The organism is Maribacter ulvicola, from assembly GCF_900155985.1.
In the GTDB taxonomy this organism is placed as follows: domain Bacteria; phylum Bacteroidota; class Bacteroidia; order Flavobacteriales; family Flavobacteriaceae; genus Maribacter; species Maribacter ulvicola.
In genome coordinates, this window is the sequence record NZ_FTMA01000001.1 from 1,038,087 (window position 1) to 1,153,429 (window position 115,343).

General features: G+C 36.2%; 98 protein-coding genes and 2 tRNA genes (2 of these 100 cut by a window edge). 58 read left to right on the forward strand and 42 right to left on the reverse strand.

The window, feature by feature from the left end; genetic code table 11:
* The 18 genes from BW936_RS04485 to dnaE form a co-directional block, all read right to left on the reverse strand.
* Positions 1-1,891, reverse strand: partial view of a heavy metal translocating P-type ATPase gene (locus tag BW936_RS04485; protein WP_076547103.1) — the 5' portion only. The gene continues 638 nt to the left of window position 1, outside the view; the window shows 1,891 of its 2,529 coding nt (coding positions 1-1,891); the start codon lies at positions 1,889-1,891; the stop codon falls past the left edge of the window.
* Positions 1,888-2,250 carry a SpoIIAA family protein gene (locus tag BW936_RS04490; RefSeq protein WP_076547104.1) on the reverse strand — a complete coding sequence of 121 codons (363 nt, stop codon included), beginning with the start codon at positions 2,248-2,250 and terminating at the stop codon, positions 1,888-1,890. The genes BW936_RS04485 and BW936_RS04490 overlap by 4 nt, the downstream gene beginning before the upstream one ends.
* A 51-nt stretch (positions 2,251-2,301) precedes the next feature.
* The gene (locus BW936_RS04495; RefSeq protein ID WP_076547105.1) at positions 2,302-2,733 is read right to left on the reverse strand and encodes an MgtC/SapB family protein; all 432 of its coding nucleotides are present in this window, start codon (positions 2,731-2,733) and stop codon (positions 2,302-2,304) included.
* An 18-nt stretch (positions 2,734-2,751) separates the two neighbouring features.
* Positions 2,752-3,294, reverse strand: coding sequence for a hypothetical protein (locus BW936_RS04500; protein WP_076547955.1), 543 nt, complete (start codon positions 3,292-3,294; stop codon positions 2,752-2,754).
* A 152-nt stretch (positions 3,295-3,446) separates the two neighbouring features.
* Complete coding sequence (locus BW936_RS04505; protein ID WP_084181971.1) at positions 3,447-3,716, reverse strand: zinc ribbon domain-containing protein; 270 nt, start codon at positions 3,714-3,716, stop codon at positions 3,447-3,449.
* A gap of 64 nt (positions 3,717-3,780) precedes the next feature.
* The gene (locus BW936_RS04510; protein ID WP_072403634.1) at positions 3,781-4,137 is read right to left on the reverse strand and encodes a SpoIIAA family protein; all 357 of its coding nucleotides are present in this window, start codon (positions 4,135-4,137) and stop codon (positions 3,781-3,783) included.
* Positions 4,138-4,182: 45 nt separating this feature from the next.
* Positions 4,183-4,596 (reverse strand): Fur family transcriptional regulator, encoded by a 414-nt coding sequence (locus tag BW936_RS04515; protein WP_076547107.1) that lies wholly within the window; start codon positions 4,594-4,596, stop codon positions 4,183-4,185.
* 15 nt (positions 4,597-4,611) lie between these two features.
* Positions 4,612-4,950: a P-II family nitrogen regulator gene (locus BW936_RS04520; protein ID WP_076547108.1), complete on the reverse strand. Its 339-nt coding sequence runs from the start codon at positions 4,948-4,950 to the stop codon at positions 4,612-4,614.
* 115 nt (positions 4,951-5,065) lie between these two features.
* A complete protein-coding gene (locus BW936_RS04525; RefSeq protein ID WP_244156166.1) occupies positions 5,066-6,370 on the reverse strand; it encodes an efflux RND transporter periplasmic adaptor subunit in 1,305 nt (434 codons plus the stop codon).
* Positions 6,339-10,754: a CusA/CzcA family heavy metal efflux RND transporter gene (locus BW936_RS04530; protein ID WP_076547109.1), complete on the reverse strand. Its 4,416-nt coding sequence runs from the start codon at positions 10,752-10,754 to the stop codon at positions 6,339-6,341. Before BW936_RS04530 ends, BW936_RS04525 begins: the two co-directional genes overlap by 32 nt.
* A 118-nt stretch (positions 10,755-10,872) precedes the next feature.
* On the reverse strand, positions 10,873-11,268 hold the full coding sequence (locus BW936_RS04535) for a hypothetical protein (RefSeq protein WP_228547182.1): 396 nt from the start codon (positions 11,266-11,268) through the stop codon (positions 10,873-10,875).
* Between the two features lie 94 nt (positions 11,269-11,362).
* Positions 11,363-11,677: a hypothetical protein gene (locus BW936_RS20105; RefSeq protein WP_179004449.1), complete on the reverse strand. Its 315-nt coding sequence runs from the start codon at positions 11,675-11,677 to the stop codon at positions 11,363-11,365.
* Positions 11,678-11,697: 20 nt separating this feature from the next.
* Entirely contained in the window at positions 11,698-12,603 is a 906-nt protein-coding gene (locus tag BW936_RS04545) for a hypothetical protein (RefSeq protein WP_076547110.1), read from the reverse strand.
* 99 nt (positions 12,604-12,702) lie between these two features.
* Positions 12,703-13,923 carry a site-specific integrase gene (locus BW936_RS04550; RefSeq protein ID WP_076547111.1) on the reverse strand — a complete coding sequence of 407 codons (1,221 nt, stop codon included), beginning with the start codon at positions 13,921-13,923 and terminating at the stop codon, positions 12,703-12,705.
* Positions 13,924-14,153: 230 nt separating this feature from the next.
* Positions 14,154-14,227, reverse strand: a tRNA-Asp gene (locus tag BW936_RS04555).
* Positions 14,228-14,298: 71 nt separating this feature from the next.
* Positions 14,299-15,228, reverse strand: a complete 930-nt coding sequence (locus BW936_RS04560) for a DUF58 domain-containing protein (protein WP_076547112.1) — start codon at positions 15,226-15,228, stop codon at positions 14,299-14,301.
* Positions 15,229-15,356: 128 nt separating this feature from the next.
* On the reverse strand, positions 15,357-15,674 hold the full coding sequence (trxA, locus tag BW936_RS04565) for a thioredoxin (RefSeq protein WP_076547113.1): 318 nt from the start codon (positions 15,672-15,674) through the stop codon (positions 15,357-15,359).
* Between the two features lie 209 nt (positions 15,675-15,883).
* Positions 15,884-20,320 (reverse strand): DNA polymerase III subunit alpha, encoded by a 4,437-nt coding sequence (gene dnaE / locus BW936_RS04570; protein ID WP_076547114.1) that lies wholly within the window; start codon positions 20,318-20,320, stop codon positions 15,884-15,886.
* A gap of 403 nt (positions 20,321-20,723) precedes the next feature.
* Here dnaE and BW936_RS04575 point away from each other — a divergent pair, with 403 nt between their 5' ends.
* The 8 genes from BW936_RS04575 to BW936_RS04610 all read left to right on the forward strand — a co-directional run bounded on the left by BW936_RS04575 (position 20,724) and on the right by BW936_RS04610 (position 31,254).
* Positions 20,724-21,290 carry a 30S ribosomal protein S16 gene (locus BW936_RS04575; protein ID WP_076547115.1) on the forward strand — a complete coding sequence of 189 codons (567 nt, stop codon included), beginning with the start codon at positions 20,724-20,726 and terminating at the stop codon, positions 21,288-21,290.
* Positions 21,291-21,303: 13 nt separating this feature from the next.
* Complete coding sequence (gene rimM / locus BW936_RS04580) at positions 21,304-21,831, forward strand: ribosome maturation factor RimM (protein ID WP_076547116.1); 528 nt, start codon at positions 21,304-21,306, stop codon at positions 21,829-21,831.
* Between the two features lie 192 nt (positions 21,832-22,023).
* Positions 22,024-24,375 (forward strand): PSD1 and planctomycete cytochrome C domain-containing protein, encoded by a 2,352-nt coding sequence (locus BW936_RS04585; RefSeq protein ID WP_076547117.1) that lies wholly within the window; start codon positions 22,024-22,026, stop codon positions 24,373-24,375.
* A 2-nt stretch (positions 24,376-24,377) separates the two neighbouring features.
* Positions 24,378-25,871, forward strand: coding sequence for a DUF1501 domain-containing protein (locus BW936_RS04590; protein WP_076547118.1), 1,494 nt, complete (start codon positions 24,378-24,380; stop codon positions 25,869-25,871).
* Positions 25,871-26,905, forward strand: a complete 1,035-nt coding sequence (locus BW936_RS04595; RefSeq protein ID WP_076547119.1) for an NHL repeat-containing protein — start codon at positions 25,871-25,873, stop codon at positions 26,903-26,905. The genes BW936_RS04590 and BW936_RS04595 overlap by 1 nt, the downstream gene beginning before the upstream one ends.
* Positions 26,902-27,708 (forward strand): chitobiase/beta-hexosaminidase C-terminal domain-containing protein, encoded by an 807-nt coding sequence (locus BW936_RS04600; protein ID WP_084181972.1) that lies wholly within the window; start codon positions 26,902-26,904, stop codon positions 27,706-27,708. The genes BW936_RS04595 and BW936_RS04600 overlap by 4 nt, the downstream gene beginning before the upstream one ends.
* Position 27,709: 1 nt before the next feature.
* Complete coding sequence (locus BW936_RS04605; protein ID WP_076547121.1) at positions 27,710-29,767, forward strand: chitobiase/beta-hexosaminidase C-terminal domain-containing protein; 2,058 nt, start codon at positions 27,710-27,712, stop codon at positions 29,765-29,767.
* Positions 29,768-29,820: 53 nt separating this feature from the next.
* A complete protein-coding gene (locus BW936_RS04610) occupies positions 29,821-31,254 on the forward strand; it encodes a sulfatase family protein (RefSeq protein WP_076547122.1) in 1,434 nt (477 codons plus the stop codon).
* Here BW936_RS04610 and BW936_RS04615 read toward each other — a convergent pair whose 3' ends face one another.
* From BW936_RS04615 to BW936_RS04630, 4 genes are all read right to left on the reverse strand, one after another.
* Complete coding sequence (locus BW936_RS04615; RefSeq protein WP_076547123.1) at positions 31,255-34,593, reverse strand: VCBS repeat-containing protein; 3,339 nt, start codon at positions 34,591-34,593, stop codon at positions 31,255-31,257.
* 114 nt (positions 34,594-34,707) lie between these two features.
* The gene (locus BW936_RS04620) at positions 34,708-36,282 is read right to left on the reverse strand and encodes a SusD/RagB family nutrient-binding outer membrane lipoprotein (protein WP_076547124.1); all 1,575 of its coding nucleotides are present in this window, start codon (positions 36,280-36,282) and stop codon (positions 34,708-34,710) included.
* Between the two features lie 9 nt (positions 36,283-36,291).
* Positions 36,292-39,396 carry a SusC/RagA family TonB-linked outer membrane protein gene (locus BW936_RS04625; RefSeq protein WP_076547125.1) on the reverse strand — a complete coding sequence of 1,035 codons (3,105 nt, stop codon included), beginning with the start codon at positions 39,394-39,396 and terminating at the stop codon, positions 36,292-36,294.
* Positions 39,397-39,544: 148 nt separating this feature from the next.
* A complete protein-coding gene (locus BW936_RS04630; protein WP_076547126.1) occupies positions 39,545-40,672 on the reverse strand; it encodes a family 10 glycosylhydrolase in 1,128 nt (375 codons plus the stop codon).
* 786 nt (positions 40,673-41,458) lie between these two features.
* Between BW936_RS04630 and BW936_RS04635 the strand changes: the two genes are divergently transcribed.
* The 4 genes from BW936_RS04635 (at position 41,459) to BW936_RS04650 (ending at position 45,209) form a co-directional block, all read left to right on the forward strand.
* On the forward strand, positions 41,459-42,544 hold the full coding sequence (locus BW936_RS04635) for a sensor histidine kinase (protein ID WP_076547127.1): 1,086 nt from the start codon (positions 41,459-41,461) through the stop codon (positions 42,542-42,544).
* Positions 42,541-43,254 (forward strand): LytR/AlgR family response regulator transcription factor, encoded by a 714-nt coding sequence (locus tag BW936_RS04640; protein WP_076547128.1) that lies wholly within the window; start codon positions 42,541-42,543, stop codon positions 43,252-43,254. The genes BW936_RS04635 and BW936_RS04640 overlap by 4 nt, the downstream gene beginning before the upstream one ends.
* Before the next feature lie 61 nt (positions 43,255-43,315).
* Complete coding sequence (locus tag BW936_RS04645) at positions 43,316-43,975, forward strand: tRNA1(Val) (adenine(37)-N6)-methyltransferase (protein ID WP_084181973.1); 660 nt, start codon at positions 43,316-43,318, stop codon at positions 43,973-43,975.
* 55 nt (positions 43,976-44,030) lie between these two features.
* A complete protein-coding gene (locus BW936_RS04650; protein ID WP_076547130.1) occupies positions 44,031-45,209 on the forward strand; it encodes an acyl-CoA dehydrogenase family protein in 1,179 nt (392 codons plus the stop codon).
* Positions 45,210-45,349: 140 nt separating this feature from the next.
* On the opposite strand, the gene BW936_RS04655 is transcribed toward BW936_RS04650, so the two are convergent.
* The 6 genes from BW936_RS04655 to BW936_RS04680 all read right to left on the reverse strand — a co-directional run bounded on the left by BW936_RS04655 (position 45,350) and on the right by BW936_RS04680 (position 52,704).
* A complete protein-coding gene (locus tag BW936_RS04655; protein WP_076547131.1) occupies positions 45,350-46,705 on the reverse strand; it encodes a GH1 family beta-glucosidase in 1,356 nt (451 codons plus the stop codon).
* 13 nt (positions 46,706-46,718) lie between these two features.
* A complete protein-coding gene (locus tag BW936_RS04660) occupies positions 46,719-47,717 on the reverse strand; it encodes a glycosyltransferase family protein (RefSeq protein ID WP_076547132.1) in 999 nt (332 codons plus the stop codon).
* Positions 47,714-48,577 carry a UDP-2,3-diacylglucosamine diphosphatase gene (locus tag BW936_RS04665; protein ID WP_076547133.1) on the reverse strand — a complete coding sequence of 288 codons (864 nt, stop codon included), beginning with the start codon at positions 48,575-48,577 and terminating at the stop codon, positions 47,714-47,716. Before BW936_RS04665 ends, BW936_RS04660 begins: the two co-directional genes overlap by 4 nt.
* 238 nt (positions 48,578-48,815) lie before the next feature.
* Positions 48,816-51,113, reverse strand: coding sequence for an FdhF/YdeP family oxidoreductase (locus tag BW936_RS04670; RefSeq protein ID WP_076547134.1), 2,298 nt, complete (start codon positions 51,111-51,113; stop codon positions 48,816-48,818).
* A gap of 85 nt (positions 51,114-51,198) precedes the next feature.
* Entirely contained in the window at positions 51,199-51,564 is a 366-nt protein-coding gene (locus BW936_RS04675) for a DUF7009 family protein (RefSeq protein WP_076547135.1), read from the reverse strand.
* Between the two features lie 261 nt (positions 51,565-51,825).
* Positions 51,826-52,704 (reverse strand): nucleotidyltransferase family protein, encoded by an 879-nt coding sequence (locus tag BW936_RS04680; protein WP_076547136.1) that lies wholly within the window; start codon positions 52,702-52,704, stop codon positions 51,826-51,828.
* A 143-nt stretch (positions 52,705-52,847) separates the two neighbouring features.
* Between BW936_RS04680 and BW936_RS04685 the strand changes: the two genes are divergently transcribed.
* On the forward strand, positions 52,848-54,200 hold the full coding sequence (locus tag BW936_RS04685) for a Gfo/Idh/MocA family protein (protein ID WP_076547957.1): 1,353 nt from the start codon (positions 52,848-52,850) through the stop codon (positions 54,198-54,200).
* A gap of 959 nt (positions 54,201-55,159) precedes the next feature.
* Positions 55,160-55,633 carry an Lrp/AsnC family transcriptional regulator gene (locus tag BW936_RS04690; protein ID WP_076547137.1) on the forward strand — a complete coding sequence of 158 codons (474 nt, stop codon included), beginning with the start codon at positions 55,160-55,162 and terminating at the stop codon, positions 55,631-55,633.
* Here BW936_RS04690 and BW936_RS04695 read toward each other — a convergent pair whose 3' ends face one another.
* Positions 55,634-57,025, reverse strand: coding sequence for a Gfo/Idh/MocA family protein (locus BW936_RS04695; protein WP_076547138.1), 1,392 nt, complete (start codon positions 57,023-57,025; stop codon positions 55,634-55,636).
* Positions 57,026-57,259: 234 nt separating this feature from the next.
* Between BW936_RS04695 and BW936_RS04700 the strand changes: the two genes are divergently transcribed.
* Both BW936_RS04700 and BW936_RS04705 read left to right on the forward strand, forming a co-directional pair.
* Complete coding sequence (locus BW936_RS04700) at positions 57,260-57,718, forward strand: COG2426 family protein (RefSeq protein WP_076547139.1); 459 nt, start codon at positions 57,260-57,262, stop codon at positions 57,716-57,718.
* Between the two features lie 105 nt (positions 57,719-57,823).
* Complete coding sequence (locus BW936_RS04705) at positions 57,824-58,177, forward strand: pyruvate kinase (protein ID WP_076547140.1); 354 nt, start codon at positions 57,824-57,826, stop codon at positions 58,175-58,177.
* Positions 58,178-58,362: 185 nt separating this feature from the next.
* Here the strand turns inward: BW936_RS04705 and hutG are convergent, their stop codons facing one another.
* The 4 genes from hutG to hutH form a co-directional block, all read right to left on the reverse strand.
* Complete coding sequence (hutG, locus tag BW936_RS04710; protein WP_076547141.1) at positions 58,363-59,319, reverse strand: formimidoylglutamase; 957 nt, start codon at positions 59,317-59,319, stop codon at positions 58,363-58,365.
* A 169-nt stretch (positions 59,320-59,488) separates the two neighbouring features.
* The gene (locus BW936_RS04715; protein WP_076547142.1) at positions 59,489-61,489 is read right to left on the reverse strand and encodes a urocanate hydratase; all 2,001 of its coding nucleotides are present in this window, start codon (positions 61,487-61,489) and stop codon (positions 59,489-59,491) included.
* A 93-nt stretch (positions 61,490-61,582) separates the two neighbouring features.
* Positions 61,583-62,830, reverse strand: coding sequence for an imidazolonepropionase (gene hutI / locus BW936_RS04720; RefSeq protein ID WP_076547143.1), 1,248 nt, complete (start codon positions 62,828-62,830; stop codon positions 61,583-61,585).
* Between the two features lie 4 nt (positions 62,831-62,834).
* Positions 62,835-64,409 carry a histidine ammonia-lyase gene (gene hutH, locus BW936_RS04725; protein ID WP_076547144.1) on the reverse strand — a complete coding sequence of 525 codons (1,575 nt, stop codon included), beginning with the start codon at positions 64,407-64,409 and terminating at the stop codon, positions 62,835-62,837.
* 84 nt (positions 64,410-64,493) lie between these two features.
* On the opposite strand from hutH, the gene BW936_RS04730 reads away from it, so the two are divergent.
* On the forward strand, positions 64,494-65,387 hold the full coding sequence (locus BW936_RS04730; RefSeq protein WP_076547145.1) for a LysR family transcriptional regulator: 894 nt from the start codon (positions 64,494-64,496) through the stop codon (positions 65,385-65,387).
* A 132-nt stretch (positions 65,388-65,519) separates the two neighbouring features.
* Positions 65,520-66,077 carry a nitroreductase family protein gene (locus BW936_RS04735; RefSeq protein ID WP_076547146.1) on the forward strand — a complete coding sequence of 186 codons (558 nt, stop codon included), beginning with the start codon at positions 65,520-65,522 and terminating at the stop codon, positions 66,075-66,077.
* Between the two features lie 8 nt (positions 66,078-66,085).
* On the opposite strand, the gene BW936_RS04740 is transcribed toward BW936_RS04735, so the two are convergent.
* On the reverse strand, positions 66,086-66,601 hold the full coding sequence (locus BW936_RS04740) for a DUF456 domain-containing protein (RefSeq protein WP_076547147.1): 516 nt from the start codon (positions 66,599-66,601) through the stop codon (positions 66,086-66,088).
* Positions 66,602-66,745: 144 nt separating this feature from the next.
* On the opposite strand from BW936_RS04740, the gene BW936_RS04745 reads away from it, so the two are divergent.
* Genes BW936_RS04745 through hemW form a run of 7 tightly spaced genes read left to right on the forward strand, consistent with a single transcriptional unit; the run spans position 66,746 to position 72,646 of the window.
* On the forward strand, positions 66,746-67,108 hold the full coding sequence (locus tag BW936_RS04745; protein WP_076547148.1) for a BlaI/MecI/CopY family transcriptional regulator: 363 nt from the start codon (positions 66,746-66,748) through the stop codon (positions 67,106-67,108).
* Positions 67,105-68,826 (forward strand): M56 family metallopeptidase, encoded by a 1,722-nt coding sequence (locus tag BW936_RS04750; protein ID WP_076547149.1) that lies wholly within the window; start codon positions 67,105-67,107, stop codon positions 68,824-68,826. Before BW936_RS04745 ends, BW936_RS04750 begins: the two co-directional genes overlap by 4 nt.
* Complete coding sequence (locus BW936_RS04755) at positions 68,823-69,962, forward strand: tetratricopeptide repeat protein (RefSeq protein WP_143744056.1); 1,140 nt, start codon at positions 68,823-68,825, stop codon at positions 69,960-69,962. The genes BW936_RS04750 and BW936_RS04755 overlap by 4 nt, the downstream gene beginning before the upstream one ends.
* A gap of 42 nt (positions 69,963-70,004) precedes the next feature.
* Positions 70,005-70,481 carry a hypothetical protein gene (locus BW936_RS04760; protein WP_076547151.1) on the forward strand — a complete coding sequence of 159 codons (477 nt, stop codon included), beginning with the start codon at positions 70,005-70,007 and terminating at the stop codon, positions 70,479-70,481.
* 5 nt (positions 70,482-70,486) lie between these two features.
* Entirely contained in the window at positions 70,487-71,044 is a 558-nt protein-coding gene (gene ruvC / locus BW936_RS04765; protein WP_076547152.1) for a crossover junction endodeoxyribonuclease RuvC, read from the forward strand.
* Positions 71,045-71,102: 58 nt separating this feature from the next.
* Positions 71,103-71,468 carry a four helix bundle protein gene (locus BW936_RS04770; RefSeq protein WP_076547153.1) on the forward strand — a complete coding sequence of 122 codons (366 nt, stop codon included), beginning with the start codon at positions 71,103-71,105 and terminating at the stop codon, positions 71,466-71,468.
* 44 nt (positions 71,469-71,512) lie between these two features.
* Positions 71,513-72,646 carry a radical SAM family heme chaperone HemW gene (hemW, locus tag BW936_RS04775; protein WP_076547154.1) on the forward strand — a complete coding sequence of 378 codons (1,134 nt, stop codon included), beginning with the start codon at positions 71,513-71,515 and terminating at the stop codon, positions 72,644-72,646.
* A gap of 99 nt (positions 72,647-72,745) precedes the next feature.
* Here the strand turns inward: hemW and BW936_RS04780 are convergent, their stop codons facing one another.
* On the reverse strand, positions 72,746-73,036 hold the full coding sequence (locus BW936_RS04780; protein ID WP_076547155.1) for a GIY-YIG nuclease family protein: 291 nt from the start codon (positions 73,034-73,036) through the stop codon (positions 72,746-72,748).
* Positions 73,037-73,251: 215 nt separating this feature from the next.
* Complete coding sequence (locus BW936_RS04785; RefSeq protein WP_076547156.1) at positions 73,252-73,542, reverse strand: GIY-YIG nuclease family protein; 291 nt, start codon at positions 73,540-73,542, stop codon at positions 73,252-73,254.
* A 470-nt stretch (positions 73,543-74,012) separates the two neighbouring features.
* Here BW936_RS04785 and BW936_RS04790 point away from each other — a divergent pair, with 470 nt between their 5' ends.
* The 8 genes from BW936_RS04790 (at position 74,013) to BW936_RS04825 (ending at position 79,939) form a co-directional block, all read left to right on the forward strand.
* Positions 74,013-74,759, forward strand: a complete 747-nt coding sequence (locus BW936_RS04790; protein WP_076547157.1) for a cyclase family protein — start codon at positions 74,013-74,015, stop codon at positions 74,757-74,759.
* 2 nt (positions 74,760-74,761) lie between these two features.
* Positions 74,762-75,121 (forward strand): DUF4260 domain-containing protein, encoded by a 360-nt coding sequence (locus tag BW936_RS04795; RefSeq protein ID WP_076547158.1) that lies wholly within the window; start codon positions 74,762-74,764, stop codon positions 75,119-75,121.
* Entirely contained in the window at positions 75,114-75,734 is a 621-nt protein-coding gene (locus tag BW936_RS04800; RefSeq protein ID WP_076547159.1) for a DUF4230 domain-containing protein, read from the forward strand. The genes BW936_RS04795 and BW936_RS04800 overlap by 8 nt, the downstream gene beginning before the upstream one ends.
* 59 nt (positions 75,735-75,793) lie before the next feature.
* Positions 75,794-76,153 (forward strand): Dabb family protein, encoded by a 360-nt coding sequence (locus tag BW936_RS04805; RefSeq protein ID WP_394333579.1) that lies wholly within the window; start codon positions 75,794-75,796, stop codon positions 76,151-76,153.
* A 9-nt stretch (positions 76,154-76,162) separates the two neighbouring features.
* The gene (locus tag BW936_RS04810; RefSeq protein ID WP_076547161.1) at positions 76,163-76,711 is read left to right on the forward strand and encodes a GNAT family N-acetyltransferase; all 549 of its coding nucleotides are present in this window, start codon (positions 76,163-76,165) and stop codon (positions 76,709-76,711) included.
* Positions 76,708-77,061 carry an MmcQ/YjbR family DNA-binding protein gene (locus BW936_RS04815; protein WP_076547162.1) on the forward strand — a complete coding sequence of 118 codons (354 nt, stop codon included), beginning with the start codon at positions 76,708-76,710 and terminating at the stop codon, positions 77,059-77,061. Before BW936_RS04810 ends, BW936_RS04815 begins: the two co-directional genes overlap by 4 nt.
* Positions 77,062-77,130: 69 nt before the next feature.
* A complete protein-coding gene (locus BW936_RS04820; RefSeq protein WP_076547163.1) occupies positions 77,131-78,903 on the forward strand; it encodes a MutS-related protein in 1,773 nt (590 codons plus the stop codon).
* Positions 78,904-78,937: 34 nt separating this feature from the next.
* Positions 78,938-79,939, forward strand: coding sequence for a metal-dependent hydrolase (locus tag BW936_RS04825; RefSeq protein WP_076547164.1), 1,002 nt, complete (start codon positions 78,938-78,940; stop codon positions 79,937-79,939).
* A 3-nt stretch (positions 79,940-79,942) separates the two neighbouring features.
* Here BW936_RS04825 and tamL read toward each other — a convergent pair whose 3' ends face one another.
* The 5 genes from tamL to BW936_RS04850 all read right to left on the reverse strand — a co-directional run bounded on the left by tamL (position 79,943) and on the right by BW936_RS04850 (position 91,662).
* Positions 79,943-82,225: a translocation and assembly module lipoprotein TamL gene (gene tamL, locus BW936_RS04830; protein ID WP_076547165.1), complete on the reverse strand. Its 2,283-nt coding sequence runs from the start codon at positions 82,223-82,225 to the stop codon at positions 79,943-79,945.
* Between the two features lie 28 nt (positions 82,226-82,253).
* Complete coding sequence (locus BW936_RS04835; protein WP_076547166.1) at positions 82,254-87,245, reverse strand: translocation/assembly module TamB domain-containing protein; 4,992 nt, start codon at positions 87,243-87,245, stop codon at positions 82,254-82,256.
* Between the two features lie 605 nt (positions 87,246-87,850).
* A complete protein-coding gene (locus tag BW936_RS04840) occupies positions 87,851-88,954 on the reverse strand; it encodes a DUF4407 domain-containing protein (protein ID WP_076547167.1) in 1,104 nt (367 codons plus the stop codon).
* A gap of 114 nt (positions 88,955-89,068) precedes the next feature.
* Positions 89,069-91,294, reverse strand: a complete 2,226-nt coding sequence (locus BW936_RS04845) for a M56 family metallopeptidase (protein ID WP_084181975.1) — start codon at positions 91,292-91,294, stop codon at positions 89,069-89,071.
* Positions 91,295-91,296: 2 nt separating this feature from the next.
* Positions 91,297-91,662, reverse strand: coding sequence for a BlaI/MecI/CopY family transcriptional regulator (locus BW936_RS04850; protein WP_076547169.1), 366 nt, complete (start codon positions 91,660-91,662; stop codon positions 91,297-91,299).
* 173 nt (positions 91,663-91,835) lie between these two features.
* Between BW936_RS04850 and BW936_RS04855 the strand changes: the two genes are divergently transcribed.
* The gene (locus tag BW936_RS04855; RefSeq protein WP_076547170.1) at positions 91,836-92,414 is read left to right on the forward strand and encodes a PhnA domain-containing protein; all 579 of its coding nucleotides are present in this window, start codon (positions 91,836-91,838) and stop codon (positions 92,412-92,414) included.
* A gap of 206 nt (positions 92,415-92,620) precedes the next feature.
* Here BW936_RS04855 and BW936_RS04860 read toward each other — a convergent pair whose 3' ends face one another.
* Complete coding sequence (locus BW936_RS04860; protein WP_076547171.1) at positions 92,621-94,012, reverse strand: dipeptidase; 1,392 nt, start codon at positions 94,010-94,012, stop codon at positions 92,621-92,623.
* A 202-nt stretch (positions 94,013-94,214) separates the two neighbouring features.
* Here BW936_RS04860 and BW936_RS04865 point away from each other — a divergent pair.
* The 24 genes from BW936_RS04865 to BW936_RS04980 all read left to right on the forward strand — a co-directional run.
* Positions 94,215-94,296, forward strand: a tRNA-Leu gene (locus BW936_RS04865).
* 353 nt (positions 94,297-94,649) lie between these two features.
* Positions 94,650-95,243: a DUF6088 family protein gene (locus BW936_RS04870; RefSeq protein ID WP_076547172.1), complete on the forward strand. Its 594-nt coding sequence runs from the start codon at positions 94,650-94,652 to the stop codon at positions 95,241-95,243.
* On the forward strand, positions 95,243-96,253 hold the full coding sequence (locus tag BW936_RS04875) for a nucleotidyl transferase AbiEii/AbiGii toxin family protein (protein WP_076547173.1): 1,011 nt from the start codon (positions 95,243-95,245) through the stop codon (positions 96,251-96,253). The genes BW936_RS04870 and BW936_RS04875 overlap by 1 nt, the downstream gene beginning before the upstream one ends.
* Positions 96,254-96,290: 37 nt before the next feature.
* Entirely contained in the window at positions 96,291-97,457 is a 1,167-nt protein-coding gene (locus BW936_RS04880; protein WP_084181976.1) for a restriction endonuclease, read from the forward strand.
* A gap of 563 nt (positions 97,458-98,020) precedes the next feature.
* Positions 98,021-98,359: a single-stranded DNA-binding protein gene (locus tag BW936_RS04885; RefSeq protein ID WP_076547174.1), complete on the forward strand. Its 339-nt coding sequence runs from the start codon at positions 98,021-98,023 to the stop codon at positions 98,357-98,359.
* A gap of 69 nt (positions 98,360-98,428) precedes the next feature.
* Positions 98,429-98,878: a JAB domain-containing protein gene (locus BW936_RS04890; RefSeq protein WP_076547175.1), complete on the forward strand. Its 450-nt coding sequence runs from the start codon at positions 98,429-98,431 to the stop codon at positions 98,876-98,878.
* An 11-nt stretch (positions 98,879-98,889) separates the two neighbouring features.
* On the forward strand, positions 98,890-99,087 hold the full coding sequence (locus tag BW936_RS04895) for a hypothetical protein (protein ID WP_076547176.1): 198 nt from the start codon (positions 98,890-98,892) through the stop codon (positions 99,085-99,087).
* A 525-nt stretch (positions 99,088-99,612) separates the two neighbouring features.
* On the forward strand, positions 99,613-100,185 hold the full coding sequence (locus tag BW936_RS04900; protein ID WP_076547177.1) for a BfmA/BtgA family mobilization protein: 573 nt from the start codon (positions 99,613-99,615) through the stop codon (positions 100,183-100,185).
* Positions 100,151-101,185, forward strand: coding sequence for a MobB family relaxase (mobB, locus tag BW936_RS04905; protein ID WP_076547178.1), 1,035 nt, complete (start codon positions 100,151-100,153; stop codon positions 101,183-101,185). The genes BW936_RS04900 and mobB overlap by 35 nt, the downstream gene beginning before the upstream one ends.
* Positions 101,182-102,624 carry a type IV secretory system conjugative DNA transfer family protein gene (locus BW936_RS04910; RefSeq protein ID WP_076547179.1) on the forward strand — a complete coding sequence of 481 codons (1,443 nt, stop codon included), beginning with the start codon at positions 101,182-101,184 and terminating at the stop codon, positions 102,622-102,624. The genes mobB and BW936_RS04910 overlap by 4 nt, the downstream gene beginning before the upstream one ends.
* A 107-nt stretch (positions 102,625-102,731) precedes the next feature.
* Positions 102,732-103,745, forward strand: a complete 1,014-nt coding sequence (locus tag BW936_RS04915) for a helix-turn-helix domain-containing protein (protein ID WP_076547180.1) — start codon at positions 102,732-102,734, stop codon at positions 103,743-103,745.
* A gap of 241 nt (positions 103,746-103,986) precedes the next feature.
* Positions 103,987-105,207, forward strand: a complete 1,221-nt coding sequence (locus tag BW936_RS04920) for a cytochrome-c peroxidase (protein WP_076547181.1) — start codon at positions 103,987-103,989, stop codon at positions 105,205-105,207.
* A gap of 2 nt (positions 105,208-105,209) precedes the next feature.
* On the forward strand, positions 105,210-105,764 hold the full coding sequence (locus BW936_RS04925; RefSeq protein WP_076547182.1) for a phosphatase PAP2 family protein: 555 nt from the start codon (positions 105,210-105,212) through the stop codon (positions 105,762-105,764).
* Between the two features lie 11 nt (positions 105,765-105,775).
* A complete protein-coding gene (locus tag BW936_RS04930) occupies positions 105,776-106,864 on the forward strand; it encodes a quinone oxidoreductase family protein (protein WP_076547183.1) in 1,089 nt (362 codons plus the stop codon).
* The gene (locus tag BW936_RS04935) at positions 106,852-108,123 is read left to right on the forward strand and encodes an MFS transporter (RefSeq protein WP_076547184.1); all 1,272 of its coding nucleotides are present in this window, start codon (positions 106,852-106,854) and stop codon (positions 108,121-108,123) included. The genes BW936_RS04930 and BW936_RS04935 overlap by 13 nt, the downstream gene beginning before the upstream one ends.
* Entirely contained in the window at positions 108,113-108,592 is a 480-nt protein-coding gene (locus BW936_RS04940) for a phage holin family protein (protein ID WP_084181977.1), read from the forward strand. The genes BW936_RS04935 and BW936_RS04940 overlap by 11 nt, the downstream gene beginning before the upstream one ends.
* Positions 108,576-109,673 (forward strand): AI-2E family transporter, encoded by a 1,098-nt coding sequence (locus BW936_RS04945; protein WP_076547185.1) that lies wholly within the window; start codon positions 108,576-108,578, stop codon positions 109,671-109,673. The genes BW936_RS04940 and BW936_RS04945 overlap by 17 nt, the downstream gene beginning before the upstream one ends.
* 1 nt (position 109,674) lies before the next feature.
* Positions 109,675-110,256 carry a TMEM175 family protein gene (locus tag BW936_RS04950; protein WP_076547186.1) on the forward strand — a complete coding sequence of 194 codons (582 nt, stop codon included), beginning with the start codon at positions 109,675-109,677 and terminating at the stop codon, positions 110,254-110,256.
* Positions 110,249-110,794 carry a hypothetical protein gene (locus BW936_RS04955; protein WP_076547187.1) on the forward strand — a complete coding sequence of 182 codons (546 nt, stop codon included), beginning with the start codon at positions 110,249-110,251 and terminating at the stop codon, positions 110,792-110,794. The genes BW936_RS04950 and BW936_RS04955 overlap by 8 nt, the downstream gene beginning before the upstream one ends.
* On the forward strand, positions 110,791-111,813 hold the full coding sequence (locus BW936_RS04960) for a bestrophin family protein (RefSeq protein WP_076547188.1): 1,023 nt from the start codon (positions 110,791-110,793) through the stop codon (positions 111,811-111,813). Before BW936_RS04955 ends, BW936_RS04960 begins: the two co-directional genes overlap by 4 nt.
* Positions 111,814-111,823: 10 nt before the next feature.
* Positions 111,824-113,257, forward strand: coding sequence for a multicopper oxidase domain-containing protein (locus BW936_RS04965; protein WP_076547189.1), 1,434 nt, complete (start codon positions 111,824-111,826; stop codon positions 113,255-113,257).
* A gap of 51 nt (positions 113,258-113,308) precedes the next feature.
* Positions 113,309-113,812 carry a GlcG/HbpS family heme-binding protein gene (locus BW936_RS04970; protein WP_076547190.1) on the forward strand — a complete coding sequence of 168 codons (504 nt, stop codon included), beginning with the start codon at positions 113,309-113,311 and terminating at the stop codon, positions 113,810-113,812.
* 15 nt (positions 113,813-113,827) lie between these two features.
* Positions 113,828-114,877 carry an L-dopachrome tautomerase-related protein gene (locus BW936_RS04975; protein ID WP_076547191.1) on the forward strand — a complete coding sequence of 350 codons (1,050 nt, stop codon included), beginning with the start codon at positions 113,828-113,830 and terminating at the stop codon, positions 114,875-114,877.
* Positions 114,874-115,343: the 5' portion of an MBL fold metallo-hydrolase gene (locus BW936_RS04980; RefSeq protein WP_076547192.1), read on the forward strand. Its footprint extends 355 nt past the window's final position; the window shows 470 of its 825 coding nt (coding positions 1-470); it begins with the start codon at positions 114,874-114,876; its stop codon lies off the right edge, out of view. Before BW936_RS04975 ends, BW936_RS04980 begins: the two co-directional genes overlap by 4 nt.

Sequence of the window (115,343 nt, forward strand, 5' to 3'; positions counted from 1 at the left end):
CGGATGGTTTTGCTTCATCGAGGTCTTCGTACAAGTCCAGGTTTCCAATATAGATTTTATCCTTGCCCAAGGACGCTTTGATACCTTTTCCGAGAATCGCTTCCAAATCTGACGCATCGGTAATATCAGTACCTTTCAGACGCTCTTTCCCATCCCTTACGACGGCTTTGGCCAAAGGGTGGTCGCTCAAGTTTTCAACGGCAACGACTATCTTTAACAGTTCATTTTCTTCAATATTCCCCAATGGTACTACTTCGGTAAGTTTGGGCTTGCCTTCGGTAAGCGTGCCCGTTTTATCAAAAGCCAAAGCGGTAATGACCCCTAAATCCTCAAGCGGTCGCCCACCTTTGATAAGTACACCGCCCCGTGCTGCCCGTGCCACACCGCTTAATACCGCACTTGGTGTTGAAATGGCCAGTGCACAGGGGCTGGCGGCTACCAATACTGCCATTGCACGGTAAAAACTGGCACTAAACGGTTCATCAATGACCAAAAAGGCAAAGAGTAGGATACTAACCAATATCAGTACGGATGGTACAAAATATTTTTCAAACTTGTCGGTCAACAGTTGGGTAGGGGATTTTTGGGTCTGTGCCTCGTTGACCAATTTGACCAGTCGGGACAGCGTAGAGTCTTTGGCTTCTTTGATTACCTTTATTTCCAAAGTATTATTACCGTTGATAGTTCCGGCAAAAACGCGGTTTTCGTCCTTGATATCATCGTCTGCCGAATAGTCCTTGCCCGTATCTTCCACAGGAATTTTGTCCACAGGTACACTTTCCCCTGTGATAGGTGCTTGGTTGACACTGCTTTTTCCATTGACCACAACACCATCGGCAGATATTTTACTGTTGGGTTTGACCACAATGATATCGCCTATACTTAATTTTTCAATCCCGACTTCTTCTGTCTTACCATCTTTTTTGAGCAATGCCGTTTTTGGTGCTAAATCTGCCAGTGCCGCAATGGACTTTCGGGCCTTTTCCATTGCATAATGTTCAAGGGCGTGCCCCAAACTAAACAGGAACAATAACAATGCACCTTCTGCCCATTCTCCCAGAATGGCTGCACCAATGGCGGCAACCAGCATTAAGAAGTCAATTTCAAAACCGCCTTTGGCAACGGTCTGTACTGCTTCCTTGGCCGTAAAGAAACCACCGAAAAAGTAAGCACCAATGTATAAAGTAAGACTGACCCAATCTGGGATGGATTCCACATAGGAAAGGCCGAAACCTATTCCGAGAAGTGCCCCACAGATAATGGAAAAAATAAGCTCCGTATTTTTACCGAAAATACCACCGTGGGCGTGCTCTTCTCCTTCCTCGTGGGTCTCGCCTTCTTTGTGCTCGTGTCCCTCGGTGGAAGTTTGCTCTTTAGTCTCTTCCTTCTTTGAACGCTCTTGTTTTTTTCTGGATGCTTCGGTGTAATCATTTTCGTTTGAAGCACTGCGTTGAACCTGAAGGTCTTCCTTTTCAATTTGTTTGCTTATTTCATCAAAATTTGTTTGCTTTTTATCAAACTCAAGTCGTACCATTCCAGAGCCTGAAACGGAAGCTTCCAAAACTCCATTGATTGCCAAAAGGCTTCTCTCTATGGAACGAGCCTGTCTTGTGTGTCTGATTCCTTTAACTTCAATGAGCAAATGCCCGTATTTTTCGGTAATCTCGGCACCAGTACTTTCGGCGAGGGATTGAATGCGGTCAATGGAAATGATATCTGGGTCATAATGAAAACAGAGCTTTGGCACATCAGCTCCGTTTGCATCGGCAATGTGCACTTTTTCGATGCCCTCTTTAGCTTGTAGTTTTTGAATAAGTCTTTCAACACAAGTATCTTTTTCGTTTGGAACTTGCGGAAGTATGACCGGGATTTTTAGTTGTAGTTTTTTCATTTTTTACTATTTTTTTCTATCCATTCTTTGGCATTGTCTTTTTCTGCGGGCTTAAAAAATTTGATATGAGCCTTGGAAAAAGGCAACAACACTTCTATGAACTGCTCTTGCCATTTAACACTTCCTACTAATGCGACCCGTTTTAAATGTTCTTGACTTGGAAGATTTAATTCAATTCCCTTCCAATATGCACTTGCGGTCCAGCCTTCAAAATTTTCCATCTCGATGTACCAATACACCTGTGGATGGGTTTTTATATGGTCTGTCAATTCAAGGTTTAGGGTTTCATAGTCTTTTGCGTCAAGCTTATGCTGCGCCACGATATATACCGTACTTTGTTCTTTATAAATTGATATCATTTCTATAATCTTTACAAATCAATATTTTAGCTTAAATACCTTTTCTTATAATTAGCTTTTATTTTTATTTACTTTTTTGAAATAGGGTAATTTTCGGGCGACCAGCAGCAATATGATAAGTAATGTGCTTGTGATACTCAACAAGTACATCCCAAACCCTAAAGCAATACCTACTCCTGCTGTTGCCCACACTGTAGCGGCCGTGGTCAAACCCACTATAGAGTTGGTTGAATTGTCCTTAAAAATAATTCCTGCTCCCAAAAAACCAATACCAGAAACAATATTTGCAACAATCCGAGTTTGGTCTGCCACATCAATATGTGTATTGATGATTGTTAAAAGTGCGGCTCCAAGACATACAGCTGCATAGGTTCGGATACCAGCGTCGTGGCCGTCAGCTTCCCTATCAATGCCAATTAAAACCCCCAATAAAACTGCCAACCCCAAACGTGGTAATAGCAGTAGTTCTGTTTGAATGTCCATTTTTAATATTTAAAAAAGTTATTCCAATTTCAATACCAATTGCGAAAATTGTACTTCTATAGTTTTATCCACACCCTGTATTAGGGAATCCAGACCTGTATCTACTACCAAAACCTGTCCTCTCGCACTTATAAGACAAGACATACTTATGCCTTGTTCTATATGGGTAACGGTTGCTTTAAATTGTGATTTATAGTTTTTTCCTTGATATGAAACATTTACCGGCCAATTAAAATTGATGGGGTCGTGGCGTTTTGATAAAAAATCCTCGGACGGGATTGTTCCTGTAAAACGTAAAATTAATGGTTCTTCTTCCTCGGTTAACATTGTATTGATTTCGACATTATCGGTCGATAGCGATTTTAGGTCGAGTACACCATTTACCACTTTGGTATTATAATCAAGATAGAGGGCCAATTTATGGCTTTCTGCTTTGAAAGGTTTATCATCAACCAAAGTCATCATCATTATATGACCTTCTTCCGTTGTATAATTTTTTTGGGCGTTTGCCTGATAATAACTAACCAATATGATTATTAAAATTAAATGTTTAACATTCATAATATCTATCTTTATTTGAACAATTAAAATAAAGCAGCTTCTACTTTTGCTTTTAATGCTATTAATCATTTTGCTTTAAAAAAGCATCATAAAAGCTGCCTACTATTAATCAATTTTTGACATAAACCCATAGAGGCTGCAATCTCTTCTATTTAAACCTTGATGCCACAATTAGGGCAAAATTTGGCATCCATAGGGATATCCTGCCCGCAATTGTCACATTTTCCCTTACCCAATGCTGAACCGCATTTTTGACAAAAAGCCGCACTTACTTCATTTTTCTCATCACATTTTGGGCATCTTATCTTAACCCTTGAATCTGAATAATCATCTCTGTTTTCATAATCGTGTTTGCGGTTATGTCTCCTTGAATGATGGCCTCCTCTGCCTTTTCCTCCTAACAAATGTTTTAAAAACCCCATAATATTTCGTTATTATTATTACTGTTTTTCAAATTTTAAATCAACATCGATGATTCCATTTTGACTAAATTTCAATCCATTTTTGTGCATTACTTTTTTGCTTTATATCAAAGTATTTTATTTCGGCATTTGTAAAAGGTTTCATAAATCGGGCTACCCAATCGTGCCATTGTTCTTTACCTACTATTGCGATTTTTTCATACTCTTTTTCGTGTGCGGCATCGATTTTTAAATCTTCCCAAAAGCCATTGATATTCCACCCTTCAAAATCTTGCATCTCAAAATACCAACGGATTTTTAACCCCTTATCCAGAATAGTATGTATTATGGGGTGCACTTTTTCAATATCTTTTTGATGTAATTTCCCAATTGCAATTGTTGTGATTACATTTTCTTTCTTAATATCTAATATTTGTAACATTTCTTTAAAATTAAATATAGTGTCCTCATATAGGAAGAGCAATTATTACTTGCTACATTTCTCACAAATGCCCTTTACCACCAAGTTAATGTCCTCCGTGATATAGCCATCAGGCAAGCTGATATGCGGTATTTTATGCTCTGTTAAACAGACCGTTTCATTACAATTGTTGCAATGAAAGTGCAAATGAAGGTCGTTGCCGACCTCACATTCACAATTGTCTTCGCAAAGGGCGTATTTTATGACTCCTGTTCCATCCTCGATTTGATGCACAATCCCTTTTTCCTCAAACGCTTTCATAGTCCTAAATAGGGTGCTTCTTTCACTGACCTTAAAATCCTTTTCCAAATCGCCAAGACTGATGGCCACCTCTAATTCTGCTAAACGCTTATAAGTCATCAAGCGCATAGCCGTAGGCCGTATCCCTTTGCTTTCAAGTAGTTGGACTATTTTTTCCATTTGTACTAAAGTGTTTTATAGGTCGTACCGTTTTAAGGAATCTCCTGTTTTAATGTGAAACGCATCTTCTATATTAGCTATATAAATTATACCATCTCCAGGCCCGTCGGTTTTGGCGTTGGCTATAATTGTTTCAATGGCCGCTTGGGCTTCCTCATTTTGACAGACCAATTCCAATTTGACCACTGGACTATCTGTTACGTGAAAATCCAGCGACGGTCTGGCACCTTTTGCCTTGAACGCGCCCGTGCCTTCTGCTTGTGAAAGGGTCATACTTTCAAATCCATTGTCAGAAAGTGCTTCAATGACTCTTTGGATTCGGTTCGGTTTTATAAATGCTTTTATTTCTTTCATATTATTAACTTTTTAAATTTTTAATCAATTTTGAACCGAGTCTGTTTTATAATTTTTAACTAACTAATTAAGACGATAAACAAACTCGGAATCAAAATCTTTGATTGTTATTGAATTAATGTCCGTGTTCCAGTTCGCCCTTGACCATTTCCGAAGACAGGTTATAAGCTCCGTTTATCACGACTTTGGCATCCTTTGAAACTTCGGCAGGCAGGTTGACTTCAACAAAGCCTAAATCAGTAATACCAACCGTTACGGGTATCATTTTAAATTTCATTTTGTCCGCTTCCATTTCTTCATCTTCATCCAAAATAAAAATAAAGGATTGCTCGCCTTCTTTTATAATGGCAGCTTCCGGTACGGCAAAACCCTTTTTCTCGCCTTGCACTATTCGCCCTTCCACATACATACCCGGCAATAGGTTTTTATCCTTGTTTTCAATATCTGCCAGAACTTCCAAAGCTTTTGGGTCTGTATTGAAGGTTTTACCAACAGACCGAACGGTTGCTTTAAGCAGTTCATCTGGACGAGAGGCCGTGGAAAAATATATCTGTTGCCCTTGCTTGATTTGCTTTATGTCCTTCTCATATACTTTGAAGTTGACATAAATTTTTGAGTTGTCGCTTATCGAGAACATTTTGGATTGTTGTGCCACGTAATCGCCAAGGCTAATCATTACTTCATCCACATACCCACTTATAGGCGAGGTAATGGGAACAGCGGAATATATCTGTCCTTCCGCCACTTTGTCCGGGTTAATGCTCAACAGTCTCAATTGGGACCGCAAACCATTGACGCTGGATGTTGTAGAACGAAATTTTGACTGTGCCATTTGAAATTCCTTGCCAGAAGAAACACCTTTATCATAAAGAGTCTGCTTGCGCTCAAAATCCTGTTTCAAAAAGACCAATTCATCATTTTTTTCCTGATAATCTTGTTGCATTGCAATGATATCAGGGTGTTCTATATATGCCAACACCTGTCCTTTGCTTACGTTATCTCCGGGTATTACTTTTATGGAACTCACATTTCCACCAACAAACGGACTTATGTTCGCCTTATCCTGTGGGAAAAGTTCCAGCGTACCTGTTACCTTAATGTTGTTCCCTAAATTGCGTTCCTCCAAAAGTTTCATTTCCAAACCTATGGTTTCGGCCTGTTGCTTTGTGAGTTCCACAACGCCTTCTTCCTCGCTGTGACCTTCTTCTTCTCCTTCACTGTGGCCTTCCTCGCCGTGTGCATCTTCTCCAACTTCATTGGTCTTTGATACACCTTCGGCTTCATTATGTCCAAGTTCAGATTTTTGGGCATCATTACAACTCATAAACATAAGTGTAAATAATACGGTACTAACTAATAGTATATTCTTCATTTCTCTTTTTTTAAGGTTATAAATTGCCCAATTGATATTGCATATCAATGGTCTGCTGGTTATACTGATTGATGTATTGTAAATGGTTTTGTTTAATACGGATGGCACTATTAAGAATGGTGATATAATTGACGTAATCTATTTCGCCTTCTTTAGAAGCCAACTGCGCTGTGGTAATTTGTTCTTCTGCCAAGAGTAGTGCGCCTTCTTCGTAATATTGCAAAATCTTCTTTGTTTTTTCGAGTGATTTGGTCAATTGTGAAACACGACTTTCTGTAACCGCTTTTTGCTCCAAATATTGATTCTCTGCTACCATTGCGTCTGCCTTGGCTGCCTTAACCCTTGACTTCTGCGGAAAAAACCATAACGGAATACTAATACCTGCCTGATAGGTATTAAACCCTGAAACATCATCCACAACCTGCCTGCCATATGATAAACTGAATTTCGGTAGGAATTGCGATTTTTCAACGCCCACATTTGCTTTACTTACTTCGGCATTTTGCAAGGCATATTGCAACATTGGGTTATTGGCAACCGAAGTTGAATCCAATGTCGCCATAAAATCCAATGGCTCGTAAAAACCATCTACCGTCTCGATGGTTTCATCCGTTCCCAAATATTGTTTTAAGGCACGTTTGGCAATTTCAATATCATCAAAAGCTTGTTGCCTCAACACTTGAATCTGTTGAAATTCGGAAGAGGCTGAAATAAATTCCAACTTGCCTGTTTCTCCAGTGTCATACCGAAGTTGGGCAGCGGTCTTAAAATTGGCATAAATACTGTCCAATTGGTCTGCAAAACGCAACTGTGCCTTGTAATAATTAATTTGGTCATAGGCTTGCATCACATTGCGCACCAACTGTTGTTCACTGGCCACATAAAACTTTTCTCCCAAGGCAATGCGCTCTTTATAAAACTTCGATTTTGAAAATCCTGAAAGCAAATCGATATTGCCCTGTTGCACGCCAACGGTTGTTTGCACTCCAGGAAGATTATTGCCATATTCTTCTTTGCCCGTGAAAACTTGTGTGCTACCAAGGTCAAAACTCGTTCCCTTTAGTGCCTTTTCCCGTTCAATAAATGCCTGACTTTCCTTAAGCGATGGATAATTCTGTTTTGCCATAGCAATAGCCTCATCAATGGTCAAGGTCTTTGGCATTGTTCCATTTTGATTGGTGTCTTGGGCAAATGAAGTACCAGAAGCCATCAAACCTCCAACCATCAATAATACGGTTACAATATTGGTTGATTTTTTAATATAACTTACATCTCCACCATTGTCCTTCTTTTCTTTTCGGGATTCCAGCCAATAATAAAGAATAGGAATAACCACCAAGGTCAGAAATGTTGCCGTAAGCATTCCTCCAATGACTACTGTCGCCAAGGGCCGCTGTACTTCGGCACCACCAGAGGTAGAAATCGCCATTGGGATAAAGCCCATAATTGTTGTAATGGCTGTTAATAAAATTGGACGTAAACGTTCGTGCGTAGCTTCATATATACGTTTTTTTAAATCTGTCATTCCACTGTCTTTTAATTCATTGAACTTATTTATGAGTATGAGTCCGTTTAATACGGCAACTCCGAAGAGCACGATAAATCCGACTCCCGCGGAAATACTGAAAGGCATTCCACGAATCAACAAAACGAAAACGCCACCAATGGCCGCCAAAGGCACTGCCATATAGATCATCAAGGCTTGTGTAACTGAATTCAAAGCAAAGTAAAGCAGAACAAATATTGTTAATAGAACGATTGGGACTACAATCATCAATCGGTCTGATGCTCGTTGTAGGTTTTCAAATGATCCGCCGTAGGTTACAAAATAACCTGGTGGCAGTTTAACATCCGTTTCCAATTTTTGTTGAATTTCCTCGACCATCGATTTTACATCGCGCCCACGAACATTGACCCCTACCGAAATACGACGGGAGGTATTGTCCCTTGAAATCTGCATCGGACCTGGCTTATAGCTGATATCTGCCACCTCCTTTAAAGGTACTTGTGCACCGTTTGGCAGGTCTATGAAAAGGTTTTTTAAGCTATTGATGTCTTGTCGATATTCCTCTGCCAAACGAATGACCACATCGAATCGTTTTTCCCCTTCAAAAATGACTCCTGCCTGTTCTCCAGAAAATGAAGCACTTACATAATCATTCAGCTTGTCAGCGGTTACACCGTATTGTGCCATTTTTGCCCGGTTATACACCACTGTCATTTGTGGCAAACCGCTTGTAGCTTCTACATTGAGGTCAGCCGCTCCGGGAACGGTTCTGATGACCGCTGCGATTTCCTGTACCTTGTCTGCCAAAACGCCTAAATCTTCTCCGTACAGTTTGATTGCCACGTCCTCACGAACCCCTGTAAGCAATTCATTAAAACGAAGTTCTACAGGTTGGGTAAACACGAAATTTACGCCGGGAACTACTGAAATTTTTTCCTGTATTTTTTCTATCAGTTCTTCTTTACTATCTGCGGAAGTCCATTTACTCTTATCTTTTTCAAGAATAATATAACTATCGGCAATATCCATAGGCATCGGGTCTGTCGGTATTTCGGCCACACCAATCCTAGAAACTACTGTTTTTACTTCCGGAAACTCATTGATTAACTTCTGAAGTTTCTCTGAAGCCTCAATAGATTCTGTAAGACTGCTCCCCGGTTTTATCAATGCTTGAAATGCAATATCGCCTTCATCAAATTTAGGGACAAATTCTGCTCCCATATTGCTGAAAATAAATCCTGAAATCAAAAGCAAGGAAACCGCGCCTATAACCACACCTGCCCGAAAGCGAAGTGCAAAATTTAATATAGGCAGATAGATACGATTCAGAACATCCATAATTTTATCACTGAACCTATCAATCTTGTTTTCAAACTTGGCGAACCAACTATTTTGATTTTTAGCAGGTTTTAAAAATAATGATGACATCATTGGCACGTAGGTAAGACAAAGGATAATCGCTCCTAAAACGGCAAAACCAAATGTAAATGCCATTGGTCGAAACATTTTCCCTTCCACACCGGTCAAAAAAAGAATCGGTGTAAAAACTATAAGAACAATTAGTTGACCGAAGAAGGCAGAATTCATCATTTTACTTGAAGAATCATAGGCGATTTCATCCATTTCAGCTTGGTTGATGGCGGTTGTGGATTTTTTCATCCGTTGATGAATGTGGAAAACCGCTCCTTCCACGATAATCACCGCTCCATCTACAATAATTCCAAAATCGATCGCACCCAAGGACATTAAATTTGCCCAAATGCCAAATTGTTTCATCAAAATAAATGCAAATAATAGACATAAAGGGATTATCGAAGCTGCTATCAAGCCACCACGGAAGCTTCCCAAAAGTAAGACCAAAACAAATATGACGATTAGGGCTCCTTCTATTAGATTGTTTTTAACGGTACTTGTGGTTGCCTCAATAAGTTCACTTCGGCTTAAAAAAGCATCAATATAAACACCTTCCGGCAGGGATTTTTGAATTTCTACAATACGCTTTTCCACATTTTCGATCACGTCGCCTGGGCTTTCGCCTTTCAGCATTAAAATTTGTCCACCAACAGTTTCGTGTCCATCTTGGGTAAAAGCGCCATAGCGTACTTGGCTGCCATATCCAACCTTTTCAGCGACATCCCGTATTAAAACGGGACTACCGTTTTGAGTAGTTACAACTGTGTTTTCCAAATCGGCGATACTTCGGGCCAAGCCTTCGCCACGGATAAAATTGGCTTGGTTATTTTTTTCTATATAGGCACCTCCAGTATTGGCATTGTTCACTTTAAGGGCTTCAAAGACCTGGTTCATTGTAATACCGAAACTTTTTAGCTTATTGGGGTTTATGGCTACTTCATATTGCTTCACAAATCCTCCAAAAGCATTTACCTCGACGACTCCTGGAACTAATGCCATTTGGCGTTTTACAATCCAATCTTGGATGGTACGAAGCTCCATTGCATCGTATTTATCTTCGTAGCCTTCCTTTACTTTTAGGCTGTATTGGTAGATTTCGCCCAAACCTGTGGTAATTGGGGCCATAAATGGCGTGCCGAAGCCTTCGGGGATTTCTCCGGCAACTTCGGTTAATTTCTCTTGCACTAATTGCCGGGGAAGATATGTGCCTGCCTCGTCCTCAAATACGATAGTAACAACTGACAATCCAAAACGAGACACCGAACGCAGCTCGATAACGTCTGGTAGATTTGCCATTGCCAATTCTACCGGATAAGTAACAAATTGTTCAATGTCTTCAGTACCTAAATTTGGGGCAACTGTAATAACCTGTACTTGGTTGTTGGTAATATCGGGTACAGAACCCAGATTTATAGTGGCCATAGACCAAATGCCCGTACCTACAAGTGCCACTATAAAGAGCCCAATAATAAACTTGTTATTAATGGAAAATGAAATGATTTTGTTAATCATAGAAAAAGTATTAATTCAGTTTAAACATCGCAATGCAAAGAAATGCAATGCGTTTATGATGCGATACTTACTTTGAAAAGCATCACGGTAGGATATAGCTATCCTAAAAAAAACTGAATTATACTTTAGGGGGTTGGAAAAGCGATTCCAGATATCTGGAAGTGAAGTTTACTTTATGTAAGTTAAACTGTTTTTTCTCTTCAAACTTTAGTCGATTGGTTAAAACCGAATTGTTGTTCGCAATAATTAATACTAAAGGGTGACAACATTGATGATGGGAATGGACTGGTGTATTCTCCTTATCTGGGTTATTATGATGCCCTTCATTTTTTGCATCATTGTCAATGTAATCTTCAACTACATATTCAAGGAAAGAGTCTCCATAAACTTTATGGTCTTGATAATGGGTAATAATGCTTGAAATTTCTTTAATTGGTCCACAAAAGTCCATATCAATGCTAATTCCCTGAAAAAAGAATAAAATTGACATTGATATGGAAAAGAATATTTTCATAAAGTTTGACAAAGATACAAATTAATCGATGCACAGGCTGTGCAAAGATTAATCAGCAGTATGAAATCAGAAATTAATCACACTATTTAATGTATCATCTGCCTCTTTGTGGATGAAGTTTGTTTGATAGCGTATGGTTGTTGTGAAAGAAAAATGTCAATATAATTTTTACAGCATTTGAATAGGAATTTGTAATAGGCTCTTTAACACCGCAATGAAATATTACAGAATTGGATGTGTGAAATAGGTTTTCAAATAACATTCTTGGGTAATCGTCATTGTCCATAAGCCAATTCACGGTCTCATCTTCACTCTCAAAAGTTCGTGTTACACTATCATCTGGCTCAAGATTATTTACGAAGAAGGAAACTGTAGATTTACCATAGATACGTTGTTTATCTGAAAACACGTATTGCGTAACCTCATAAATTAAAATGGCAATACTTGACTTGTAAATTCTTTGAATATTTCGCTCGCTAATGCCTTATCAAATGCCTTGGCTGTTACTAAATCGCCAAGTTTCGATTTTAATAATTGACCAAATGACTTTTTGCTCAAATGCGGAATGTCATCGCGAAGCTCATCGAACTCGTCGAAAATAATTTGCTGTCCAAAACCTAAACCTTCAATTTTCGAGAGAACCTGTTTTATAAGTTCTTTCAGTTCCTCATCGGAATTACTAATTTTGGAATAGTCCGTTGTCTGGGCTTTTCTTGATTGCTCAATGGCATATTTACCTTCCAATTTCAGTTTGGCATTTACATTCCTGCCATTCATACATTCAATAAATCCTCGGTTTTCAAGCATTCTTCCATAGTCCCAATCTTCGCCACGACCGTTTAATTTAATTCCATTGCCTTCAAGAATCCAGTTAATAGAATGGTATTTACCATCTTTATAAAGGTCATATAGTTTTGAAAGTATTAGTTCGAGTATGCCTTCGGTGTCAAGATTTTGACGTTCATTCAAATCAATTTCATCTGGCCTTACAATTGCATCTGAAATGAATAACATTTTCAAGTAGTAGTCAAGCCCGTTGATTTCATCTTTTAGGGCTTGAATTTCATTTTTAATTTTTTGGTCAGTCCCTAATTTAAAGCCAGTATTATATCCTCTTTGAGCTTTAAACTCATTTGCAAAATTTCTGTTTTCTGGTTCAAAAGATGCTCGAACATAGCTAACAACAGTATTTTCCCAAGATTGTTTTTCTTCCTTAAAATTATTAAATTCATCTTCTGTTTTTGAAGACCTATATTTATCGACAATTGCATTTCCAGTAGATACAAACCCATCGATTTCTTCTTTAAAATCTTCCCATTTTACCTTTATAATCATACACACTATTTTAGTCTGTAAAGGTAGTGGAATGAAAATGCAAACTGTTAAAATCTCAATTGAAGATTTCAACAGTTAGTAAATGCTTATAAAATTTCATCAACCAATTTTTGATTTGAGAAGCGCCATATCATCACTCACTTTCCTCTCAACGACCCTTGCATAGATTTGTGTTGTGGATAGTTTGGTATGCCCTAATAATTTAGATACTGTCTCTATTGGAACACCATTGCTTAAAGTTACTGTGGTAGCAAAAGTATGGCGCGCCATATGAAAAGTCAGGTTTTTTTTGATACCACATAGGTCAGCGATTTCCTTTAAATAACTGTTCAATTTCTGATTAGATAACTTGGGCAAAAGATTGGATGTGTCATTGGTTCTATAATGGTCTTTGTATTTATCTATTAAGATTGCAGCTTTGGGTAATAGTGGAATTTTGAATGGTGCACCTGTTTTTACTCTTTCGGCCATTATCCAAGGACTACCATCTATACCCATTACAATATTATCTTCATTTAATTGTACAATGTCAACATAAGAAATACCGGTGTAACAACTAAAAACAAATAAATCTTTCACAACCATAAGACGCTCTATGGAAGAAGACAAATCTTCAATACTTAATAATTCAAAATCTGTAAGGAAACCACGTTCTTTCTTTTCAATTTTCATTTTAAAATTGACAAACGGGTCTCTTTCAATCCATTTCATCCGATAGGCAAGAGTAACCATTCTGCGTAAACGCTTAATATGCTTCATTGCGGTATTATTGCCAATTTTAGATTGTCCGCTTTTAGGTACATACGACCGAAGAAAATCTTCAAAGCCCACGATAAAACCATATTCAAGATTGAAAAGTGGGATGTCTGTCAGTTTGTATTCCTTTAGAATATATTCCATCATATAACGTTGACTGGTCTTATATTGACCCATCGTATTCCTATGCAACTTATGTTGCATCTTTTCATTGTAGTAATCAACAAGGTTTTGAAAGGAAAAACGTGTTTTATCTTCGCCTAAAAATTTGGCTTTGACCATTTGGGAAGTGAAAGGCACTTCATCCCTCTTGAAATCTTCGTAAATCCTATATACTTTTGATTGTACTTCGTTCAAGTAAAGATTGAGAATACGGGAATCCTTATCGGTCCCACTTGCTCTTTGTAGTTTTTCATCCCAAGTAGAAATATTGATTTTCTTCTTGAGACTAATGTTGACACGTTTACCGTTTAAGGTAACCCGAATGTAGATATTTGCTTTGTTGTTTACAGCACGTTTTCCGTACACCCAAAACAATATTGAAAATGTTGATGAAGTTCGCATAATTGTCGTCTTTAATGATTAAACATTTAGTGAGACGAAAGTCAAATCAACTATACTAACACCAGTAAGTTACGTCAATCTGTCAACATAATCGCAGATAAAAAAATATGTTGACGATTTGTGACCTTTTAGATGCAAATGATATGAAATTATATGATTGCCCTAAAAACATAAAACCTTGCAAATCATAAGATTTACAAGGTTTTGAGGAAATTTGATTTCCCATTTAGCGGTCTGGACGGGACTCGAACCCGCGACCCCCTGCGTGACAGGCAGGTATTCTAACCAACTGAACTACCAGACCGTGGCGCTTAGCGAGTGCAAATATAAGAGGTTTATTTAATTGCACAAGCATTTTTTTTATTTTTTTTCATTCTAGAGAAATTTATTTCTTTCTACAAGAAAAGTATTGAGTACCGTTGAGAAATCTCGGTGTATATCTATGTCCACATATTTAATTTTGTATTGTGCACATTTCATTTTTATATCAGATAAATAGGCGGTAATTCGTTCATTATAAGCTTCTTTAATATTATCGGCATATGCATCTAAATGTTCGCCGGTTTCTACGTCCACAAATCTCTTGGCCGTATTTTCAAAATTGAAGAATAATTCTCGATTTTTATCCATTGGGTGAAAAAGTACTACATCGTGCTTATTATATTTTAAATGACGGAGCGCTTCAAACAATTCATCATCATTTTTTTCGGTTTGAAACATATCTGTAAATAGAAAAATGAGACTTCTACGTTTAATGTTTTCTGCAATTTGATGTAAATAGGTGTATGTATTTGTTTCCTTGGGCGGGTTTTTGGCCATGCCAACTTCTCTTAATTGTGCCAGGAGCATTTGAAAATGACGCTCACTGCCTTTTTCTGGGGCATAATAATTATAAGTGTCAGCGTAAATACTTAATCCCACCGCATCACGCTGCCTTTTAAGGACGTTCATAAGTGCCGCAATGGCTAAGACGCTAAACCCTATTTTATTTAAAGAATCAATGTTGATATTTTCTACCTGCGGATAATACATAGAGGCAGAACTATCCAAGATCATGTGACACCTTAAATTGGTCTCCTCCTCATACCGTTTGGTGTAAAGTTTGTCTGTCTTAGCAAAAAGCTTCCAGTCTATATGTTTGGTGCTTTCGCCATTGTTGTAAATTTTATGCTCGGCAAATTCCGCAGAAAAGCCATGAAATGGACTCCGGTGTATTCCGCTAATAAAACCTTCTACTACTTGGTTGGCAAGTAGCTCTAGGTTAGAGAATAGAGATGATTTGTTTAATTCTGATTGTAGATTCACAATTCTAAAGATACTAAAGACGGTTTAACTTTAGGGATGTGAGGAATTAAAATTATCCCAAATAAAAAATCCTGCTTTTAGCAGGATTTTTTAAATTTTATATTCCCCTTTTGGGGGTTAGGGTGTTTTTACAAAGCTGCATCAATAGCATCTGTGTAAACTTTCTTAGGTGATACACCTACTTGTCTGCTTACAATTTCACCACCTTTAAAAACTAATACAGTAGGTATGTTACGTACCCCGTATTTAGCGGCAAATTCTTGATTTGCATCTACATCAACTTTACCAACAACAGCTTTGCCGTCATATTCAGTACCTACTTCATCGATGATAGGACCTACCATACGACAAGGACCGCACCATGCTGCCCAAAAATCTACTACTACTGGTTTATCGCTTTTTAAAACTACCTCGTCAAAAGTAGCATCTGTTATTTCTAATGCCATTTTAATATCTTTTATTGATTATGCAAATTTAGTCAATTATTCTTCTGTTTCCTTACAGTCAGGCAATTCGTTTTGCCTATTCAGGTATTGGGCTAATTTATTAATTTATATAGTTCTTTTCGTACATCTAACGGCTAAATAAAAATTATAGACAGATAAGGGGGTAAATTTGAAAGCTACTTTTTGTTTTTAAACGTGATATTCTGGCTTTAATTTAGTTTAAAGTGAACGTCTTGTTTTTCTAAAAGCTGTAGTAACTCTGTCGATATATTTACTTTTTGTCGCCTGCTATTTAAAGTAACCTTAATTTTTTCTTCCATTTCATAGACGATAAAGTTGACAGGATGTTCTCCTACATGGTCAATGAAGGTGTCTTTTAGAGCGCGAACTTTTTCCGCTTTTAATTCGGCAATGTTCAATTTTATCGTAAGCTTTCGGGCGTAGGTTTCCATTACTTCTTGTAAAAGCATAAAGCTATTAAACTGCATTCTGGGGTCTCCTTTTATGCCGGTATCCTTATTCATCCATCCATCGCGAACAAATAATTTAACGTAGGCAAAAGAATTGATCATTAAGAAATGCCTGAATTTTAGATACTCCTCACCAAAAATTCTAAATTCATAGGAATCTGTATAATCTTCCATGGTGAAAGCTGCCCATCCTTTTCCATTTTTAGAAACCCTATGCTGTACATCTGTAATTACAGCGGCAAAGGTGAGTTCTCTATTTACGTAGGTCGGTAGATCATTTACACAAGCTATGTTGGCGTTACAAAATGCTTTTACTTCGGTTTTAAAATCATCTAACGGGTGACCGGAGATGTAAATACCTACCACTTCTTTTTCTCTTCGCAGTTTCTCCATCGTGCCCCATTCCTCACATGGCGGTACTACGGGTTCCGGTATTTGTACTTCGCTGGCATCACCAAAAAGACTAACCTGACTTGAGTTTTCACTTTCTTGGAACTTTGCGCCATATTTTATGGTCTTTTCTAAAAAGGTGACTCCGTCTCCTTCATTATGAAAATACTGGGCTCTGTGTGTGTTACCAAAAGAATCGAATCCTCCGGCAACGGCTAAACTTTCGAAGGCTTTTTTATTGGCTGCGCGAAGGTCTATGCGTTTTGCGAAATCGAAAACCGATTTATAAGGTCCTTCTTCTTTTCTGTTTTCAACGATGGTTTCTACTGCACCACGCCCCACACCTTTTACGGCACCCATTCCAAAACGAACGGCACCGGCATCGTTCACGGCAAACTTGTAATAGGATTCATTTACATCTGGCCCAAGAACGTCTAAGCCCATGCGCTTACATTCTTCCATGAAGAAGGTAACCTGCTTAATATCGTTCATGTTGTTACTTAATACAGCTGCCATATATTCAGCAGGGTAGTGGGCTTTACAATACGCAGTTTGGTAGGCGATCCAGGCGTAGCAGGTAGAGTGAGATTTGTTAAAGGCGTAGGCTGCGAACGCTTCCCAGTCTTTCCAGATTTTTTCCAATTTATCTACCGCATGCCCTTTTGCAGAAGCTTGTTCAATGAACTTTGGCTTCATCTTATCTAGTACATGCTTTTGTTTTTTACCCATGGCCTTACGTAAGACATCGGCTTCACCTTTTGTAAAGTCAGCCAGCTTCTGGGACAGCAGCATCACTTGCTCTTGGTATACCGTAATTCCATAGGTTTCCGCTAGGTATTCCTCGCAGGCATCAAGGTCATATATAATTTCTTCAGTACCGTGTTTACGGGCAATGAAGCTTGGTATATACTCCATTGGACCTGGTCGATACAGGGCATTCATAGCAATTAAATCTGCAAAAACTGTTGGTTTTAGAGATCTCATGTGCTTTTGCATCCCTGGAGATTCATATTGGAACACTCCAACGGTTTCCCCTCTTTGGAAGAGCTCGTAGGTTTTTACATCATCTAAAGGAAAGTTCTCCGGATCTAGTTCAACACCGTGTTTTGCTTTTACAATTTTAACGGTGTCCTTAATTAAGGTCAGCGTTTTCAATCCCAAGAAATCCATCTTTAGCAGTCCGGCATCCTCCACAACAGAGTTATCAAACTGGGTACAGTACATTTCTGAATCTTTGGCAAGCGCCACAGGAACGAACTTGGTAATATCATCTGGAGTAATGATCACCCCACAGGCATGAATACCGGTATTACGTACAGATCCTTCTAGAATATATGCCTGGTTCAAGGTTTCTGATTCAGGGCCATCACCCTCGGAAATTGCTAAAAGTTCATTGATTTTAACTAGATCTTCTGATCTAAATTTCGATTTTAAGACTTTTTCATCGACCCCAATAATCTTTTTAAGCTTAGACATATCGGGTATCAATTTCGCCATGCGATCGGAATCTTGCAAAGGCAAATCTAAGGCACGAGCCGTATCTCTAATGGCAGACTTGGCGGCCATGGTACCGTACGTGATGATTTGCGCTACTTGGTTAGCCCCGTATTTATCGATTACATAGTCCATGACGCGACCACGACCTTCATCATCAAAGTCAATATCAATATCGGGCATACTTACACGATCCGGATTTAGGAAACGCTCAAAAAGTAGATCGTACTGAATAGGGTCTAAATTCGTAATCCATAAACAATAGGCAACGGCCGATCCCGCTGCAGAACCACGACCGGGACCAACGGATACATCCATTGTTCTGGCGGCTCTAATAAAGTCTTCCACGATCAGGAAATAGCCAGGGTAACCGGTTTTTTCAATTACCTTGAGCTCAAAGTCTAGTCGCTCATCAATTGCCGGTGTAATTTCACCATATCTTTTCTTGGCGCCTTCATAGGTGATATGGCGTAGAAATTTATTCTCACCACGTTTACCGCCATCTAATTTATCTTCTTCAAATTGAAACTCTTCTGGAATATCAAAAGCAGGTAAGAGTACATCACGTGCCAGTGTAAAGGTCTCTACTTTATCTACAATTTCTTGAATATTGATGATGGCTTCAGGAATATCCTTAAAAAGCTCTTTCATCTCATCAGATGATTTAAAGTAGTACTCTTGGTTGGGTAGTCCATATCGGTACCCGCGACCACGACCAATTGGTGTGGCTTGTTTTTCACCATCTTTTACACATAATAGTATATCATGCGCATGTGCATTTTCTTTCTCTGCGTAGTAGGTGTTGTTGGTAGCAACTAGTTTTACATTATGTTTTTTGGCAAACTGGATCAGAACCTGATTTACACGATCTTCATCTTCCTGACCATGACGCATAATTTCAATATAAAGGTCATCGCCAAAAGTCTCTTTCCACCAAATTAAAGCTTCTTCAGCTTGGTTTTCGCCAACATTCAAAACTTTGCTAGGAACCTCACCGTATAGGTTTCCAGTTAGCACTATGACATCTTCTTTGTACTGCTCTACCACTTTTTTATCAATACGTGGCACATAGTATTTACCGGATACAAATGCAATGGAAGACATTTTTGCCAAATTCAGATAGCCTTGCTTGTTCTTGGCAAGCATAACTATTTGGTAGCCGTTGTCTTTTTGCGATTTATTGGTGTGGTCTTCACAGACCTGAAATTCACAACCTATAATTGGAGTGATTTCTTGTTCTGGTTCCGGTAATTCGTCTAAAGGTTCTTCTCCTTCCTCTAAAGTACCGGTTTGTGTAGCTTCGTACCTTTTTTGATTGGCTTCATTTCTAGATACTACTCCCTTATTATGGTTCAGTACTCCGTTTACGAAGTGGAAGGCACCCATCATATTTGCATGATCCGTCATGGCAACCGCAGGCATGTTTGCTTTTGCTGCAGCTTTTACCAAATCAGGAACGCTTATGGTAGATTGTAATATGGAGAATTGTGTGTGATTATGTAAGTGCGCAAAACTGGCATTTTCTAAAGTAGCTAGGTTTTCTTCTATCTCTTCTTGAGAAACACCGCCAGTATCTTTTGCCCAAAGTGCATCGGCAATTTTTTTCGATGCTTTTTTAAGGTTGATGTGTTTAAGGCCGATAAGTTCAATTTCCTGCGGATTCGCCTCGGAGAAATTCTTGAAATAATCGGGCTGAACATCTAATTGCTCTTTGGTGTATTGTTGCTTACGGATAAGTTCTAGGAAACAACGTGTAGTTGCCTCAACATCGGCAGTTGCATTATGTGCCTCTCCAAAAGGCTCTCCAAATAAATATTGATGCAATTCTGTTAACGTTGGTAGCTTGAACTTACCTCCTCTACCACCAGGAATCTGGCACAATTGTGCGGTGTGTTCCGTACAGGTATCTAAAACAGGAAGTTCTTGTAACGGATTTTCAACACCCAAACGGTGAAATTCAGCACCCATAATGTTTAAATCGAATCCCACATTCTGTCCAACAATGAATTTTGTTTTGGACATGGCAATGTTGAATTTCTCCAAAACCTCTGCAAGGGAAATACCTTTTTGTTCTGCAAGCTCCGTAGAAATACCGTGAATTTGCTCTGCATCATACGGAATATTGAATCCGTCTGGGCGAACTAGATAATCTTCATGCTCAATGCATTTTCCCATATCGTCATGCAACTGCCATGCAATTTGTATACAACGCGGCCAGTTGTCGGTGTCGGTTATAGGGGCGTTCCAGTTTTTTGGAAGACCGGTAGTTTCGGTATCAAAGATGAGGTACATAGTAAATATTCTGTGTGTTCAAAAGCGGCCAGATATTTGACCTAAAAAGTGCCTATAAAACTACAAAAAAGGTGGTGTTTGGGAAAGGGTAGTGGCAAAGAGTTATTAACGGATACTATTTAGGTATTGAATTAATTAGTGTTAAGCAGAGTATTTATTCTTGGAAGTTGAGCTTGAAGTCAATGTTTGTAAAGCTTTTTGTATGATTGCCGAATTTTTGAACCCCCTGTTTTAACATTTCCAAAAAAAGCCAGTTCAAATAACTTGAATTCAATGTTGTCAATTCAGCAATTTAAATTATATTTGCACCCGCTTTTAGATGAGCTTTGCTTTCTGATGGCGAACGAGTTAAAAAAACTAGAATTAATAATCAAGGGTCGGGCACCCTACAAATTAATGTGATATGCCAGTAAAAATTAGATTACAAAGACACGGTAAAAAAGGAAAACCATTCTATTGGGTAGTTGCTGCAGATGCAAGAGCTAAAAGAGATGGTAAGTTCTTAGAGAAATTAGGAATCTACAATCCTAATACAAACCCTGCAACTATTGAACTTGATATTGATAGTTCTGTAAAGTGGTTACAAAACGGTGCGCAACCAACAGATACAGCTAAAGCTATACTTTCTTATAGAGGTGTTCTTTTAAAGCATCACTTGTTAGGTGGTGTGCGTAAAGGAGCATTAACTGAAGAGCAAGCGGAAGAAAAATTCAATGCTTGGGTTACTGAAAAAGAAGCTGCTATTGCTGATAAAGTTGGTGGTATTGATAAAGTAAAAGCTGATGCAAGAGCTGCTGCCTTAAAAGCAGAAAAAGAAGTAAACGATAAGCGTGCTGCCGATGCTGCCGCTGCTGCTTTACCAGAAGTTGCTGAAGGTGAAAACGCTGAAGCTGAAGTAGAAGCTGTTGAAACTGCTGGGGAACCAGAACAAGCTACAGAAGCTCCTGCTACTGAAGAAAATAAAGCATAATTTTTAAGAAACGATGCGCAAGGAAGATTGTTTCTACCTAGGTAATGTCGTTTCAAAATATAGTTTCAAAGGTGAGGTGCTAGTAAAACTAGATACCGATGACCCCGAGATTTACGAAAACATGGAATCAGTATTCGTTTCTTTAGGAAACAATCTGGTTCCATTTTTTATTAAAAGATGCCGTCTTCATAAATCTAACTTACTTCGTATAGATTTTGAAGAGGTGAAATCAGAATCTGATGCTGATCGCATTATGAAATCTGGACTTTATTTGCCACTAACTATGTTGCCCAAACTTACAGGCAATAAATTTTATTACCACGAAATTATTGGTTTCAATATGATAGATTCGGTTCATGGTGATATTGGTATTGTACAAAGTGTCAACGATACTACGGCACAAGCTTTGTTCGAAGTTGAAAAAGATGGCACTCAATTATTGATACCTGTTAGTGATGATATTATCACCAAAGTAGACCGTGAGAACAAAAGTATTTTTGTTAGTACCCCAGAAGGGCTTGTGGATCTGTATTTGTCCTAAAACTAATTACACGTTCTTGATTGATAATCTTTAAAAGAAGATTGGTTTGTCCTGTAATTATCTGAATATTTGATCGAATTTTTTAGATATTTCTATATTATTTAACTTATTTGCTTGGTTATTGGTCGAATTTTAACTGTCGTCATGTGATTTAATATGTAAGTTAAAGGGTGTTTCCAAAAATCAGCATCTATGACTATGTATTTATTAAATCAATTATTGAAAATTGTTTTTTTAATTTTTACTTGTTCAATGTTGTTGAGCTGTTCTTCTGAAACAGAAAAAACAATTGCCTTGGAAGATGGCTCAAGTAAGCAGAATACCGTTCCGGAAAAAATCGATTTTACCTTTCATGTTAAACCTATTTTATCAGACCGTTGTTTTATTTGTCACGGTCCAGATAAGAATGCCGTAGAAGGTGATCTCTCCCTACATTCCGCCGAAGAAGCTTATAAGGTTTTGGGAGAACTAAAAGACCATGCTGCTATTGTTCCCGGTGATGCTTTAAAAAGTAGTTTGATAGCACGTATTTTTAGTGATGATGCCCATTTGATAATGCCGCCACCAGAGTCTAATTTAGTTTTAGAGGATTTTGAAAAAGAAATTTTAGAAAAGTGGATTGAGCAAGGGGCGGAATATAAAACGCATTGGGCATTTATACCACCAAGTCCACACGAGATTCCGGAAAATAAAAATGCAAGCTGGGGGAATAATGAGATTGATGCCTTTGTCTTGAATAAGATGACCGAAAAAGGTTTACGTCCAAGTTCAAGGGCTAGTAGTGATAAGTTGCTACGAAGAATTACGTTCGATCTAACAGGATTGCCACCTACATTAGAACAATTAGAACGATTTGCAGCTGACCCTTCAGAAGAAAGATACGCTGAAATTATAGATTCCTTATTGACTTCTGTTGATTATGCCGAAAATATGGCGGCAGAATGGATGGATATTGCGCGATACGCGGATACTCATGGCTACCAAGATGATTTTGAACGTACCATGTGGCCTTGGCGAGATTGGGTTATTCATTCGTTCAAAGAGAATATGCCTTATGATCAATTTGTAACCTATCAGTTGGCGGGAGATTTAATGCCCAATGCCAATTTAGAACAGATATTAGCTACCGGTTTTAACAGGAATCACAAAATAACTGCTGAAGGCGGGGTGATTCCTGAAGAATACCGGGTAGAGTATGTGGAGGATAGAAATACTACCCTAGGCACGGCATTTTTAGGTTTGACCTTGGAGTGTGCACGTTGCCATGACCATAAGTATGACCCTATAAGTCAAAAAGAACACTTTCAATTGTATGGTTTCTTCAATAATATACCAGAGAAAGGCTTGTTGGCAAATGCTGCAGAATTGCCTGAGCCATATATAAAAGTGACTCCTAAAGAAGTGGGTGATATTCTCGGATTCATTAATCTTGATAAAAGTGAAATGAAAGAGGTGCCTGTAATGGTCATGAAAGAAATGGATAAACCTAGAAATACCTATATTTTAGAAAGAGGTATTTATGATCAATATGGCGAAGAGGTGTATCCTGATACTCCTGAATCTATATTACCATTCAATGATTTCCCAAAGAACAGATTGGGATTAGCAAAATGGTTGTTTGAAGATGAACATCCACTTACGGCAAGAGTTGCCGTGAATAGACTGTGGCAACGTATGTTTGGTAGTGGTATTGTTGCTTCTTCGTTTGATTTTGGTAATCAAGGTTCCTTACCAACGCATCCAGAATTGTTGGATTATTTGGCTATTAAATACAAAACGGAAGGTTGGGATACCAGAAAAATGCTTAAGTACATTGCAATGTCAGAAGCTTATCAACAAGACACCAAAGCTAGTCCTGAGAAACTAGAGCAAGACCCGGAGAACAAATATTTGGCAAGAGCATCAAGATTGCGATTGTCTTCTGAAGCCATCCGTGATCAAGCATTGGCGTTTAGCGGATTACTGAATAGGGAAGTTGGCGGGCCAAGTGTGAAACCATATCAGCCAGAAGGTATTTGGGAAGAAACCACTGGTGGCGGTGGGGGAAGTACTGCCTCATATACGCTTAGCGAAGGAAAAGATGTGTACAGAAAGAGTATTTATACGTTTTGGAAACGTACCGTACCACCACCAAGCATGATGACTTTTGATAGTAGCTCTAGGGATTATTGTTCTGTTAAAAGACAAGAAACCAATACTCCGTTACAAGCTTTGGTCTTGTTGAACGATCCGCAAATTGTAGAAGCAGCCAGAGTTGCTGCCGTTGGTGAAATGGAAGAAAATCCTGATGCAGAAAAAGATCAGATCAAGAAATTGTTCTATAAAGCGACTTCACGTTTGCCTAATGAGGCCGAAATACAATCATTGACCGATTATTACAGTGAAATGTTGGCTAAAGTAGAAAGTGGAGAAATTATTACAAGTGAGTATTTAAGTATTGGTAGAAGTGAAGTGCCAGCTGATTTGAACAAAGAAAAACTGGTGGCACTGACCCTAACGGCACACACCATTTTGAATTTAGACGAAACAATTAATAGAGGCTAATTATGAGCGAAAAAAAAATTGTTGAGGAGCGGTCTCTAATTTTAAATAGACGTTCTTTTTTAGGAAAAGCGGCAATGGGGGTTGGCGGAATTGGATTGGCATCCTTGTTAGGAACTAATTTATTTAGAAAAGGAGAAAACGGATTGTATACAGCCGATAGCGGACCTACAGGAGTGAAGGGCGTATTGGATTCCCTACATCATCCTTCAAAAATAAAAAGAGTAATCTATTTGTTTCAAAGTGGTGGTCCATCGCAATTGGAGCTGTTTGATTATAAACCGCTTTTAAATAAACGGAGAGGAGAGGATTTACCGGAGTCTATAAGAAACGGGCAACGTTTAACCGGTATGACTTCTGGTCAAGATAGATTTCCTTTAGTAGGGTCTAATTTCGGATTTCAACAATACGGTAAAAATGGTACGCATATCAGTGACTTATTGCCGTACACGGCTAAAATTGTGGATGATATCTGTATTGTAAAATCAATGTATACGGAAGCGATTAATCATGACCCTGCGGTTACGTTTTTTCAAACAGGATCACAGCAACCGGGCAGACCAAGTATTGGCTCGTGGCTAAGTTATGGTTTAGGTAGTGAGAATGAAAACCTGCCTGCGTTTACGGTACTTCTCTCTAGAGGTTCTGGTAGACCCAACGGACAACCGTTGTATACACGTCTTTGGGGGAACGGATTTTTACATTCCCTACACCAAGGGGTACAGTTTAGAGCGGCAAAAGATCCCGTTTTATATTTAAATGATCCAAAGGGGACTACGGCAGATGTAAAAAGGTCTATGCTAGATAAATTGGCAGAACTGAACGATCAGCATTACCAAGAATCTAATGACCCAGAAATTCAGAGTAGAATTTCCCAATATGAAATGGCATACAGAATGCAGACTTCTGTACCTGAAGTAATGAATACCGAAGGGGAGCCAGATTATATTTATAAAATGTACGGTTCTGATGCTAAAATACCGGGTACGTTCGCAGCAAACTGTCTTTTAGCAAGAAGATTGGCAGAGAAAGATGTGCGTTTTATTCAATTATACCATATGGGATGGGATCAGCATGATAATTTACCCGGTGCAATAGAGAAACAGGCTAAAGATGTAGATCAAGCGTCTGCGGCTTTAGTTGCAGATTTAAAACAACGAGGTATGCTAGAAGATACTTTAGTTGTTTGGGGCGGAGAATTTGGTAGAACCAACTACTCTCAAGGTTTGTTGACCGATACTAATTATGGTAGAGATCACCACCCAAGATGCTTTACCATGTGGATGGCCGGTGGCGGTATAAAACCGGGTATCGTTTATGGTGAAACCGATGATTTCGGATATAATATTACCAAAAACCCGGTGCATGTGCACGATTTTCAGGCTACCATGCTGCATCAATTGGGAATTGACCACGAGAAATTCACGTATAAATATCAGGGTAGACGTTTTAGGCTTACCGATGTTGAGGGTCATGTGGTTAAAGATATTTTATCGTAATGCAAAGAAGAACATTTATTAAAAATACAGCCGCTGCATCTGCGGGAATACTAACGTGCTCTTCTGTGGGCGCAAGTATATTAGCATATAAAGATGCCATTGTTGGTCACGGTAGTCATCAATACAAGATTGATTTAAATTGGGGCGCTCTGAACCCTAATTATTACCCTGTGAACGATTGTCACGAAATGGTACAAGATTCTAAAGGCAGAATTTTGTTGCTAACCAATCACACCAAAAACAATATCATCGTTTATGATCGTTCGGGTAATTTGTTGGAAACTTGGGGTACGGATTATCCCGGTGCACACGGACTAACCCTCAACGTTGAAAATGGAGAGGACTTTCTGTACATAGCCGATAACAATCGTCATGAGGTGATTAAAACCACAATAGACGGTAAGGTGGTGCAAGTTTTTTCATATCCGAAGGAATCAGGAAAATATACGGCTAAAGAACAATACATACCCACAGAAACGACTATTGCTGAAAACGGAGATGTCTATATTGCCGATGGTTATGGTGCTCAATACATAATGCGCTACAATGCAAAAGGAGAATTGTTGCAGACTTTTGGAGGTAAAGGCGATGCAAATCACCTTTTTAATAATGCCCACGGTATTTGTATAGATACAAGAGGCGGTAAAACACCAGAGCTTTTGATTACGGCCAGACAACAAAATAAGTTGAAGCGTTTTACTATGGATGGTAAATTTATTGAAAGCATAGATTTACCGGGGGCTTATATCTGTAGACCGGTAATTAAGGGTGATAATGTGTACCTGGCAACGATTTGGTCTGGTGATGGGTCTGATGGTTCAGGATTTATTTCAATACTGGATAAGGAAAACAAATTGATTTCTGCACCCGGCGGATGTACTCCCATATATGGTGAAAACGGATTGGAACCTATGTATCAATCCATTAAAATATTTACACACCCACATGATGTGTGTGTAGATGATGACGATAATATGTATGTTGCCCAGTGGAATTCTGGAAAGACATATCCTATAAAACTAAATAGAATATGATGAAACGTACACTCTATTCTATATTTGCAATATTGATGTCGTGCCAAGCTGGTTTTTCTCAAAACACAATTTATGCTCCGACTGAGATGTTTCAATTATCTAACCCTCGAATTCAAGTTTCGTCCATATTTTTTGATTCGGATATTACACTGAATTTTGGATTGGATATGCCAAATTCAATGATAAAATATACGTTAGATGGCAGTTCTGTAAATAAAAATGCAAAAGTATTTACCGAACCTTTTGAAATTACCGAAAGTGCCGTAATCAAGGCTAAAATGTTTCATCCAGATTATATGGAGAGTGATGAAGTTGAATTAGAAGTGATAAAAATTGCACAGAAAAATGTTATTCAGCAGATAGAAATTATTCCAGCTCCCAGTGAGAAATATTCAGGAATGGGAACTGCAGGATTAATAGACCTAAAGAAAGGAAGCGCCCAGTTTGGTGGAGATAAACAGTGGTTGGGGTATCAAACGGAAAAGATATCCGCATCGCTTCAGCTTAAAAAAAATAGTGTTGTCAACAAAATTGTGGTCAGTGCATTGACCAATCAATCAAATTGGATATTTGCACCGGGAAAGGTCGAAGTTTTTCATGGGGATAAATTAGTTGGGAAAATGACGTTTGCTAAGAGCGCAAACGAATCATTGAATAGTGCCACATTTTTAAGTGTGCCTATCAACAAAGACAATTATGATGCTTTGAAAGTAATCATTTATCCGCTTAGCGAAATACCACAATGGCATCAAGGAAAAGGAACAATACCTTGGGTTTTTATAGATGAAATAATTATACAATAGCATGATTCAATTAGGAATACAAATAGGGCACCTTCATCCACTTTTTGTTCATTTGCCCATAGGGATCATTATGCTTGCCTTTGTTTTGGAGGTGTATAGTAGGTTAAGGTCAAAAGAGTCTTTCCATGAGGTAATAGAATTTACACTTTTAGTAGCTGGCGTTACGGCATTATTATCACTAGGGACAGGTTGGTTATTGGGTGAAGAAAGCGGCTATGATGCAGATTCCCTTTTTCTTCATAGATGGATGGCAGTTGCCTTTACCGTGACCGCTATTCTACTTTATTTGGTAAAACGAAGCAACATAGCTTGGGTAAGAAAGACCTATATTCCAACGTTTTTAGTAGTGTTGGCGCTGATAAGTCTTACCGGTCATTTTGGGGGTAACATGACCCATGGCGAAAATTATTTGTTCATTGAGGAAAAAGAGGAACTAATCATTACGAATATACAAGAGGCTCAGGTATATGCTCAAGTAATTCAACCTATTTTAAATGATAAATGTGTAAGCTGCCATAATGCAAATAAAGCTAAAGGCGGATTATTAATGAGTACACCAAAAGAGATACTTAAAGGTGGTGATACAGGTAGCTTATTGGATACAATTTCTGGTCACGAGCAATCATTATTTTTAGAAAGGGTTCATCTTCCTTTAGATAATGATGATCATATGCCGCCAAAAGGAAAGGCTCAGTTGACCAATAATGAAAAGGCATTGTTAGAATGGTGGATAGCCAATAAAAATTGCTTTGAATGCAAGGTGAACGAACTGCCGAGTGAAGGGGAGATGATGACTATTTTGACTACGCTAGAGCAAGATACTTCTGCAATTGCCGTATTAACCAAAGGCGCCATTGAAGTTCCTCAAGAATGGTTGCAAAATGTTAGGGCTGCCGGAATATCTGTACAAACATTATCAAACGAAAATCATTTGCTAATAGTGAATATGGCTAGTATGAATTCTGTTTCTGAAGCATCTTTAGAAGTTTTGGAGGAATACGCTGCCAATATTGTAGAGCTAGATTTAGGGTTCAGCAATTTCAACGATGATTTAATGTCAGAATTAAAGCCATTTAAGAATTTACTGAAATTAAAACTGCAGCATACGAATGTTACGGATGCCATTGGTAAACATCTTGGCGATTTTGAATGGTTAGAATCATTGAATTTATATGGTACGGCAGTGACAGATAATGTAGTGCCTGCATTGAAAGAAAACAAAAGGCTTAAAAATATTTATTTATGGAAAACCGATGTTTCTGAAGACGGATTGGCTCAGTTGCAGCAAAATTTACCGAATGTGACTATTCAGCAAATTGGAGCAGATGTATTCAAAGCAACCGTGTTGGATCCGCCAACAATTATTAGTGAACGTAGTTTTTTTAGCGATTCTTTAACCATAGCCATTGAAAGTCTTTTTGATGGTTCAGAAATATATTACACGCTTAACGGTTCTGAACCAACAGCATCTTCCCTGAAATATGAAGGCGAGATTACTCTTAAAACAACCGCAAACGTGAAGGCTATTGCAATAAAAAAGGAGTGGAAACCAAGTCATAGTGCCGAGCGTACCTTTATAAAAAATAATATAGCATATGCAAATGTAGATTTACTGTCAGTTCCTAACGAAAAGTATAAGGGGCAAGAGGGGAAAACCCTAATGGATCAAAAAAGAGGTTCCATAAATTTTGTAGATGGCAATTGGTTGGGTTTTGAAGGCAAGCATTTGAACGCAGTAGTGGAGTTGAAAGAAAAGAATGCTATCTCAAAAGTATCTATTGGTGCATTGTCAGCACCTGCAAGTTGGATTTTTTATCCTACATCTTTTGTGGTGTCCGTTTCTAATAATGGTACTAATTTTAAAGAAGTAGGAAGAAAAGACCTGGGGAATGAAGAACCAAATGCCGAAGTAAAACTTACTTTTTTCGATCTGGACATTCCTACGACGGATGCTAAATTTGTAAAACTATCTATAAAGAGTCCGTTGAAGAATCCTGATTGGCACACAGATCCAGGTGGTAAAAGTTGGATATTCATTGATGAGGTGGTACTGAATTAATTGCTTTGAACCGCAATGGAATATGTAATTTATGAAAATTAAAAACTAAACTAATGAGTTTAAAATCGTTTTGCTTTGTATTTTTATTTATGGTGTTCTCTAACACTTTAAAAGCTCAGAATACTAAGATTGAAGAAAAAAATAGGCCAAATATAATTTTGATTTTCACAGACGATCAAGGTTATAATGATGTTGGCGTTTTTGGAGCGGATGATATTGATACACCCAACTTAGATCAAATGGCTGCAGACGGAGCCAAACTTACGCATTTTTATGCTGCACAAGCCGTATGTTCAGCTTCAAGAGCTGGTATTTTAACCGGATCGTACCCTAATAGAATAGGAATTCATAATGCCTTTATGCCCAACAGTAAAGTAGGGTTGAATACTGATGAAACAACGCTGGCAGAAATGTTGAAAGCAGAAGGCTATGCCACAGCTATTTTTGGTAAATGGCATTTGGGAGATGCCCAAGAATTTATGCCGAACAATCAAGGTTTTGACGAGTATTTTGGAATCCCTTATTCCAATGATATGTGGCCGCTACACCCGCAGCAAGGTCCTATTTTTGATTTTGGGCCGTTGCCTTTGTATGAGAATCAGAAAGTGATTGATACCTTAACGGATCAAACGAATTTAACTACTAAGATTACCGAGCGTAGTGTTGATTTTATAAACCGCAATAAAGAGAATCCGTTCTTTTTGTATGTTCCGCATCCGCAACCCCATGTACCTTTATTCGTTTCGGATAAATTCAAGGGAAAATCTAAAAGAGGTATGTATGGTGATGTTATTATGGAACTGGATTGGTCTGTTGGTGAAATTATAAAGGCTGTAGATAAAAACGGACTTACCGATAATACGCTGATTATTTTTACTTCTGATAACGGACCTTGGTTAGCATACGGAAATCACTCTGGCAGTGCTTTACCATTTAGGGAAGGCAAAGGTACCGGATGGGAAGGTGGGCAACGAGAGCCATTCATCATAAAATATCCAAAAGGAATAAAAGCGGGAAAAACAATTGAAGCGCCTGTAATGGCGATTGATATTTTACCATCCATTGCCGAACTAACCAACGCTCAATTACCTGAAAAAAAGATTGACGGTAAAAGCGCTTGGTCTTTATTTACAGGTAAGACAGATGAGAGTCCGCAAGAAGCTTATTTCTTTTATTATAGGGTAAACGAGTTGTTTGGTGTGCGCTATGGGAAATGGAAACTGTACTTTCCACATCGATATAGAACCATGAATGGTCAAACACCCGGAAAAGATGGTTTGCCTGGAGAATATAAGATGATTGATTTGGAGCAGATTGAACTTTACAATTTGGAAATTGATGAAAGTGAGACGACCAATGTAGCATCAGCTAACCCAAAAGTGGTAAAAACCATTCAGAAGTTAGCGGATGATATGCGTGAAAAATTAGGCGACTCACTGCTAGATATGGAGGGGAATGAAACAAGGTCTGCAGGGCGAATAGACTAATCAGTTTTTCTGTAGCTCGAAAAATTGTAATATGTCATTGTTATTACCTACTAAGAAATAGTCATTTTGAACATTGCTTATAGTAACTAGTTTTTTAGCATCTTTAGCTGCAAAGAATCCTACTTCTGATCCTCGTTGGGCGGTGAAAGCACCTTTTCCATTTCCAAGCAATAAAATTCCTGTTCCGGCATCGTTTCTTGGGGTTTCTATCTCTGATACGAACAAATTGCCAACAGCAAGCACATCTAAGGCGCCATCGTCATTAAAATCTCTTACAAGCATGTCGTTGAGGTTAGATAGCTGTGCAAGATTTGGCAAGTTGGTCATTTTAAATTGACCGTTGCCTAAATTCTCTATGTAGACCGAAGCAAAGGTGTCTGCACTGTAATGCAAAGAACTTTTTAATTTCTCTTCGCCGTATACATCTTTCAGCTCCATAGAAGCAAAGGCATCATACTTTACTATCTTTTTCTTTAAAGCAGGGATTTGTTCAGACGAACATGAAAACCCTCGTAATGGGTAGTGTTTTTCTTTATTATAATAACCTAATACTATGTCTGCATTTCCGTTGGCATCAAAGTCATTATAGTACACGTCAAAAGGTTTATCTGAACTGGTTTTGTATTTATAGTTTAGCCCTAAATTACCAGCTATGTAATCCATATCACCATCATTATCAAAATCACCTTGTTCTATACTGAACCACCAGCCATAACTAGATTTAAAATCTTCAGTTTCCACTTTGGTTAAATTGCCGTTGGTGTTTTCAAAAGTGGTAATCGGCATCCATTCGCCAACAACCATTAAATCTAGATCTTGATCATTATCATAGTCGCTCCAAACAGCATCTGTAATCATGCCAATATGCAATAATTCCGGAGCTAAGTGTTCAGTATTATTTGATAATTGACCGTTTTCATTTATGAGTAACATACTAGAAGACGGATTTGGGTACTGCTGTGGCGTATGTCTACCACCAACAAAAAGGTCCATATCGCCATCACCATCATAGTCTGCGGATTTTACTATAGACCCACTAATTCTACTCGAATTAAGTATGGCTCCTTTTTTAAAGGTGTCTTTACCTTGATTCAAGTAAATCCTATCGGTATAATGAAAATCATTTTTTGGATATTCGTTACCGCCACTGACAACGTAAAGATCTTTTAGCCCGTCATTATTAATGTCTACAAAAAGGGCGTCTACATCTTCGTACCCAGCTTCTTTTTGCCAGAAAGCGGTCTGACTCTCTTTAAAATTCCCATCTTTTTGTTGAATGAATAGGGTTGGGGCTTGGTTTGCTGCACCGCCAATGTAGAAATCATCTAACCCGTCATTATTGATATCACCAGCAGTTAATGCAGGTCCAAATTGGGAGAGTTTATGGGGTAAAAGTACTTGCTTCTCAAAGTCATCAAACTTGTTTTCTTGATGTTTAAAATCTGCAGGAAAAACATCGGTCATATCTGCAAAAAGATGCTTGTACGGTTTTTGAGTTCTAACTTTTATAGTTTCAGATTCGTTAGAAGAGATTTGTAATAATTGGTTTGCGTGGATTCCTCTTTTGATAGTACTTTTTCCGTTAGGCCAAAGTACCGATAGGCTGTCAACTTTTTCGATGTTATTCAATCCGAAATGCAAGGCAGACTCACTCGTAGAGTATATGCCACGAACATTGGTGGTTTCTAAGGTTTGAGTGCCTTCTGAAGTATATAAGTTCACTCTAACGCCAAAGGTAGGTTTGTTGTTTTCGTCAACTAGTTGAATTCTTAGGTAATTACTGTTCTTGTTGGTTTCTGAATTGTTTCTATAAATAAAGGCCTCACTATTGATGTTGTTGACCACCAAATCTAGGTCGCCATCATTGTCAAGGTCGGCATAGGCGGATCCATTGGAGAACGACTCATGGTCTAAACCCCAATCATTTGATGTATTCTTAAATTCTAAATCGCCCATATTTTGGTAGGCATAGTTTTTTAAAGGTTGGGAAGGAACCATACTCACGGCTTTTTTGAGATCAACAATATCCCAAATGCTTTTTACATTTTTTGCATTCGGATTTTTTTGAAGCCAATTAGCTCTAGTCGTATTAATATAGTTGGCTACATTTTTGTCGGCATCGGTATTTCTAATATCTCTTAATAGTCCGTTGGTGACATAGGTGTCTTTTAATCCGTCGTTATTAAAGTCGGCTATAAGGTTAGACCAGCTCCAATCTGTTGCTGACATGCCGGTAAATTGCGCAATGTTACTGAAAGTTTCGTTACCATTATTCAATTGTAAGGTATTGTACATATACTGAAAGCCACCACCGTCTTCTACTACCTTCCAGAAAGAAGCAATGTTCATGCCGCTCATGTTAGATTTTAATCTGAAGTTATCCTCGGAAACCATATCTAATACAAAAACATCTAAATTTTGGTCATTGTTGATATCGGCAACATCAACCCCCATACTGTAGTAGGAAGTTTGTTTTAAAGCACTTTTTTCTGCGCTAGTAAATGTACCGTCTTGATTGTTGAGAAATAGAAAATCTGGAGCGTAAAAATCATTGGCAATATAGAGGTCTGTCCATCCGTCATTATTAATATCACTTGCTGAAACTGCATTGGGGAAACCGGTTTTGTCAATACCCGCAATTTTAGATACGTCTTCAAATGTATCTCCATTGTTTTTGTAAAGTTTCAGTGCATATTGGGAGATGATTAAATTGTCTGGTCTGTGGTATTTGGAAAGACTGCCTGGGTTGGGTGGTTGTGTTAACAGGAAAAGATCTAAGAGTCCGTCTTTATTAAAATCTAAAAAGGTGGCATGTCTAGTTCTTTCGGTATTTGCAATAAAAAAATCCTCAGCTTTTTCATCAAAGGTACCATCACCTTTATTTAAGTATAGTAGATTTCTGCGCCATTCTGGATTTTCATCATATAGCTCTCTGCTTACATAAATATCTAAGAAACCGTCATTATTGATGTCTGCAACCGTTACACCGGTAGACCATCCATCAAAATTTTTAATACCTGCTTTTTTCGTAACATCTTCAAAAGTTAAATCACCTTTGTTGATATACAATTTATCAGGAACTATATTACCAGCGAAGAAAATATCTTCTAGTCCATCATTATTAAAATCACCGACGCCAACACCAGCACCGCCATAGAAATTGGCATAGGCGAAGATGTTTTTATTCTTATCATCTTCAATACTATTGTTGAAGCCAACACCGGTTTCATCTGATGATAATAGTGTGAATAATTTTGTATTCTGTTTATTGTCTTTAGGAGCTTCTTTACAACATAAAAAAAGCAACGAACAAATGTATACTAAATGGCTGGTTTTCATGCTTACAAGATACTATTTTAAACAAAAAAAAGGAGAGTTTCCTCTCCTTTTCATACTCAATAAAAATTAACATAAATAAATTAAAACGGTGTAAGGTTTTAATTACATTTAGTATTATTCAACATCCCACCATACTCTGGTAGTAAGGACATCTGGACCTTGTGCAGCTATTGCAGCAGCATAATTATCAGGATTATTACTTTGCTCGCTTTCAGAATACGTAAGTCTTCTTGGAATTGTTCCGTTTGTTACATTTCCAGGATAATTTACAGGGGTAAGAACAGGGAAACCGGTTCTTCTCCAATTAGAAAATGTTTCATATTCATTTAAAAAAGTGGCAACCCAATATTGTGTGTTAATCTGCTCTATAGCATTGTTAGCGTCATATGGGTTTGCTGTAAGGTAATCGGTAATATCTGAATCTGAAATGATACCTGCATCACCATAAAGTGATAATTGTTTCATTGCTGCGGTAACGCCATTGTTGTAATGGGTGGCGGCATCTCCTGCAAGACCCCAACGAACATTTGCTTCGGCTAACATGAATTCAACTTCTGCATATGTTTGAAAAATCATCGGAGAAGTTTCTGAAGTAACCAATAAGCGATTAGGTTCTGAATAGTCATTTAAATTACTGAATAGATTATCTAAATCAACATTTTGGTCATTTAGCATTTCATTGTCATTACCATTGGCTAAACCTCTTTGAGAATCAAAATCCAACCTTTCAGCAACAGTTCTATCTTCTCTGAAGTCTTCAACATAGGTGCCTGGGTTATCAGGAAGATCTTCTTTGAAAATAATTTTCTCTGCAGGCAAAGAAGCTAAGACAGTCAACCTTGGGTCGTTATTGTCTTGTAATAAGTTGATAAAGGTGTCACTCATTCTTGGGTTAGAATCGGCAGTAAATACTTCGCCTAAACCATTTTTATTATTAACATCATGAGTTAGATAAAAGATATCTTCATTAGAGGTCATAACTCCACCAGCGATGGCCTTGGTAACCCATGCTTGGGAAGCGGTAGGGTCAACTTTTACCAAACGTAGTCCTAAACGCAACATTAATGAATTTGCTAGTTTTTTCCATTTAGTCTGATCACCATTATAAATAACATCTGCAGCACCAAAGCCAGAAGTTCCAGTACCTAATGCGGCTGCAGCTTCCTCTAGTTCATTTAGCAAATCAGGATAAATTTCACTTTGCGCATCGTATTTTGGTAAAAATATTTCATCAAGTACAGCTTTACCTGCTTCACTATAAGGCACATCACCATATAGGTCAGTAATTCTTGAAAACGCAAATACACGTAGAATTCTAACAATTGATTTCATTTCTTCCGGTGCCTCTTCTTCGTCTAACTGAACTTGTAGGTCTACGATGGTCTTAATGGCATTTTCGTAATAACGATCTAAAAGAGATGAAGCGTACCCTTTATTCCAGGTATATTTATCTCCACTCCAGTAACCAGCTGTTGTTGCTACGTGCTGCATCATTGTTGATTGATAGATCATTCCTGCTCTCCAGTTATCATAACGCTCACTAGATATAAACTTCATTACCGAAGTAAGCTTATTACTAGCTGCAACTTGATTGGGTTTTGTTGGATTAACGTTTAATTCCTCAAAGCCGTCATCACATGCACCAACAGAAAGTAGTGCGAATAGTAGTATGTATATTGATTTTTTCATAGTTCTTTATTAAAACTTTACGTTAATAGTTAGACCATAACTCCTAGATGTTGGAACTCCAAAATATTCCAAACCTTGAGAATTACCTGCAGTGTAAGCACTTTCTGGGTCAATATTATCAACACTTCTTGAGATGTAAAATAAGTTAGAGGCGATTAGCGAAACATTTACATTAGTTAAGAAAATATTTTCTAAAGATTTCTCTGGTAAAGAATATCCTATGCTTAATTGTCTGAACTTGATATAATCTGAATCTTCAACAAATTCCTCTGCAATGTCAGCTATTTCACCGTAATATGTAGCTAGGTTTTCAGGAGCAACGGTAGTTGTAAATGCTTGACCGGTTGCTTCGTCAATACCAGAAACGGATAAGCCATTTTCTCTTCCTTCTAAAGTGTTTTTATGTAATCCGTTACCATATAGAGTGGTGTTTGTTCCAGAAAATATCTGTCCACCAAATTTACCATCTATTAAGAAGTTCATGTTGAAGTTCTTGTATCTAAATGAGTTTGTGAAGCCGAGTGTTAAAGGGGGTACACCTTCACCTAGTATTTTACGCTCGCCTTCTACAGCTCTTGGTACACCATCACCGTCAATTTCATAAATAATTGTTCCATTAGCATCGCGCTCGTATGATACACCAAAGATAGTACCATAGGTTTCTCCTACGATATGGGTAATACGTACATTCTGAGTTCTAGGCTCGTCAAGGTTAACGCTTGAGTCAACATCATCAGTAGCAACTACAAGACCTTCGTTATATGCTCCATTAACGGTCATATTCCATGAAAAATCATTAGTTCTTATTGGTGATCCACTTACTAAGAATTCAAATCCTTTATTGGTTATTTGACCTAAGTTAGCACTTGCACCAGAATATCCTGAGTATACTGAAGTGGCAACATCCACGATATCATTGGTAGTTTCATTACTATAGTATGCCAAGTCAAAAGAAAGTCTATTATTGAATAGTCTCATATCCAAACCAATTTCTGTTTCGCTTTTACTGAATGCTACTAAATTTGCATTAGGTACGGTACTACCAGAAATTCTACCCAAAGGTTGGTTGTTGATTGGATTTCCAAAAATTTCATAGGTCAAAGCCAATGAATATGCATCTTGAGCACCGCCGGCTACTTCAGAGTAACCACCTCTTAATTTTAAGAAGTTGATAAAAGAAGGCATTGGTAAAGCTTCAGATAATATTAAACTACCATTAACTGACGGATAAAAATCTGAATTAGGAGTAGTTTTGCCTGGGAACGATAAAGTAGAGAACCAGTCATTTCTGCCTGTAAAGGTTACATAAGCCCAACGATCATAAGATAATTCTAAAGAACCGTAAACAGATCCTATTTTTCGTTCAGAGTATTCTCTGCTTCTTGATTGGGTAACAGTGTTACCTATATCTTCTAAGCCTGGTACAATAAAATCATTACCACCTAAAAATAAATTTTCTGATTTAATGTGGTTGTTGTTAGCACCAACTAGGGCAGAAATAGCAAATTTGTCTGTAATATCTTTTTCTGCTGATAAGATTAAATCGGCATCAACTTGGTTATATCTTCTTTCTTCTTCATTAATACCTCCTAAAGGTTTGTAAGCGGTACCAAAAGGTTCTACAGATGTTCTTCTAATTACATCATGGTCAATACCAACTCTACCAGTTAAGGAAAGCCAGTCTAAAATATCATAACGTAAAGAAGTTGAAGCTATAATTCTATTTCTTACATCGTTATTATTGAAATTGTAAGCTGCAAAATATGGATTGGTAGAGAAAGTGTTAGATGAAAACGATCTTTCTGACCCATCTGTATTCGTTGCCGGTAATAATGAAGTTACGTCAATATTGCCCGGTAAAAGTGCAACCGAGAAGTTTGCGTTACCTGGCGAATCTGAAAGGCGAGGTCTATTTTTAACCTTTTCGATGATATATTTAGCATTGACGCTGCTTGTAAGCTTATCGGCTAAAATGGCGCTTGAGTTTATAGAAAATGATTTTCTGTTTAATCCCGCATTAGGTAACACATCTTCATTGTTTAAATCTGAAGCAGATAGCCTATATGTTAAATTTTCAGTAGCACTTGTAATGGCTACAGTGTTAATTAATGTTGAACCGCTTCTGTAGAATTTATCTACATTATTTCCATTGTAGGAATATGGTCTAGAAACACCATCAAATTGTACCGAATTAACACCGTCAAAAGCTTCTCCCCAAGAAGAGCTTCCGGCATCTAATGCTGCACTCTGAGATCCAGGGCGTACACCTCTAACACCTTGTCCGTATTCAGTTTGAAAATCCTGTAAATCCGTATTTACCTTATCAAAAGTAACGGAACTACTGAATTCAACACCAAAACCTTCTTGACCTTTACCAGATTTAGTAGTAACAATAATTACACCTCCTGCTGCACGAGAACCGTATAATGCGGATGCAGCACCACCTTTAAGAACTGAAATAGATTCGATGTCGTCTGGATTTAAACTAGAAATACCATCACCGCCATCTGATCCTCCCCATAAACTGGCAGAACCATTATTTCCATTACCGATAGGAATACCATCAACTACATAAAGTGGTTGGTTGTTACCAGATAATGAACTTGCACCTCTAATTACAACTCTACTAGAACCGGCAGCACCCGTTGCATTTTGGGAAATGTTTACACCGGCAATCTTACCCTGTAAAGAGTTAATCGCATTTGGTGTTTTAATGGTCGAAATCTCCTCGGCATCAACTTCTGTTAGGGAATAGCCTAAAGCCTTGGTTTCTTTTCGTATACCTAAGGCGGTAACAACTACTTCATCTAATTGGCTAGCGTCTTCTGCGATAGAAGTATTAACGATTGATCTGCCGTTAATACTAACTTCTTTAGTCTTATAACCTAAAGAGGAGAAAACTAAAGTTGCATTCGCATCAACATTAATAGCATAATTTCCATCAAAATCGGTGGAGGTACCATTTGACGTGCCTTTTTCAACTACGTTAACACCTGGCAAAGGTGATCCTGTATCATCTGTGACAACACCGGATACGTTTTTGTCTTGACCAGTTACTGCTTGAAAAAATAACAGTAATGTTAGGGTCAAAAAACTTAATAATTTTTTGTTCATAAATAATTGAGTTAAGTTAGATTGTATAAAATACGAGCTCAAGGTGTGCCTTATTCGACGCAATTGCTGAATATTTTCGACAAATAACTGTTGTGAAAAGCTTAACAACGTGTTAATAAAACGTAAAAATTTATAAATTAAACGATAATCACTGTTTTTGTGATGATTTTATTATCTGCCATTGTTCCTCTGTAATTGCTGGTCCGTCAAAGAAAGAAACTCCGTTTGCCCCATTATTTTTTGCTTGTTGAATGGCTTCTTTCAATTGCTCTGCAGACATCTGTGGTACATATATACCAGTATGTAATTCGGTATTCCTTCCTTTTAAATCTTCTACGCCTTGTTTGGTGGCATAGCCGATCCAGTCAATTTCTTCGTTGTAAAATTTATTGTATATCATAGGTAAAACAGCATCTATATTCCATTTATCCCATCGCTGACGTACCATATGATCCGCCATTTCTGGATAAGGAAATACGGCTGCGGTCAATATCTTTCCGTTTTCGTGGGTAATTTTATAGGCTTCGTCTACTATGGCTTTTACTTTGTTTAATCTAAAATTCTTCCATTCCATGTCAATGGATGGATTGCTAAAGTCTTTAGGATTTTTATGATGTAATTTTTCAAATTCAGAGGTGCATACATCGCAATAGCAAAAGTCATATCTTGGTAGTTCCGTTTCTTGTTTTAAATCATATTTTGGAAGCAAACCAATAGGAAGAAAGATATCTGAATATCTAATGTAATCTAAATGAAAACTGGCTACGCCCTCTACTTTAGACAATCCTTCAATTAAACTAAGAATGTGTTCCCTTGATTCTTTTCGTGTTGGGCAAAGCCATTTATAATACCCTACATAAGGTGGTTCGTCATAGCAAGATTTTCCATCTCTACTTACAGCATACCATTCTGGGTGTTGTTCTGCAATTTTATCCCCAGGACGGTTTATGGTAAACATCCACGCATGAACTTCTAGGTTGTATTTTTTGGCGATAGGTACCAATCTAGCAAGTAACTCTGGGTCACCATTAGTGTTAATTAAGAGAGCTTGTAGACCATTCTCGCTATACTTTTTAAACTCTTCGTTAAAAGATTCGTCTGATCTAGTCTTGTTTGCTGTTATCCAAGTCCAAAACTTAAAGTCCTTTTCTTTGTTTAACGAATTTTCACTGGTTTTAGGCTCTTTACTTTTCTCTTGTGATTTTGTTTCACAAGAAATAGAGAGACTTAAAATAATAAATGTTACTAATGGAATGAACTTAGTTAAATGTTTCATGATGGGTTTCTATTTTTCGTCTGTATAATTAATTGAATATAAAGGGGTTTAATTTTCTGTTTTAAAAAGTCAAAACTATGCTTTTCTATAATCTGTATCTCTGTTTGTACGGTAATTATTTTGGCATGTTTCTGTTGTTTATTATCATTTGCTCAACATATTGTAGTATGATTTTTAAGCTATATAATGTTCTTGGATGTGGCGTTAGAGCTATTCTTGTTCGGTTTATGCATCCTAGCATAATTTATTAGCAACATAACCAAAAAGCTCCAAGCACCATTAGGGTACTTACCTATACCTAATGCCGTTTTATTACCATGTTTAAAAGCTTACGTCTTTTTTTAGCTCAAAAATGGTGGCTATTTATGGTAGGAATAAAAGAGGGGTCACCGTTTTTTTATATTCCGATGATTTTGTTTTAAGTAAGACCAGGATTTTTTTTTATTAATGATAGTGTGGATGTTAAGCATAATCAATATTAAATGTGATAGAATTTGGAAAGTAACATGGTTGCTTTACCTCTATATTCTAATTAAACCGGTTAGAACAACTATATAAAAAGGGTTAAATTTTATATTTTAAACCCTATTATTGTTAATCTCCTTTTAAAACGGAGTTAAGCTATTGTTGTTTTTAAGTACTTTTAGCAACAATTAAGCCTTTTTTGCTATTCTAATATTTAGGCTGAATATTTATAAATTTTTTTTTAATCGGAATGTTTTTAGCCTAACAACAAAAAAATGAAGCCTAACGTCAGATTATGTATAGAAAAATTGTTTGTAGCCGATGGATATTAGATTGATCAAGTTTTTACGCAAACCTAAGTTTTTTGGGACAAGTGATATTAAACTTTGGCACCATTTTCTATTTTGGTCGATTTACTTCATTTTCAATACTTTTCGTTGGACATTTATTCATGACGATTTTCTACTTTCTTTACGTACCAATTTAATTGGTTTTCCTATTCACATGTTTTTGGCGTATTTAAATGCGTATTACTTAATGCCCAAATTCATTTATAGAAAAAAGTACGTTCAATACACTATATTCATTTTCTTATCCTTGTTTATAATGCTCTTGGTAAAGTTTAATCTTACCTATTTTTTGGTGAGTACCGATGTAATGCCAGAAGGGCCGGAAGTAATAAGTACATTGACCATTGGTTATGCTGTACAAACTATGATCGGCGAGGTGTACGTAATTTCATTCTTTACTGCAATTAAACTGACAATAGATTGGCTTAGAGAGAGTAGTAAGCTTCATGATCTGGAAAAACGCCAATTAAAAACAGAACTTCGTTTTTTAAGGTCGCAGGTTTCTCCACATTTTTTCTTTAATACCTTAAATAATATATACTCTTTAACTTTAGAAAAATCTGATCAGGCGCCAGAGGTTATTTTAAAATTATCTGAATTAATGCGCTATCTGTTGTATGCGACTAAAAAGCAACGTCAAGATTTAACGAGTGAAATTAATTGTATTAGAAATTATATAGATTTGGAACGTATTAGGTTCGATGATTCTTTGAAGATAGATATGAATATTTCAGGTGACCTTATGAATTGTAAAATCCCACCTATGTTGCTGATTCCGTTTATAGAGAATTGTTTTAAACATGGCGCAAATAAAAATATTGGGGAGATGAAGATAGTTATTGATATCCATGTTGATAATGATTATATGGATTTTAAAGTATCTAATTCTATACCATTGGTTAATAAAGAATATGTTTACCCAGTGAAAAGAGGAGGAATAGGCCTATCTAATGTGAAAAAACGTTTAGAGTTAGGGTATGGTAAGAACGATTACGATTTAAAGATTTTCGAAGAGAATAAAATGTTCAATGTATTTTTAAAGCTTAAGGTAGTATGATTTTGAAAGTAATAGTAGTAGATGATGAACCATTGGCGGTAAATGTGATTAAAAACTATATAGAAAGAGTAAAAGAATTGCAACTTGTGGGTACTTTTTCTAATGCCTTAGATGCATCTACTTTTTTAAGAGATCATCAAGTAGATATTATGTTTTTAGATATTAATATGCCTTTTCTAAATGGGTTAGAGTTTTTAAGCACTCTTCATAATAAACCATTTGTTATTATGACCACAGCTCATGAAGAACACGCATTAAAAAGCTTTGAACTTCAGGCAATAGACTATTTGGTAAAACCAATTTCATTGCCCCGTTTCTTTAAGTCCGTAGATCGTGTTATAGGTCTAAAGAAAGGTGCTAGTTCTGGTAGTTCAGATAAGGATGAGAAGCCATCTATTTTTGTGAAAGTCGATAAAAAGAAACTTCAGAAGATATATTTAGATGAAATTATGGTTATAGAAAGCCTTAAGGATTACATCAGAATTATCACCCCCACAGATAAATATATTATTCATAGAACGCTAAGTAGTTTTACCGATGAGCTTCCTGGAGATAATTTTATTAGAATTCATCGGTCATACACTATTGCAGTAGACAAAGTTAGTGTTGTTGAAGGGAATAGTGTAGAAATTGGCGGTATTAGATATACCATTGGTAGAAGCTATTTGGCAGATGCAAAAAGTAGAATTTTGAATGATTTAACGGATTAGGAAGGCATTGAGCAATATTTTTAGATTTAAACAATTCAGTATCAATCAAGACCGTAGTGCTATGAAAATTGGGACGGACGGAGTACTGCTTGGTGCTTGGACTAGAGTAGGTCATAACCCAAATGCTATTCTTGATATTGGTGCCGGCACAGGTGTGGTCGCATTAATGTTGGCGCAAAGAAGCAACGCTGAGGTAATTGATGCCTTAGAAATAGATGCAGATGCCTATGAGCAATGTGTAGAGAATTTTGAAATGTCCCCTTGGGGAAATCGGTTATACTGTTATCACGCAGGACTAGATGAGTTTGTAGAGGAAATTGAAGATCAATATGAATTGATCGTCTGTAATCCACCATTTTATTCAGAAACGGTTACTTCTGGAAGCGTACAGCGGGATCGGGCAAGACAAAATGAGTTTCTTCCTTTTGACGAACTATTAACAGGGGTAGCAAAGTTATTAGCTGAAAATGGCGTGTTCACCACAATTATACCTTTTAAGGAAAAAGATGATTTTGTGGAAATGGCTTCAGGTCTAGGGTTGTTCCTAAATGAATGCTTGCAAGTAAAAGGAAATGCTACCTCAGCTATAAAACGAACGTTATTAAATTTTTCACGTCAAGAGAAAGTATGCAAAACAGTGGAGTTAATTATAGAAAGTGACAGACATCAGTATACCACTGATTATGTGAATTTAACCAAAGAATTTTATTTAAAAATGTAACTTAATCAATCAGTAATGTTGTATTTCTTTATTTATCTTTGGTAAAACCATAGTTATGAGACCAGATTTATTTGAAGCACCAGACTACTACAATTTAGACGATTTACTTTCTGAAGAACATTTGCTAGTCCGTGATGCCGCACGCCAGTGGGTGAAGCGGGATATATCTCCGATCATTGAGGAATATGCCCAAAAGGCAGAGTTTCCAAAGCAGATTATTAAAGGTCTTGCAGAAATTGGTGCTTTTGGACCCTATATTCCGGTGGAGTATGGTGGTGCTGGGTTGGATCAAATAAGTTACGGCCTCATCATGCAAGAAATTGAAAGAGGGGATAGTGGTGTTCGTTCTACGGCATCTGTACAATCTTCTTTGGTGATGTACCCAATTTATACCTACGGGACAGCGGAACAACGTAAAAAATACTTGCCAAAATTAGCTTCTGGCGAATGGATGGGTTCTTTTGGTTTAACGGAGCCTAACCACGGTTCTAACCCTAGTGGTATGGAAACCAGGTACAAAGATATGGGCGACCATTATTTGCTAAACGGTGCCAAACTTTGGATTTCAAATTCACCATTTTGTGATATAGCCGTAGTTTGGGCCAAAAATGAAGAAGGTCGTATTCACGGTTTAATCGTGGAACGTGGTATGGAAGGATTTACTACGCCAGAAACGCATAATAAATGGTCACTTAGAGCATCGGCAACTGGTGAATTGATTTTTGATAATGTAAAAGTTCCAAAGGAGAATCTGCTACCAAATAAATCTGGACTAGGGGCGCCGTTAGGTTGTTTAGATTCTGCAAGATTTGGTATTGCATGGGGAGCAATCGGTGCGGCAATGGATTGCTATGATACGGCATTAAAATATGCAAAAGAACGAATTCAATTTGGTAAACCTATTGCTGCGACACAATTGCAGCAAAAGAAACTGGCAGAAATGATTACAGAGATTACCAAAGCGCAATTATTGGCTTTTCGTTTAGGGCAATTGAAGAATCAAGGCAGAGCTACCTCGGCCCAAATATCTATGGCGAAAAGAAACAATGTGGAGATGGCCATTAACATAGCTCGCGAAGCTAGACAGGTTCTTGGTGGTATGGGCATTACCGGCGAATACAGTATAATGCGCCATATGATGAATTTAGAAAGCGTAATTACCTATGAGGGTACGCATGATATTCATTTGTTGATTACAGGTGCCGATATTACGGGTATGCCTGCTTTTCAATAAAGTAACAATTTGGTATAATTACCTTAATACAGAATAAAGAGCGTACCAGTACCTTTGAATAGTGCAAGTAAGATGGATGCATATTTTTTTGGATAAAAGCTTAAGCCGATGGGAGCATCGGCTTTTTTTGTGCCTTTATTTTAGCTGGATAGGAATTTAGAAAACCATTTTCCAGATTCTTTAATTGTTCTTTTTAATGTATTGAAATCAATGTGAACCAATCCGAATCTTGGGCGATAGCCTTCTGCCCATTCAAAGTTATCTGTAAAAGTCCACACGAAATAACCGTGTATATTTAAACCTTCTTTTTTTGCCTTTAAAACTTGAGTTAAATAACGGTGTAGAAAGTTGATCCGTTTCGTATCGGTAATGTTGATACCATCTATCTTGTCTTTAAATGCGGCTCCATTCTCGGTGAGAATTATTTTTTTTATCTGAGGATAGTTACTATATTTTTTAATTATATTGTAAATGCTAGGTGGGTACACTTCCCAATCCATCAACATGGTCTGTACATTTCGTTTACTTGCTTTTACAATCTTGGCTCTTATGTAGGGTACCAAAAGATTGTATTTTACTTTTTCTCGCGTATAGTTCTGAATCCCGATAAAATCAAAATCGAACTTACAATCATCCATATCAGTAGATTGAATGTAGGGTTGAAGCTTTTTTAGTACTGGAGCTTCATTTGTAGGGTAACCTAGACCAAATGCTGGCTCAATAAATAAACGATTGAGTAAGGCATCTACTTTAACAGCCGTTTTTCTGTCGCGCTCATTTTGTCTGTAAGGCGTAATCTGCGAACATGAAAATGTGGTTCCTATGTTGGCATTGGGTACTAGCTTCCGAAGTATTCTACCACCTTCTGCTTGACAAAGAACAGCGTGGTGCGTAGCGGGTAGAAAATTCTTTAAGCCTTTCTTTCCAGGTGCATGTACTCCTAAAAAATATCCGGCAACGGTAAAGACCATGGGTTCGTTCAAGACCATCCAATTTTTTACACGGTCGCCAAAAGCATTAGCACAGATTTTGGTGAATTCTGAAAACCATTGAATAATGTTCCTGTTGGTCCATCCTCCTTTGTTTTCTAGTATCTGAGGTAAATCCCAATGATATAGGGTAACCCAAGAGGTAATTTCGTTTTCTAGGCAAAAGTCTATTACCTTATTATAGAAATCTACACCTGCGGCATTTATGGTTCCAACGCCATAAGGTAAAATTCTGGTCCATGATATTGAAAAACGGTAGTTATCAATATTCATGGACTTCATTAAAAGAATATCTTCCTTGTACTTATGGTAAAAGTCGCAGGAGACATTTGCGTGGTCTCCATTATGAATCATTTTTGGGGTGTGGGTAAACTTATCCCAAATGGATGGTCCTTTACCATCTGCATCATAACCGCCTTCAATTTGATATGCTGCAGTTGATACGCCCCAAATAAAATTCTTACCAAAATCTGATGCGTTCAAAAAGGATTCTTTTTGTTCTTTCAAATGAATGGTGTTTTTAGCAAATTACGAGGGATTCTTCTAGAAGTTTAGAAACGATATCATCTGTGACATCTGGGTAATTAACAGGTACAATGGTATCGGTATCTAACCAATGCTTTACCTTGTCCAAATACTTTTTTTTGAGCGATTTAATTATCGGAACTCCCATATCTGATAACGCTGCGGCATTACATTGCTGCTCGTATTGCCCTTTCATGGGTACTACAAGTAATTTTTTTTGCATGAAAAGACTTTCTGCTGGAGTTTCAAAACCAGCTCCGCATAACACTCCCTTGCTTGACGCCATGCTTTTTACAAAGGCCTCATCGGTAATCGGTTTAATTTGAATGTTTTTATTATAAAATGCATAGGTAGTATACTTAGAGAATACCTCCCATGTAGTGTTTTTCATCTTGCTTAAAAATTTTAACAATTTTTCATCACTGTAGGAGGGAAGATACACCGTATAGTGTTCACCTTTTGAAATTGAAGCAGAACGTATATCGTTTCTAATTATTGGAGTGTAGATAGTAGATTCATAAGCTTTAAAATGTAACCCGAATTGATGACTGGTAGGGGCGTAATTCTTTAGGATCCATTTGCCTATTCTGTCTTTTTTCTTGGGCTTTGGTGCCCAACTTGATAGTACTGCTGTTTGGTGACTAAAACTATAGCAGGGTTTGCCCTTGAGTTTGCATGCCCAAGCGGTTACCGGTTCAAAATCATTGATAACGAGGTCGTAGTTGTCTACAGGTATGCTTTTAATTTCTTTCTGTAAACGCATAGAATTTGCCCTGTAATAGGTTTTCCACACATCTACGCCCCCTTTTTTACCAAAGATAAAACTGAGCCCTTGCAATTGGTATTTAATAGGGTAGGGCAACTTAATGTCTGCCTGTATGCCACTGACCAAAATATCTAATGATATGTTGTGTTTCAAAAGCGCTGGGATAACATCTTGCGCTCTGCTTAAGTGTCCGTTTCCGGTTCCTTGAATTGCGTATAATACTTTCATTTGGTTTGTTGGGTCATTCCACTAATTCTAAACTCTTCTAATAAGTTTTGAAATAGTTCTGCCTTTTCTAAGACAAAAGTTTCTTCCTTTATATCTTCTGTATGGTCTATGGTCAGTTGATCTTCTAAATATGAATACAATTTCCACTCTCCTTTATGGTATTCTAGAGCGGTCAAATTCTCTATCCAGTCTCCCGAATTTAGATACGTGACTTCGCCTTTGTCGGTTCTTATTTTACGTAATTCCGGTTGGTGAATATGTCCGCAAATCACGAAGTCATATCCGTTTTCTATGGCAATATCAGCCGCAATCTGTTCAAAGTCGTTAATGAATTTTATGGCAGATTTTACCCCGTTTTTTATTTTTTTAGACATGGAAATAGGTCCCTTTCCCAGCTTTTTGCTGATGAAATTAATAGCCCTATTTAAAAGTATTAAAAAGTCATAACCTTTGGCTCCCAGTTTGGCAACCCATTTAGAATGTTGCATGGTCACGTCAAAAACATCACCATGAAAAATCCATGCTTTTTTGTCTTCTAGCGGAATTACCATTTTGTTGACAATACTTAAAGAACCCATGCTATTTCCAGAGAACTTGCGCAAAAGCTCGTCATGGTTACCTGTTACGTAATGAACGGGAATACCCTTCGCTACCCATTCTAATAAAAGCTTAATTACCTTCATGTGGGATTTGGGCCAATAGCGCTTGCTAAACTGCCAAATATCTATAATATCACCATTGAGAATCACCTCATTTGGTTTAATAGATTTCATATATTTTAAAAGTTCTTTGGCGTGGCAACCGTATGTTCCTAAATGAACATCAGAAATGACCACAATATCTACGGGTCTTTTTTTCATAAAATGATTGGATGTTTTTGAGCTGAAATTTTAAAAAAGTAAAGGGGGGTAGATTGACCTCTAACTTGGCATGATGTGCAAGAAGGGTATTCGTGAAAACGGTCAATTCATTAGATTTTATGTACGGAAACATATGACCGTAAAGTTTCAAAAAATAAGAGCATAGATAGGTTACTGCTAACTTATTTTTGAGTTACCAGATTGTTATGTAATTGAAATTCAGCGAAATATTGGTTAACTATTTCTTTACCAATCTCACCTTAACCGATTTGCTAATTGGTGTTTTACTGCGGTCTGCAAAATGATTGAAAGGCACTAGTACATTGGTTTCTGGAAAATAAGAAGCTAAATTACCTGATGGAATATTATATGGTACAACTTTGAAATTGTGGGCAGTTCTAATAGTTTCATCATAAGTGCTGGTAATATCTACTACATCTAATTTGTTGAGCCCTACCGCTTTCATGTCATCAATATTCATGAAAATTATTCGTCGCGCGTTATATACCCCTCTATATCTATCATCTAACCCGTAAATGGTAGTATTGAATTGATCGTGAGAACGAATGGTCATCAACATGTATTCGTCTTTTGCCAGTTGGTGTTCTGGTAATTTGTTGATGGAAAATTGCGCTTTGCCATTGGGTAGCATGCTAAAATCTAGCTCCCGAACGTTATTGGGTAAATAGTACCCTGCGCCAACAGAACGCTTTTCTGTTTTGCTGAATCCTTTCGCTACTTGGTCTATTTGGGTTCTTATTAACCCGTAATCATTACCAAGAAGTTTCCAGTTCATAGGATGACCTTCTCCAAAATAAGTATGCCCCATATTGGCAATGATCTCTGGCTCGCTCATGATGGTATCGGCAGCGGGTTTCAATATTCCTTTAGAACGTTTTACGCGCCCCATACTGTTTTCCACCGTATAATGACGAGGCTTACCATCTTTCATATCTTTTTCGGATCTACCTATAGTAGGGAGGATAAGTGCTGTTTTACCAGTAATTAAATGTGTGCGATTAAGTTTAGTACTGACCTGAACCGTAAGGTCGCAATTTTGTAATCCCTTTGCGGTATATTCGGTGTCTGATGCCGCCATTAAAAAGTTACCACCAAGGCACATAAATACTTTGGCATTGCCTTCGTACATTGCTTTTAATGTCCCTACAACATCTACACCTTCATGATCTGGTGGCGTAAAACCTAAGTGTTCCTTAATACGGGCATTCATGTCCTTGTCAACAAAATGTTGAATACCAACGCTACGGTCTCCTTGTACATTACTATGCCCGCGAACGGGACAAGTACCTGCGTTTGGTTTGCCTATGGCTCCTTTGAGTAAAAGCAGGTTGATATATTCTCTAATATTTTCTACACCATTTTTATGTTGGGTTAGCCCCATTGCCCAACACACTATAATTTTAGATGTATTGGCTAGTAGTGCTACGGTTTCATTAATTTTTTCTTCGGGTACGCCAGTTTGGGCCAATAGCTCTTCTGATTTGTAGCTTTTTAAATTAGCAATTAAAGGCTCATATCCATCTGTATATTTTTCAATGAAGGCATGGTCAAAGACATCTTTTGATTTTTCCTCTAATGCGACCAGTTTCTTCAATATCAATTTCACTAAAGGGATGTCTTGGTTGATGTTGACCGGCAAGTGAATGTCTGCCATGTCTTCACCGCCACCGATCCACCCGCCCAAATGCTGTGGATTTTTAAAATTCACTAATCCTGATTCTTCAAGTGGATTTATACTAATCACCTTACCGCCGTTCTGCTTACATTTTTCTAATGCCGATAGCATTCTTGGGTGATTGGTACCCGGGTTTTGACCTGCTATCAATATGACCTCGGCTTCATATAAATCTTCTAAAGTTGTAGATCCTTTACCTATGCCTAAAGTTTCGCTTAATGCAACACCACTACTTTCATGGCACATATTAGAGCAATCTGGTAAATTGTTGGTGCCTAATGCACGTGCAAACATGCCGTATAAAAAGGCTGCTTCGTTACTGGATCTGCCAGAAGTATAAAAAATAGCTTCATCTGGGTTGTCTAATTTTTTTAATTCAGATGCTATTAAATCAAAAGCGGATTGCCATGAAATGGGTTCGTAATGAACACTGCCCGGTTTTAAAACCATAGGTTCTACTAAACGACCAAATTTATTCAACTCATAATCGGTTAGTAGAGAGAGCTCTTCAACTGAATTTTTTTCAAAAAAGCTTGCTCCAATTTTTTGTGTTGTAGCTTCGTCACCTAAGGCTTTTGCCCCATTTTCACAATATTCCGCAACGGGATTTGGATGTTCCGGATCTGGCCAAGCACAACTGGGGCAGTCAAAACCATCTTTTTGATTCATGCTCAGTAATGTGCGCATGGATCGTAAAACGCCCATTTCTTTAAAAGTGTGCTTTAAAGCTTCGCGAACACCTAAATAACCGGCAGCATGGGTAATGGGTTTTTTTATTTCAATATCAAGAAATTCTTCCGATCCTCTTAAAGAGACGTTGCGTTCAGTTTTTATATCCATACTATAAACTTAGTGATTGTTACAGAAATGGCAGTACTCAAAGGTATTAAAAACACTCTTTAAACTTTTGAAAAACAGTTGAATATTAGCTTAACTTTGGGTTTGGGTAATTGTCAGATTGATCTTCTATGGTATTGTCCAAACAAGTAAAATCTTTCTCTAACAACAGATACAGGTTATTTCCTAAGGTAGTTTTCATGATGTGGTCATAGGTGACAATGTCATTTGAAAACCAAGCCTTACCTATTGTTTCTGGCATTTCTAAAATTATACTATTGTTAGTAAAGCTGATGTGAAGTTGGTTAACATCACGCTTAAGAACTACTCCATAACTAAATTTTATAGTTCCAAAATTAGTACTGTCATAAATCTGTCCATTTTCTGATAATGATTTCACTTCTGATTGGGTAAGCCGAAATCTAATGGAATCACCTTTTATTCTAATTTTCATAGCTATAAATTGAGTTCACAACAAAAATAGGCCATCTTACATCTAAATATATATGGTTGACATCATTTTGTTTTTGTTGTATAGCCTTAGGAGTATATTTACTATGTAGTGAAAACCGAAATATAAATTTTCATTTTCATATAGTGTTCTCGTAAAAGAGTCCGATCTGTTAAGATCGGACTCTTTTTAGTTTACTTCAATAGAGACATAAAAAAGCCCATTAAGGATTATTTAACAGGCTTTGATAAGTGTATGTAGAGTTTACTTCCAAATAGGGGCAGGGTATTTACCTGCATCTGATTTTTCCTTTAAACTGTTCATTGCTTTTTCTTTGTCGCTTGCATAAGTTACACCGAACCATTCACCGCCAGAAGGAATACATTTTACTTCAATTTCGTTGGCTTTTAACATTTCTTGTATCATTAATGGAATGTAAAGCTCGCTGTTGGCTATGCGGTCATCATCTTTTAAGAATATTCTAAATTCAGATTCTATTTTATCAAATATAGAAGGTCTACATACCCAAAAGTTCATACTGGCTTGTTCGTCACCAGTAAATTCTAGGTTGGTATCTTCATCTATAATGTTGTTCTCTTTTTGTACGAGCTTAAGTCTTTCTTGAACCGAAACAAGGTTATCACCGTTTACTTCACAAACACCTCTAGAAACAGAGCCGTGTTCAGATAAGGTGTCTTTTAAGGTATATCCTAAAAGAGCATATGCACTATCATTGGAATTCATGAAATCAGCTGCTTTTTTATATGCAGATTGTCCGTAAAAATCATCGGCATTGATCACCACAAATGGTCCGTCTATAACTTTTCTTGCTGTCCAAACGGCATGAGCGGTGCCCCAAGGTTTTTTACGTTCCCCTATGAAAGTGACCCCGTCAGGTAAATCTGTAAGTTCTTGGGCAAGAACATGTAATTTTATAGTACTTGGTATTCTTTTTGAAAGATGTTCTTCTAAAAAAGAAACATTTTCTTTTTTAGTAATTACTACAATCTGATCAAATTTATTCTGAATGGCGTCATAAATGGCGAACTCCATTAAAAACTCACCATTAGGTCCTAAATCATCAAATTGTTTTAGTTTTCCATATCTGCTACCGCTACCGGCAGCCATTAAAAGTAAGGTCATGATTTCTATGTTTATCTGTCAAAAATATGAAATGCTATTATAATTCAGGGCTCATTTTAGATGTATCGTGATTAAAATTGTTAATTCGTTGATTTGGGTCATCAAGTTTTTATAAATTTATGAGTTCAATTCAACAACAAAAAATGACAACAAGAAGAAATTTTATCAGAAATACCTCTATAGCAAGTATGGGTATTATTACTGTGCCAGGATTTGCACATAATTCATTTAGTGCTGCAGATAAACTTAATGTGGGTTTAATAGGTGTAGGGCTTAGAGGGACTAATCATTTGCAAAATCTATTATTAAGAAAAGATGTAAATGTTACCGCTATTTGTGATGTTGATGATGATAGAATACGCATAGCCAAAAATCATATAGCTGCTGCAAAAGGGAAAACTCCTAAAGTGTTTGGAGCTAATGACTTGGATTATAAAAACTTGTTGGCCTTGCCTGATGTTGATGCCGTAATAATTGCAACCCCTTGGCTATGGCATACCCGTATGACCGTTGATGCTATGGAAGCTGGTAAATATGCAGGAGTAGAAGTTTCCGCATCTAATACATTAGAAGAATGTTGGGATTTGGTGAATACACATGAGCGTACCGGTACGCATATGATGATTTTAGAAAATGTAAATTACCGAAGAGATGTATTGGCTGTTATAAACATGATAAAGCAAAATGTTTTTGGTGAAATGGTGCATTATAGATGTGGCTATCAACACGATCTACGTCATGTGAAATTTAATGATGGTAAAACGGCTTATGGTAAAGGGGCTGAGTTTGGTGAACAGGGAATTTCGGAGTCCAAATGGCGCACCCAGCATTCTGTTAAACGCAACGCAGATGTTTACCCTACTCACGGTTTAGGTCCCATTGCGGTGATGGCAGATGTTAACCGTGGTAATCGGTTTGTTTCAATGACATCTCATGCCTCTAAAGGGATTGGGTTACATAATTATATTGTCCAAGAAGGTGGGGAGAATCACCCAAATGCTAAAGTAAAGTTTAAGCAGGGAGATGTTATTACCTCTACAATTAATACCGCAAATGGAGAAACAATCATTATTACACATGATTGTAATTTACCTAGGCCTTATTCCTTAGGTTTTCGTGCGCAAGGTGCCAACGGACTATGGGAAGTGGATGGTAGCAGAATATATGTAGAAGGAAAATCTGAACCACACCAATGGGATGAAGCACAACCTTGGTTAGATAAATACGATCACCCGCTTTGGAAAAAATATGGAGAATATGCATTGAATGCAGGTCATGGTGGCATGGACTTTTTTGTGCTTAACTCTTTTGTAGAATCTGCAAAGCAGAATATAGCTCCGCCTTTAGATGCGTATGATGCTGCAGCGTGGAGTGCGGTAACACCGCTTTCAGAAGTTTCTATTGCCAATAATGGTGAGTCTCAGGATTTCCCTGATTTTACTCGTGGTCTTTGGGTGAAAAGGAAACCTTATCAGTGGATGAAAGAAGATTATTAACGTTTCGTTTTTACGTTGATTTCTAGGACAAGGGTTTTTCTTGGTTTTTAAAGCAGCAAGGCAATTTTAGATTGTTTAGCTGCTTTGAAATTGCTAGTTCTGAGAATAGCTGAAGAAAAGGAAATCGTTATAAGAGTTTATACCCATTGTCAAAAGGGTTGAAAACAGATGGGGAGCACACTAATATGTTCTACCGGTAATTGTTATTAAAATTTTGTTTCAGCCGCCCGTCTTTATATCTTATTTATTGTGTGGGCCTTATTTGTTTATTCGGTTAAAAAGTAGTTGCCTATCACTCACCTGAGAAAGATGAAAATCATGATAACTCATAGAGTTATTTTAAAGGCTCTTTTGTGTCTTATTTTTAAAGGTGCCGAGAAAATTATTGCTATAACACAGCTACTAAAGTATGTTTTTTAGTGTCTTTTACATCTTACTTGAAAGTTTCTTCTTTGACCATTTTTTAAGTGATATTTTTTTTTACTTGATACTCAAGGTTAAATGCGCCTATGCTAGCGTTGAAATATTAATTATGTTTTTAGTTCAGAGCTTGGCGGGGTTGCTCCGAGGTTATTATATGCTGTATCTGTTGAGTTTCAACTGAAAAGATATTGGAGGTGGTTTTGTTGTTATAACAATTTCCGTTAATAATGAGGTGTTGTAAGTGAAGTTATAATCTGTATGTGTTTCATTATAAGTAGTTTTTATCTTGAATAATAGTTAATGTTAGATATCTAAAATTGAAAAGGTTTCAATAGGTTCTTATTTCTTGAAATTATACTATTGATAATTTGATTAGACTAAAATAAAGGACACTTCAATTTTTAGTCAATTTATTATGGAATAATAACTAAAATTTGATTTATATTAAATTAAATTTGTTAAAAAAGTTAAATGTCTGCAATTTATTAATAAAAATTCAAATTTTATTGATAGGGTCGTTCAAATTATAAGGACAGATGAGGAACAAATTAGACCAAGTTGATTTTAGTATTTTAAACATTTTAGCTGAAAATGTACAAACACCCTATACAGATGTAGCAAAGAAATTAATAGTCTCACCCGGTACGGTACACATGCGAATGCGGAAAATGAGAGAAATGGGGTTGATTACTGGTGCTACTTTAAGTTTAGACTATGCCAAAATGGGGTGGAAAATGACTATTTTTTTAGGTATTTTCTTAAGTGAAATTAACCTTTTTAAAAAAGTAATGAAGCAATTGAGTGAAATTGAAGAAATAGTTAAAATACACCACGTAACCGGTAAATATGACATCTTTATAAAAATGCATGCAAGAGATAGTTTTCACTATAAACAAGTGTATCAAGATAAAATTCTCAGTATTTCTGGTATACGTGGTATAGAGTCATTTATTTCTATTGAAGAGAATTTGGAACGCCATATTCAATTCAAAGAAGTGAAAGAGGATTAATTAGATTAGTTTCATTTCTTTTGGATTCCAAAGTACAGGTTGTTTTTTTGAATAGCTTTCATTTGCTAAAAGTGCCGCACCTGCTGCTCTAAGTCCAAATTTTGGGTCCTGTATAATCTTACCGTTATTTCTTATACTAGTAAAGAAATTATAAAAATGATCATAATGTGCTCCTTTATAATCGCGTGGTGCTTGCCAAGTGGTTGTCCCGGTTGCCAAGCTATTAGTTCTTGTGTCTAATTTTTTAGAGGCGTATTCCTTTCTTATTTTGGCTTGCATATCTTCGGTAAAGGAAACCATGGAGTATCCGCTAGGTTCCATGCTTAATTTAGAACGATTGACGGTAACTGAATTTTGACCTATTTCCATTTCACCTTCGGTTCCAATTAATTTGAATCCGCCCCCACCGCCACTTCCAGCAATGAAATTGATGCGAAATGCAGCATTGAAAGGTGCATGAGTTTCCGTTTTTGGGTAATCATATAGCGTTATGGAAACATCCGGGACATCTCTACCATCTTTCCAGTAACGTAAACCACCAGTTGCTAAAGCCCTATTAGGTCCGTCTGAACTAATGACATAATTCAGTGTAGAAAAGGCATGAACAAATAGGTCGCCCGCAACACCGGTACCGTAATCTTGGTAATTTCTCCATCTAAAAAATCGGTTATTGTCGTAAGGTGTTTTTGGAGCATTCCCTAAGAAGGTGTCAAAGTCAACGGTCTTGGAAGTTGCATCTGTAGGTATAGGATACTGCCAAGCTCCTTCGGAGGAATAACGGTCGTTATACATATCTAACATGACAATATCACCTATTGCCCCATCTTCATAGAGTTCCTTTGCTTTTTCATTACCTAATGATGCCATGCCTTGACTACCAATTTGGCAAATTTTACCAGAGGCTTGCTGTGCTTTAATGATTTCTTGACCTTCATTAAAATTCTGTACCATAGGTTTTTCACAGTACACATGCTTACCCGCTTCTAACGCTGCAACGGTAATGGTTTGGTGCCAATGATCGGGAGTCGCAATTAATACGGCATCAATATCTTTTCTATTTAAAATATCCCGATAATCTCTGGTTACAAAAATGTCTTCGCCCCACAATTCTTTTGCACGAGCTAACCTACCGGTGTATAAATCACATGCGGCTACAATTTTTACACCTGCTACTTGCAATGCGGCTTGGGTGTCATAAATGCCTTGAATTCCTGTGCCTATTAATGCTATGTTAATTTTATCGTTAATCCCAAATTCTTGAAAAGAATACACTCTTTCTAAAGGTTGAGATTCATTTGTGGTTGCTGATAATATAAATGGTGCTGTACTTAGGGCAGCAGAGGTAAGTGAAGCTCGTTTTATAAACGATCTTCTTGAATTTTTTTCAATCATGAATTGGTATGCGTTGAATTTAGTTGTTTTTGTAAGCTTTTAAAAATACCAAATAATTATGGTTTAAGTCAAATGCTTTAGAAGCATAATGTTAGAAACTTTATTTTCTTATAGCAGACGGTAGGTGTTTTAAGGTCATTTACGTGTATAATGGACCAATTGATAATATTTATGATTTAAATGGCATTAAATTTTTCAGGAACAACGTAATTTTGCAATCGCTTAAAAAGAAATTTGTTGAAAGATATACTTATAGCAGCACTTTGGAGTATCTCCCCATTAGGAGAAGCTAAGGTAGGTATACCCTATGGTCTTCTTCATGGGGTAAATATTTACGTGGTGTTAGCTGTGTGTTTTTTTGCAAATGTTTTAGTGTTTCCTATTATGATGTTTTTTTTAAACACAGTTAATAGGTATTTGCTAAGATGGCATTTTTATAAAAAGAATGCACTTTTTGTAGCGAGAAGAGCAAAAACCGGGTCTGGAAATAAGATTAAAAAGTACGGTTTCTACGGACTCATTTTCTTTGTTATGTTGCCGGTGCCGGGTACTGGTGTCTATGCTGGTAGTATTGCGAGTTACTTATTTAAGATTGAAAGAAAGAAAGCTTTTTTAGCAAATACCATAGGTATATTTTTATCTTCTTTAATAGTTTGGGCAACTACTTTATTGACTATGAAAGGAATGGCATAATGTGTAGGTGCTAATTTTTTTATCCTTTTATTTTGTGAATAACTCTACTCAAAATTAATTTCATTAACAGCATAGGCCTTTTAAATTTGCAGCTTTTTTTGAGTTATGGATACCCTGAAAATTGGAGATAAATTATACAATGTTGAACAAAATGGATTCAGCGATTTTGCACGATATTCTTTTTCTGAAGTAGTGCGACTTACGGAAACATTGGCGGTTTTAAAAAATGGGGTAAGGCTCATTAACAGACCTAAACAATCATATATCATGGAAGATGTGGGCTATTCTGTGAATAGAAATAAAGGGACGCACTGGCATATTGTTTCTTTAAAAGCAATTAGAAATGCCCAGATCGAAAATGAAAAAATCAAAATTCATGATTGGTTTGAAGAAAAGCAATTTTCTTTAAAGGAAAAACAATATATCTATAAAATGTTCAAAGCCAATGAGGCTCTTTAATCATCAGGACGGCCATAGTTATTACAAGAAATGAACAGACCGTTTTTTTATTAAAAAAGCTTTATTACCTTTACGGCGTTGTGTTGTGTCTCAAAGAAATTTGAGACAATTGTGTTTATCGGATTATACCGATAGAACCCAATGAAAGGCTTTCCATTAAGGGAGGCTTTTTTTGTTTATGATCACTATATTTTATGAATTGCATAATGTATCAAGGAAGCGGCTAATTTTGCTGTTTGATTATCAATATCATACTTGGGGTTTAGTTCTGCCACATCTAGTCCAAGTAATTTTTCGGACTCAATAATCAACTTTAGACTTTCTAATACGATATCTGGTGAGAACCCCATAGGGGATGCTGCACTAACACCTGGTGCATACGCTGAAGAGAATCCATCTAAGTCTATTGTAATATAGATATAATCTACATCTTCCATAAATTGAATAAGAAGTAATTGCACATGCTCCAAATAATTGATATCAAAATGATTTTGAAGTAGGTAATTAACCTTGCGGGATTCAGCAAATTCAAAGAGATTTTTTGTATTGGCATCTTTGCGTATACCCAGTGCCATGTATTTTATAGTCTTATTTTTAGCTTCTTCCTCTAAAGCTATTTGATAGAATGGTGTGCCAGAATTATTACCATTGGTATTTGACCTAAGATCAAAATGCGCATCAAAATTAATAATGCCTAATTTTTTGCCTTTTGGCAGGTGTTGTGCCAAGCCGTTGTAGTGCCCATAGGCAAGATCATGGCTTCCGCCTAAAATTATAGGTACAGTTTTTTTGCTTAACAAAGAGGTAACAGCTGAAGTCAAATTTTGCTGTAATTCGTTTAAATTATTGTTTGCACATTCTAAATTACCAAAATCTATAAGTTCAACTTCTTCTTCAAGGTGATTAGGCATTTTGCCCAATTGTATACGAATAGCATCTGGTCCTAATGCGGCACCCGTTCTTCCTAAGTTGCGCTTTACTCCTTCGTCACTACCATAACCTAATAAAGCAAATGTTTTCTGTTCGCTTTGTAAATCATATTCTTTTAAGTTGGAAAACTTAACTTTTTCATGCAGATAGAGTTGTTGTTTAGAAGAGCGACCAAACCATTTATCTTTATTCGCTAATTTATAAATGGACATATTATTCTTTTTTTTTCGGAATTATAAAATCTTAAGTTACCTAAATTTCGGCGGAATTTAGAATTCTTAAAAGTGTTTTAGTTAAACGAAAAAGTAATATAAATCTTACATATTAATATATCAAAAAGACGAATTATTTTTAAGTGATTCAATGTTAAAGATTTATATTTTAGAATAAATTTTTTAAATGTTTCTCTGCTACTAGAGTAGGGAAAGTTACTTTTAAGGTTTTTGTTCTTTCCATTTCTCGTTGTAAGGCAAACATGGCTTCTTTGTTTCTTGCCCAACTACGTCTTGCAATTCCGTTATTGACATCATAAAAAAGCATATTTTTTAATTTACGTTCGGCATCTTTTGATCCGTCCAGTACCATACCAAAACCGCCATTAGTAACTTCGCCCCAGCCAACTCCGCCGCCATTGTGTATAGATACCCAGGTTGCACCTCTAAAACTATCACCAATGACATTGTGTATGGCCATGTCTGCAGTAAACTTGCTTCCGTCATAAATATTACTGGTTTCTCTGTACGGTGAATCTGTACCGCTAACATCATGGTGATCCCTACCTAAAATTACCGGGGCAGTCAATGCTCCGTTTTTAATTGCCTCATTGAAAGCCAATGCTATTTTTGCTCTTCCTTCTGCATCGGCATATAAAATTCGTGCTTTGGAACCAACTACTAGCTTGTTTTGCTCCGCTTCAGATATCCATTTGATATTGTCTGCTAATTGTTGCTGAATTTCTGCCGGTGCCTCTTTTTTAATTTGCCTTAATACCTGTAGGGCAATGGCATCGGTTTTGCTTAAATCTTCTGTGCTGCCAGAGGAGCATACCCATCTGAATGGTCCAAACCCATAATCAAAACACATAGGTCCTAAAATATCTTGCACGTAAGATGGATACTTAAAGTCTATTTCGTTTTCTGCCATGACGTCTGCACCCGCTCTTGATGCTTCCAATAAAAAGGCATTGCCATAATCAAAGAAATAGGTTCCTTTTGTTGTATGTTGATTAATAGCATCTGCATGCCTGCGCAGCGATTCTTGCACTTTTGTTTTAAATGCATCGGGATCCTGATTCATCATTTTGTTAGATGCTTCAAAAGTCAACCCTACAGGATAATAACCACCTGCCCACGGATTATGCAGAGAGGTTTGATCAGATCCTAAGTGAATGAATATTTCTTCTGCATAAAAACGCTCCCATACATTGACCACATTGCCAATAAACGCTAGTGAAACGAGTTCGTTTTTAGAGATGGCTTCCTTTGTTCTTGCTACTAAAACATCTAAATCATCAATAAGTTCATCTACCCAGCCTTGTTCATGTCTTTTCATTGCCGCAAGCGGATTCACTTCTGCGCAAATAGTAATGCATCCGGCAATGTTACCGGCTTTGGGTTGTGCACCGCTCATTCCGCCTAATCCCGCAGTTAAGAATATTTTTCCGTTGGGAATCTCATCCGCCTTCAACACTTTTCTAAACGCATTCATAACGGTAATTGCGGTGCCGTGAACGATCCCTTGCGGACCAATGTACATATACGAACCCGCAGTCATCTGCCCATATTGGGTTACACCAAGTGCATTGTATTTTTCCCAATCATCTTGTTTAGAGTAATTGGGAATCATCATTCCGTTCGTTACCACAACTCTTGGTGCTTCTTTTGATGATGGAAATAAACCCATTGGGTGCCCAGAATAGATATGCAAGGTCTGCTCGTTGGTCATTTCTGATAAATACTGCATGGTCAAAAGATACTGCGCCCAATTTTGAAATACGGCTCCGTTACCACCATAGGTAATGAGTTCTTGAGGATGTTGTGCAACGGCAGGATCCAGATTGTTCTGAATCATGAGCATAATCGCGGCAGCATGACTCGTTTGTGCAGGATATGCTGAAATAGCTCTTGCATACATTTCATAAGAGGGTTGAAAACGATACATATAGATTCTGCCATACGTCTGTAATTCCTCTGCAAATTCAGGAGCCAATACTGCATGCCAGTCCGCCGGAAAATAGCGCAAGGCATTTCTAACCGCTAAATGCTTCTCTTCTTTAGAAAGTATCTGCTTTCGGTTGGGTGCGTGGCTAACCGCTGAAGAACGCTCCTTTTTTGGAGGTAATTCAGTAGGTATTCCCATTTGTATCTGTGCTTTAAAATCCATGATTAACATTTTAAATTTTGAAAAGTTTAATTCGATTTCGGACCTTAAAATTTATGTTCCAACAACCAACAACCAACAACCAACAACCAACAACTACTTATGTCGATCAAAAACCAACTCCCCATTTTTCCAAATCATACATGGTTTTAGATTCCCTTGGTTATAGAGAATATCTTGATAATTATCTGAATGAAATACGGCTAAATCAGCTAAAAGTCCCGTTTCTAATTTTCCGCGATCTTCCAATTTCAAAGCAGCAGCTGCTCTAAATGTAATCCCTGCTAAAACCTCGGCATTGGTCAGTTTTTCAAATGTTCCTAGAATACTGGCTTGGGTCAGTAAGTCGCCCATTGGGGCAGATCCAGGGTTATGGTCACTAGCAATGGCAAGTGCTGCACCGGCATCTAGTAATTTTCGTGAGGGTGTAAAATCGCATCCTAATCCTATGGAAGCTCCGGGTAGTGCCACGGCAATGGTATCGCTGTTTGCCAATAGAGCAATTTCTGTATCGGTACTAGCTTCAAGGTGGTCTGCGCTAATGGCTTTATGGTTCACGGCAACTTTGCTTCCGCTTGTAGAAAATTGATCTGCATGAACGGTAATATCAAAATTCAATTCTCTGGCTTTTGAGAAATATGCCTGAATATCATCTGCAGAAAAAGCACTTTGCTCAATAAAGGCATCAATTCGATGCGTTAGGTCTTCTTCTTTAAGAATAGAGAACAACTCTTCACTGATCATTTCCAAATATTCCTTTTCTGTTCCTTTAAAATCTTTCGGTAACATATGCGCTGCAAGACATGTAGAAATCAACTCTGGTAATGCCTTTTTATTCGCTTCTTTAATTGCGCGCAGCATTTTCAATTCTTCATTTACTGTTAATCCGTATCCACTTTTAACTTCTAGCGTTGTGGTACCATTTTTTAAATGACGATTGGCTCTTTTAATGGTATTTTTGGTCAATTCTTCAGTACTCGCCTTTCGGGTTTCGGTAACGGTATCCCAAATGCCACCACCGGCATTTGCGATTTCTAAGTAGGACTTGCCGGCATTTCTCATGGCGTAATCTTTAGCTCGGGAGCCACCAAAACAGATATGGGTGTGGGCATCTACAAAGCCAGGTAGGCAAACATGATTTCCTTTTAATAATTGGATGTCGGCTTCTGGATATTTCGATTTTAAGTCATCAAAATTTCCTGTGGCCAGTATGACCTTGTTTTCTATTACAATTCCGCCTTCCGCAATAACATTAAGTTCATGGTCAGAAATTGCACCTTTCAATGCCAATCCGGTCATGGGAATGATCTGTTTAAACGGGCCTATAAGTGTTCTTTTTGTCATTAGATTAGTAGTTTTCGAACTCTTCTGAGTGTTTTGTCTTTAAAGATATGTTATCTTCTTTTTGTACACGGGCTATAACCTTTAATATTGTCTGATCTTTTATCATAGCAATACCTTTTTCAATATCATCTGCAAATACGCGGTCTTTGCTTGCAAAAGCTACTTGCTCCCGAACCGAATTATGTACCTCGTCTAAATATATGCCCGATTTCAACGGCTTTCTAAATTCAAAAGCTTGGGCAGCGGTCAATAATTCAATGGCCAATATTTTTTCAACATTACCAATAACCTGTAACGCTTTTCTGCCACCAATAGATCCCATGCTTACATGGTCTTCTTGACCTAATGAAGTAGGAATACTATCTGCGCTAGACGGAAAACAAAGTCCCTTATTCTCACTTGCCAATGCTGCGGTAGTGTATTGTAAAATCATGTACCCGGAATTGATGCCGGTGTCGTTCATGAGAAGTTTTGGTACACCGGGACTATTACCTTCTAGGGACAGATAAATACGTCTGTCTGAAATATTACCGATTTCAGAAGCTGCCAAACAAGCATAGTCCAAAGCCATTGCTAATGGTTGACCGTGAAAATTACCACCGCTAATGGTCAATTCTTCATCGATAATAACAGGATTGTCGGTAACTGAATTTAATTCTACTTCTAATAATTCTTTTAAATGTAACCATGCTGTTCGCGAAGCTCCGTGAACTTGCGGAATGCAGCGGATGGAGTAGGGGTCTTGTACTTTTTCGCAATCTACATGCGCTTCCATTATTTCAGAACCTTTCAATAATTTTTTAACTCGTTTTGCTACATGTACATTGCCTTTAAAAGGGCGTAATGCATGTAGTTCGTTGTAAAATGGTTTTACAGAACCTTGCAAACCTTCTATCATCATGGCGCCAATTACATCTGCTTGTGCTAGAATAGAATGTAATTGTGCTACCACTTTTACGGCATGTGCGGCTATAAATTGTGTGCCGTTTATCAATGCCAGCCCTTCTTTTGGCCCTAAGGCAATTGCTTCCAATCCTGTTTTTTTAAAAAGCGCTTCAGTAGTAATCGTTTCATTCTTGTATTCCACCTTACCTAAACCAATAAGTGGTAAGAACAGGTGGGATAGTGGAGCTAGATCTCCAGACGCACCAACCGAACCTTGAGAGGGTACTATAGGGATGGCATCATTTTCTATATGCCAGATAATCCGCTTTAATGTAGTCAATGCTATTCCGGAATATCCTTTTGCCAAGGATTGTGCTTTTAAGATCAACATTAATTTAGAAATGTCTTTAGCTATAGGTTCACCAACGCCTACGCTGTGACTTTGGAGAATATTGGTCTGCAAAATATTGGTTTCAGACTTAGATATTTTTGTAGTACATAAGGGTCCAAATCCGGTATTGATGCCATAAACAGGATGACCTTTTTCTACAATATTCTGTACAATTTTCCAACTCTCGGTTATCTTACGTTCTGTAGCTTCAGAGAGTATGGTAGAAAATTCGCCATGTACAATTTGCATTGCTTTCCCGGCTGTTAACCAATCTTCACCCAATTTAAACGTCTGTATCCCCATAGCTTTTGCTTTTCAATATTTTTCTTAAAATTAATACCTATTTTTAATACTTGGTAATATCAATTTTGTCATCAATTCATAACTATGAGTAATCAAATAGAATTGCGCCACCTGACTTATTTCCTAGCTGTAGCGCAAGAATTGCACTTTAGAAAGGCTGCGGAAAAGTTGTTTATCTCCCAACCGGGACTCAGTAGGCAGGTGAAGCAGATGGAAGAGATATTGGAAACTCAATTATTTGAAAGAAGCAAGAAGAAAGTGGCGCTTACACCTGCTGGTCACTATTTAAAAAAGGAGGTTGAATATATCTTTAATCACCTTGAAAAAGTAGAGCGGCAATTAAAATTGGTGGGCGATGGTAATAGTGGCGAGTTACGAATTGGCTTTTTAGGTTCTGCCATGCAACAGGTGATTCCTAAATTATTATTACAGATAAAAGATGTCTACCCCAAAGTGAAAACATCTTTAGAAGAATTGTCGAATATTGCTCAAGTAGATGCCGTTTTAAATGATCAATTGGATATAGGATTTGTGCGGGTATCTAGAGTACCCAGTACGTTAGAAATGAAAACCGTTTTTACCGATACTTTTTCTTTAGTTCTACCTGAAAGATACCCGATGCTGACAAGGGATTTTGACGGAATGCAGCGATTTACCAAAGAAGACTTTATATTATTCAGTCAGGCATATAGTCCTTTATACTACGATACCATTATGAGTATTTGTCAAGATGCAGGCTTTGCTCCGAAAATATCTCATAAATCGGTACATGCACATACTATATTTAAGCTAGTAGAAAATCATATGGGTATTGCCATTGTGCCTACATCTTTGCAAAACGGATTTCAAATGCGGGTGAAGTTTGTGGAGCTAAAGGACATTCCTCAACGGGCCGAATTATCGGTTATTTGGAAAAAAGAACATACCAATCCTGTTCTTAAGAATTGTACGGAGTTACTTTTAAAAGATAAGTTTTAATACTTATCTAACATAGAATGAGGTTTTGAAGGGTTAATTTTACTTTGAGTAGGAAAGAGAGCGCGCTGCGCTTGGCGTTCATCGCATAGCAAACAACGAACAACGAACAACGAACAACGAACAACGAAATTTATGATATTAGATATAATTAAGAAGAGACGATCGGTATTTCCGGTACAGTATAATGATACGCCAATTGCGAAGGCAGATATAGAGAAGGTGTTAGAAGCTGCAAATTGGGCGCCAAACCATAAGTGTACAGAACCATGGCGATTTAAAGTAATTCAAGGTGAGGCACAGGGAAGACTTGGTGCGTTTTTAGCTAAAAAATATGAAGAGCTTGATCCTAAGCCAAAGGCAATGAAGATTAGGAAATTGCAACAGAACCCGAAAATGGCGGGTGCCATTATCGCAATTTGTATGCAAAGAGACCCAAAAGAGTCCATACCGGAATGGGAAGAAGTTGCTGCGGTAGCTATGGCAGTCCAGAATATGTGGTTGCAATGCACGGATATGGGCATCGGGTCGTATTGGTCTTCACCGGGACTCATAAAACACATGGGCGAGTTTTTAGGCTTAGTCGATGGTGAAAAATGTTTAGGATTTTTCTATATGGGTAATTTTGATGGTGAATTAAAAGATGGTAAACGCGAACCTATTGCAGCTAAAACCGAATGGATAAAAGAATAATTACTCTATTAATTAAAGAAAGGAAATAGGGCGTTACTATGCTCCCAAGCTTTTGAAATGAAGAGTCCCAGATAAACAATAGCGACCATAAATTTCAAGAATGTGCCTGTTAAAAATCCTAAAAAAGAACCAAAAGCCGCTTTCGTAGCGGTTTTTTTGTCTGCCTTATTCAGCAATTCTCCTACTAATGCCCCCACAAATGGCCATATAATAATTCCGAAGGGTCCCAAGATCGGGAATATCAATGCAACTAATAAACCAACTGTAGTACCGATAACTCCGGCTTTTGTACCTCCAAACTTTTTTGTTCCGATGGCAGGTATGACATAATCTAACCCGAAAACAACAAGAGCAATAGCCAAGGTGATACCTAAGAATGTCCAGTTCATGGTAATTGCACTGGTAGAGTACAATAACAGCAGGCCTACCCAACTAATTGGTGGTCCGGGTAAAACGGGTAAAAAGCTTCCTAGAATACCTACGAGCATTAATATAAAGCCTAGAATTAATATAAATATATCCATTGTAAATAGTAAGTGTTGCTTATAAGACTAATATAGGTTGCATTTGTTACATGATCACCTACCGAAAGTAATTTTTTCAACTATAAAATTAGTTTAAACTAAATATTTAGTTATATTTGAGCATAGAACTAAAAGATTAGTTGAATGAAGCAGTTGACAAAAGCAGAGGAAGAAGTAATGATCGTATTGTGGGAATTACAGAAATGTAACGTAGCGTCGATTCTTGAAAAATTGCCTGAACCAAAACCAGCATATAATACCGTTTCGACTATTGTTAGAATTTTAGAAAGCAAGGGCTTTGTGGATCATGAGCAAGTAGGTAAAGGGTATTTGTATTTCCCTTTGGTGAAGAAATCAGATTACAGTAACCAATCTATCAACAAATTGGTAGACGGTTATTTTCAAGGTTCATTTAAAAGTATGGTGTCATTTTTTATGAAGAAGAATGATATGAGCCTGTCGGAGCTGGAATCGGTATTAAATGAAATTAAAAAGGAAAAACCATGATACAATATATTTTGGAGTGCATCGCCTTTCAACTTCTTTTCTTGGTTATTTATGACTTTTTTCTAAAGAAGGAAACCTTTTTTCAATGGAACAGATGGTATCTGCTAGGTACATTTTTGTTGTCCTTGATATTACCTTGGGTAAAAATAGAAGCTTTTAAGCAGCAAGTACCACAAACATTTGCCCAATACCCAGAATATTTATGGGGAATGGAAAATGCTGATGTAGTCGTTAAAGTTCAAGAATCAGCTAGCTGGAATGTTACGTGGCAAGAAGGAGTGCTGTATGGCGGTATGTTAGTAGCATTGTTGCTATTCGCTTTGAAGATTAGACAATTATATCTCTTGAGAAAAAGCGGAGAAAAGATTTCTTACCCTTTATTTACCCAGATAGTAATAGCAAATAGCAATATTGCTTTTTCATTCTTTAAATCCATTTTTATTGGAGATAAAGTGTTGAAGATGAAGCACGATACCATAATAGCTCATGAATTGGTACATATTAAACAAAGGCATACGTACGATTTATTGTTCTTTGAGTTTATGCGAATTGTAGGCTGGTTTAATCCGCTAGTGTACGTATATCAAAATCGCATTTCAGAATTACATGAATTTATTGCAGATGCTCAAGTATCAAAAGAACACAAATCAGATCATTATGAGCAGTTATTGGCTCAGGTTTTTCAAACCGAACATATATCATTCATCAATCAATTTTTTACAAAATCATTAATCAAAAAACGAATAATCATGTTAAAAAAATCAAAATCAAAGAAAGTATGGCAGTTGAAGTATTTGCTGTTAGTACCCATGGTGCTAGGGATGTTGTTGTACACGAGTTGTGAAATGAACTCAGAGAATACGGATGAATTGAATCCGAATATTGAAGTTGCTAATATTAGCAAACTCAGTTCAGAGCAAAGAATAAAACTTTATAATCAATTAATTGAACTTTCGCTACAGCCTAAAGATTGGACAATGGTTGTAAAAGATCACAGTTCTAAAATTACTTTTTCAAAGGCTCCAAAGGGCTCTGGTATTTCTGGACCAGATGGTGAAATAATAGAAGCAAGAATGCATATTGAATCGAAGGTTTTGGAGGATGATTTTGAACTATTTAAAACTAATTCAAAGCAAATAAGAATATTAGATAATGATGTTCCTTTTGCTGTAGTAGATGAAGTTCCAATTTTTCCGGGTTGTGAAGATACTGCTGATAAACGTGCTTGTTTTAATAAGAAAATTCAAAAACATATTAGTAAACATTTTAATTACCCAAAAGAAGCACAAGAAAAAGGGGTTCAAGGTAGGGTAAATACTATGTTTATGATAAGTTCTGAGGGTACTATTGAAAACATAAAAATGCGTGGTCCAGATAAATTATTAGAAGATGAGGTGGAACGTATTATTAAATTGTTACCAAAAATGACTCCTGGTAAGTACGAAGGTAACGCAGTAAATGTTCCTTTTTCTATTCCTGTACAGTTTAAATTACAAGAGGATAATGTAGTAAATATGCTTTCCGAAATTTCCAATAAAAATGATATAGATCCATTATATTATGTTGATGGTAGAAAAATAACTAAGCTTGAAATGGAAGCTATTTACCCAGACACTATTGAAAGTGTATCTGTTTTCAAAGGTGAAAAAGCCATTGAAAAATATGGTAAAGAGGGTGAAAATGGAGTGGTTGAAATTAGAATTAAAAAAAATAAGTGAAGTATTTTGTTACGTTAACACTACTACTGATGCTGGTTAAAGCCGAAGCGCAATCTTCGGGTTTAGCTGTTGCCGATAGTTTATACACTATTGGTAATTATTCAAAAGCGATTAATGAATATTCCAAAGTTGGCGGACTTTCTGCTGCGCTTCAGATTGCAAGAAGTTACAATGCCGTTGGCAATTATGAGAAAGCTATCACACAGTATCAATATGTGGTTGAGGAAGATGTCAAAAATCAACTCGCACAATTTGAACTTGGAAAATTATTGTTGAAAGTAAATAGGTTTGAAGAGGCAAAATCAGTGTTTGCAAATTTGTCTAATCTCAATACAACTAACCCTGAATTTCAATTTTATTTGGGGGAAGTCAATCGTCATTTAGATGCTACAGACGCAAGTTTAAAACAATATAAAAAAGCAATTGAATTAGATAGTATGCATCTAAGAAGCCTGTTTCAGCTTGCAAAACATTACACTATTAAGCAAGATCGCGATAATGCTTTAAAGTACATTTTACAGGGTTTGGATTACTATGAAAATGATGTATCTCTCATAAACCTTCATGCACTTGTTCTCTTTAACGATTTTCAGTTTGAAAAGGCTATTCCGTTATTTGAACGCGTTTTAGAGCTTGGGGAAGATAAAAATTATGTGTACGATAAATTAGCCTTTTCATACAACAAGAATTGGGAGTTCCAAAAAGCGAAGGAAGCCTATAAAATCTTATTAAAAAGAGATGATACCAATTCACAAACCTATTTTGACTTAGCCGGTGTTTATCAGAAAGAAAGCAAATTAGACAGCGCTAAAATTTATATTAACAAAGCAATGGCTGTTCAAAAACCCATTTTTGCAAATGGCTATAATCAATTGGCATATATCGCCCGTGAACAAAAAGATTTAGAAAAGGCTTTCAAATTATTTGAAAGAGCACATAGAGAAGATACATCTGATGCGCTTATCTATTACAATATAGCTACAACGTACGATCAGTTTGGTACCGACTTGCAAAAGAAATTAGGCTATTATGAGAATTTCTTAAAGGATTATCCTAATGAGCATCCGTACTATTATGAAACTGCTAAAAAACGTATTTCTGAATTAAAGGAAGAAATCCATTTTACCAAAGATTAAACTCCTTAAAAAAATCGTAATTTCACTTGTAGAACAGGTGTAATGAAACAAGTTGTGTTTTTTCTTTTAATGATACTTATAAGTTCATGTTCGTTCTTTGAGTCGAAACAAAAACGAACGCAAGAGCTTATAGATGAGGAGTTGCGCCATATGGATTGGAACAGTGTAGATTCTTATCCGTTCTTTTACACTTGTGATGAAGCGGTTACTAAAGAACAGCAGAAAATTTGTTTTGAAGAAACCTTAATCTCCCATTTTCAAGAAACCTTAAATGATTTTGAATTCACCTTGACCGATAAGGAGAGTGAAACCGTTGAGGTTATTTTTGTAATTGATACCCTAGGTAAAATACGAGTTGCCGATATTTATAAAAATGAACTAGTATTAAATCAGATGCCAGAATTTGATGGTGTTATTACCCAAAGCTTAAAGAATCTTCCTAAACTTGCACCCGCTTTAAAAAGAGGAATTCCGGTGAATACTAAATATCGAATTCCGGTTCAATTAAATACAAACTAAGCATTTTGGCGAACGAGAAAATAATATTGGGTATTGACCCAGGTACGACTATTATGGGTTTCGGACTCATAAAAGTGGTGGGCAAAAAGATGGAGTTTATTCAAATGAACGAATTGCTTCTTCAAAAATACAGCGACCCATATACGAAACTAAAGCTCATTTTTGAACGTACCATAGAACTCATAGATACGTATCACCCAGATGAGATTGCTATTGAGGCTCCTTTCTTTGGTAAGAATGTACAGTCTATGCTAAAGTTGGGTCGTGCACAAGGGGTTGCCATGGCAGCGGGATTATCACGTCAAATACCGATTACGGAATACTTGCCCAAAAAAATTAAAATGGCGGTCACCGGAAACGGTAATGCCAGTAAAGAACAAGTCGCTAGAATGCTACAAAGCGTTTTAAGTTTAAAAACACTCCCTAAAAACCTGGATAGTACGGATGGTTTAGCGGCTGCCGTATGCCATTTTTATAACCAAGGTAGAGTTGACGTTATTGGTAAAAGTTACTCGGGCTGGGATGCTTTTGTAAAGCAGAATGAGAAAAGGGTTAAGAAGTAGTTTTTGGTAACAGTATTCAGTATCAGTTGGCAGTGACAGTAATATGTAAAAATGATTTATGCAATTTCAAGATTTATTGGCTTATAAGAAGTCTTTTGCGCTTGCCATGAAGATATTTCATGCTTCAAAAAAGTTTCCTAAGGAGGAGAAATATTCTTTGACTGACCAAATTAGACGTTCCTCTAGAAGTGTTAGCGCTAATATTGCAGAAGCATATCGTAAAAGAAATTATCCGAAGCACTTTATAAGTAAGTTGACAGATAGTGATGCGGAAAATTCAGAAACACAAACTTGGTTAGAATTTGCATTAAAATGTGAATATATTGATCAAATAACATTTGATGATTTTAAAAATAATAGTGAAGAAGTAGGTAAGCTGTTAAACTATATGATTAATAACCCAACTAAATTCGGGTCAGAATAAAAACTGAATACTGCTACTGCCAACTGATACTGAAAACTGAAAACATGAGCGGAATCTACATTCACATCCCATTTTGCAAGCAAGCTTGTCACTATTGCGACTTTCATTTTTCTACCACTATGGGGAAGAAAGAAGCGATGGTGAATGCATTATGTAAAGAGATAGAACTCCGTAAAGGCGAGTTTTCTGGAGAAACTGTTGCTACCATTTATTTTGGTGGTGGTACCCCGTCAGTTTTAAAAACTACGGAAATTGAGCAGTTGATACGTACGGTTCGGGAACATTATGATATTGTAGACGATCCGGAGATTACTTTAGAGGCGAATCCTGATGATTTGTCCGAAGAGAAAATACTGCAACTGGCAGCTAGCCCTATAAATCGCTTAAGTATAGGGATTCAATCTTTTTTTGAAGAAGATTTAAAGTTGATGAACAGAGCGCATAATGCTCTGGAAGCAGAAAAATGTTTGCAATTGGCGAGTGCGAATTTCGATAATATTTCGATTGACTTGATCTACGGAATGCCCAATATGACTTTAAAACGTTGGAAGCAGAATATTGATAAGGCTCTTGGTTTTAATATTCCGCATATCTCTAGTTATGCTCTAACGGTTGAGCCAAAAACAGCACTGGCTAAATTTGTGGAGAAAGGATTGATCACACCGGCATTGGATGAAGAAACTCAGGAGCATTTCAACCTGTTGAACGAGATTTTGCTAGCTGAAGGATTTGATTGCTACGAAATATCCAATTTTGGAAAACCTGGGTATTACTCTAAAAACAATTCCGCCTATTGGCAGCAGAAAAAATATATAGGTATTGGTCCGTCCGCACATTCATTTGATGGTGTGCAACGTGGGTGGAACATTAATAATAATCCTAAGTATATTAAATCCATAGAACAAAACATTTTACCTATGGAAGTTGAGGTGCTCTCTTCAACCGACAAATATAATGAGTATGTAATGACTGGCTTACGGACTATCTGGGGCGTATCCTTGTCTAGGATAGCAAACGAATTCGGACCTAAGTACAAAGAGTACGCACTTATGCAAGCCGATAAATTTATTGAAGAGCATTTGCTTTTTGTAGATGGAGACATGCTTAAAACCACTAAAAAAGGTATGTTTTTAGCCGACGGCATCGCTGCAGATTTGTTTATGGTGAATTTGAAATAGTATAAAACGCACTGTCAGTTCGAGTGATTTTTTATTGAAGTGAAACGGGAATAACAAATTGTATCGAGAACAGGTTTGGAACACGAATCCCTCACGTTTTTACGAAAACTTCTTCTTTGCAAGATTTGGTAATTCGTCATATTCTCCTGCAATAAGCGCTCTTTTCTTTCCTTGTGACAACTTCTTTATACGTTTTTCGGTTTCTATTGCCATATTTAGGTCAGTGAATTCACAATAAAAGGCGAGAGTGACAGGTCTTCTTTTACTTGTGTAGCTGTCCTTATATTTTCCTGATTGGTGCGATTCTAACCTTTGAATTAGGTTAGAGGTAATACCTGTGTAAAAAGTGTTGTCGGCACATTCTAAAATGTAAACGTAGTAAGTGATCACCTTTTTAATTTACGATTTAGATAGTAACAAATGAGTTCTCGATACAAATTTCTTCGTGCCTCAGAAATTCACTCGAAGTGACATGGGTACTTGAAATAATCCATTTACAAGGGGTAATAAAAACGTGTTGTCAGTTCGAGTGATTTTTTATTGAAGTGAAACGGAAATTAAAAATTGTATCGAGAACAGGTTTGGAACACGCAAGCTTCTCGCTTTTACGAAAACTTCTTTTTTGCAAGATTTTGTAATTCGTCATATTCTCCAGTAATAAGCGCTCTTTTCTTAGCTTTTGACCACTTTTTAATACGCTTTTCTGTTTCTATTGCCATATTTGGGTCAGTGAATTCACAATAAAAGGCGAGAGTTACTGGTCTTCTTTTGTCTGTGTAGCTGTCCTTATATTTTCCTGATTGGTGCGATTCTAACCTTTGAGTTAGGTTAGAGGTAATACCTGTGTAAAAAGTCTTGTCGGCACATTCTAAAATGTAAACGTAGTAAGTGATCACCTTTTCAATTTACGATTTAGATGGTAACAAATGAGTTCTCGATACAAATTTTCTCGTACCTCAAAAATTCACTCGAAGTGACATGAGTACTTGAAACAATCTGTTTGCCGAAGTTGTAGTAATACGCATTGTCAGTTCGAGTGATTTTTTATTGAAGTGAAACAGAAATTAAAAATTGTATCGAGAACAGGTTTGGAACACGCAAGCTTCTCGATACCCTCCTCAATGGCGGGCAGGTAAATTTTCTCGTGCCTCAGAAATTCACTCGAAGTGACATGGGTACTTGAAATAATCTATTTACAAGAGGTAATAAAAACGTGTTGTCAGTTCGAGTGTTTTCTGCAAGAAAATGTATCGAGAACAGACTAGGAACACGAATATTCACCTCTTCTAGAATCCTTCGAAATAACCGCTCAAAAAGTTGTAATTTTCTTATCTCAAAGCTACTATGTAATTTGAGGCCAAATACAATGAAGACTACCATAACCCACAATGCTATCCAGTATAAAATTGACCTATCTAAACCATTGGATATTTCAATACCAATTACCAGTAAAAAAGTCAATGTAAACGCTTGGTATATTGATGCGCCCAAGATAGAGCCGCATCGGGAAAAAGATTTTACGGGGAGCGTTCCAGCAGGTGCTAGTACTAATTTTTATGATATTTCATTTAATCCGCATGCACATGGTACGCATACGGAGTGTGTGGGGCATATATCTGCAGCGCATCAATCTGTAAATCAGCATTTACAGCAGTTTTTCTTTTTGGCTGAGGTCATTACCATTACACCATCTGAAGTACAAGGAGACTTGGTAATTACAAAAGATCAACTAGAAAAAGCACTGGGCAGTAAAACACCAACGGCATTAGTCATAAGAACGCTTCCGAATGAAGCATCAAAACGAAAAAGACAGTATTCACACACCAACCCGCCATACATCTTAGAAGATGCTATGGTATTTGTTAGAGCACTTGGTATAGCTCATTTATTGGTAGACTTGCCATCTGTAGACAAGGAAAAGGATGACGGCAAGCTTTTGGCACACAAGGCATTTTGGAACTTTAATGAAGAGGTGAGATTAAATGCTACCATCACAGAATTTATTTATGTTCCAGATTCTATCGCCGATGGTTCGTATTTTTTAAACTTGCAGGTAGCACCTTTTGAAAATGATGCTAGCCCAAGCAGACCAGTACTTTATAAAATAGAATAGCTATGAAAAATCTACTCAAATTAGAAGAACTCGCCTTAATGGTTCTCGGTATTTTTATGTTTGGCTTATTAGGATATCAATGGTGGTGGTTGCCAGTGCTAATACTGGCTCCAGATATTTCTATGCTGGGTTATTTATTAGGTTCTAAAATAGGCGCAGCGTGTTATAATGTGTTACATCACAGGGGTTTTGCTATACTTTTATATTTTGTTGGTATCTATTTTATGCTGCCCATTATTCAATTAATAGGTACAATTCTTTTTATACATACCGCCATGGACCGTATCTTTGGGTACGGACTTAAATATGATAAAGGGTTTAAGTTTACGCATTTAGGAGAAATAGGAAATAAAAATGAATAATATATTTGATACGATTCTGGGGCTGGTTTTAGGAGCCATTGGTATGTATTGGCTTTTTAATTTTTTTAAAGGCAAGAAACGCAAAGAGATTACCACGCACCAATCTTCTGTTTTGTTAGAGAAAATGAAAAGTGTTTGTAAATTAATATCAGTAGAAGGAGAATTTGCCGAAATCTATAAATATGAGAATGTCAAAGATTTTCTGAGCTTGGTAAGTAGTAAAAAAAAGGCATTGGTGGTTATTAAGGCAAAAGCTCATATTGGATACGATTTAAGCAAAATTCTTATGCATGCCGATGAGGGAAATAAAAAAATCGTATTAGATAATTTTCCACAACCAGAGGTATTGAGCATTGAGCCAGAGCTGGAATTTTATGATATTAAGAGTGGATTTTTCAACTTTTTTGCTCCAGATGATCTTACAAAACTAAATGCTGAGGCGAAGGCGCATATACGAGAAAAAATTCCAGAAAGCGGATTGATGGATACGGCTAGAAAAGAAGCTTTACAGACGGTTTTGATTATGGAGAAAATAGTAGAGACAATTGGTTGGTCACTTGATTATTCTGCCTTAAAAATTTCACAAAAGCAAATAGATCTACTCGAAGAATAACAGCAAAAAACTACCATTTACAAATGAAAAACGTAATTTGTATCCTTGTTTTAACACTAATGACCATAGTAACTTTTGGTCAAAATGATAAAAATATGACTGAATTTGATGCTAATTTTTCACATACCGTATTTTTTTGGTTGAAAAATCCTGATAATCAAGCAGACCGTACTGCTTTTGAAACTTCTTTGCGTAAGTTTTTAGATCACTCGGCATATGCTAAAACACAATTTATTGGCAAGCCGCCAAAAGCAAGTAGAGATGTAGTAGATGGTTCATTTACCTACTCCTTAATTGTAAGTTTCGATTCTGCTGAATCTCAACAAGCTTACCAAGACGAGGCACCACATAAAGTGTTTATTGAAGAATCTAGTGATTTATGGTCCAAGGTAATCGTTTACGATTCTACAGGGATTTAAGTTTGTAGTATGGTTCTTAGGGAAGCTATTGTGGCTGATGTCAAGAAAATTGCCAAATTACATTCCGTCAGTTGGCAACAAAACTATCGAGCATCATTTAGTGCGGATTTTCTGGATAATTTGGTATTTGATAATAGGTTGAATGAATGGAAAAAACGCTATAAAAATCCGTCACAGAATCAATATATTTTAATTGCGGAAGCGGATGGTGATTTTCTAGGTTTTATGTGTGCCTATTTTAATCATGACGATCAATATGGAACACTGTTAGATAATTTACACGTAGGTCTTAATGCTCAAGGGAAAGGAATAGGTACAAAGTTGATGGCTGCATTGGCAAAAGAGGTTTTACGTAGAGATGGTACTAATGATTTTTACTTATGGGTGTTAGATACTAACGCAGCAGCTATCTCGTATTACGAACGGTTAGGGGGCGTAGCTAAGGAAACGGTCGAATCTAACGATATAGGCGATAAGACTTTTTTAAAAATCAGATATTACTGGGAAGATGCTTCTTTGTTTTTACAAAGCTTAGAAGTTAAAACACTCCATAAATGAACGTTGAAGAATACCGAGAATACTGCATTTCAAAAAAAGGAGTAACAGAATCTTTTCCTTTTGATGAGGTGACCTTGGTATTTAAGGTAATGGGTAAAATGTTCGCCTTATGCGGATTAGAGCATGTGCCCTTACGTGTTAACCTAAAGTGTAACCCTGATAAAGCCATTGAACTACGTGAAGAGCATGATGGTATTATAGCGGGCTGGCACATGAGTAAAAAACATTGGAATACTGTATTTCTAGACAAAATTGCTAAAGACCTTACAAAAGAACTCATTGACCATTCTTATGATTTGGTGGTTTCTAAATTGACTAAGAAGGTGAAAGCCGAGTTAGAAATACTTTAAATCTACTTTCCATTTATAGAAATCATTTTCTAGGGTTATCTTTACCTTTTCTATAACAGGTTGGTTTTCATGAATAATTTAGAAGAATTTTACGCCCAAAAAGTAAAGGATTTTGAAACGCAAATTGAAGCGCTAAATAAGAAGTTATTTACCTTCAGCATTCTCCGCTTACTTATATTTTTAGGGACTATCGCAGCTGTGTATTTCGCATCGGTAAGTGCAAAATATGTTATTGGAGTATTGTGTGTGGGTATTCCGTTATTCTTGTTCTTGGTAAGTAAATATACCAACTTAAAGCACCAAAAAGCTAAGATGACGGCTTTGAAAGACATCAATGAGGTAGAGCTGCAAGTGTTGAATAGAGATTTTTCTAAATTGCCCAACGGAAAAGAATTTGCAGACGATATTCATTTTTTTAGTCAAGATATTGACCTTTTTGGTGAAGGTTCGTTTTATCAAATTTCAAACAGAACAAAACTTGCCGAGGGTAGCCTGTTGTTAGCTGACATCTATAAAGAAAATGCTATAAACGACATACAAGAAAAACAAGAAGCTATTGCCGAAATAGGTGAGCAGGTAGATTGGCGGCAAGAGTTTTCAGCTATGGCGGCATTGACCAAAACAGAAACTTCTACCCATACCATTGCAACATGGTTAAAGAACTACACTTCATTTGTGCCTAAGGCAATGAAATTTATTCCACTAGTATTTTCAATAATGTCAGTGGCTATTTTTGTGGCTTACTTTTTAGATTACTTGCCAGAGTCTGTGTTGATTACATGGTTGGTTTTAGGGATGATCATCGTTGGTTTGTACACAAAAAAAGTAACTAATTTAGGGCAAAGTGCTACTAAAATGAAATCTACCTTTGATCAGTACAATCAGCTTTTGGCAATGATTGAAAAAACTGAATTCACGTCAGATTTATTAAAGAAGCGTAAAGCTAATATCCTAAGCAATGGTGAACAGAATTCTAAGGTGCTAAAGAAATTTGCATCGCTGTTGAGCAATCTAGATCGTAATAATAACTTAGTGTATTTAATTTTTGCAAACGGGTTTTTCCTTCGCTCATTAACCGATTGTTTAGCAGTAGAAAAATGGATCGAAGAACATGGTAAAAGTGTAGAAGCCTGGTTCAATACCATCGCATTTTTTGATGCCTATAACAGTTTGGGCAATTTCGCTTTTAATCACCCCAAGTTTACGTACCCAACCATTACTAATGACGGGGTGGTATTGAATTCTAAAAATGCAGGTCACCCGTTACTTGACCCCAAAAAAAGTATACTGAATGATATTACGATAGCGGGCGGACAGTTTTTTATCATCACCGGTGCTAATATGGCTGGTAAGAGTACGTTTTTAAGAACGGTGTCACTACAGATTATGATGGCAAACGTTGGTTTGCCTGTTTGTGCAGAATCCGTCAGTTACTCTCCTATCAAATTAATTACAAGTATGCGTACCACAGATTCATTGACAGATGATGAATCGTACTTCTTTTCAGAATTAAAACGCTTAAGATACATTGTAGACGAAATACAAACAGACCGCTATTTTATCGTTTTAGATGAAATCTTGAAAGGAACAAATAGTACCGATAAGGCTTTGGGTTCAAGAAAATTTGTAGAACGCTTAGTAAAAAGTAAATCTACGGGAATAATCGCTACGCATGATCTTAGTCTTTGTGAGGTTGCCGATGAATACGAAGCGGTCAAGAACCATTATTTCGATGCTGAGATTATAGACAACGAACTACATTTCGATTATACGTTTAAAAACGGAATTTGCCAGAATATGAATGCTTCTTTCCTGTTAAAGAAGATGGGGATTATAGAATAGAAATATAAATTCCCCTTTGGGGGCTAGGGGACTTATGGATTCACTAACACAATTAGTACTTGGAGCAGCAGTAGGAGAAGCCGTTCTTGGAAAAAAAGTAGGCAACAAAGCAATGCTTTATGGTGCTATTGCTGGTACCATTCCAGATTTAGATGTGATCACTCGGTATTTTCTAGATACGGTTACCGCAACGGAATGGCATAGAGCGTTTAGTCACTCTATTTTCTTTTCCGTACTATTTGCTCCTGTTTTTGGGTGGTTGATTTGGAAGATAAACAGGAAAGAGTCGGCCTCTTGGAAAGAGTGGTCTTGGTTGATGTTCTGGGGACTTTTTACACATCCGCTATTAGATGCTTTTACCACCTGGGGAACGCAACTGTTCTGGCCTTTCAAAATTCGTTTGGCATTCCAAAGTGTTTTCGTGATTGATCCTTTGTATACGGTTCCGTTTATTATCTTCTTGATACTGGCGATGTTTCAAAAACGCACAGCTGTAAAACGTAAAAAATATGTGCACTTGGGTCTGATAATCAGTGGTGCTTATTTACTGTTGACCTTAGTTTTGAAAGGTATCGCTTTTAAGAATTTTGAGAATGCGCTTAATGAACAGGGTATTATGTACAATGAAATGAATACACGTCCGGCACCATTGAATACGGTACTTTGGATGGCAAACATTGATACTAAAGATGCTTATCTGATAGGTGATTATTCTTTTTTTGATAGCCAATCAATTTCATTTACATCCTTCCCTAAAAATCATGCATTGCTAGGGAAATGGGCAACGAATGATAAAATTGAACGACTTATTAACATAACCGAAGGTTGGTATACCATTACCGAAAAGGAAGGACAACTGTATTTTAATGATTTAAGATTCGGACTCATTAGTTTAGATGATAATGAAACCCAGTTTGCATTCAGTTATAAATTGGTGCCAAACGGTGAAGATTTAATGGTGGAAGAAAGGCCCAAATTTAAAAGAGACGCCAAACGTTTAATGGCTGCGCTGTGGCAACGTATGTGGGGAAATTAGAATTTAAAAAGGATACCCTATGGCAAAATTTAAAGTCATATTATTATCCGCATTTCCAAAGAAGGGTACATTCCAACGATTATTTTCTTCCAAATAAGGAATACGCAATGGTGACGCCAAATCTAACCGAATTACAAAACTTTGAATATCTAAACGTACACCAAAACCTACACCGGCAGCTACTTCGCTTAACCAATTTTTTTCAAATTTACCATCCGTAAAAAGTGATTCCGATGAAGTTGAGGTTGATTTATTACCTGTAAGTTCAGAATAATCTCCCGTAAGCCACACATTACCAGCATCAATAAAAAAAGCACCTTTTAAATAGGAGAACAATGGAAACCTATATTCTACATTGGCTTCCAGCTTTAAGTTACCAGATTGGTCATAATAATCCGTGTTGTCATCTTCAGTGTTAGGGTAAAAACTTCCAGGACCTATGGATCGTATGTCAAAGGCACGTATGCTATATGGTCCGCCAGAGTAAAATTGTTTGACAAAAGGTAAAGTGGTGCTATTCCCATAAGGTACACCCCAACCTGCGTATAAGCGAGATACTAAAGTACGTTCATTTTTCCATCTTAGGTAAAGTCGTAAATCGGCATCAACTTTTGCATATTGCGCGTATTCTGAGCCAAAAATAGTGTTAGATCCGCCACTAAACAGACTTAAAGCATTTCCTGCCAAATCAAAATTAGTAGTGAAATAGATGGGTTTTTCCTTACTGAGATTAGATACTTCATCATACGTAAAACTATATAATAAGCCGGCTATAAAGCGCTGTTCAAAACTTTGGCTTAAATATTCATTATCATCTAAAATAGCCTGAAATTCATCAGTTACATTAGATAGTCTGGAATAGTTAATACTGATGGGGTCTAAGGTATGATACACGTATTTGTTTTCTTTCCAAGTATACCCAAAGCTGCTATTTAAAGAACTTAAAGTAAATAAGTTACTGCGCTGCAGAAAGTCAACTCCCACAGATATTTTGGTTTTAGGTACAGCGTATTTGAATCTTTTTGGGGAAAATGGTATGGATCTAGGTATGATCAAATCGGCGCTTAAACCACCGGCAATACTGCTTAAGTTAGAATTGTTATTAGACAGTTGTACCTCATAAGAAAAATCTGCAGAGACACTAAAAGTTTCACCTCCGTTAAACACATTTCTGTTGGTGTGGCTTAATAATATACCGGGACCTGTGTACCCGTTTGATCTGGAAACGGCTTGTAATTCTGCCCTGATAGATCGTTTTGTTAAAGGAGCTAAATAGATGTCAGCTGCTAAAGAACCACCATTACCGTCAGTTGCAGTAGTGTCTAACTCGGTGTATTGAATATTTACGTATTTATAACTGCCCAATGCAGATAATCTACTAGCTGTTTGTTTAGATGTATTGGCGTCATAAAGGTCACCTTCATTGAAAAGCAAGTATGATTCTAAGAGTCTAGGTTTAAAATACAATTCATTCTGTACAAAATCTATACTGTCTACTTGAGTAACATTTTCTTTGGTCAATGGCAAGGTATCTCCTTCAATAGAATAGCTTGGGTATACGGTAATTGAGTCTATGGTATATGGAATAGAGGCACGGGCCGGTACTTCTTTTTTAAGCCTTAGAAAGAGGTCAAATTTTCTATTCTTGTACTGGTTGGTGTCCGCTTCAAAAATTAAAAGATCTTCTTGGCTGTTGTAAAAACCTCTTTGTTTTAAGCCATGGTTCAAGCGTGCTCTTTCAGCTTTTAATAAATCTAGATCAAAACGGTCTCCTTTTTTCAGAGCAGTTTCCGGTAGCATATTTTCTATTTCCTTGTAGATGGGTAAGGTGTCAGATTCTAGCTTGTAATTCTCTAGCACATAAGGCGCCGGTAATTTGGCGGAATAATTAACAGCAGCAAATTTATCTTCAATGACCGTTTCAGATTCTGATCGACTATAGAAAAACCCGTTATTATCCAACCTGTTCAATATCAGTTCTTCTACGCGTTCAGGGTTTACCTCTGAAAAATAAACGGGTTCTTCACCAAAAGATTTATTTAGAAACTTATAGATGAACCCGGGCTTTTCTCGCTGCGCTTTGTAATGAAAGAATAAGGCAGGTTTCATTCCTAAAAAGGTAGTGTTTGGGCTAGGTTCAATAAGGTTGAGCAATTCTGACTTTACTTCTTTACCGTCTTTAAGTTCACTGTCAGCATCTAAATCTAGGGTTGCTCCTGTGTACAACTGCTCTCCTTCTGGTATATATTTTTCTATACCGCATGAATAGATAAACAATAATGCCATGCAGCGTACGATGCGATATGTGAATTTTTTATTTTTCAATGTCTTCTTCTTTCTTATTTTCTTTAGAAGGTTCTTTTTCGGATTCTTCTTTTTTCAACGGGCTGAACAATTGACTGAATTTGTTGAATTCTCGATTAAAGATAAAAGCTACTCCGGTAACAATTAATTGTCCATCTATAATGTTTTGGTACTCTTGCTTTCTAAATCCTTTAAGTCTATAAATACCTTCTTCGCTCAATAAATACTCTAAAGTAACATTGCCTATTAACGGAGTTTCGGTTTCGCTAGATGATGCGCTACCTTCTACATCTACAGCACTACCGGCAGTTACTATTAATCGGTCATTAAATAATTTTTTACTTGCGCTAATATTTAGTTGTGTTCTATTTTTGGCAGCACCACTTTCATAATCTTCAAAACTATCCAGATCAAAACCAAGCTCAAAACCAGTATTGCCCAATAGTTTACTAGAAATGGAAGTGAGTTCATTTGAAAGGACCTTGTTTACATTGTTTCTAGCAATAGATATGGCGCCACCACTACTACCATCACTACCTGTGGTGGGGTAAAAACGGTTTAGTGCCAATAGCGAGAATACCTGCTTGTTCAATTCAGATTCTTGATCGTTCAACTGTTGAATACGACCATATACGGCACCACCAAAATTTCCTTGTTCACTCTCTGGCATATCTAGCGCAAACGATATTTCCGGCTGAGTTAGTTGTCCGTCAATATTCAAATAAACCAAAAAGTCTGTTGCCTGTTGATATGAACCTGAAACATTATTGTCCGTACCATAACTTATAGAGGACATTAAAGAGGATGCCGAGGTTTCAATCTCATAAATAGCCGTGACATCCATTTTAGCATCATAAGGGTCTCCGCTCCAAACAATACTACTTCCTTTTTGTAATTGAAATTCACGACTCACCAGATTATATAAGCTGGTTCTGTAGAAGCCTGAGTTCAATTCTAACCTTCCTGAAAGTCGTATATCTTGATTGGGGTCTATGTTCAAATTCAACGTAGCATTACCGGATGCTTGTAGTTTATCTTGAGTTTTCTCATCAAGGACAATAGTAAATTTTGCCTCGTTTCCTATTTCTAGGATGGTATTGATATCCATTCCTGCAAAAAATGAACTGGTAGTTTTTTCATCTGTTCTTGTCAGTATAGCATTGGGGTTTTCCCTGTTGACAAAGATGACAACACCATCACGTTCCTGAATATCCAATTGGTTTTGTGGAACAACATAAGTGAGGTCCGTAACATCACGTATACGTAGTTTTCCGTCTATAATGGGCAATTCTAGATCTCCTTTTACGGTAACATCTGCCTGAATACTTGCAATACCATACACCAACTCATCATCCCCTTTTTTAGAATCCAATACCCTAAACTGATCGGTTTTTACCGAAAGATCAAAACCCGGATTAGCAAAACTCTCCGTACTCACCGTACCGTCTATGGTCAAGGCGCCTTGGTTGATGTCATTTATGGCAAACGTATTAAAGGTGATATCATCTTGATCAATATCTACGGATTGATTATCAATTGTAAAGGCAGATTTATAGGCGTTTAAGCTTAAGCCAAATTCATTGAAGTTTATTCTGCCGGAATATTGGGGATCGGCAAGTGTGCCTTTTACCAATAGGCTTCCGTCTAAATATCCTTTGCCATTGGTCAATTGTTCATTGCTGAATCCTTGAATAATACTGGCTTCCAGTTTTTGAATATCAAGCTCCATATTTAAATTTGCGGTATTCTCTTTGGCTGTGTAATCTCCCGTTAAGGTAAGATTGGCGCCGCCATCTTTCATAGCCAAGTCAAAATCGTATTCTGATAATGATTTAGAAGTCGCATCTAAGGTCAAGGTTCCTAACGGATTTTGCAGCAGCTGAAAATCTTTGATATCAATATCGGCAACCAGACCCGATGCGGCATACGGATTAAGAATAACGAAGTCGCCCTCTATTTTTCCTTTTGCCAAAGCTTCATCAGGATTTAATAAACTAAGGAAGGTCTGTAATTGAAAGTTATCGAACAAAATACCGATATGTTCGGTCTCCATTTTTGGAAATTTGTTCGATATTTCCATTTTTTGGGCATTTCTGGTGAAAATGACATTTTCAAAATCTGAATATGCATCGGCTATGACTATCGTATTGTCTTGAGGTATTTTCCATTCCTTTTTGTTCAATATTAAATCCTTCGGGTCAATATGAAGTTTTAAAGTATCCTTTTGAAATGAAAGGTCCGATCCTATATGCATTACCTGAACGGAATCATTTTTAGAAGTAAAATCAAGTAATAGCTTTTTATTCTTTAAACTTCCTTTTAAATAGGTTTGTTTTAGTTGGATGGGTTCATAAATTAAATCTGCCAAACCAGCCGAGAATTTAAGATCAACAGAATCTCCCTTAATAAGTGCATTTAAACTATCTACCGCACTACCTTCGTATGAAAAATGAGGTATTTTGACTTCGGCAGATATTTTTCGGTTTTTAGAATTGAAACTTGCATCTATGTTCAAAGAATCTAATTCTTCTACTCCGTTAAAAAACACCTTAGAAAGAACGGGAGTTGGTATAATTGCGAGAGCCAATTTGGCGTCAATTTCATCTTCAGCTTCAAAGGTGCTGCCGTCGGTTGAAAAATAGTGCTCTATGTGGTTCTTTAAAGCAGCGGTAATACGATTTGGCGATGCGTTAGATGCTAACTGCCCTTTCAAAAAATTACTTTTTATGGATACATCTGTTATAGAATCTTCAATATGGGCTTTTAATACAATGGTAGCAACTTGGTATTGTTCCCTATCGGTAATGGCAATGCCCTCATCAATAGTTGTATTGATCGTGAAATTAGAAGGAGTCCCTGTGTAATCACCGTTAATATTTGCGGCAATCTTAATATTATCTTTTGTAAAACCAAGCTCTTGTAGATCTGCCCCAATAATATTTGAAGTAAACATAATGTCATTTTCTTCTGATGAAAGTGCTATAGTAGCATTTGCTTTCATATTCAAGTTGGGATCGTGGATATTGGTGATTATATGACCATTTCCGTCCTTTAAATTTCCATCAATATCCATCTCTTTATACTCGTAACCACCATATTGAAATTGCGAAATTTTACCGGTGATATCGGCATTAAAATTACTTGGTTCACTTCCTGATCCTTTTCCCTTTATGCTAAGTGATATTTTACCTAACTGATTGTTTTGTAACAGCTGTCCCAATTGTAAACTATCAATTGAAATAGCACCGTTAAATTTCATGAGATTTCCAAAATCTACTAGGGCATTTATGCTAGCGGTTCCTTCAGGAATTTTAATATTCATATTGGGGTTTACCCATGTGGTTCCACCAGATAAATTTCCTTCTGCTATTATGGTTTCAGGAATGGTTACCCCTAAGTCTTTAGATGATATTATTTTGTTTATAGCTGTTTTGGTGCTGTTAAGGCTAATATTGTTCAAATTATAAGTAAGGGAGTCTGTTTGGGTAAGATTTCTAATACTTCCATTGGCTACAAGTTTAGTGTCTTTGCCCCATTGTAGCTCCGTACTGAAATCATCTACTTTTTTCAAAGTTCCCCTAGCTTTTAAGTTGCCGGTTAAAGGGTATGCCGATAAGGAATCTAAATACTGATTTTGGGCTAGTTCAGGTTGTAGTTGAAGTACATCGTCAAGCGCTAAATTGAGGTCTGAAATAGTAGCGGACAAGGCACTGTTTTCAGGATTTTTCAATGCGCCTTTTAAGGAACTGAACTGAACGTTAAAATCTGCTTTTACTGAACTCTGATTCATTTGAAAAACCACATCTGAAAGAGATGCTTGGGTATTGGTTAAACCTGCATTAAATGCCAGTTGATTTAATTTAATACCACTAGGTTCTGAAAAAGAAAACTTAGAAACATTTAGATTAAGGTTCTCAGGTTGGTAATCTAAATTTTTAGCTTGCAATTTAAATTGCTGAATTTTAAAGGCGTTTGGGTCAAATGTATTTGCAACTTGTTTTGTGCCGTTAATAGCATAGTTGAAATTGTTTTTGTCAATATCTATAGTGTTTGCGGCGATAATAAATTCTGGCCATTCAAATTCTGTGGTATTGGAGGAAGTTACTTCAGTTTCTTTACTACTTATTTCTAGGTCTATTTGTGAATCATGTAAAACAAGATCATCTGTCTGGTATCTATTTTTTGACACCTCTGCCAGTATTTCTGTAAGTTCTATAATACCTAATTTCATTTGGGTCTGTAAACCATCTGGCTGACTGTTGTAGGTGATGTTTACGTTTTCTACATCAAAATTAGCTACTTCTATATAGGGTAAGGTCGTAGCTGTGGAGTCTTCGGTTATGGGGAATGCATGAGATTGTATATAGTTAAACTGAGTATCGCTCAACTTAAAATCATTTAAAGAAAACTTCATGGCATTTAAGTCAAATTCAGACACATCTACATCTAATTTTCCCAGTACAAGATTAACATCGGTACCCAAATAGGCATCGGCATAGGTCAATTTCCAATCAGAGATATCTAAACTCCCCACATTTATATTCATGGGTTTGGTAGCTGTTGCAGTTGTATCGGTTGGGGTGGTCAGTGCATCGATTAAGAATGTGAAATTAAATGTATTAGGGTTGTTTTCTCTACTTATCTTAGCGACTACACCATTTGAGACAACGTCATCAATGGATAGTTCATTTTTAAAAATAACAGGATATATAGGAATATCGGCCTGCAGTGATCGGGAATAGAAAAGTGTATCGCCCTTTACATCTTCTAAATAAACGTCCTTTAATTGAATGTCTCCTGAAAAGGTAAGGTATAGATTACCAACCGCTACTTTAGTATCCGTTTTGTTAGCTATATAATTAGTGACTTTAGATACAATGAGGTTTTGCGCCCACGGCGTTCTAACTACCAACACCAAAATAAAAAATAGCAATAGCACCCCAAGAATTATTTTTCCGAAGCGTTTTAAATATTTTTTAATTTTCTGATTTTTTTTGGTCATATAAAAAAGAGTAGAGGATTGAATATTACTATTCAATTTTCAACCATGATAAAATCTTATCCAAGTTGTGTTACAAAGCCTGAAGCAATTATAATTAAGAGTACAATTATGATAACTAAGTTATAAAACCTTCTTTTCTTTTTTTTGGATTCTTTAAGTGATGCCATTAAATGCAAAGTTAAGCCTACGGATATATAAATTTAGCTTATTTGCAACGAAGATTATCGGTATAGAAATAATATGACTTTATTGATAGGGCACATTGTATTAAATGTAGGTGATAATAACATTTCATCTATAGCATTCAGCTTTCTGTCTACAGTAATTTTATAGTGATATTACTTATCATAAATAATCGATTCTATCACATTACTTTTGGCTTGTAATTAAAGATTAGCAATAAGTAAACTACCAAAGCATTTAAAAACAGTAGTAACTTAATAAATAGGTTTGGTTCTTTTTGAAACGGTGCAATAAATAAATTTATGGAATCTGTTATTTTAATAGTACATGTTCAAAATTAATTTTTGAATCAATAGCAGTATAAATAGTTATTCAGGTAGTTTCCCCAGGCTAAGAAGACCAATAGCAATATTGGTCTTTTGCTATTTTAGACTTTTGGTCTGTATGTTATGAAAACTATCTGCCTGTAAACGTAGCAACTCTTCTGCTTTCTTCTTTTTATACCCATACAATTCTTCTTCGCCTTTTAAATCTTCATATATTTTCTGATTGATTTCTCCGTCAGTAGAAGCTATGAGTTGACGTTGCGCCAATTTTTGCTCCACCCAAGTAGAAAGTACACTTTCTTCCTCTTCTAATTTAATATCATATTCCCCTTTGGGGGCCAGTAATTTGGCAATTATGGGAGAGGTTTCTATAGCCAAGAACAATAGAAATATAAAGAAAGATGGTAACCAAGGCAATTCATCTAAAGCGGTTATTCTAGCCATTAATCCATCAAAACCATCAATTATGGGTTGTGAATTTTTAACTACTTCGGCATATTCTGTATCTAAAGCAGCAATTTGAGATTCTAGTGTTACTATTTTTTCTGCATTAGTTGCTTTTAATACCTGCAATTCTGCAAGTGCAGCATCATGTTTATCTCGTTTTTCGGCATAGACCGGACCTTTTCCCAATAGTTTTGTGCCCGCAGTACCTTCGGCTTCATTGATATAAATATCGTAAAGCGCATTGGTCTCTGTTTCCTTGGTCGCGATTTCTGATTTTAAATCTGCAATGTCTTGATTCAATTGCTCTACTTGAGGGGTGTATTGCAACGCGAGTTGGTCTTTATTGGCAAGTGTAAGTTCATTCTTTTGCTCCAATAACACCTGATTGATTTCTTTCTCGAAAATTTTCATTTCCAAGGGTTTTGAAATTACAATGGCAATAATAACCGCAAGAATAATACGGGGAGTAGCCTGTAAAAATTCGTGACCAATGTTGTTTCTTTTTTTAATGGTCGAAACGATGAATCGGTCTAAATTGAAAATGAGCAATCCCCAAATAAAGCCAAAGAATATCGCAGCGTACACATTGTCAAAAACCGTGAATAGTGCGTAACTACTGGCAATAAATGCCATTACTGCTGTAAAGAATACCGTAGCGCCAATACCTGCATATTTGTTTTGCTCCCCTTTAGAGCATGTTTTTAAAAGTTCGGAGTCTGCTCCTGAACAAAGAATGAAGAAGTTTTGAATCATGATGAAAATTCGTTTTTTGATTGATGATGATATACTGGGTGAACGCAACTATTTCACTTTTGGTACTGAAAAAGCCCTCGAAAAGAGGGCTTTAACATAGGTTTGACGTATTTCTTATTCTATTGTTACAGGTTCTTTGGTAATTCTTACTTCTGCTTTGCCATTTTTCTCTCTAGATTCTATATTTAATTCTTTGTTTTTCTTTAATAGGTCAATGGCCTTACCAGATGAGACTTTTTTGCCTTCGTAGAAAAACGTAGCTCCTTTTTTCGCCATTCTAGTAGCATAGTCAAGAGGAGAGGGTGGAGGAGGAGGAGAGGGTGGAGGAGGAATATTGCTCTTTTCTCCTTTTGCCACTTTAGGTGCCATTGGAGCAGGTGGTGGCTCAGGGAAATCAGGGAATGGGGCTGCATTCTCTTTTTGTTTAACAGACATTAATCCGTAGATATATGTTAATTGGTCCACGTCAGATTTTAGGATGCGAATATTGCCTCCCTCAGATATCATGGTGTTGTACCTTTTAGCTAATGAATTGTATTTTGATAATTGTTCCTCAGATGCTCCATCTTGGTTTTCTTTAGGAAGACATTCCGGGAAAGGGTGGGCAGCTTTTCTTTCTTCAACTGTCATTTTTTTATAAGTAGATTCTAAAAATTTTAAATCACTTTGTGGAATTCTTCTTTTTTCAATGGGTATAGCGTTGTATTTTTTTGCTAACGAATTGTATTTCGTGATTTTATTTGATTGTAAAATAATATTATTAGTTTTTAAAATAACAGTATTAGGTGTGGTTGAGATATTTTCTTTGTATTCATCTTCAGGCATAATATATCTGTCAGTAAAAACAGTAATGCTACTTGTCTTTAATTTTCTTAATTCCTGTGATATGGCATTCGTGAAAGCTGAATTAATAATCTCTTTAGCATAAATCTGTGCTGATAATTTGTTGTTTTTAACAGCCAAAGGATATTCTGCCTTTACCTTTTCGTTTAGTTGTGATAGTGGAACATGCTCATTATTGAACCAAATTTGGTTTTCATTTTTTACTTCTATCCATACTATTTCTAGCAGAGGTTCATTGTTGGCATCGGTTTTATGTTCATTGAAAACATTATTTCTTCTGATTTCTTTTGCTTCATCTACTGTTTTACCATGATATTCACTTGGTTTAAATCCGTTTTTACCAAGAATTTTTGTAGTTCTTTTACTAAAATGTTCAATGTTAGAAATTCCTATAACTGCAAGTTCAGCCTTAACCTGGTCAATTAATTTATACTGATTTTCGTCATAAAGAATATGAGCTTTTATGTAGTTTCTAGTAATATATGGACCAAAATTATGATTGATTCTTACTACTTCTGTCGAAAGGTTTTCTAAAGTTGCTGGCTCATCGTTGATTAATAAATCTCCACTTTTTGTAATTTCTATATTGATGTCTTTAATCGTGTTTTGCGATACCACATTTTTTTGACTAAATCCGTAGAGCATTAAAGCTAATACCGGTAGTAGCAATAAGCTTCGTAACAGGATACTCTTTTTTGATGTTTGTTTTTTCATGATGATGAATCGTTTTTTGATTGATGAATAATTTATGGCATTTGCGATACCAACTGATTGATGGGGGTTAAAGCTGTCGTTTGATAAGTACGACAGTAAGGTGTTTTGATAGTTTAAATGATCTTCTAGACCATTAAGTACAGCACTATCTGCTAAAAATTCATGATTTAATTTAATGGTTTTTTTAAATAGATAGATTAACGGATTAAACCAGAATACCACTTGTAATACTTCAAGAAAAAGGACATCTAAACTATGCCTTTGTATAGCATGGGTTTCTTCATGCAGTAGTACAGAATTAGGTATACTGTTGGTCTCAAGTTTTTGCTTGTTTAGAAAAATATATCGTAAAAAGGTATGCGGTGGTAGTTGTTCTTTTAATAATATTCTATAGATAGCACTATGTTTGGTTTTTGGGTTGTTACGAATACGTTTCCATATTTTAAATAGGTTATACATAAAGCGGAATCCGAATACGGCAGCTCCGAATACGTAGAGAGTATATAGTATTAAAGACCAATTCATGGGTGATTCTTCAACAACTTGAATTACTGGTTGTATCTCTTGTGGTTCATTTATGGTGATAACTTGAGTTACTGCAGTGGTAGGTTCTATGTCAACATATTCCGTAAAGACAATTTGAGGGATTATAAAAGAAGCGATAATGGCGGTTAATAGAAAGTATCTTTTAAAATGGTGCATACTTTCTTTCTCCAAAAGGAGTTTATAGAAGAGCAGAAATATGCTCATACATGCGGCGGATTTTAAAAGATAGATTGCCATGATTACTTCTTTTCGATTTCTACGTCTATTAGCTTTTTAAGTTCTTCTAACTCAGCTTTACTTAAGTTGGTTTCTTGTGTAAAAAACGATGCGAACTGACTAGCGCTATCATTAAAAAAGTTTTTAATGAGTCCGTTAACGTGTTTAGAGAAATAATCCTTTTTTTTAACCAGCGGAAAATATTCTCTACTTCTCCCAAAGCTTTTATAGTCAATAAACTTCTTGTCGCTCATTCTTTTTAATAAGGTGGCAACAGTGGTTGTAGCGGGTTTTGGCTCTGGGTAAGCATCCAATAAATCTTTCATGAAAGCCTTTTTTTGCTTCCATAGAATATTCATTAATTCTTCTTCCGATTTGGATAGTTGCATTTTCTACAAGTTTAGAGTGTGTTCTACAAACATAGAATAAATATTTTAATTCTACAAATGTAGAGTTGTAATACGGTTATGGTGTGCTAAGGTTTTCTAGGAATATAAGTGCGGTGCTAATAGGTTTTTAGTCTTTCTAAAAGTTTAAATTTGCATTCTAAAAACAACCTAGAATGAGTGTAAAAGATGATTTGGAAGCACGTAGTGGCTCCACTTGTGAATTATGTACGGGAACCAATAATTTAGAAGTTTTTGAAGTAGAACCGGTCTCTATAAGCGGAGTGGATTCTAGTATTTTGGCATGCGAAACATGTCGTACTCAAATAGAAGATCCAGAACAAATGGATGCAAACCACTGGCGTTGTCTTAATGATAGCATGTGGAGTGAGTATGATTCTGTGAAAGTTGTGGCCTGGCGTATGTTATCTAGACTAAAATCTGAAGGATGGCCTAAAGATTTATTGGATATGATGTATTTAGAGCCAGAGGTTTTAGATTGGGCAAAAGCTACGGGAGAAGGTTTAGCCGAAGCAGATAAGATTATTCACCGCGATGTAAACGGTGTAATATTGGAAAATGGCGATAGTGTTGTTTTGGTAAAGGACTTGAAAATAAAAGGTTCCAGTCAAGTTGCAAAACAAGGTACTGCAGTTAGAAGAATTTCATTAGACCGTGAAAATGCAGAATACATTGAGGGTAAAGTAGGCCCAACAATGATGGTTATTATTACTAAGTACGTTAAGAAGATATAGTTGTTGGTTCTTGGAATCAATTTATCATCAACAAATGTTCTTTCTACAAGAAAACAAAACGTCTTTGCTCGCAAAGACGTTTTGTTTTTAATTTTATTTTCAACTTTCAACTTTCAACTTTCAACTTTCAACTTTCAACTTTCAACTTTCAACTTTCAACTTTCAACTTTCAACTGTCAACTGTCAACTGTCAACTGTCAACCAAATTACTTCTTAGTCATTTCTGTAAAATACTCATAGAAATAAGGGATAGTCTCAATTCCTTTAAAGTAGTTCCATACTCCAAAATGTTCGTTAGGAGAGTGTATGGCATCACTATCTAAACCAAAGCCCATAAGAATGGTCTTGCTTTTTAGTTCTTGCTCGAATAATGAAACTATTGGGATACTACCACCACTACGTTGCGGAATGGGTTTTTTACCAAATGTAGTTTCATACGCTTTTGACGCTGCTTGGTAGGCATCGGTATCAATTGGGGTTACATATCCTTGTCCGCCATGATGAGGTTTCACTACTACAGTTACACCTTTAGGTGCAATAGCTTCAAAATGTGTTTTAAATAGCTCGGTTATCTCTCTCCAATCTTGGTTGGGAACCAATCGCATAGATATTTTGGCATATGCTTTACTTGCAATAACTGTTTTAGCTCCTTCTCCAGTATAACCGCCCCAAATACCGTTAACGTCTAATGTAGGTCTTATGGAATTTCGCTCATTGGTAGAATATCCTTTTTCACCGTAAACAGCGTCAATAGCTAAAGCATCTTGGTATTTTTCAATGCTAAATGGTGCTTTTGCCATTTCTGCTCTTTCTTCAGAAGAAAGTTCTTCTACCTTATCATAAAAACCAGGAATGGTAATGTGATTGTTTTCGTCATGCAGGCTAGCGATCATTTTAGTCAAAATATTGATAGGATTGGCAACTGCGCCACCATATAAACCAGAATGTAAATCGCGATTAGGACCCGTAACCTCTACTTCAACATAACTTAGTCCGCGTAAACCTGTGGTAATTGACGGTACATCATTAGCAATCATGCCCGTATCCGATATTAAAATAACGTCGTTTGCCAGTTTTTCTTTATTTTCAGCAACGTAAATGCTTAAGTTATTGCTACCAACTTCTTCTTCACCTTCAATCATGAATTTTACATTACATGGCAATTGATCGGTTTTTACCATCAATTCCAATGCCTTGACATGCATGTACATTTGCCCTTTGTCATCACAGGCACCACGTGCAAAAATGGCTCCTTCTGGGTGTAAGTCCGTTTTTTTAATTACAGGCTCATAAGGTGGTGAAGTCCATAATTCTAATGGTTCTGCTGGCTGCACATCATAATGACCATATACTAGCACGGTTGGTAGGTCTTTATTTATAATTTTTTCACCATATACGATAGGGTAACCAGCAGTTTCATGAATTTCAACAATATCGCAACCAGCTTCTTCTAATCTAGATTTTACCATTTCTGATGCATCTAAAACATCTTGAGAATAGGCAGGGTCTGCGCTAACAGACGGAATTTTAAGTAGTTCAATAATCTCATTTAAAAATCGGTCCTTATTTTCCGATAGATAATTCTTTACGTTTTTCATGTACTTTTTTATGTGACTTTTGATAAAAGTACAAAAAGTGTAATTTTTAAATAGCTAAAATTTAGAGAATTGATTTTTTACATTATATTTGCACCCCGATAATCACATATCGTGATTTAGGAAAGTATGCAGGCGTGGTGGAATTGGTAGACACGCTAGACTTAGGATTTATCCTAATAAAAGGCAATAAAATTTTGAAAAAGCGGGCGTGGTGGAATTGGTAGACACGCCAGACTTAGGATCTGGTGCCGCGAGGTGTGGGAGTTCGAGTCTCCCCGCCCGCACTTTTTCAACTACAGATATGTAGTCAAAAGCCTCTCAAAACTGAGAGGCTTTTTTTGTTCAGGTACAACATAGGTACAACATTTTACTGTTTTCCTCTCTATAATTCATATTGCAGTCAATTAATATTATTTGGAACTTATTCGTATTATATCTTTTTGGACTTACATTTTTTTATATTAAAGTAGCATTTGTGGCGGAGAATAATCTGCAATATAATTTGTTCAAATTGGATTAATTTTTTTAAGAGATATAGTGAGGTGTAAAATGTTTTGTAAGATATCCATAAAAAATATGAAAGAAAAAGTTATTCTATATCTTACAATTTTTATATATTTATCGCTCAATTGTAGTTATGAGTATAGATGATCAAATTGAAAATAGGATAGGAAAGGCAAAAGAAGGAGCCATTTTTTTTGCTGATGACTTTAGTGATTTAGGCAGTCAAAGTGCCATACACACAACTCTTCACCGTTTGGAAAAGAGAAAAGTGCTATCTAGAATATCTCATGGGATATATGCTAAACCAAAAGTAAGTGAATTATTAAATCAGGAAATTTTACCTTCAGTAGAAGAAGTTGCAAAAGCTATTGCGAAAAGAGATAGAGCTAAATTATTACCTTCAGGTAGCTATGCTCAGTACGTTCTGGGTATGTCAACACAAATACCATTAAAGTTAGTCTACTATACAGATGGAAAGGCAAGAACTATTAAAGTAGGTAATAGAACTATACAGTTCAAAAGAACAACTCCAAAAAATTTAGCATTAAAAGGTAAAGTGGGAAGACTTGTAGTACAAGCTCTTCGTGATATTGGAAGAGATAAAATAACGCAACAGGAAGAAGAAACAATCATTAATTTATTGAAAAAAGAGGATATTAAAAACTTAAAACATGATATAGCATTAGCACCACAGTGGATTGCAGAAATCATGGCAAAAGCATTATAATGGGAGTAATAGATTTTTACAAGTTAAAACCTAGTCAAAAGAAAGAAATATATGAGGCTCTTGGAAACCAAAAAGGGATACCAGATTTTGCTATAGAAAAAGATTGGTGGGTCGTACAAACATTGAACATCATATTTCAAATGGATGTAAAAGACCAATTGCTTTTTAAAGGTGGAACCTCATTAAGCAAGGCATGGGGCTTAATTGAGAGATTTTCAGAAGATATTGATTTAGCTCTTAACAGAGAATACCTTGGATTTGATTCAGGACTTATTAGCAAAACACAAGTAAGGAAATTAAGGGAGAGATCTTTTGAATTTGTCACAACAGCTTTTTATGAATCTTTACAAATTGCATTTAAGCAACATGGCTTTCAAGACGTTACCTTTGATTTTGAAAATTTAGGTGATGGAGACCAGGACCCAGTGTCTATTTTGGTAAATTACCCTTATGTGACAGAGTACGAAGAGTACGTACTTCCAAGAGTAAAAGTAGAGTTGGGAGGTCGTTCTTTAGTAGATCCATTTACCAATCGAGAGATTGTTTCCTTTGTAGGAGAGCTATATTCGGATCGCCCTTTTGCTGATACTCCTATAACCATTCCATGTGTCAACCCTGAAAGGACTTATCTTGAAAAACTATTTTTATTGCACGAAGAGTTTCAACGTCCGGAAGATAAAATTAGAGTTAAAAGGTTGAGTCGTCATTTATATGACCTCACCAAAATATTCGAAAGCGAGCATAAACCCAAAGCTTTGGACGAAACACTAATTATATCCATAATTGAACATAGGGAGCGATTTAGTGGTATGAAAGGAGTAGATTATAACAGTCTTTATCCGCCAAGCTTAAATCCCATTCCTCCAGATAAATTTATTAAAGGTTGGGAAGAAGATTATAAAACTATGCAAACTAATATGATCCCTGGAGATAGCTTAAGTTTTGAAGAATTAATGAATACCGTAAAAGAAGCGACCCAAGAGTACAACCAACAGAAATTTGGTAAATAACTAAAAAGTTGTAAACTCACTTAATATTTTTGATTGAATGATGAAGGCATCCCAATCCTTACCAAGACCAGAAAACTGGCAAGACTTTGAAAAGCTTTGTAAAAAGCTATGGGGTGAAGTATGGAACTGTCCTGAAATTATGAGAAATGGACGTTCTGGACAAGATCAGGCCGGAATAGATATCTATGGGGTACCACGTGATGAAACCTCTTATTATGGGATTCAATGCAAAGGGAAAGATGAATATACCGGAAAGCAGCTTACAGAAAAGGAAATTCATCGAGAAATTGAAAAAGCTAAAAAGTTTGAACCCAACTTAAAGAAAATGTATTTCGCAACAACAGCAGTTAGAGATGCAGGAGTTCAGACTATTATTAGAAAAATAAATGTTCAACATATTAAGGAGGGTCTATTTGAAGTAAATGTATATGCTTGGGAAGATATTGTTGATTTGATTTTTGAAAATAAATCTACCTACGACTATTATCTAAATAGTAATACGTTTAAGACGAATCAATCAGTAAAAGTGTCATTTATGAATGGTGAAACTGAAATGACAGTTATACCAAAATTTGTACATAAAATACTAATAGCAGCAACAAAATACGATGAGTTAGAAAGGCAAGCTAAAAAAATGATACCAGATTGGATAGGAAAAATGGCCGATAAGCATTGGATTACTCCGCAAATTTTTGATACAAGTTTTCCACATATTCCAAACCGAACAGAGTTCAACCGTAGTTTTATTGACGGTACAATTTTGGTTACCAATGATGGTTCTGAACCTTTAGAACATTGGAAACTTGTTTTAAGTTTGCCCGAACAGATTAAGGAGATTTCTCGAAAAAATTATGAAAAGAAAGGTGGTTATCTAATATCTGGTATAGGTAAAATACCGTTTGACACCTACTTCGATACAGATAATCATCTTATCGAGATTGAGCCCAGAAAAAAAATATTGGTTGGAGATGATAGTTTTAGCTCTGACCCAATATACATGAAGCCATTACCTAAAAATATTACAATTAAAATTCCTTGGAAACTAGTGTCTAAAAATTTCAAACATCAAGGTGTTTTGATTCTTCATGTAGAACCAGATATAGATATAAGCAGAGTAAAGGTCGATGATAATTCACCATTACTATTGGACGAAAGTAAAAGAAGTACTATTGAGGATTACATTGAGAAAATAGATGACGAATAGCTTCCACTGAAAACAGCACATTCCCACTTCATTTCGTTTCTCTACATTTCGGGAAAAGAGCTTCATTAAATATATCTTAGACATAATACTTAAAGTTAATTTCTTTATCTCAGTAATCTGGACAAATGGCAGAATGCTTTATTATCAAGGTTAACTTTAAGTATTAAGTCCGTTTGATAGGAATTCCATTAATGTATTTAGCCCCACTTCCTGATATTTTAAATTTCACATAGTCCTTTAATCCACTTACCGAGCCGTCGCCATCACTCTTTTTTTGACAGCAAAACAACAACATTCAGTTTTGAACTACGGCATAAACCAGGCTCGTACCTCGCTCTTTTTTATACGTCTTATCAAAACTGAATATTGAATCATACAGGGCATCAAAAAAAGGTAACGACGAAGGCTCTATGGGAAGTAAATCAAAATACCGAACTATGAAATCATCTGAAAATATCCAAAAAGGAAGTGAAACTAAAAATCAAAAAAAGGAAAACACTCTGGATATAATAAGTAAATCAATTTTTTTAAATAAATGAATATTAATCTTTAAAATTTAAATTATGAGTACTATCAAAAATCATGTACAGTTAATCGGAAACGTTGGGCAGGAACCAACTATTACGAATCTTGAAAGCGGAAAAAAAGTTGCTCGCTTATCATTGGCAACTAATGAAAATTACAAAAATGGAGATGGAAAAAAGCAAACAGATACCAATTGGCATACCGTTGTGGCTTGGGGCAAAACCACAGACATTATCGAAAAATTTGTAAGCAAGGGAAAGGAAATCGGAATTGTAGGCAAACTAAAAACGAGAACTTATACCACGGACGATGGTAACCAACGCTACGTAACCGAAGTGGTCGCAAATGAAATCCTATTAATGGGAAACAACAAGTAAAAAAAGAAAGAGGGCATTCTCGCAAAAGTTCTGCCCTCTTTTTCATCATTCATTCTAAATAGAAAAACAATGAAGAACAAAGTTAACGAAATACAGATAAGCTACAAAGAAAAGGTAAGTACATTGAAATCTCCTAAAATCAAATCTTCACAAGATACTGCCAAACTACTTTTTGAGCATTGGAACGAAAACACCATAGGATTGCAAGAAACTTTTAAAGTATTACTATTGAACAACAGTAATAAGGTAAAAGGTGTTTACGAGCTGTCAAAAGGAAGCATTACAGGTACTATGGTCGATTTACGCATACTTTTTGCGGTTGTTTTAAAGTCCTTATCCGTTGGACTCATTTTAGCCCATAACCATCCCTCATATAAATTAAAACCTAGTGAGGCAGATATCAGACTAACGAAAAGAATAAAAAAAGCTGCCCAATTTTTTGACATCATGGTTTTGGACCATTTGATTATAGCACCTAATGGGGAATATTACAGCTTTGCCGATAATAGTTTAATTTAAAATATCGAACTATGGTCTATTTAAATTATAACAATCTCGACGATGAAACCCAACAGTATTTATTATCAGTTTCTAAAGAAGATATTGAAAGCAAATTTGGGAAGAACCTTAAAGCTTATGCCAAAGAAAACCATATCAATTATGATGTTCTATTGGAAGAAGAAGCGATACGAAATTTATACAATTACAGGTATGTCTTTAATATTTGAAATACTATAATTCTTTATAGAGAACCTTTGGATTTCAAAGGTTTTTTTATGACTATGATTTATTAAAAACCTTATTTCTAAATCTGACGTTCCAATTCTCATTTTTTATAATAATCATATTATTTAGTTTCAAAATGCATCATTTGGGAACAAATCACATTTTTGGTTTCCACATAAATATAATACATTTATAAGGCTGGAATACAGCATATTTAAGTATGGTTAAACACTTTTGATTTGACTTTCCTTTTAACCGTACATATCCAAGAATAGTTTAAACGGAATGTAAATTTCGTAAATGAGCAACTGACTTTTTAGTCAGGTGTCTGAAAATTTTTGTCACGCTTTGGCGTGACGAAATTGAAGAGCAAGAGGGTAACACGCTAAAGCGATGTTACATTATTCATTTGCTACGCAAGCCCTTTAAACATAAGGGTCAAGCGATTTTAGAAAGAATAGGGCTTTTCGTGTTTTTACTAAAAAATGCGTTCAGACCAGTAAAATCAAGGATTTTTTTACTAAAAAATGGATGTAGGTTTCGAAAAAGAGCGGTTTGAGACATTTAAGTTGAAATCATCGGTTGCCAAAAGGTTCAGGAAGTTTTGCAAGAGGTTTTCTAAATCACAATCGATGACCTTGCTGGCAATGTTGGACTTTTTTGAAATCAATGAGGTATCACCAAATGAACGATTGGGCGAAACGGTTTCCAGTTTAAAGCACCAAATGCAAAAACGCTTTAATGCTGTCATTGCCATTATTCGAGACATCGAAAAGAGCCAAACCAAACCCACTACGGCAATGCTACAGAGTTTGTTTGAAGAGGCATCAAAAGAATCGGAAGAAGAATTTGATTTTGGGACACCTGAACTTATTTCGGAAAACGAGGAACTCACCTACTACCGGGATAACTATTACAAAACCCAAGAACAATTCCATACAGTCCACAAACATTTTGAGGAAGTAATGGACAAGGTAAAATATGTAAAGGGAAACTTTGGAAACAGTTATTTCAAACTGGAAACAACAAAGGAAGAATACGAAAACTTAAAACAAAAACTGGACGATGTACATAACCATAACAGCACAACAAACAGGTGAAAACTTTGCACAAAGCTCTACGGACTTTGTGAACTATCTGGAAAAGGAGAACGAAGGAAAAATAATTGAAGAACAGGAACACTTTTTTAATCAATATGGCGAAGAAATTTTCGCAGAGGAAGTCATTCGTGAGATTGATGGCAACAAAGCAAAATTGAAAAAAGATGAACCAAAGTTCTATTCCATCACGGTAAATCCAAGCCCACGAGAATTGGCGCATTTACAGAACCATTCTGAAAATCTAAAAGCCTATACAAGAGAATTGATGAAAGATTATGCCAAGAATTTTAACAGAGAAATTGACGGACGTCCAGTAAATGTTGATGACATTAAATACTATGCAAAAATCGAACACGAACGCAGCTATAAAGGCAGCGATAAAGCTATTATCGAAAATCAACCGTTTGCAACTAAAATCCTTGAACTAAAAAATGAAATACGGAAAATTGAGGAAGGAAAGTTAAAAGGCAATATAAAGTCCTTAAAGAAAAAAATAGCAAAGCTCGAAAAAGAAGCACCACACCAACTGGGTGGAAAACGTATTGTTAGAGGAATGCAAAAAGAGGGCTCACAGGCTCATATTCATATTATTGTAAGTAGAAAAGATATGAGCAATACATACAGCTTGTCGCCTGGAAGCAAATACAGAGCTTCCGGTACCAAAATGCACGGTAAGGATGTAAAACGAGGATTCAACCGTAACGATTTTTTTAAAAAAGCTGAAGAAGTATTTGATAAGCAATTCAAATACAATCGTAATTATGAGGAATCCTATAAAGCACGAAAGCTCTTTATTAAAAACCCAGAACGATACTTTGCCAGTATCATGGGTTTACCGACCAATCAAAAATCGGTGGCTTTTAAACTGTTGGGGAAATCTGGAATGAAAATTCCATTGATGAACATTCCAACCAATAAAGCGCAATTGGCGTACAAGCTTCTCAAAAAGCTAAAACAGACTGTGGACAGAGGCATTCAATCAGGTTCCATTGGAATATGAATTGGACATTGGCACATATCATTCTGTATATTATAATTCCAATAATGGTTTTAGGAATTATAACCTATGTCTATTTGTTTTCCGATGAAAAATCAAAACTTGGCAAAAAGTACCGCGTGCACTTTAAGTTGAAATATGGAAAGTTCAGGATTGACAATATTAGGCGTGGTGTTTCCATAATCGGTTCGGCAGGAAGTGGCAAAACAGAAAGTGTAGTTTACAACTTGTTACAACATTTTGCCAAATACGAGTTCTGTGGCATCATACACGATTACAAGGACTTTGAGCTTACTGAAATTGCCTATCCCCTTTTCAAGGACAAGAACATCGACTTTTACACTATTTCATTTGATAAAATTCACAATCGAGTAAATCCAATAGCACCGAGATATTTGCCCAATGAAGAAAGTGTCAATGAGGTTTCAAAAGTGCTTATTGAAAATCTACTGGAGCAGAATCTATCAGATTCGTCAGGAAGTTCAAAATTCTTTTCTGATGCTGTGGAAGGGCTGTTGAGTGGACTTATTTGGAAATTGAAAACTGCTTATCCAAAGTATTGTTCATTACCCCACTTGATTGCCTTGTACCAAATGATGAGCACCAAAAAATTGATAACATTTTTAAAATCTGATTTTACTTCAAGGGCCATGGCAAGTGCTTTTATTAATGGCATAGAATCCGAAAAACAAACAGCTGGTGTAAAAAGCACCCTGGCCAATGCTTTTAAAAAGATTTCGTCACAGAAAATTTTTATGGTATTGTCCGCAGACGAAGTGCCTTTGGACATAAACAACCCAAAAAATAAAGCCATTATTTCAATAGTGAATAATCCACAATATGAATCCGCTTACTCACCCATTATTGCAACAATAATACACACCGTTATTAAACAGATGAGTGTACGCAATCGAGAATCTTCTTTTATGCTGATGGAAGAAGCACCGACCATTAAGCTGCTCAATATGCATCGTATTCCTGCAACACTTCGTAGCTATGATATTGCTACTATTTACGTAATGCAGGACAAAATTCAGAACGATATGATTTATGGTGATAAAGCAAGCAAAGCTATTTTAAGCAATCTATCTTATCAATTCTTTGGAAAAGCGAACGACCCCGACACCGCCAAATACTATGAGCGATTTTTTGAAATCATCAAGAATCCAACAAGAAGTATTAGCAAAGGAACAGGACTTTCTTGGGATGCTAGAATTACTAAAGGTGAAAAAGAAATCCCTAAACGAAGGGCAGAAATCTTTTTCAAGTTAAAACAAGGAGAGTTTATTGCTTTTGCAGATGGTAGAGACAGAAAAATTAAGTTCAAATTGCAGAAAATAGTAAAAGCTAGGAATAATCATTTGTCAAGGTTTTCGTTATCTGATTTAGAAATGAATCAGAGAAATATTTACAATGGTTCAAAAAAAATGATTGGTGACTAGATTTAAGGTTAAATGTTAATTTAACCCCCTTAAATTGATAAATTATCATTGTAAACAAGGTTTTTTTAAATTAATTTAGCAGATTCAATAAAAATGATTAGAATTTTATGTTAAAAACCATCCAGATAATAGCCTTATTACAAGGTTTTTTCCTTCTTATAATCCTTTTTAAACAGAAAAAGGATTATAAGAAACCTAACTTCTGGTTGCTATTGGGTTGTGTAACTTCTGTATTGGTTTACTCCATTGGTGATGATGATTATAACCTTTTTGTACAGGATGCCAACTGGTTTGTTTTTCACGATACGTTAATCATTACATTTTTCTTTGTGTTTGTTCGGTATTATAAATCGGGCAAAAATGAACTCAACAAGAAAGATTTTCTGTTTTTTATTCCCTATCTGCTAAGCTTAGTTTTTCAATTTATAGAAAGCTATAATCCTTCAAATGAAAATTTACTCGTAAAGATTAGTAAGGATATTGTGGAACTAACTTTTGCGATCATGCTTTTATACACTATTTATAACATCATTAAAAGCAAGAAAGAAAAATGGTTGTTGGTTTTTATTATTCCCCTTACTGTTATTTTTATTATCGACGAACTTACCTATATATTCACTAAATCTAATGAATCGCCCTATTTTTTAGATAGTTACGGCATCATACTTGCTGCCGTTTTTCTGTTTTACTTTGTACTGTATAAACTGATTATTTCTCCAAAAGATGTGCTGCCAAAATCGCAGGACTCCAAATACAAATCTTCAAACTTGAATGATGTTTCCATAGAGCATTTAAAAACAGAATTAAACCGTTTAATGGTCGAAGAAAAATGGTTTAAAAACCAAAAACTATCAGTTAACGAAGTGGCTGAAAAATTAGAAGTACCGAGACAACAAATTTCTGAAGTATTGAATATACATATGCATATGGGGTTTCAGGATTTTTTAAACCAATATCGTGTTGAAGAATTTATTGCCTGTCTGCAAAACGAAACGTATAAAAATTATACGCTTTTAGGTATCGCCAACGAAGTTGGTTTTAGTTCAAAAACATCTTTTAATACCACTTTTAAAAAGTTAAAAGGGGTAACACCAAGCCAATATAAAAAACAGTTGGTCTAAACTTTTTCTCTTTTACAACAATACCTCTACTTTCTTTAAACTACCACAAAACGTTCAAAATACGTATTCTGAACGTTTAAAGGAATTTTTATATAAGTGTTTTAATATTCTGATAATGAGTATTTTGAGATTTGTTTTTTTTGAAATAAGCCCCAAAAAAGCATTCTGAACCTGCTTTGTTTTTTAGGACTGAAATCCCACCATACTTTCGACTTGAAATTCATTTTTAAATATCGCTTAAATGAAAAATATCAAGTCATATTTAACACCAAAGAACTTGTTGGTTTTCAACCTGATTTTAGTAATTCTTTTCTTTTTGATTGGTTGTGAAGTTGATGAAGGGGGGAATGTTTTTAATCCTGTTGACGCCATAGGCAGCATTGTTTCGCCATTGCCGGAATATGCCCCCATTCCCCAAAACAATGCTCAATCTCCCGAAAAAATCCTTTTGGGCAAACAATTATATTGGGACCCCATTTTATCAGGAAACAAGGATGTAGCATGTGCTACCTGTCACCATCCCGAAAAGGGCTATACAGACGCCCTGGACTTATCTATAGGAGTGGGTGGTACTGGGCTCGGGGAACAACGTGTCGGAACTGTTTTGGCAAAGCGGAATGCACATACTGTGATTAATACCGCTTTTAACGGAATTACGGTTGACAACGAGGTTGACCCCTTGGCTTCACCAATGTTCTGGGATAACAGAGCTATGAGCCTGGAAGAACAAGCTCTCGGGCCTCCGCTTTCCAAAGAAGAGATGCGGGGCACCGAAATCCCCGAAAATGCGATGTACGACACCATTGTAAACCGATTAAATGCCATTCCGGAATACAAATTGGCATTTCAAAATGCCTTTGGAACCGATGAAATCAATACAGACAGAATAGCAAAGGCTATTGCTTCCTTTGAAAGAACCCTAATTGCCAACAACAGTCCGTTCGACCGTTATATGCGGGGAGATGAATCGGCAATGACACAAGAGCAAATTAACGGGATGAATGCCTTTGTAAATGTCGGTTGTGCCGAGTGCCATAACGGTCCTATGTTTTCAGACTTCCAATTGCACATACTTAGCGTTCCCGACAATCCTAAATTACCTGAAACAGACACAGGCGCGGGCAACTATGCATTTAGAACGCCCACCTTGCGCAATCTGTCGTTTACGGCACCCTATATGCACAACGGTATGCATAGTTCACTACAGGAAGTGATGGAGTTTTATGAAGACATTGCCGATGGTGGAGGTGACGGAGATGATGATGGCGGAGACGGCGGTGATATCAACCCAAATGTAAGCCCAAACCAAATAGACCCATTAGCAAGACAACTTCAAATGGATGATGATGTAACTGGTGCAATCATTGCTTTTATGGAGGCGCTAAATGACCCAAATTTTGATAAAACAATACCAGCCTCCGTACCTAGCGGCTTACCCGTAGGTGGAAATATTGAGAACTAATTATGAAGAAAATAATAATCTTACTTATAATATTTAGTGGTTTTTATGGAAGAGCACAACAACCTTTAACCACTAACGAACAATTCCATAAAACATCTGGAGATGTTTTGGTAGGCACATTACCTGTATTGGCACTAGGTTCTACCTTCATTTGGAAAGATGGGCAAAAAGGCACCTTACAATTTTCCAAAACTTTGGTTAGTACCATTGCAGTTACATATGCTTTAAAATTAGCAATAAATAAAGAAAGACCAAATGGAGAAAACTTCAATAGTTTTCCTTCTGGCCATACTTCAATAGCATTTACAAGTGCGGCTTTTTTACAAAAACGCTATGGTTGGGAATTTGGGATTCCAGCATATGCATTGGCTGGGTATGTTGGTTATAGTCGAATTAAGGCTAATAAACATGATGGTTGGGATGTATTGGCTGGTGCAGTTATCGGTACTGGTATAGCATACCTTTTTACTAAGCCGTATAAATCAAAACAGAGGGTTAAAATGACACTTGGGACAATAGATAGCTATACTACGGTAGGTCTTATTTATAACTTTTAAAAAAGAATAAAATGAAAGCAGTAAGAATTTTTGAACACGGTGATATAGATGTTTTAAAATATGACGAATATGAATTCCCTGAAATTGGTGAATTTGATGTTTTAGTTAAAGTTAAGGCTACGTCAGTTTCAGGATGGGATATTAAATATAGAAAAGGAGCATGGCGAAAACTTAATGAAGGTAAAGCGCTGCTTCCAGGACGTAAAGGATTTCCTTTGCCCCAACAATTGGGACGAGAAAGTGCAGGTGAAGTTGTTCAAGTTGGAAATAGAGTGTCAAATTTTGAAGTTGGAGATCGTGTATTAGGTTTGGTACACCCAGAAAATTCTTTATGTGAAAATGCCATTCGAGGGCTTGGAAATCTTTCAACAGAATTAGATTATCCTGGTCATACTATGTTTGGAGGTAATGCGCAATATATAAGTAGGCCAGAGCATTACTTTATGAAATTACCAGAAAATGTTTCTTTTAGATCTGCTGCAGCTGGAGCTTGGGCATATCCAACGGCACATCGTATAATTACTGATCGATTGAATGTTCAAGTTGGAGATGTTGTCTTTGTTAGTGGCTCTTCTGGTGGTATGGGAATAGCTACTATACAATGGGCTAATTTAAAAGGAGCATTGATTATAGGAACTACTAGGAATAGCGATAAAATACACGAGCTAGAAAGGTTGGGATGTGATAAAGTTGTGAATACAAGTGCTCCAGTAAATGAGGTAGTAAATGAAATTAATGAATTTACAAAAGGCAGAGGAGTAGATCATGCTATTGAGTATACAGGGGCATCAAATATTCAAGAGATTATTTTAAAAACTATTAGAACGGGTGGTACTATTTGTCCTGTTGGTGGTGATATGTCTTCTAATCCATTTCCGGTTCGCGTTATAGATTTTACCAGATTGGAGTTAAATATGGTAGGTATTAGAGGCTCACGACTTAAGGATCAAGTTGCTTTTTTATGGGCACTTTCCTTGGGAACCATTAAGCCAATAATTTTTAAAACCATGCCATTAAATGCAATTAAGGAAGCTCATGAATTGGTAGAAAATGGAAAAGATGTTGTTGGTAAAGTTATGTTAGATCCATGGGTACATTAATAGGAAGTAGAAAATATTATTATGGCTGGGTTGTAGCTATTGTTGGAACATTAGGAATGATGTTTTCAGTCAATACATTCAAAATATTCAGTTTTGGTGTATTTGTAAATCCTTTACATGAAACATTTGGATGGAGTAAAGGTGATATTTTTTATACAGTATCCATTATAAGTTTTGTAACTGTCTTCACTTCTTTTCTTTCGGGCTACTTAATAGATAAAATTGGTCCTAGAAAATTAATATTCTATTCAACCTTGTTAGTAGGGATGAACATAGCAGGACTGTATTTTATAAATTCAAATATCTGGTTGTTTTATGGTTTATTCGTGCTTATGACCATCATTGGTTGTGGTACGCTGCCTGGTGTTTATTCTAAAGAAATTTTGGTATGGTTTGAGAAGAAGAAAGGAATGGCCTTAAGTATAGTATCATCTGGTATTAGTATAGGAGCAATGATTTTTCCAGTTTTAATTACTGTTATTATTACATATAGTAGTTGGAGAGAGGCTTATTTGATTATTGGTGTTTTGGTTTTTTTAATGGCATTTATACTTAAAAGATACATTAAATATTCTCCAGAGTATTTCAATTTGGGTAAAGATGGGGTAGTCCTTCATGATAAGCATTATTCAGATGCTTCACCTATTGTAAAGGTGAAAAAAGCTAAAAAAATTGGGGTAAGATTTTCTAAAGCAATTAGAACTATACCATTTTGGTTATTGGGAATTATATTTTTTTGTGTTGGGTTAGGTAATACTGGGATAATTGTGAATCTATTTCCTTTTATGGAATATAAAGGATATAGTGTTCCAAATGTTGCCTTAATTAGTTTTGCTTTTGGTTTTTCTCTTATTATAGGTAGGTATATTGGTGGCTATCTTTTTGATAGATTAAATCCCTATTTAGTTATGAGTAGTTTTTATGTTTCAGCTGCTCTTGCTTTGGTTATTGTTATATATGTAACCCAATATTCTTTAGTATTAGTAGGGATCATACTCATAGGAGTTACATTGGGTTCGACCATTCCAGCTATTATGTATTTTTTGAATTCGTTATATGGCTTTCGTGATTTTGGGAAAATCCAGGGATTCATATTTTCAATATTTCAAATTGGTGGAATTTTTGGACCATTTCTTATTGGTTATGAAGAAAATCATTTCGGAACAAGTCAATATTCTATGATTACCTTCTCCATACTATATGTAGTATCTGCAGCTCTATTACTCTATATGCCCTTGAAAATAAAAAATGGATTATAAGATTATGATGGAAGAATTAAGAAAAAAGATTTTTAAAAACTTCGATGAGATTGAAAAATCTTTTATTGAAAAGGGAAAGGAAGAGTATGAGAAAGTAAGAGCTTTTCTATTGTTAACAAAACAGCTTGTATTGTATAATATAGATCTTTTTGTTAATGAATCCCAGGCGTATATTCATAAACAACTAGCAACTCTAGAAAGTAAACTTACACAGCAAATAGCAGCCATACTATCATCCATTGTGAAGGTCTTTTTACTATTGGTTTTTGGCTCTTTTGTACTATTCTTCATAAGTGTTTCTGGGGCAATATTATTGGGCGATGTTTTAAGTAATACTGCACTTGGATTTTTAATTATAGCTGGTGTATACCTTGTATTAGGAATTATAATCTATAAAATAAGTAAAGATAAAATACAGGCTTTTTTCAATAACATTATAATAGATAGATTACATGGACGAAATAATTAAAAATAATACGAAAAGTATTGTATACGCCATACTGATTTTAGGAGGTTTAGTATTAAGCTATTATTTGCTTAGTGAAGTAAGTTCTATTCTATGTTATTTGGCAATCTCTATAGTTATTGCCATAGCAGGTAGACCGGTTGTTGTTTTTTTAAATACAAAGTTAAAACTACCTAAATCATTTGCTGCAACCATTACAATTATGTTGTTCTTACTTGTACTTATATCTGTTTTTTGGATGATGATACCAGTCATTACAGCTAGTGAGAGCTCTATTTCTACTCTTAATTTTTCAACTCTACAAGATAATGCTCAGCAGGTTGTTGATCAAATGGATAATTATTTAAGTGATTTTTCTATTAACTTTTTACATAATGTGAAGGTCTCAGAAATTCTAAGTTCATTTTTTACTTCAAGTGAAATGTTGGAATATTTTAATACAAGCCTAACATTTATAGAGAATTTAGGTGTTGGTTTATTTTGTGTTTCTTTTATAAGTTTTTTCTTTTTACAAGACGAAAAAATTATTCATAATCTTGTATTCTTACCATTTTCAAAAGATAAAGAGAATAATGTAGAAGAAACTTTAAAAACTATAAAATCTTTTCTATCCAAATATGTGCTTGGTCTTGGATTAGAAATTGCAATTCTTTTTGCCTTATATAGCATTACGTTGTTTGTTTTTGGAGTAAAGTACGCACTTATTATAGCTTTATTTTGTGCTTTGTTAAACCTTATTCCTTACATAGGGCCACTCATAGGCGGAGTAATAATGATTTTTTTAACGATGGTTAATTTTGCTGGGCAAGATTTTTCAAGTGTTATTCTAACTAAATCCTTATATGTCTTTATTGGTTATGTGATAGCCCAAGCAATTGATAACTTAGTAAGCCAGCCCTTAATTTTTTCTACAACTAGTAAATCTCATCCACTCGAAGTATTTGTGGTTATTCTTTTTGCTGGTTCATTGTTTGGAATCGTAGGTATGATTTTGGCTATACCTGTGTATACAATTTTAAAAATAATACTTAAACAAGTTATTCCTGATAATAAAATTGTGGAGTTCTTAACAAAAAACATGTAATATGACGAGTAATAGACTTGAAGCTTTTAGTGATGGTGTTTTGGCTATTATTATAACAATAATGGTTCTTGAATTGGAACCACCGATATCATATTCCAAAAATGCTATTTTAGAAGTATTACCTTATTTTTTCGGGTATTTTATTAGCTTCATTTATATAGGAAGCTATTGGAACCATCATCATCATTTATTTAAATATGCAAAACAAATTAATGGAAAAGTATTATGGGGAAATTTAATCTTCTTGTTTTTTACTTCTTTAATTCCTTATGCTACATCTTGGTTGAATGATAATTTTGAAGACAGTATAGCCTTGTCTTTTTACGGAATTATTTTATTGTTTACCGCCTTATCGTTTTTAGTATTACACTACTTGGTACTTAATGCTGGAGAAGAAAAAAGAACTTTTAAAGAACTTTTAAAAGTAATAGGTAATAAAGGGGAAATCTCTTTGCTGATTTATATTGTTGGTATATGCTTATCATTTTATGTACAAATACTATCTATTCTATGTTATATAGTTGTATTAGTACTATGGCTTATTCCTAATAAAAAAATAGAAAAACAAATAAGTCATGTTTAGAAGTTATTTAGTATTAATACAAGACTACTATTTATCCTTAAAGGAAAATATATATTTCGATATCGTATTACCTGTTCTAATAGCTGGAACTATCGGTTTTTTTCTATGGAGAGGAGATTTTGTTTTTACTGAAGATATCGTAAATAATATTGTACAGACTCTAGGCGTCCTAGCGGGTTTCAGTTTAACAGCGGTTTCTATGCTTACCACTACAGATTCTAAAACCACGACCAAACTTAAACAGAAGCTAACAGGTAATATCATTAGAGATGAAGATATAAGTGCTTTTAGACAATTTTATATTCTAGTGAGTTACTCTATACTCATTTCATTAATAGTAATAGTTTTAAATAGTATTGCTATTATGATAGATTGGAATAGGCTTGTAAGTAAATCTCTGATTGTCAGCATCTTAAAAGCAATAGATGTTTTTCTGATTTTGCACATCTTTTTAGTGAATATCAGAAACATAACATATCTATATTTCATCTACTATGATGAAACAAATAGTACTGATCAAACAAAGAATAACCCATGATAGCAAAGAAAAGACTTAGCTTTTTACAGACCTTAAAATGGTCGAGAAGATACCTTTTACTCTTTTTGGTTTTAGATGCAATACCTATTGCCACTTACCATTTTACAGGCCTTGAATGGATATCTATATCATGGCAACCTATTTCATTAATTGGTATCGCAGTTTCTTTTTATTTAGGTTTTAAAAACAATGCTTCTTATGATAGACTTTGGGAAGCACGTAAAGTTTGGGGAGCTATAGTAAATACATCTCGCTCACTTACAGTTATGACAAGAGATTTTATATCTAATAAATATACTGATACAGAATTGACTGAACAAGAGCTAATAAAAATTAGAAAAGTAATTGTTCATAGACATGTAGCATGGTTAAGAGCATTAGCCATACAATTGCGGACAAAAAAAGATTGGGAAGATAATGAACCTTCTGAAGAATACAATGAGCTAGAATCAAAGATGCATCAAGAAAACTCACCATTTATTAGTTTAAAAGAATACTTAACACAAAGTGAGTTCGACTACATAACAACTAAAGGAAATAAAGCGTCACATATTCTTAGTTTACAATCAAAACATTTAAAGTCTTTACAAGAAAAAGGATTATTAGATAATTACAGATATGTAGCTGCCCAAGATTTAATTACTGATTTATATACACAACAAGGTAAATGTGAACGCATTAAAAATTTTCCTTTTCCACGTCAATATTCTTCAGCCTATTATTATTTCGTAATAATCTTCATCATACTAGTGCCTTTTGGTATGATAGATTCTTTTTTAAGTACTAAAGCGGACGATCTAATATGGTTTGCTGTCCCATTTTCTGCAATAGTTTCTTGGATTTTTTGGACTATGGAGAAAATAGGAGAAAATAGTGAGAACCCATTTACAGGAAGTATAAATGATGTACCTATTTCATCTCTAGCTAGAAGTATTGAAATAGATATTAGACAAATGTTAGACGAAGAAAATTTACCAAATCAAATAGAACCAATCGGAGAACGAAAAGTATTGTTTTAAATAACGCGACATGAAACATTCAATATTAATATTTCTTACACTTTTAATTTATAGTTGTGCAAATACAACTAAAGTAGCCACTAATAAATTGAATATACCTCATTTATTAGATAGTAGAAAGATAAGTAAAGAGATTGAACTGAAAATACAGTATGGAAATCATCAGTTCTTTTCAGGAATTAAGAGCAATACTATGGGGTTTAACGGGAATTACTTAGGACCTACGATAAAACTCTATAGAGGGGATAGTACTAAATTAAAATTCACCAATGACATAGAAGAACCAACCACAGTACATGGTCATGGGCTTCATGTTAATGGAGAAATTGATGGAGGTCCACAAAACATTATTAAACCAAATGAAAAATGGGAAATAACGATACCAGTTCAACAAGAAGCCTCAACAAATTGGTATCATCCGCATTTAATGGGTAAAACAGCAGAGCATGTACATGCTGGATTGGCTGGTTTATACATCATAGAAGACGAAAATTCTATTCAACTTCCCTTGCCCAAAACTTATGGTGTAAACGATATTCCTTTGGTAGTGCAAGATAGAGGATTTACTAATGGGAAAATGAATGATTACTCTGTAAGTATGCAAGAGCTTATGGAAGGAAAAAGAGAGGAAACTTTGGTGATTAATGGAACTATTAATCCATTTATTAAAGCCCCAAAAGGGTGGCTAAGATTACGCATTTTAAATGGTTCTAATGCTAGATTTTACGAGTTATACCTAAAAGGGAATCTATCATTTTATAAAATAGCAACAGAAGGAGGGTTTTTAGATAAACCTATAAAAATAACTGAATTAAAAATGGCTCCTGGCGAACGAAATGAAATAATGATAGATCTATCGGATGGACTTTCCAAAGAGTTAATGGCAACTTTTTTACCAGCAGAAAATGATGGGGTTTCAATGTTTTTAACTAAACAAAGAGTTCTGGATATAAGAGTAGATAATTCAAAAGAAAGTAAAGGGACTTTACCTGAAAAATTAAACCAAATTACGCCTTTGAATCCTTCAGATGCAGTTGTAACAAGAACATTTGAATTAGAAATGGATATGGATGGTGAAGAAGGAGAAAACATGAACGGAATGGATATGGGAAATATGTTTAGCATAAATGGTAAGTCTATGGATATGATGCGTATTGATGAAAAAGTAAAAAAAGGAGAGATTGAGATTTGGCGCATCAAAGGAGAAATGATGGAGCATCCTTTTCATATGCATGGAACCTCGTTTTTGATTTTATCTCAAAATGGAAATCCACCAAAAAAAGAAGATCAAGGATGGAAAGATGTTGTAATCGTTGGCAACGAATGGACAGAGGTGATTATGAAATTTAATCACGTGGCTACAAAGAGATATCCTTATATGTACCATTGCCATATTTTAGAACACGAAGATGCAGGAATGATGGGACAGTTTACGGTAGAATAATTTTAAAGTATTAATTCGAATAAGTATAAACAAATTAAAAATAAACAAAAAATGAAAAGTAATAAATTATATTTTTTAGTAGTATTTACCTTTTTATATGTAAGTGCTGCAACTGCGCAAGATAATTTTATAACACAAACAAATATATCTACCGAAGGAGCTATGAAAATTGCGCAAGTGGCTTACAAAGAATGCAAGGCACAAGGGTTCAATGCTATTATTACTGTAGTAGATGCCAAAGGGTTGATGAAAACACAAATAGTAATGGATGGCTCATTTCCACACGCCATAAAAACAAGCAGTAGAAAAGCCTATACTGCAGCCTCAAGAAAAAAAGCAACACACTTACTTCAGGAAGTAACAGGAACAGAACACGATATAGCCATGACGTTTAATGCAATAGAAATGACAACACTTAGTGGCGGAGTGCCCATAATAAAAGACGGACAAGTGGTCGGAGCTATTGGCATATCAGGAGCGCCGGGAGAAAATGAAAAAGGTGAAGATTATGATGTGCTCATTGCCAATAAAGCTATAAAGAGCATTTTCAATTAAAACAACAGCCATCAAATGAAAGCTAAATTTATTTTATTCATACTATTTTTTTTGGGGCATCTATCTACAACCCTTGCTCAAAATATAGAAGTGTTTGTAACATCTAATTTACCAATAAATGGTATAGCAATAAGTAAAGAAGGTAGAGCATTTGTTAGTATGCCACAATGGATAGAAGGAAAAAAATCGTATGGCGTTGCCGAAATTGTAAATAATAAAGTAATGCCATACCCAAATAACCAGTGGAATATTTTTGATATTAATAACGCCAAAAACAGCTTTAGTAATGTAAATGCCGTACATATTGATGATGCCAATAAGCTATGGGTAGTAGATTATGCCGCACCTTATTTTGGAAACACCATCGACAATGCGCAGAAAGTAATAAAAATAAATTTAGATACTAACGAAGTAGAAAGGGTTTACTATTTCAATGAAGCTATTTTACCAGCAGGAGCCAAACTAAACGATATAAGAGTAGATAGTAAAAAAGGTATTGCTTATATATCAGAATTTGGCATTGGGGCAATTATTGTGCTGGATATTCAATCAGGAGAAAGCAGAAGAGTGCTAAACAAACACTATTCAACAAGAGCCCATCCAGGTGTAACAGCTTCATTTAACGGAAAAGAGTTCAAACCCAATAAACTACAGGTAAATGATATTGAACTTTCAAGCGACAAAGAAAATTTGTTTTACCAACCTACAGGCGGACCTATTTTATATAAAATTAAAACTTCGGTATTAACAAATAAGGAAAGTACAAAAAAACAGTTAGAAGATGCCGTAGAAGTGTTCTCAAAATCTACAACCATTGGAGGACTAACCATTGATGGCAAAGACAACCTGTATTTAGGGAGTGTATCTGATAACTCAATAATTAAGGTTGATAAAAAAGGAAGGCACAAAATATTAGTGCAAAGCAACGAACTTCTTTGGCCGGATGCTATGGCTATTTATAAAAAACAGCTTTATATCCCTTGTCCTCAATTAATGTTACTGCCAAAATTTAATAATGGTAAAAAAGTAAATAATGTGTTTAAAGTTTTAAAATTCAACTTATGAAACCCCATATATTAATAATAGCTACACTACTACTATTTATTAGTTGTAAAGAAAACCGAAAAAACAAGCAAGGTGATAGCCAAAACACCAAACTAACAGAAAGCAACATTGAAAAGCAGGAAGCCAACGCCAATAGCATTGTAGGTGACGATTTTGTTATTCATCCTATATTTCATGCCTCTATGGTAATTGAACACGAAGGTAAAACCATTTATGTAGATCCATACGGAGGAGCAGAACGATATTCAACATTTAAAGACCCTGATATTGTTCTTATTACACATGCGCATCAAGACCATTTAAACAAAGAAACCTTAAACGGGCTAAACCTCGATAATGCGGTTTTTGTAGTGCCAAACTCCGTAAAAGAAGAATTAGATAATGCATATCAGAAAAAAAGTATCGTCATAAATAATCATGAAGAGAAAGATATTAAAGGCATAGAAATAGAAGCGATACCAATGTA

What these genes read in the sequence shown, in the direction of transcription:
- hemW (WP_076547154.1), top strand. Translation starts at nt 71,513, where the DNA reads ATGAGCGGAATCTACATTCACATCCCATTTTGCAAGCAAGCTTGTCAC.
- BW936_RS04705 (WP_076547140.1), top strand. Translation starts at nt 57,824, where the DNA reads ATGGATACCCTGAAAATTGGAGATAAATTATACAATGTTGAACAAAAT.
- rimM (WP_076547116.1), top strand. Translation starts at nt 21,304, where the DNA reads ATGCGCAAGGAAGATTGTTTCTACCTAGGTAATGTCGTTTCAAAATAT.
- BW936_RS04500 (WP_076547955.1), bottom strand. Translation starts at nt 3,294, where the DNA reads ATGAATGTTAAACATTTAATTTTAATAATCATATTGGTTAGTTATTAT.
- BW936_RS04940 (WP_084181977.1), top strand. Translation starts at nt 108,113, where the DNA reads ATGGATTATAAGATTATGATGGAAGAATTAAGAAAAAAGATTTTTAAA.
- BW936_RS04870 (WP_076547172.1), top strand. Translation starts at nt 94,650, where the DNA reads ATGAGTATAGATGATCAAATTGAAAATAGGATAGGAAAGGCAAAAGAA.
- BW936_RS04960 (WP_076547188.1), top strand. Translation starts at nt 110,791, where the DNA reads ATGATAGCAAAGAAAAGACTTAGCTTTTTACAGACCTTAAAATGGTCG.
- BW936_RS04800 (WP_076547159.1), top strand. Translation starts at nt 75,114, where the DNA reads ATGAATAATATATTTGATACGATTCTGGGGCTGGTTTTAGGAGCCATT.
- BW936_RS04975 (WP_076547191.1), top strand. Translation starts at nt 113,828, where the DNA reads ATGAAAGCTAAATTTATTTTATTCATACTATTTTTTTTGGGGCATCTA.
- tamL (WP_076547165.1), bottom strand. Translation starts at nt 82,225, where the DNA reads ATGGCATTATTGTTTATCTATTCATGCGGTATAGAAAAATATATACCA.
- BW936_RS04965 (WP_076547189.1), top strand. Translation starts at nt 111,824, where the DNA reads ATGAAACATTCAATATTAATATTTCTTACACTTTTAATTTATAGTTGT.
- BW936_RS04895 (WP_076547176.1), top strand. Translation starts at nt 98,890, where the DNA reads ATGGTCTATTTAAATTATAACAATCTCGACGATGAAACCCAACAGTAT.
- BW936_RS04615 (WP_076547123.1), bottom strand. Translation starts at nt 34,593, where the DNA reads ATGAAAACCAGCCATTTAGTATACATTTGTTCGTTGCTTTTTTTATGT.
- BW936_RS04935 (WP_076547184.1), top strand. Translation starts at nt 106,852, where the DNA reads ATGGGTACATTAATAGGAAGTAGAAAATATTATTATGGCTGGGTTGTA.
- BW936_RS04610 (WP_076547122.1), top strand. Translation starts at nt 29,821, where the DNA reads ATGAGTTTAAAATCGTTTTGCTTTGTATTTTTATTTATGGTGTTCTCT.
- BW936_RS04605 (WP_076547121.1), top strand. Translation starts at nt 27,710, where the DNA reads ATGATTCAATTAGGAATACAAATAGGGCACCTTCATCCACTTTTTGTT.
- BW936_RS04645 (WP_084181973.1), top strand. Translation starts at nt 43,316, where the DNA reads ATGAAAATTGGGACGGACGGAGTACTGCTTGGTGCTTGGACTAGAGTA.
- BW936_RS04795 (WP_076547158.1), top strand. Translation starts at nt 74,762, where the DNA reads ATGAAAAATCTACTCAAATTAGAAGAACTCGCCTTAATGGTTCTCGGT.
- BW936_RS04660 (WP_076547132.1), bottom strand. Translation starts at nt 47,717, where the DNA reads ATGAAAGTATTATACGCAATTCAAGGAACCGGAAACGGACACTTAAGC.
- BW936_RS04625 (WP_076547125.1), bottom strand. Translation starts at nt 39,396, where the DNA reads ATGAACAAAAAATTATTAAGTTTTTTGACCCTAACATTACTGTTATTT.
- trxA (WP_076547113.1), bottom strand. Translation starts at nt 15,674, where the DNA reads ATGGCATTAGAAATAACAGATGCTACTTTTGACGAGGTAGTTTTAAAA.
- BW936_RS04535 (WP_228547182.1), bottom strand. Translation starts at nt 11,268, where the DNA reads ATGAAAATATTCTTTTCCATATCAATGTCAATTTTATTCTTTTTTCAG.
- BW936_RS04730 (WP_076547145.1), top strand. Translation starts at nt 64,494, where the DNA reads ATGAGTAATCAAATAGAATTGCGCCACCTGACTTATTTCCTAGCTGTA.
- BW936_RS04750 (WP_076547149.1), top strand. Translation starts at nt 67,105, where the DNA reads ATGATACAATATATTTTGGAGTGCATCGCCTTTCAACTTCTTTTCTTG.
- BW936_RS04515 (WP_076547107.1), bottom strand. Translation starts at nt 4,596, where the DNA reads ATGGAAAAAATAGTCCAACTACTTGAAAGCAAAGGGATACGGCCTACG.
- BW936_RS04920 (WP_076547181.1), top strand. Translation starts at nt 103,987, where the DNA reads ATGAAAAATATCAAGTCATATTTAACACCAAAGAACTTGTTGGTTTTC.
- BW936_RS04495 (WP_076547105.1), bottom strand. Translation starts at nt 2,733, where the DNA reads ATGGACATTCAAACAGAACTACTGCTATTACCACGTTTGGGGTTGGCA.
- BW936_RS04810 (WP_076547161.1), top strand. Translation starts at nt 76,163, where the DNA reads ATGGTTCTTAGGGAAGCTATTGTGGCTGATGTCAAGAAAATTGCCAAA.
- BW936_RS04950 (WP_076547186.1), top strand. Translation starts at nt 109,675, where the DNA reads ATGACGAGTAATAGACTTGAAGCTTTTAGTGATGGTGTTTTGGCTATT.
- BW936_RS04715 (WP_076547142.1), bottom strand. Translation starts at nt 61,489, where the DNA reads ATGGATTTTAAAGCACAGATACAAATGGGAATACCTACTGAATTACCT.
- BW936_RS04875 (WP_076547173.1), top strand. Translation starts at nt 95,243, where the DNA reads ATGGGAGTAATAGATTTTTACAAGTTAAAACCTAGTCAAAAGAAAGAA.
- BW936_RS04970 (WP_076547190.1), top strand. Translation starts at nt 113,309, where the DNA reads ATGAAAAGTAATAAATTATATTTTTTAGTAGTATTTACCTTTTTATAT.
- BW936_RS04550 (WP_076547111.1), bottom strand. Translation starts at nt 13,923, where the DNA reads ATGCGAACTTCATCAACATTTTCAATATTGTTTTGGGTGTACGGAAAA.
- BW936_RS04545 (WP_076547110.1), bottom strand. Translation starts at nt 12,603, where the DNA reads ATGATTATAAAGGTAAAATGGGAAGATTTTAAAGAAGAAATCGATGGG.
- BW936_RS04740 (WP_076547147.1), bottom strand. Translation starts at nt 66,601, where the DNA reads ATGGATATATTTATATTAATTCTAGGCTTTATATTAATGCTCGTAGGT.
- BW936_RS04585 (WP_076547117.1), top strand. Translation starts at nt 22,024, where the DNA reads ATGACTATGTATTTATTAAATCAATTATTGAAAATTGTTTTTTTAATT.
- BW936_RS04735 (WP_076547146.1), top strand. Translation starts at nt 65,520, where the DNA reads ATGATATTAGATATAATTAAGAAGAGACGATCGGTATTTCCGGTACAG.
- BW936_RS04910 (WP_076547179.1), top strand. Translation starts at nt 101,182, where the DNA reads ATGAATTGGACATTGGCACATATCATTCTGTATATTATAATTCCAATA.
- BW936_RS04595 (WP_076547119.1), top strand. Translation starts at nt 25,871, where the DNA reads ATGCAAAGAAGAACATTTATTAAAAATACAGCCGCTGCATCTGCGGGA.
- hutI (WP_076547143.1), bottom strand. Translation starts at nt 62,830, where the DNA reads ATGACAAAAAGAACACTTATAGGCCCGTTTAAACAGATCATTCCCATG.
- BW936_RS04490 (WP_076547104.1), bottom strand. Translation starts at nt 2,250, where the DNA reads ATGATATCAATTTATAAAGAACAAAGTACGGTATATATCGTGGCGCAG.
- BW936_RS04825 (WP_076547164.1), top strand. Translation starts at nt 78,938, where the DNA reads ATGGATTCACTAACACAATTAGTACTTGGAGCAGCAGTAGGAGAAGCC.
- BW936_RS04640 (WP_076547128.1), top strand. Translation starts at nt 42,541, where the DNA reads ATGATTTTGAAAGTAATAGTAGTAGATGATGAACCATTGGCGGTAAAT.
- hutH (WP_076547144.1), bottom strand. Translation starts at nt 64,409, where the DNA reads ATGGGGATACAGACGTTTAAATTGGGTGAAGATTGGTTAACAGCCGGG.
- BW936_RS04790 (WP_076547157.1), top strand. Translation starts at nt 74,013, where the DNA reads ATGAAGACTACCATAACCCACAATGCTATCCAGTATAAAATTGACCTA.
- BW936_RS04880 (WP_084181976.1), top strand. Translation starts at nt 96,291, where the DNA reads ATGATGAAGGCATCCCAATCCTTACCAAGACCAGAAAACTGGCAAGAC.
- BW936_RS04955 (WP_076547187.1), top strand. Translation starts at nt 110,249, where the DNA reads ATGTTTAGAAGTTATTTAGTATTAATACAAGACTACTATTTATCCTTA.
- BW936_RS04945 (WP_076547185.1), top strand. Translation starts at nt 108,576, where the DNA reads ATGGACGAAATAATTAAAAATAATACGAAAAGTATTGTATACGCCATA.
- BW936_RS04635 (WP_076547127.1), top strand. Translation starts at nt 41,459, where the DNA reads ATGGATATTAGATTGATCAAGTTTTTACGCAAACCTAAGTTTTTTGGG.
- BW936_RS04840 (WP_076547167.1), bottom strand. Translation starts at nt 88,954, where the DNA reads ATGATTCAAAACTTCTTCATTCTTTGTTCAGGAGCAGACTCCGAACTT.
- BW936_RS04855 (WP_076547170.1), top strand. Translation starts at nt 91,836, where the DNA reads ATGAGTGTAAAAGATGATTTGGAAGCACGTAGTGGCTCCACTTGTGAA.
- BW936_RS04930 (WP_076547183.1), top strand. Translation starts at nt 105,776, where the DNA reads ATGAAAGCAGTAAGAATTTTTGAACACGGTGATATAGATGTTTTAAAA.
- BW936_RS04695 (WP_076547138.1), bottom strand. Translation starts at nt 57,025, where the DNA reads ATGATTGAAAAAAATTCAAGAAGATCGTTTATAAAACGAGCTTCACTT.
- BW936_RS04850 (WP_076547169.1), bottom strand. Translation starts at nt 91,662, where the DNA reads ATGCAACTATCCAAATCGGAAGAAGAATTAATGAATATTCTATGGAAG.
- BW936_RS04575 (WP_076547115.1), top strand. Translation starts at nt 20,724, where the DNA reads ATGCCAGTAAAAATTAGATTACAAAGACACGGTAAAAAAGGAAAACCA.
- BW936_RS04630 (WP_076547126.1), bottom strand. Translation starts at nt 40,672, where the DNA reads ATGAAACATTTAACTAAGTTCATTCCATTAGTAACATTTATTATTTTA.
- BW936_RS04760 (WP_076547151.1), top strand. Translation starts at nt 70,005, where the DNA reads ATGAAACAAGTTGTGTTTTTTCTTTTAATGATACTTATAAGTTCATGT.
- BW936_RS04510 (WP_072403634.1), bottom strand. Translation starts at nt 4,137, where the DNA reads ATGTTACAAATATTAGATATTAAGAAAGAAAATGTAATCACAACAATT.
- BW936_RS04890 (WP_076547175.1), top strand. Translation starts at nt 98,429, where the DNA reads ATGAAGAACAAAGTTAACGAAATACAGATAAGCTACAAAGAAAAGGTA.
- dnaE (WP_076547114.1), bottom strand. Translation starts at nt 20,320, where the DNA reads ATGTACCTCATCTTTGATACCGAAACTACCGGTCTTCCAAAAAACTGG.
- BW936_RS04620 (WP_076547124.1), bottom strand. Translation starts at nt 36,282, where the DNA reads ATGAAAAAATCAATATACATACTACTATTCGCACTACTTTCTGTTGGT.
- BW936_RS04650 (WP_076547130.1), top strand. Translation starts at nt 44,031, where the DNA reads ATGAGACCAGATTTATTTGAAGCACCAGACTACTACAATTTAGACGAT.
- BW936_RS04805 (WP_394333579.1), top strand. Translation starts at nt 75,794, where the DNA reads ATGACCATAGTAACTTTTGGTCAAAATGATAAAAATATGACTGAATTT.
- BW936_RS04505 (WP_084181971.1), bottom strand. Translation starts at nt 3,716, where the DNA reads ATGGGGTTTTTAAAACATTTGTTAGGAGGAAAAGGCAGAGGAGGCCAT.
- BW936_RS04520 (WP_076547108.1), bottom strand. Translation starts at nt 4,950, where the DNA reads ATGAAAGAAATAAAAGCATTTATAAAACCGAACCGAATCCAAAGAGTC.
- BW936_RS04675 (WP_076547135.1), bottom strand. Translation starts at nt 51,564, where the DNA reads ATGAAAATTAGAATAAAAGGTGATTCCATTAGATTTCGGCTTACCCAA.
- BW936_RS04900 (WP_076547177.1), top strand. Translation starts at nt 99,613, where the DNA reads ATGGATGTAGGTTTCGAAAAAGAGCGGTTTGAGACATTTAAGTTGAAA.
- BW936_RS04845 (WP_084181975.1), bottom strand. Translation starts at nt 91,294, where the DNA reads ATGGCAATCTATCTTTTAAAATCCGCCGCATGTATGAGCATATTTCTG.
- BW936_RS04915 (WP_076547180.1), top strand. Translation starts at nt 102,732, where the DNA reads ATGTTAAAAACCATCCAGATAATAGCCTTATTACAAGGTTTTTTCCTT.
- BW936_RS04600 (WP_084181972.1), top strand. Translation starts at nt 26,902, where the DNA reads ATGATGAAACGTACACTCTATTCTATATTTGCAATATTGATGTCGTGC.
- BW936_RS04685 (WP_076547957.1), top strand. Translation starts at nt 52,848, where the DNA reads ATGACAACAAGAAGAAATTTTATCAGAAATACCTCTATAGCAAGTATG.
- BW936_RS04925 (WP_076547182.1), top strand. Translation starts at nt 105,210, where the DNA reads ATGAAGAAAATAATAATCTTACTTATAATATTTAGTGGTTTTTATGGA.
- mobB (WP_076547178.1), top strand. Translation starts at nt 100,151, where the DNA reads ATGTACATAACCATAACAGCACAACAAACAGGTGAAAACTTTGCACAA.
- hutG (WP_076547141.1), bottom strand. Translation starts at nt 59,319, where the DNA reads ATGTCCATTTATAAATTAGCGAATAAAGATAAATGGTTTGGTCGCTCT.
- BW936_RS04815 (WP_076547162.1), top strand. Translation starts at nt 76,708, where the DNA reads ATGAACGTTGAAGAATACCGAGAATACTGCATTTCAAAAAAAGGAGTA.
- BW936_RS04860 (WP_076547171.1), bottom strand. Translation starts at nt 94,012, where the DNA reads ATGAAAAACGTAAAGAATTATCTATCGGAAAATAAGGACCGATTTTTA.
- BW936_RS04670 (WP_076547134.1), bottom strand. Translation starts at nt 51,113, where the DNA reads ATGGATATAAAAACTGAACGCAACGTCTCTTTAAGAGGATCGGAAGAA.
- BW936_RS04590 (WP_076547118.1), top strand. Translation starts at nt 24,378, where the DNA reads ATGAGCGAAAAAAAAATTGTTGAGGAGCGGTCTCTAATTTTAAATAGA.
- BW936_RS04530 (WP_076547109.1), bottom strand. Translation starts at nt 10,754, where the DNA reads ATGATTAACAAAATCATTTCATTTTCCATTAATAACAAGTTTATTATT.
- BW936_RS04680 (WP_076547136.1), bottom strand. Translation starts at nt 52,704, where the DNA reads ATGACCTTACTTTTAATGGCTGCCGGTAGCGGTAGCAGATATGGAAAA.
- BW936_RS04885 (WP_076547174.1), top strand. Translation starts at nt 98,021, where the DNA reads ATGAGTACTATCAAAAATCATGTACAGTTAATCGGAAACGTTGGGCAG.
- BW936_RS04690 (WP_076547137.1), top strand. Translation starts at nt 55,160, where the DNA reads ATGAGGAACAAATTAGACCAAGTTGATTTTAGTATTTTAAACATTTTA.
- BW936_RS04835 (WP_076547166.1), bottom strand. Translation starts at nt 87,245, where the DNA reads ATGACCAAAAAAAATCAGAAAATTAAAAAATATTTAAAACGCTTCGGA.
- BW936_RS04665 (WP_076547133.1), bottom strand. Translation starts at nt 48,577, where the DNA reads ATGAAAAAAAGACCCGTAGATATTGTGGTCATTTCTGATGTTCATTTA.
- BW936_RS04745 (WP_076547148.1), top strand. Translation starts at nt 66,746, where the DNA reads ATGAAGCAGTTGACAAAAGCAGAGGAAGAAGTAATGATCGTATTGTGG.
- BW936_RS04770 (WP_076547153.1), top strand. Translation starts at nt 71,103, where the DNA reads ATGCAATTTCAAGATTTATTGGCTTATAAGAAGTCTTTTGCGCTTGCC.
- BW936_RS04820 (WP_076547163.1), top strand. Translation starts at nt 77,131, where the DNA reads ATGAATAATTTAGAAGAATTTTACGCCCAAAAAGTAAAGGATTTTGAA.